The sequence below is a fragment of the Pseudomonas sp. B21-047 genome (assembly GCF_024748775.1).
GTDB lineage: Bacteria > Pseudomonadota > Gammaproteobacteria > Pseudomonadales > Pseudomonadaceae > Aquipseudomonas > Aquipseudomonas capeferrum.
In genome coordinates, this window is record NZ_CP087169.1 from 4333268 (window position 1) to 4448610 (window position 115343).

A 115343-nucleotide genomic window follows, 5' to 3' on the forward strand; every position below is an offset into this window, starting at 1 on the left:
GTGCCTGCACTGGCCCTTTCGCGGGGCAAGCCCGCTCCCACACATACAGCATTGATCCTGAGGGTGATGCAATACTTGTGGGAGCGGGCTTGCCCCGCGAAGGGCCAGTGCTGACCTGCTCTTGCTCAAGGACCCACCATGAACCACCGCACTGCCCTAGGCGCCCTGCACATCGGCGCGCTGTTTTTCGGCCTCACCGGGGTGTTTGGCAAACTGGCCGCCAGCGCCAGCCCGGCGATCATCGTCTTCGGCCGCGCGGCCTTCGCCGTCATCGCCCTGGCGCTGTTCGCCCAGTTCGCCCGCAAAGGCTGGCACCGGTTGACAGGCCCGGATGTGCGCCGCTTGCTGCTGGGCGGGGTACTGCTGGCGGGTCACTGGGTCAGCTTCTTCATTGCCGTCAAGGTCGGCGGTGTAGCCATCGCCACCCTGGGCTTTACCAGCTTCCCGGCCTTTACCGTGATCCTTGAAGGGGTGCTGTTCCGCGAACGCATCCGCCGCAACGAAGCCGTGCTGGTCGTGCTGGTGTGCATCGGCCTGGTGCTGGTCACCCCGGCATTCGACCTGGCCAGCCAGGCCACCGGGGGCCTGCTTTGGGCAATGCTGTCGGGGCTGCTGTTCTCGCTGCTGTCGCTGACCAACCGCGCCGGCTCCGGGCGCTTGCCAGCAGTGCAGGCAGCGCTGTGGCAGAACCTGGTGGTCAGCCTCTGCCTGTTGCCGTTCGCAGCGTCGGGGCTGGCGGCGGTGACGCCGATGGACTGGGTGTGGATCGCCCTGCTCGGCATCTTCTGCACCGGCGTGGCCCACAGCTTGTTCGTCGCCAGCCTGGCCGTGATCAAGGCGCGTACCGCCGCCGTGGTGTTCGGTATGGAGCCGGTGTATGGCATCGCCGTGGCCTGGGCGGTGTTCGCCGAGACCCCTACTGTGCGCATGCTGCTGGGGGGCGCGCTGATCATTTTCGCCATCGTGCTGTCCAGCCGCCTGGCTGCCGAACAACCCGCCAAGCCCCGGCCTTTGGCAGAGGGTACGTAATCAGCGGTCGTTGTGGCCCAGGTCGCGCTGCGGGTCGATCTGGTCGCGTACCCGCTGCTTGAGCACCTTGGCCTCCGGGAACCCACCGTCGGCCTTGCGCTCCCAGATCTGCACGCCATTGCAGGTGATCCGGAAGATGCCACCGGTGCCAGGCTCCAGCGCCACCCGGCCGAGGTCGTCGGCAAAGGTACTGAGCAGCTCCTGGACCAACCAGGCGGCGCGCAGCAACCACTGGCACTGGGTGCAATAAATGATGACGATTTCCGGCTTGCTGATGGCCATGGTGAAGCATCTCCAGGTAAGGGGCCGCTTATACTAGCGGTCTTTCGCCCACGGTTTGAGACTCACGATGCGCCGTTTGCTGTTCTGTTTGTTGTCGATATTCGTTGCTATTACGGCACATGCCGCCGAACAGGCTCGGCCCAAGGTCGGCTTGGTGCTGTCTGGCGGCGCGGCCCGTGGCCTGGCCCATATCGGCGTGCTCAAGGCCCTGGAGGAACAGGGCGTGCGCATCGACGCCATCGCCGGCACCAGCATGGGCGCGGTGATCGGCGGGCTGTACGCCTCCGGCTACAGTGTCGAAGAACTGGAAAAGCTGGCCACCACCCTGGATTGGCAGCAGGCGCTGTCCGACGCGCCCCCGCGCAAGGACATCCCCTTCCGGCGCAAGCAGGACGACCGCGACTTTCTGGTCAAGCAGAAGCTGAGCTTTCGCGACGACGGCAGCCTGGGACTGCCCCTGGGCGTGATTCAGGGCCAGAACCTGTCGCTGCTGCTTGAAAGCAAACTGGCCCACACCGCCGACACCCGCGACTTCGACAAGCTGCCGATCCCTTTCCGTGCGGTAGCTACCGACATCGCCAGTGGCGAAAAGGTGGTGTTCCGCCGCGGCCACCTGCCCCAGGTGATCCGCGCCAGCATGTCGATCCCTGCCGTGTTCGCCCCGGTCGAGCTGGATGGCCGGCTGTTGGTGGATGGCGGCATGGTCGACAACATTCCGCTGGACGTGGCCCGCGACATGGGGGTGGACCTGGCCATCGTGGTCGACATCGGCACGCCACTGCGTGACCGCAAGCAACTGGCCACGGTGGTCGATGTGCTGAACCAGTCGATCACCCTGATGACCCGGCGCAACTCCGAAGAGCAGCTGGCCAGCCTGCACCGTGATGACATCCTGGTGCAGCCACCGCTGGCCGCGTTTGGCGTGACCGACTTCGGCCGGGCCCGCGAAATGATCGAAGCCGGCTACCGTGCCACGCGCCTGCTCGACCCGCGTCTGGCGGCGTTGCGCCAGCCCGAAGGTGACAGCAGCCTGGCCATTGCCCGCTCGCCGCACCAACGCACCCCGGTGATTACCGCCATCAGGGTAGAGAACGACTCCAAGGTCAGCGACGACGTGATCCGCTCCTATATCCGCCAGCCGATCAATGCGCCGCTGGAGCTGGACCGCCTGCAGACCGACATGGGCACGCTGTATGGCCTGGACTACTTTGACCGGGTGCAATACCGTGTGGTGCACAAGGGCGCCGACAACACGCTGGTGATCAATGCCCGTGGCAGACGCGGCGGCACCGACTACCTGCGCCTGGGGCTTAACCTCTCGGACGACCTGCGCGGCGACAGTGCCTTCAACCTCGGCGCCAGCTACCGGGTCAACGGCATCAACAGCCTGGGCGCCGAATGGCTGACCCGCGCGCAGATCGGCGACCAACAGGAGCTCTACAGCGAGTTCTACCAACCGCTGGACGTAGGCTCGCGCTTCTTCATTGCCCCCTACCTGGACGTGGGCTCGCGCAACATCGAGGCGACCCTGGACAACGACCCGGTCGCCGAGTACCGCCTGGAGCGCTACGGTTTCGGCCTGAATGTGGGCCGGCAGATCGGCACCTACGGCGAGGTGCGACTGGGTGCGGGCAAGGCCTGGGGCGAAGCCGAAGTGCGCATCGGCGACCAGGACCTGCCCAAGGTCAGCTTCAATGAAGGCTTCTACGAGCTCAAGTACTCGTTCGACACCCTCGACAACGTGTACTTCCCGCACAGTGGCGAAGACATTGGCCTGACCTTGCGCAAGTACGACAAATCGCTCGATTCCGACGAGGACTATCGCCAGTGGCTGTTCAGCCTGGACAAGGCCATCAGCAGTGGCCCGAACACCTGGGTGCTGGGCGGGCGCTACGGGCGCACGCTGGATGAAACGGAGGTGGTGACGTCGAGCTTCGTGATGGGCGGCGCACGGGAGCTGTCAGGGTTCCGCCAGGACTCGGTGTCGGGGCAAAACGTCAGCTTGCTGCGCATGGTCTACTACCGCCGCCTGACCCCGCGGGCCTACGTGCCACTGGACTTCCCGCTGTATATCGGCGGGTCGCTGGAGCGTGGCCGGGCGTGGAACAACGACAACGAATTTGACAGCGGCTATATCAATGCAGCGAGCATCTTCCTGGGGATGGAGACGCCGCTGGGGCCGCTGAACCTGAGCTACGGGGCCAACAGCGCACATGAGCAGGCGGTGTATCTGAACCTGGGGCATACGTTCTGAAACGAGGGGCCGCTGTGCGGCCCACAAAAATCAGGGCTTTTCGAGGTTGCCGAGGATTTTCGCATGCACGCGCATGCACACCTCCAGGTCCGCTTCATCCACGCCGGTGAACAGCTCAAGCCGCAATGCATTGGCAATGGTCTCGATCTGTTCGATCAGCGGCTTGGCCGGTGGGCATAGCAGGATTTTCTTCGCCCGCCGGTCTTCAAGCACCGCTTGGCGCCGCACCAGGCCCTGCGCCTCGAGGCTGTCGAGCAAGCGTGCCAAGGTCGGGCCTTCGACCCCAACGCTCTGGGCCAATTCACGCTGAGTGGGGGCCTCCTCGAAACGGGCCAGGTGCAGCAACACCAGCCAGCGCGCCTGGGACAGGTTGAGCCCGGCCAGGCGGCGATCCAGCTCGGCACGCCAACCCCGGGACATCTGGGCCAGCTGCATGCCGAAGCGGTGTTGGTTGTCGGTCAGGGGCATAAGCAACTCATTGGATAGATCTAATTATTAGGCAGCTAACCATGACCCGGACCACGTGGCAAGGCTCGGGCCCTTGCCAGTGTCCGATAATCGTCAAAAAACATGACAAAGGTCAGCAGTTGGCGGGTCTGGCCTGGAACCTTGTCGCGCTCAGAGCTCGAACTCCGCCGCCAACGCGGCGCGCACGCAATACAGCACACCTTCAGGTATGCGCGACCCGAACAGCGGCGCGATGGTCGATACCGGCGGCAGTTCGCCCTCCCCGTCAAGGAAGGCGTCCTGCACCTCCGCCAGCAAGTCTTCTGGCAGGTCGATGGCTTGATCAAGGCTCAGTTCCTGGCGGCCGAGCGCCTCGGCCAGCAGGCTATAGACGTTCTTTTCACTGCAGTTGAGTTGCCCGGCGATCTGCGCCGGGGTCATCCCCGCGCGTGCCAGGCTGACCAGCTCGTGACGCAGGTCCAGCACCACTTTCGGTGCCTCGTCAGTGCCACCGCTGTTGTTGAGCACCTCAAGGAACGCCTGGCCATAGCGCTCAAGCTTGCGCGCGCCCACGCCGCTGACCTGGGCCATGTCGCTGAGGCTGGCCGGCTGGCTGCGTAGCATCTCGAGCAGCGTCGAATCGGGGAAGATGACGTAAGGCGGCACGCTGTGCTCCTCGGCCAGCTTGCGCCGCAGGGTACGCAGCGCTTCCCACAGTTCGCGCTCTTCGGCACGCACCAACTGGCTGGCCGGGCTGCCGCCGCCTGAGGCGCTCTTGGCCACGGTCTGCGGCTTGAGGTCACGGCGCAGTTGCAGGTTCACCTCGCCGCGCAGCAGCGGCCGGCAGCTGTCGGAGAGGCGCAAGCCGCCGTAGCCTTCCAGGTCGATATCCACCAGGCCGCGCGCGACCAACTGGCGGAACAACGAGCGCCACTCGGCTTCGGCCAGCGACTTGCCGACACCGAACACCGAGAGCTTCTCGTGGCCGAAATTGCGCACCTTCTCGGTGTCCTTGCCCAGCAACACATCGACCAGGTGCCCGACCCCATAGCGCTGACCGGTACGGAACACCGCTGACAGCGCCTGGCGAGCCGGCTCCGTGGCGTCCCAGGTCTGTACCTGGTCGATGCAGTTGTCGCAATGCCCGCAGGGCTGCTCCAGGGTTTCGTCGAAGTAGGCCAGCAGCGACTGGCGGCGGCAGCGGGTTTCTTCACACAGGGCCAGCATGGCATCGAGCTTGTGCTGCTCGATGCGCTTGTGGCGCTCGTCGCCTTCAGAGTTCTGCAACATCTGCTTGAGCATCACCATGTCCTGCAGGCCGTAGGCCATCCAGGCATCGGACGGCAAGCCGTCACGCCCGGCACGGCCGGTTTCCTGGTAGTAGGCCTCGAGCGACTTGGGCAGGTCGAGGTGGGCGACAAAGCGCACGTTGGGCTTGTCGATGCCCATGCCGAAGGCGATGGTGGCGACCATGATCAGCCCTTCCTCGTTGAGGAAGCGGTGCTGGTTGGCAGACCGCGTCTCGGCCGCCAGGCCGGCGTGGTAAGGCAGCGCAGGGAAGCCTTGATCGCAGAGAAAAGCAGCGGTCTCGTCGACCTTCTTGCGCGACAGGCAGTAGACGATGCCTGCGTTGCCACGACGCTCGCCGAGGAAGGCCATCAGCTGCTTGCGCGGCGCTTCCTTGGGCACGATGCGGTAGAAGATGTTCGGCCGGTCGAAACTGGAAAGGAAACGCTCGGCGCCCTGCAGGTGCAGGCGCTGGACGATCTCTTCGCGGGTGCGCATGTCGGCGGTGGCGGTCAGGGCGATGCGCGGCACATGCGGGAACAGCTCGGCCAACTGGCCCAGTTGCAGGTATTCCGGGCGGAAGTCATGGCCCCATTGCGACACGCAGTGGGCCTCGTCGATGGCGAACAGCGAGACGTCCAGCTCGCGCAAGAAATCGAGCATGCGCGGCTGCACCAGGCGCTCGGGTGCCAGGTACAGCATCTTCAGCTCACCGCGGCGCATGCGCCCGGCCAGCTCACGTTGCTGCTCGGCGTTCAGGGTGGAGTTCAGCGCGGCCGCAGCCACCCCAAGCTCATCGAGCGTGGCGACCTGGTCGTCCATCAGCGCGATCAGCGGCGAAACCACCACCGTGAGGCCGGGGCGCAACAGCCCAGGCACCTGGAAACACAGCGACTTGCCGCCGCCGGTGGGCATCAGTACCAGCGCATCGCCGCCGTTGGCCACGCATTCGATGATTGCTGCCTGGCGCCCACGGAAACTGTCGTAGCCGAAGATATCCTTGAGAACGCGCTGAGCCTGTTCGAGCATGTGCAACTCCACAAATCGCCGTACCATCCTGGATACAGGCTGGACGAAAAACCCGCCCCGCACACGCCGAATGCGTAAGCGGTTTTTGCCAGACGGCCGCAACAGCCCGCCCCTGGATGAAAAATCGCGGATTATACCCCAGTGCCAACCCCCGCAGGAGGCTGCGGTGACAGACGTTCCCTTTGCCCTGCTTTCGCCGCAAGATGCTAGAATTCGTTATCGTTTATTCCCCAAGGTAGCCCTGTAATGTCCTTCGCCGAGCAACTCACCCGCCTGCAAGCCTTCCTCGACGCCGACGAGCTGCACGAAGAAGCGCTGGACTACGTCGCCGCCCACGGCTACCTCACGGCACTTTCGATCAATGCCGAGGACGTTCCCGAGCGCGAGTGGATCGACGCCCTGTTCGCCGAAGAGCCGCACTACGCCAGCGATGCCCAGCGCACCGAGATCGAAGCGACCCTGGTGGCGCTCAAAGCTCACATCGCCCGCCAACTGGCCAGCGACGAGGAGTTCGACCTGCCATGCGACCTGGACTTGACCGACGAGCCGGACGATTCCGACCTGCGCGGCTGGTGCATCGGCTTCATGGAGGGCGTGTTCCTGCGTGAAGAGGCCTGGTTCGAGAGCGCCGAGGAAGAAGTCAGCGAGATGCTGCTGCCGATCATGGTCGGTTCGGGCCTGTTCGACGAACAGCCAGAGTTTGCCGACATCGCCAGCAATGCCAACCTGCAGGACGACATGATCGTGCAGATCCCAGAGGCACTGAGCGCGCTGTTCCTGCTGCTGCACGCCCCTGACGAGAAGCCGGCGCTGCTCAAGCCACGCCACCACTGAGTCGGCTGTGCGCTACCTGCTGCTGGCCATCGGCTGGCTCAGCGTCGCGCTGGGGGTGCTGGGGATATTCCTGCCGGTGTTGCCCACCACCCCTTTTCTGCTACTGGCGGCAGCCTGCTTTGCCCGCAGCTCGCCGCGTTTTCATCACTGGCTGGTCCATCACCCGAAGCTCGGGCCGTGGATCCGCGATTACCTCAGTGGCGAAGGCATCCCCCTCAAAGGCAAGGTCTACGCTATCGGCCTGATGTGGGCCAGCATCGGCCTGTCGTGCTACCTGGTACCGCTGTTCTGGGCACGCGCCTTCATGCTCACCAGTGCGGTACTGGTGAGCCTGTATATCCTCAAGCAGAAGACCCTGCACAGACCACGCTGAATGCGGCGCGCCAGTAAAGGCACCCTCGCAGGGCGTGCCGCGGCCATCGAAAAGCACGGGAAGTCAATTTTTTGTCGCCAAATATCTATTTCGCCTATCCAGGATTTTTTTTAGCTACAAAAGTTCTGGAACTCGCTGTAAACCTTGAAAAACGAGACTTTCAGCAGCTTTCAATTTCGCTGTTGTGGATCAGCTCCCGCTTGCTCTTAGACCACATAAATCAAATAACCGAATTTGTTATGAGAAAATCTTCTTACGACTTTGATTGAATGTTCTTAGCTCTGTTGTTAAAAACCTGACACGATTTGCAGGATAACTATATCGTCATTTTTTTGGCGACAAGCAGGACTTATTTTAGGATCAGGGAGAGGTACCCATGCGCGTTTTGAACCCCATCACCAGTGCATTACTGTTGGCCATGGCGTGTGCCAACGTACAGGCGATGTCGATTACCGAGGCTGTCCAGAGCGCCGTGGATTACCATCCGCAGATCAGCTCCAACCGCAACAGCAAGCTGTCCGCTGATGAAGACGTGAAATTCGCGCGTGGCGGCTACTACCCTTCCGTGGACCTGGTTGCAGGTTATGGTCGCCAGCGTTCGGACAACCTCAGCACCCGCGGCACCAATGCCGACGGTACGCGCAGCCACGACAAGGCCACCCTCAGCTACACCCAGTCGGAACTGCGCCTGCGCCAGATGCTGTTCGACGGCTTCAACACTTCGAACGAAGTAGGCCGCACCGAGGCGGTCGCCACCTCGCGCGCCTACTACACCCAGGCCGTCGCCCAGGATGTTGCCCTGCGCGCGGTAGAGGTGTACCTGGAAGTACTCAAGCGCCGTGAGCTGGTGACGCTGGCCAAGAACAACCTGCAAGCGCACCTGCGGGTCAACGACCAGATCGGCCTGCGCACCGAGCGCGGCGTCGGCAGCACCGCCGACCTCGATCAGTCCCGCGCCCGTCGTGCACTGGCAGAAAACAACCTGGACACCGCCGAAGTTGACCTGGCCGATGCCGAGGCCAACTTCTTCAGCGTCATCGGCCGACAGCCCGATGAACTGGAGGGGCCGCAATCGATCAAGGTAGAGATCCCCGGCACCCTCGACGATGCCCGTGAAGGCATGCGCCAGAACAACCCGTACATCAAGTCTGCCCAGGCCGACGTCAATGCTGCCGAGCAGCAGTACGAAGTGGCCAAGTCGACCTTCTACCCACGCCTGGACGCGATACTGGCCACCGGCGCCAACAACAACCTCGGCGGCGAGAAAGGCCACAGCAACAACGACTGGCAGGCCGGTGTCGAGCTCAACTACAACGTGTTCCGCGGCGGCAGCGACAAGGCCCGCCTGCAGTCCGATGCCCACAAGATCAACCAGGCACTGGACATTCGCAACAACGCCCTGCGCGAGCTGACCGAGAACCTGAGCCTGGCCTGGAACGCCATGAACAACGCACGCAAGCAGACCCCGACCGCGCGGGAATACGCCGAGACCACCAAGCGTGTACGTGCTGCCTACCAGGACCAGTTCGGCCTTGGCCAGCGTACCCTGCTCGACGTGCTCGACAGTGAGAACGAGCTGTACAACGCCGACCGCCGTTACACCGAAGTGCGCTACACCGAGGAGTTCTCGATGTACCGGGTACTGGCAACCATGGGTGAGCTGCTGAGCAAGCAACGTATCTCGCTGCCGCCGGAAGCCATTGCCAGCAATGAGGTGAAGACCGAAGCCAGGCTGCCTGACATGCGCTGAGTGCAAGCCTCAGAGCGCCTATGAAGGGCCGTGATTGCGCTGGAAGGTCTCGGCGCCCATGGCCTTTATCTGCCCCTCGATCAGCGCGTCGAACGGTTTGAGCAGCGCGTCAAAGCTGACTGGCTGCTCCAGCACGTTCAGCGCCTCGACCACCGCCTCCAGGGTCGACAACGCCCCCGCCTCCGGCGCCTTGCGCAGCCGGTAGCGCGAAGGCGCAACCGCGCCCAGCGTCACCCGCGGCAATGCCGCAAGCATTGGGTTCAGGTACAGCAGCTTGCGGGCCTTGCGCCAGGTACCGTCGGGTACGATCAACAGCAACGGCTGGTCATCCACTTCGGTATAAGCCGTCAGCACCTGGGCTTGATCGCCCGGGAACAGCAACGCGGCACGGTAACCGGGCGTGGCAAGCAGCTCATCCAGGCCCTCGAACACCTCCCCGACCCGCAACTCGGCATTGTTCAGCCCCAGGGCCGCCAGGCGCGCGGTATTCAGGGCATGGGCGGTTTCACTGGGGTGCTGCAGCAGGACGATACGGGTGCGGCTGCCGAGCGAGGGGATCAGTGGGCATAGGCAGTGGTCAAGCGGGCGCTGGCAGCGCTCGCAGCGGGGTCTGGGCATAGGGCTCTCCTTACCGGGCGCAGTGTGCCACAGCTTGTTCGAAATCCCCTGCCTCAGCGGTTGAAGCGCTCAGCCAGGCTGTGCAGGTATTCGGCCATACGCTCCAGGTCCTGGCTGATTTGCGCACCCTGCCTGGCCTGCCCCGCGCTCTGGTCACACAGGTGTGCAATCCTCACGATCTGCTGGTTGATATCCTCGGCAACATGACTTTGCTGCTCCGAAGCCGTCGCCATCTGCTGGCTCATGCCGGTAATGCGGCTGACCGCCTGGGCGATACCGGCCAACGCCACTTGCACCGCCTCGACACTGTGCACGCTGTCGCGCGAAATCTGCTCGCCGCGGTTGGCGGTACTCACTGCCCGCTCTGCCCCCACCCGTAACGAGGCGATGATCTGATGAATCTCTTCGGTCGAGGCACGGGTGCGCTGGGCCAACGAACGCACCTCATCAGCCACCACGGCAAACCCGCGCCCCTGTTCACCGGCCCGCGCTGCCTCGATGGCGGCATTGAGTGCCAGCAGGTTGGTCTGGTCGGCAATCGAAGTGATCGTGTCGACCACGCTGCCAATCGACTGGGTCTGCTCGGCCAGTGCATTGACTGCCTGGCCGATATCATTCACCGCATCGCTCATGCTCCCCATCGCCTTCAGGCTCTGCTGGGCCAACTCGCTGCCATGCTGCGCCAACTGGTCGGCATCGCCTGCGGCATGGGCGGTGCTTTGCACGTTATGGGTGACCTCCTGGATGGTCGCTGCCATTTGCGCGATCGCCGTGGCGGACTGGTCGGTTTCGCTGCGCTGGCGGTCAAGCATCTGCGCCTGGGCGTCTGACAGGTCGGCCGACTGCGCCGCACGTGACTTGACCCCGACTCCTGCATCCACCAGGCGGGTCAAGGCGGTTTGCAAGCGCGCCTCTTCACTGATGATGGCCAGGTCCAGCTGGCCTTGCAGCCCCGGGTTGTCGCTGTAGGTCAACGCCACCAACGGGCTGGTGAAGGCTTTCGGGTGCTCGCCCAGGGTACGCCGGATGGCCTGGCTCTGCCGGTGTTCGATCAAGTACCAGGCCAGCAGCAGGCTGGCCATCAATACCCCCAGCGCCGCATACGGCGGCAACCACAGATAACCTGCGGCCGAGAGCAGGCCTGCGCCAATCAGCGGCCAGCCGCGGCCCAGCTGATGCCCTAGCCGCGCGGCCCAGGGTACCGCTGAGCGGCCGGCACGCAGGCGCGCGTATAGCGCTTCGGCACGGCGAATCTGCTCGCGCGTCGGCACCGAGCGTACCGACTCGTAGCCGCTGACCCGCCCTTGCTCGTACACCGGGGTGACGTAGGCGCTGACCCAATAATAATCGCCGTTCTTGGCGCGGTTCTTGACCACGCCCATCCAGGGTTTGCCTTGTTTGATGGTGTCCCACATGTGGCCGAAGACGGCCGGAGGCATGTCGGGGTGGCGCACCAGGTTGTGGGGCTGGCCGACCAATTCGTCGTAAGTGAACCCGCTGATCGCCACGAAGGCGTCATTGCAGTAGGTGATGCGGCTGTTGAGGTCCGTCGTGGAGATCAGGCGTTGATCGCTGGAGAAGGTTCTTTCGTGCTCAGTGACGGGCAAATTCATGCGCATCTTGGGCGATCCTTGCAGGATGAAGAGGGGGAAATCATCAGCGCAAGTTGATATTTAGCAGAGCGCTATCAGGTTAGCGGTCCTGTTTTGTAGGAATTGAGCCCGTCCCGACGGAATGCATGAACACACTGTGCATCAGCCGACGTTGAGTTGGCTTTTAAGCAGGTCGCGGAAGGTTTGAATCAACGGTTCGCGGCTACGGCCGCGGCGAACGATCAGCGAAAATGGCGCCTGATAGCCGAAGGTAGACGGCGACAAGACGCGCAGGTCGCCCTTGTCCACCCATGCCTGGGCGTAGTGCTCTGGCAGGTAGCCGATGTAGGCACCCGACAGGATCAGAATCAGCTGCGCCTCCATGCTCTCCACGGTCGCCGCACTGTGCTTGAAGCCGTGCCGGGCCAGTTCTGCCTGGCTCCAGTAGCCGCGCCCGACCATGCGCTGCTGGGTCACCACCTGCTCGGGGATGCGCCGCTCGGCGAACAACGGGTGGCGGCTGCTGCAGTACAGCCAATGCTGCTCACGGTACAGGGGCTGATAGACCAGGCCACTCATGCGCGACGAAAACGCCCCGATGGCCAGGTCGAGGCGGTTGTCCTGCACCCCCAATTGCAGCTCGTAGGGGCTGGACACCGACAGGTGCAGGTGAACCCCCGGGTGCTCCTGGCTATAGGCACCGATGGCTTCGGCCAGTGGCAACGCGCGGTCACCCACGGTCGAGTCAATCACCCCCAGGTTGAGCGTGCCCCGCAGCTCGCCCTTGAGCGCCGCGGCATATTGCTCGAAGCCATCCAGCTCGGCCAGCAGGCGCAGGCTCTCCTGGTGGAACAGTTCACCTTTGCTGGTCAGGCTGAAACCGCCGCGCCCACGGTGACACAGGACAATCCCCAGCCCGCCCTCCAGCTGGCTCATGTAGGTGCTGATGGCCGACGTCGACAGGTTCAGCTCGCGCTGGGCGTTGGCGAAGCCCTGGTGGCGCACCACGCTGACGAAGATGCGCAGCAGTTTCAGATCGGGCAGGGTCGAGGCCATGGTGCAACGGTTCCGCAAAGTTAATGGCGGCAAGTCTAACCGGTTGCGCAGGCATTAGTTCAGAAATTCCTGAAGTAAGTATTTGCCGGTAGCGATTCTTCCCGGGCACTACCTTGCGCAAACTCGGCCGAAATGTCCTGCCCGCCGGCACAACCAAAGCAAACAGGCGCGCCGCGGCACAGGTTCGAACAAACACAACAATCGACCGACTGATGAGGCCCACCGTGGACAAGACTCTCCACCAACCACTGGGCGGCAACGAAATGCCGCGTTTCGGCGGCATCGCCACCATGCTCCGCCTCCCCCACCTGCAAAGCGCCGCCGGCCTGGACGCCGCGTTCATCGGCGTGCCGCTGGACATCGGCACCTCCCTGCGCTCCGGCACCCGCTTCGGCCCACGGCAGATCCGCGCCGAATCGGTGATGATCCGCCCGTACAACATGGCCACCGGTGCTGCGCCGTTCGACTCGCTGTCGGTAGCCGACATCGGTGACGTGGCCATCAACACCTTCAACCTGCTCGACGCCGTGCGCATCATCGAAGAAGCCTACGACGAGATCGTCGAGCACAACGTCATCCCGATGACCCTGGGTGGCGACCACACCATTACCTTGCCAATCCTGCGCGCCCTGCATAAAAAGCACGGCAAGATCGGCCTGGTGCACATCGATGCCCACGCCGACGTCAACGACCACATGTTCGGCGAGAAGATCGCCCACGGCACCACCTTCCGCCGCGCCGTGGAAGAAGGCCTGCTCGATTGCGACCGCGTGGTACAGATCGGCCTGCGCGCCCAGGGCTATACCGCCGACGACTTCAACTGGAGCCGTCGCCAGGGCTTTCGCGTAGTTCAGGCCGAGGAATGCTGGCACAAATCGCTGGAACCGCTGATGGCCGAAGTACGCGAAAAGGTCGGCGGTGGCCCGGTTTACCTGTCGTTCGATATCGACGGCATCGACCCTGCCTGGGCACCGGGCACCGGCACGCCGGAAATTGGGGGCTTGACCACGATCCAGGCGATGGAGATCATTCGCGGCTGCCACGGCCTGGACCTGATCGGCTGTGACCTTGTCGAAGTCTCCCCGCCTTACGACACCACCGGCAACACCTCGCTGCTCGGCGCCAACCTGCTGTTCGAAATGCTCTGCGTGCTACCTGGCGTAGTGCGTCGCTGAACCAGGCCTGCGCCGCGCCAACCGCGATACCCGCTATACCCTGGCAGGAGCCATGAGGGAGGGCCATTGAGGCCCGTCAACACAAGACAAGACCGCCAGGTGCCGTAAGGTGCCCGGGCGGTCGATCTCGCCATAATAAAGATAATCGGGAGACTCCCAATGGCCTTGGACATCATTGTTGTAATGATCTATACCGCCGGCATGCTCGGGCTTGGCTGGTATGGCATGCGGCGTGCGAAAACCCACGAAGACTACCTGGTGGCCGGACGCAACCTCGGCCCCACCCTGTACATGGGCACCATGGCCACCACCGTGCTGGGCGGCGCGTCCACCGTCGGCACCGTGCGCCTGGGCTATGTCCACGGTATTTCGGGCTTCTGGCTGTGCGCTGCGCTGGGCCTGGGCATCATCGCCCTCAACCTGTTCCTCGCCAAACCGCTGCTGCGCCTGCGCATCTTCACCGTCACCCAGGTGCTGGAGCGTCGGTACAACCCCATGGCACGCCAGGCCAGTGCAGCGATCATGCTGGCATATGCGCTGATGATCGGCGTCACCTCGACCCTGGCCATGGCAACCGTACTGCAGGTGCTGCTGGAATTGCCGTTCTGGATGTCGTTGCTGCTCGGCGGTGGCGTGGTGGTGCTGTACTCGACCATCGGCGGCATGTGGTCGCTGACCCTGACCGACATCGTCCAGTTCGTGATCAAGACCGTCGGCCTGATGTTCATCCTGCTGCCAGTCTGCCTGTACAAGGCCGGCGGCTGGGACACCCTGGTGGCCAAGCTGCCAGCGTCGAGCTTCCAGCTGACCAGCATCGGCTGGGACACCATCATCACCTACTTCCTGATCTACTTCTTCGGCATCCTCATCGGCCAGGACATCTGGCAGCGGGTGTTCACCGCCCGTGACGAGAAGGTCTGCCAGCGCGCCGGTACCACCGCAGGTGTGTACTGCGTAGTGTACGGCCTGGCTTGCGCCCTGATCGGCATGGCTGCACACGTGCTGATGCCAGACCTGGCAAACCCGAACAATGCCTTTGCCGAGATGATCAAGAGCACCCTGCCCGATGGCATCCGCGGCCTGCTGATGGCGGCGGCCCTGGCAGCCATGATGTCCACCGCCAGCGCCGGCCTGCTGGCCGCGTCCACCACCCTGACCGAAGACCTGCTGCCCAAACTGCGTGGCGGCAAGCAATCGAGCCTGGGCATCAGCCGCCTGTTCACCTTGCTCACCGGCCTGGTGGTGCTGGGTATCGCCCTGGTGGTGAACGATGTGATCAACGCCCTGACCCTGGCCTACAACCTGCTGGTCGGCGGCATGCTGATCCCGCTGATCGGTGCGATCTTCTGGAAGCGCGCAACCACCGCAGGCGCAATCGCCAGCATGTCGCTGGGCTTCGCCACCGCGCTGTTGTTCATGTTCAAGGATGGGTTGGAAGCCAACACGCCGATTTACTACAGCCTGACGATCGGCCTGGTGAGCTTTGTGGGGATCAGCCTGATGACGCGTAAATCGGTGGCAGCGATGAAGCTGGCCTGATAGCCGATACACCCTTAGATAACACCGGCAACAAAAAGGCCGCCGCATCAGCCATGATGCGGCGGCCTTTTTCATTTCAGCGACGACGCGGCTGGCGCTTGCGCTGCTCTTCGTCAGTCGGGATCGGCACCGGCTGCAAGGGTGGTGGTATCAGCCCCAGTGCGACAGCCAAGTCGTGGAGCCAGTTGAACAGTGGTTTCTTCATAGTGCCCCCTTTGACGGGTCAGCCTCACGGTCAATCAATCCAGTCATGTTTCATACAGATCATAGCCCGATGTCCTGTATTGCGCATGTATCTGTTCCTAGAGATAGGGGCCATTTTGACGCGGATCAAGGGGAAACGCCGCATTCCGACGACTGGCTAATCGTTTCGCTTTGTTGCAGATCGATCCACGCCTGCAAATTCGCCCCTCGCATCCCTTGGCGCCACATCAACCAGGTCACCGCCTGATCGAACGGCGCCTGCAAGCGATGAACCCGCACCCGGTCGCGCCCCGGCAGGCTGTCGAGCATGGACTGCGCCATCATCGCCACGCCGGCGCCGGCGATGACGCAGGCCAGCATACTCTGGTAGGACTCGATCTCCATCACCCGCCCCATCGGCGTATGCGCGTGGGCATACCAGGCTTCAAGGCGCATGCGGTACGAGCAGCCTTGGCGGAAGGTGAACACCGCCTTGCCTGCCACGTCTTTTGCCGTGTGCACGGGCGGGTGTTCGGGGCTGGTGATCAACACCAGTTGCTCTTCGCACAGTGGCACGCCATCCAACCCGGCCAGGCTCGGCGGGCCATCCACCAAGGCCGCATCCAGGCCATGGCTGAGCAAACCCTCGAACAACTCGCCGCTGGGCGCCGCGCGCACCTGCAGGTTCACCGCCGGGTACGCCTGGTGGTAACGCGCCAACAAGGCCGGCAGGTGGGTCGCTGCAGTGCTGTACATGGTGCCCAGCACAAACTCCCCGGCCGGCTGGCCACCCTGCACGGCCGCCATCGCCTCGTCACGCAGGGCCGACAGGCGATTGGCGTAGTCCAGCAACACCTTGCCCGCAGGTGACAGCTGCAGGCGCTGGCGCTCGCGCAAAAACAGCTCGACGCCCAGTTGGTCTTCTAGCTGGCGCAGGCGCGTCGACAGGTTCGAGGGCACCCGATGCAAGCGCTCGGCGGCGCGGGTCACCGAGCCTTCCTCGGCAACCGCCTGGAAGATGCGCAGTTGGCTGAACTCCATACCATTCTCCAAAACAGAACAACTTCATCATCATTATTCAATTTTATTGAATATAAAAGCCCCTTAACCTGCCAGCCATCGCTTACCTCGTGCAGGAGTCCTTCCATGTCACCGCTCATACAACTGCTGGCCAGCGCCGTGGCGCTGATGATGGCCATGGGCATAGGCCGCTTCGCCCTGACCCCGCAACTGCCGCAATTGATCGCTGAAGGCCAGTTCGACCTCACGGCCGCTGGGTTGGTCGCAGCAGCCAATTACCTGGGTTACTTCCTGGGTGCAGTGGATGCCATGTTCGCCCGCACCCCTGCCCAGGTTCGCCTGCGCCTGCATGGCGGGCTGTGGCTGTGCGTGCTGTTGACCCTGGCCTCTTGGGCCGCCGGTGGCTTCTGGAGTCACCTGCTGCTGCGTTTCGGCACCGGCGTGGCCAGCGCCTGGGTACTGGTGATGATCACCAGCCTCAGCCAGCAGGTCGCCAATGCACACCAGCGCCAGCGCCTGGGCGCGCTGGTGTTCGCAGGGCCCGGGGTGGGTATCGCCGTTAGCGGACTGTTGGCGCTGGGTGCGCATGTGCTGGGGCTGGGTTCGGCAGCGCTCTGGCTGATCTATGCCACCGCCGCGCTGCTAATGCTGCTGGCAGTAAGGCCTTGGTTGCCACGGCCGCAGGCGCCAGCAGTGATCCCGGCCACTGTGCAGCCAAGTAAAAGGCACGGTGCCGGTATTGGGCGCCTTGGGCTGGTGTATGCCTTGTACGGCGTCGGTTACATCCTGCCGGCCACCTTCTTGTCACAGATGGCCAACCAGCAGTTTCAGGGACAATGGCTGGCCGACCTGTTCTGGCCTGCGTTTGGCGTGGCGGCAGCGCTGGGCGTGGTGCTGGTGAGCCTGCGCCGGGACGGCCGGACCTCTGCCTGGCTGACCGCCACCCTGTGGCTGCAAGGGCTGGGCGTGCTGGCTTGCTTGTGGGGCGGCGGCCTTGGCCTGGCCTTGGGCGTGGTGCTGTGCGGTGCGCCGTTCCTGGCCTGCATGCAGCTGGTGATGCAGCGTTCGCGGGAGCTGGCGCCGCAGGCGACGCAGCGTAATGCCGGGCTGCTCACTGCGTGCTTTGCACTCGGGCAACTGAGCGGGCCGTTGTTGGCGGCCGTCAGTAACCACTACACGGGGAGTTTGCAGCCCGCATTGCTGCTGGCCGCCAGTGGTCTGGCAGTGGCCGGGGGGCTGGTGCTGGCTGGCGCCCAAGCCCATCGCACCTGCCCTGCCCAACACTCGGCGGATGCGCGCTCGGTGTAGGTGCAACCGTCACCCCACCCACTTACGCAATTGCTGCTTTACCCAGGGCTCGGCACTCACCAGCACCACCCCAAGCAACACCATCACTGCGCCGAGTACGAAGTTCACGCTCAGTGGCTCATCCAGCAGCAGCACTCCGAACGTCACGCCGAACAACGGCGTGATGAACGAAAACACCGCCAGGTTCGACGCCAGGTATTTGCGCAATAGCCAGAACCAGGTCAGGTAGCTGACAAACGACACCACGACCCCCTGGAACAGCACACTGCCAATCGCCAACGGCGTCAGCGACACCGCACCGATCTGGCCACTGAGCAAGGCAATCAGCAGCAACCCGGCAAAACCGACGGCCAGCTGATAGAACAAGGTCAAGGTCGCTGGCGCTTCCGACAACCGCGAACAGCGCACCACCACCGTCGTCGCGCCCCAGGCCAACCCTGCCACGACACCGAAGGCATCGCCCAGCAAGGTGCGGCTGTCCATCTGCTCGAACGACATACCGCCGGCAAATGCCGTGGCGATCCCGCCGAACGCCAGCAAGATCCCCAACCACTGCAGCAGTCGCAGCCGCTCGCTGGGCAGCAAGAAGTGCAGGCCCAAGGCAGTAAACACGGGTGCCGTATACAGGAAGACAGACATGTGCGCTGCCGACGTCAGCTTCAGCCCCTCGGCGATGAACAGAAACTCCACGCCGAACAGCGCGCCGGCCAACAGCCCGGCGCGCCAGGTAGTGCCCACCTGCTCCCAACCACCGCGCCAGCAGATCATCAGGCCCACCAGCACTGCAGCAATACAGTTACGCAGGGCGGCCTGCATCACCGGGGCAATGTCGACCGCGGCCGTCTTGATCAGCACCTGCTGGCAGCCCCAGATCAGGCACAGCCCGAGCATGACCTGGAAAGCAAAGGCGTCGGGGTTCTTCCGGGCCGCGCTCATGAGCGGGCCTTACGGATAATCGATGGCATCGGCGTCAACTCGGCAGTCTTCAAGAATTACCGATTATCGGTTTTCCTTGGCCACCCGTGCCACCCTCAAAACGACCTCAAGCAATCTGCGCCTTGGAGGACACCTGCTCAAAGGTCGCCTCATCCAGCGCGTCTTCCTGTTCTTCGAGCACTTGGCGGGGGTGCTCGAAGCCTGGGATGCTGCTGTCGATCAGGCTCAACAGGCGTGATCCGCGCTCGGTGAGGACAAAGTTTTCACCGTTGCCACCGTCTTCTGCTGGCCGGGTTTCGATGAAGCCGCGCTCGAACAGCAGCTTTTCATACTCGCAAGCGCGGGTCTTCAGGTGGTCAAGGTCGCCAACCGGCTGGCCTTTGGCAGCCAACGCCGCGGCGTGCTGCTCGGCATAGGGGCGTGGCGTGAAGCTGTGACCGGCGCTGTTCTGGGCTTCATGCAGCAAGCGCTCGATCAGGTCCCAGTCGTAGGTGATGCTCATGGCGGCAGGCTCCTGCTGTGGACGGAAGGGGTACACAGGGTGGACCTGTCGACAGTGAGCCATGTTCAGAAAAAACAGAAACCATTTGATGCGTTGCTCCGTGTGATTTATAAACTACATTCGCCCAATGAAGAAAATCGAATCCAGCAGTTTCAGGCATTGGGTGCATGGACTCCGGGACGACACGGCGCGTATCCGGATTATTGCTCGTATCAACCGCTTGATGGAGGGCCTGCCTGGCGACGTTTCAGCAGTTGGCCATGGTGTAAGTGAATTGAGAATTCACTATGGGCCGGGCTACCGCGTGTACTTTCACCAATCAGGCGATACGTTGGTAATTCTGCTCTGCGGCGGGCACAAAAGCAGCCAACGGCGGGACATCAAAGCGGCTCACGAAATCCTGCGCTCCTGGAGGATGCAACATGACTGAAACATTTTTTGACTTCGATGCGGCTGATTACCTGACCACCCCGCAAGCCATCGCGCAGTTCATGTCCGATGCGCTTGAAACGGGCGATGCCAGCTACGTGGCCAAGGCCGTTGGTGTGGTAGCACGTGCCAAAGGCATGAGCGAATTGGCGAAAGAGACGGGTTTGTCACGTGAACAACTTTATCGCTCGTTCAGCGAGCACGGTAATCCGACGTTGAAGTCGTTTCTTGCCGTCATGAAGGCGCTGGGAATAGACATGACCGCCAAACCTCATCTTGCCCACTGACAACATCAGTTGTACTGCAGGTACGGATTGCAGAGCCCGCCGGTCGCTGAAGCTGAACTTCGATGCATCGACTGCCCTCCATCACGCATAGCCAACGCGAGAGGTAAGAAGGATGAAACCGCTGCTAAGCATTGCCTGCGCCACCGCCCTGCTCTGCGCCCTACCCGCCTGGGCCTGCACACCGGAAGAGGCCACGCAGAAGCGTGAAGAACTGGCCGGCCTGGTCAGCCAGCTCACTGAGCAGAACCCGCAGAAGGCCAAGGAAATCAATGATGAGCTCCAAGGGATGGAGCTGGGGACGGCGAGCAAGGACTTGCCCGACAAATGCCAGTTGATCGATACACGGATCAAGGAACTGAAGACAGCGGAGAAAAAAGCTGACTGATGCGAGGTGTGAAGCCCCTATCGCCGGCAAGCCGACGATAGGGCACAAGTCGATTTACTCAGCTGCAGGCTGACGCTTTCTCAGCGGAGCCATGCCGTCGGAACTGGCCAGTGGCGCGTTGGCCTTTGGCTTGGCGGTTGGCTTGCGCTTGGCGGCAGCCTTCTTGTCACCCGACTTCTTCTCGACCTTTTTCTTCTTGGTCCCGGCAGCCTTGCCCGAGGCCTTGACCTTTTTCGGCCCGTTGTAGGTACCTTTGACTTCCTTGATAACCCGGCGCTCGAACTGCTGCTTGAGGTAGCGTTCGATGCTCGACATCAAGTTCCAGTCGTTGTGGGTGATCAACGAGATGGCCAGGCCTTCGCCCCCGGCACGGCCGGTACGGCCAATGCGGTGCACGTACTCGTCGCCACTGCGCGGCATGTCGAAGTTGATCACTAGGTCCAGGCCGTCGATGTCCAGGCCACGGGCCGCCACGTCGGTCGCCACCAGCACCTTGGAGCTGCCCTGCTTGAAGCGGTCGATGGCCAGCTTGCGGTCTTTCTGGTCCTTTTCGCCGTGCAGTACGAAGACCTTGACGTCCTTGGCCACCAGGTGACCATAGATGCGGTCTGCCAGGGCACGGGTGTTGGTGAAGATGATCGCCTTCTGGTAGGTCTCGTTTTCCAGCAACCACTGGACGATCTTCTCTTTGTGCTGGTCGTGGTCAGCCATGATGATCTGCTGACGCGTGCCCTCGGCCAGTTGCGAGACGCTGTTGAGCATCAGGTGCTCAGGGTCTTTCAACACCTTGCCGATGATGTCGCGCAGTGCTGCGCCACCGGTGGTGGCGGAGAACAGCAGGGTCTGCTCGCGGTTCTCGCACTCCTTGCACAGGCGCTCCATGTCTTCGGCAAAGCCCATGTCGAGCATGCGGTCGGCTTCGTCGAGGATCATCACCTTGACATGGGACAGGTCCAGGTTACCGGCATTGAGCTGTTCGAGCAGACGGCCCGGGGTGCCGATCAGCACGTCCGGTACCTTGCGCAGCATGGCGGCCTGTTCCTTGAAATCTTCACCGCCGGTGACCAGGCCAGCCTTGATGTAGGTGAACTGGGAGAACAGCTGCACCTGCTTGAGGGTCTGCTGCGCCAGCTCGCGGGTAGGCAGCAGGATCAGCGCGCGGATTTCCACGCGTGGGCCGCTCAGGTCGACCAGGCGGTTGAGCATCGGCAGGACGAATGCCGCGGTCTTGCCGCTGCCGGTTTGCGCGGTCACACGCAAGTCACGCCCTTGCAGGGCCAGGGGGATGGCCGCTGCCTGCACCGGGGTCGGCTCGACAAATTTAAGCTCGGCCACGGCTTTAAGCAGGCGTTCGTGCAGGGCGAATTGGGAAAACACGGAGGTAACCTCAGGCAAGTGCGGGAAATTCAGTTGCATAGGGTAACGTTTTCTGCCGCCATAGCCGAATTTCTTTTGGCAACTTTATCGGCTTCCGCGCTCTAATGGCGCTTCGTTTGGCAATACAGACCGCTCACAACCCCATGGATATCCAACGAATCTGGCGTGACTCCCTCGACCTCTGGGGCACCCTCGACCAACATCCCATGCTCCACGCCGCCATTGGCCTGGCCGTCCTGCTGCTGATTTCCCTGGTGGTCGGCCGCCTGGCGCGCTTCCTGATGCTGCACGGTACCCGCCTGCTGGCACGCCAACAGGCGCTGAAATGGCTGGATGACCTGCGCCACAATAAAGTCCTGCACCGGCTGGCCCAGACCACACCGTCGCTGGTGCTGCAGTTTGGCCTGAAACTGGTGCCGGAGTTGTCCGACACGGCGCAGCACTTCCTCGGCAACGTCGCCCTGGCCTTCACCCTGCTGTTCATGACCATGGCCCTGTCGTGCCTGCTCGATGCCCTGCTCGACATCTACGCCCGCACCGAGCACGCCCGCACCCGCTCGATCAAGGGCTATGTGCAACTGGCCAAGATGATGCTGTGGATTTTTGCCTCCATCGTCATCGTCGCCACCCTGATCGACCGCTCGCCATTGCTGCTGCTGTCGGGCCTGGGTGCCATGTCGGCGGTGCTGCTGTTGGTCTACAAGGACACGCTGCTGTCGTTCGTGGCCAGCGTGCAACTGACCAGCAACGACATGCTGCATGTGGGTGACTGGATCGAAATGCCCCAGGTGGGCGCCGACGGTGACGTGGTGGACATCACCTTGCATACAGTGAAGGTGCAGAACTTCGACAAGACCATCGTCTCGATCCCGACCTGGCGCTTGATGAGCGAGTCATTCCGCAACTACCGCGGCATGCAGCAGTCGGGCGGCCGGCGCATCAAGCGCAGCCTGTTCATCGACGCCGCAGGTGTGCGCTTTCTCACACGCGAAGAGGAGCAGCGCCTCACCCAGGTGCGCCTGCTGGGCGACTACCTGGCCAGCAAGCGCCAGGAACTGCAAACCTGGAACGAAGCCCTGGGGCCGGTGGCCGAACTGTCCGCCAACCGGCGCAAGCTGACCAACATCGGCACCTTCCGCGCCTTTGCTCTGGCTTACCTGAAGAACCACCCCAACGTGCATCAAGGCATGACCTGCATGGTTCGCCAGATGCAGACCACCGCCGAAGGCGTGCCGCTGGAGATCTACTGCTTCACCACGACCACCGTGTGGGCGGAGTATGAGCGGATCCAGGGGGATATCTTCGATTACCTGTTGGCGGTGTTGCCGGAGTTCGGGTTGAGCTTGTACCAGCAGCCTAGCGGTAATGACATGCGGGCGGGGTTGGCGGGGCGACTGTCAGCTGAACCTGTGCCGCATCGTCTGGAAGACCTGAGCGAGGCTTGAAATTGCCGGGGCCGCTTTGCGGCCCATCGCAGGCAAGCCAGCGCCTACTCGAGTTTCAGCCCCACCAACGGCCACGGGCTGGCTTGCCCCATGCCCCGTTTCTCGGCCAGGAACGCCCCCAGTGAAATCAACGCGCACAGGGTGGTCGCCAGCGCCAGCATGTCGAGAAAATGCAGCACCGGCTGCGCCAGGCCCAAACCAGAAACCGCCCAGGCCGCCGACGCACAAGGGGATACCGATGTAGCCATGCGGGTTCATTCACGCCTTGTTGCCAAGCGGTACCTGAGCACGGCTGCCCAACCGGCTCAGCCACACCGATGCCAGAATCACTGCCCCGCCGATGAACAGCCGCCCTAGCGGCTCGTGCTGGTTCCAGATCAACAGGTTGAGCAACAGCCCCACCGGCACATGCAGGTTGTTCATCACCGCCAGTGTCGCCCCGGAGACCAGGCACGCGCCCTTGTTCCACCAGTACAGGCCCAAGGCAGTAGGGCACAGCCCGAGGAACAGCAGCACCAGCCATTGCACATCGGTGCTCGGCAAGTGCTGGGCATTGCCGAACAGCACAAACGCCGGCAACACCACGATCAAGGCCCCCAGGTAGAAGTAGCCGAAGCGCGTGTAGTGCGGCAGGTTGCTGGGGTTTCGGGCGACCAGATGGCGGTACAGCACCTGGCCGGCGGCATAGGTGAAGTTGGCCAGCTGCAGCAGCAGGAAGCCGATGAAGAACTCGCCGCTGATGCTGTCGAAGCGGATCACCGCGGCCCCGGCCACCGCCACCAGCGCCGCGAGCAACGCCCACGGGTTGAAACGCCGGTTCAAGGCGTCCTCGATCAAGGTGACGTGCAACGGTGTGAGGATGGTGAACAACAGCACTTCCGGCACGGTGAGCACGCGAAAGCTCAGGTACAGGCACACATAGGTGATGCCGTACTGCAGCGCGCCGATCAGCAGCATCGAGCGCATGAAGCGCGGCTCGACCTGGCGCCAGCGGGTCAGCGGCAGAAACACCAGGCCCGCCAGCAGCACCCGCGCGAGCACGGCAAAGTAGCTGTCGACGTGCCCGGCCAGGTACTCGCCGATCAAGCTGAAGGAAAACGCCTGGATCAGCGCGACGATAATCAGGTAGCCCATGGTTGCCTCTCGTGGATCAAGGCGGCGACCTTAGCGGGTTGCGGCCGCTGTGTTCAACCATGAGGAATGTAGGGATGGCAGCGCACGCGGCCGTTCCGGTCCTAAAAGCAGACCGCCTTGGCCACGGCAAAATAGGTTCTTCACAGAATGTTGGGGAAGTGGGGCTGCTATGCGCTTGTCGGGAGATAGGGTGATGGCGGCTAGCTGCCTGTCTTGGATTTGGAGGTGGGGCGGAAATCGAGCGCCGCGCGGGCGGCGCTCGATCTCATAGGCGCTGCAAAACCCAAGACGGGCACCTGGTGGCCCCGAATCCAATCTCCAGGCATCCACAACCTCCCCCCAAAAAAAAGCCCGGCCATTGGCCGGGCAGGTACACCCAAAGGAGCAAACAAGGTGTCAGGGTTGGGAATTCGTTGACGCTCAGGCCACCGCAGCCAGTTTGGCCTTGGCCTGGTTGAGGCCCTTCTCGAAGAAGTCGCCGCTCATGTTCAGGCCCTCGGCATGGATGAAGTTCACATCGTGAATGCCGATGAATGCCATCACCTGGCGCAAGTACGGTTCCTGATGGTCGCTGGTGGCGCCGGCATGAATACCGCCGCGGGCAGTCAGGACGATGGCGCGCTTGCCGGTCAGCAGGCCTTGCGGGCCGGTCGGGGTGTACTTGAAGGTGATGCCGGCGCGCAGTACATGGTCCAGCCAGGCCTTGAGGGTGCTGGGGATGGTGAAGTTGTACATCGGCGCGGCCATCACCAGCACGTCGGCCGCCAACAGCTCATCGGTCAATTCGTTGGAGCGGGCCAGCGCGTCCAGTTCGGCGGCGCTGCGCTGCGCCTCGGGTTTCATCCAGCCTCCGAGCAGGTTGGCATCCAGGTGGGGCACCGGGCTCACGGCCAGGTCACGTACGTTGATCTCGTCGGCCGGGTGGGCCGCCTGCCATTGCTGGATGAAGTCGCGGGTCAGTTGACGGGAAACGGAATCCTGCTGGCGGGCGCTGCTTTCGATGATCAGTACGCGGGACATGGGGTGCCTCCATCGGCAAATAGGGTGCGATTCGATGGAGGTGAGATTAAGGCTTGACCTATCGATAAAAAAGCGTAAAAAGTGGGTTCAATCAATCGATTAATCAGTTTTATTCGGCCGCACAGTTCACGCCGATCCGCAGCTTGATGATCTGGCGATTGAACTTGGCGGTCACATCGACGCTTTTACCTGCCGGTACGTTCACCCGGCGCACCCGCGGCGCTTCCGGGCCGTTGCGGAACGTTACCTTGCAGGCTGCCGGTACCTGCCCGTAGTTGTTGAGGGTGATGGCACCAATATCGTAGGCAGTGTCGTAGGCGGTGTAGTCGAGTTTGACCCCGTCCAGCTGCTTCTCCACATCGATGGGGTAAGCCATGGCCCCGAGGGGCAGGCACATCAGTATTGCCGCACAACATTTCTTCATGGGGCGCTCTCCTTGGAAGAGCGCAGCTTAGGACAACAGGAGCGAAACATGAAAGCGCCGCGCGTAACCCTTGATCAGTGGCGAACCCTGCAAGCAGTGGTCGATCACGGGGGGTTTGCCCAGGCCGCCGAGGCACTGCACCGTTCGCAGTCATCGGTCAGCTACACCGTGGCACGCATGCAGGAGCAGCTCGGTGTACCGCTTCTGCGCATCGATGGGCGCAAGGCCGTGCTCACCGAAGCCGGCAACGTGCTGCTGCGCCGTTCGCGCCACTTGGTCAAGCAGGCCAGCCAGCTCGAAGACCTTGCCCATCACATGGAGCAAGGCTGGGAAGCCGAAGTGCGCGTGGTGGTCGATGCCGCCTACCCCAGCGCCCGGCTGGTGCGTGCCTTGAGTGCATTCATGCCGCAGAGCCGTGGCTGCCGGGTGCGTCTGCGCGAAGAGGTGCTGTCGGGCGTCGAAGAAGTGCTGCGTGAAGGCATCGCCGACCTTGCCATCAGCAGCTACAGCATCGGCGGTTACCTGGGTGCCGAACTGAGTGCGGTGGAGTTCATCGCCGTTGCCCACCCCGAACACAGCCTGCACCGCCTGGGCCGGGACATCACCTTCCAGGACCTGGAAAGCCAGCTACAGGTAGTGATCCGCGACTCCGGCCGCGCGCAACCGCTCGATGTCGGGTGGCTGGGTGCCGAGCAGCGCTGGACCGTCGGCAGCCTGGGCACCGCCACCACCTTCGTCAGCAGCGGCCTGGGCTTTGCCTGGTTGCCCCGGCACATGATCGAACGGGAGCTGCGCGAGGGGGTGCTCAAGGCGCTGCCGTTGGACCAGGGTGGCAGCCGCCACCCACTGTTCTACCTTTATTCGAGCAAAGAGAAGACCCTGGGCCCGGCCACGCAGATTCTCATCGACCTGCTGCGCAACTTCGACACCGCGCCCCTGGACGTGCCCTTCGCAGCCCCCCCGCAAGCCTGAGAGTACCGCGCCCATGGCCTATTTCGAACACGAAGGATGCTTGCTGCATTACGAGGAATATGGCCAGGGCGAACCCTTGGTGCTGCTGCATGGCTTGGGCTCCAGCTGCCAGGACTGGGAGCTGCAGATACCCCTGCTGAGCCATCACTACCGGGTGATTGCCATGGACATCCGCGGCCACGGCCGCTCTGACAAGCCCCGCGACGGCTACCAGATCGCCACCTTCAGCGAAGACCTGCTGGCTTTACTCGAACACTTGCAGACCGGCCCGGTGCACTTCGTCGGCCTGTCGATGGGCGGCATGGTCGGTTTCCAGTTCGCCGTCGACCACCCGCAGTGGCTGCGCAGCCTGTGCATTGTCAACAGCGCCCCCGAGGTCAAGCGCCGCACCCGCAGTGACTGGGCCTGGTGGGCCAAGCGTTGGGGCCTGGCACGCCTGCTCAGTGTCGAGACCGTTGGCAAAGGGCTGGCACAACGGCTATTCCCCAAGCCCGGGCAAGCCGACCTGCGCCAGAAGATGGCCCAGCGCTGGGCACGCAACGACAAGCGTGCCTACCTCAAGAGCTTCGACGCCATCGTCGACTGGGGCGTGCAGGAACGCATCGGGCAAATCCGCTGTCCCACGCTGGTGATCGCCGCCGACCACGATTACACGCCGATACAACTCAAAGAGCGCTACGTCGCCCTGATGCCCCAGGCCAGGCTGGTAGTCATCGACGATTCCCGGCACGCTACGCCCCTCGATCAACCCGAGGTCTTCAACCAGACCCTGCTGCAATTCCTTGCAGCCGCTTCCACCTCTCAAGGATCTTTGAGCCCATGCTGAAAAAACTCCTGCTCACCGCCTGCTCGGTTGCCTTCGCCACCAGCGTCATGGCGTCCGACAAGACCCCTCACGTATTGCTGGACACCAGCTTCGGTCAGGTCGAAATCGAGTTGAATGCCGAGAAGGCGCCGATCAGTACCAAGAACTTCCTCCAGTACGTCGACAGCGGTTTCTACAACAACACCATCTTCCACCGCGTGATCCCGGGCTTCATGGTTCAGGGCGGCGGCTTTACCGACCGGATGGCGCAGAAAGACACCCAGGACCCAATCCGTAACGAGGCCAACAACGGCCTGCTGAACACCCGCGGCACCCTGTCCATGGCCCGCACTTCGGACCCGAACTCGGCCACCAGCCAGTTCTTCATCAACGTGGCCGATAACGACTTCCTCAACCCCGGCCGTGACCGCGGCTATGCGGTGTTCGGCAAGGTGACCAAAGGCATGGAAGTGGTCGACCAGATCGTCAACTCACCGACCACTGTCAAGAACGGTATGCGCGACGTGCCGGCCGATCCGGTCTACATCAAGTCCGCCAAACGCATCGACTGACCGCAGGCTTCACAGGGATGTGAAACCGCCTGAGGGTCGGACGAACAGGAGTGTTGTCACCCATGCTGTACCGCCGTTTCGAAAGACTGATCGATATTTTCCGCGAGGCACCGAGCGAAGCGCCGCCGAGCACGGTGTGGCCGTTCTACCTGTATTACCTGCGCCAAGTCTGGCCCAGCTTTGTCGCCCTGCTGGTGGTAGGGCTGATTGCCTCGCTGATCGAAGTGGCGATGTTCAGCTACCTGAGCCGCATCATCGACCTGGCCCAGGGCACGCCCAATGCCAACTTCTTCAGCGAGCACAGCGGTGAGCTGATCTGGATGCTGGTGGTGGTGCTACTGTTGCGCCCGCTGTTCTTCGGCCTGCACGACCTGCTGGTGCACCAGACCATCAACCCAGGCATGACCAGCATGATCCGCTGGCAAAACCACACCTATGTGCTCAAACAGAGCCTGAATTTCTTCCAGAGCGATTTCGCCGGGCGCATTGCCCAGCGCATCATGCAGACCGGCAACTCGCTGCGTGATTCTGCGGTACAGGCGGTGGATGCGCTGTGGCACGTCCTGATCTACGCCGTCAGTGCACTGGTGCTGTTCGCCGAGGCCGACTGGCGCCTGATGCTGCCACTGCTGGCGTGGATCGCCTGCTACATCGGCGCGCTGTTCTACTTCGTGCCCCGGGTCAAGGCCCGCTCGGTGATTTCGTCCGACGCACGCTCCAAGCTGATGGGGCGCATCGTCGACGGCTACACCAACATCGCCACCCTGAAGCTGTTCGCCCACACCGATTACGAGCAGCAGTACGCCCGCGAGGCGATCCGCGAACAGACCGAGAAAACCCAGCTGGCCTCCCGCGTCATCACCAGCATGGACGTGGTCATCACCACCCTCAACGGCTTGCTGGTGGTCGGCACCACGGGCCTGGCGCTGTGGCTGTGGAGCCAGTCGCTGATCACCGTGGGCGCAATCGCCCTGACCACCGGCCTGGTGATCCGCATCGTCAACATGTCGGGCTGGATCATGTGGGTGGTCAACGGCATCTTCGAGAACATCGGCATGGTCCAGGACGGCCTGCAGACCATCGCCCAGCCGGTTACCGTCACCGACAAGCCCAATGCGCCTGCGCTGAAGGTAAGCCGTGGCGCGGTGCACTTCGACGACGTGGACTTCCACTACGGCAAGGCCAGCAACGTGATCGAGGGGCTCAACCTGGACATTCGCCCGGGCGAGAAGATTGGCCTGATCGGCCCGTCAGGCGCGGGCAAATCGACCCTGGTCAACCTGCTGCTACGCCTGTACGACGTGCAGGGCGGGCGCATCCTGATCGATGGCCAGGACATCGCCGAAGTGAGCCAGGCCAGCCTGCGCGCACAAATCGGCATGATCACCCAGGACACCTCGCTGTTGCACCGCTCGATCCGTGACAACTTGCTGTACGGCCGCCCCGAGGCCAGCGAAGCGGCACTGCACGAAGCGGTGCGCCGCGCCCGCGCCGACGAGTTCATACCACAGCTGTCCGACGCCCAGGGGCGTACCGGCTTCGATGCCCATGTGGGCGAGCGTGGGGTCAAGCTGTCTGGCGGCCAGCGCCAACGTATCGCCATTGCGCGGGTGCTGCTGAAGAATGCGCCGATCCTGATCATGGACGAGGCCACCTCGGCGCTGGACTCGGAGGTCGAGGCAGCGATCCAGGAAAGCTTGGAGACCCTGATGCAAGGCAAGACGGTAATCGCTATCGCGCACCGGCTTTCAACCATTGCCCGGATGGACCGCCTGGTAGTGCTGGACAAGGGGCATATCGTCGAAAGCGGCAGTCACAGTGAACTGCTGGCGCAACAAGGGTTGTATGCGCGGTTGTGGCATCACCAGACCGGGGGGTTCGTCGGGGTGGATTGAACCCGGCCGGTGCAGCCGAGGCAGGTTTCAATCCCTGCGGTAGGGCAACATCCCCCGCGCCTCCTCGGCATACCCCTGCACCCCTTCGCGCTCCTGCAACAAGAACCCCTCGACCGCCCGCCGCAACCCCGGGTGCAACAGGTAATGCCACGACCGCGTCAGCACCGGCTCGAACCCACGGATCAGCTTGTGCTCGCCCTGGGCCCCCGCATCAAAGCGCTGCAAGCCTTCAGCAATGGCAAAGTCCATGCCCTGGTAGAAGCAGGTCTCGAAGTGCAGCCGGTCGAATTCATCCAGGCACCCCCAGTAACGGCCATACAGGCTGTCGTCGCCCACCAGGCTCAGGGCCATGGCCACGTCACGCCCACCCTGCCTCGCCATCACCACCCGCAGTGCCTCGGGCATGCGCTCGGCCAGCAGGCTGAAGAATTCACGGGTCAGGTACGGGGCGCGCCTGCGTACCGCATACGTGTTGGCGTAGCACAGGTAGACAAAATCCCACTGCGCCTCCGTCAGTTGCTCCCCCCGGTACCACTGGAAGTCGATGCCCTGCCCGGCCACCTGTTCGCGCTCCTTGCGCATCTGCTTGCGCTTGCGCGAGCTGAGCGTGTCGAGGAAATCCTGGAAGTCTCGATAACCGCGGTTACGCCAGTGGAACTGGCAACCAAGGCGCTCCATCCAGCCTGGCAAGCTGGCCATCTGTTGGTCCAGGGCCGGGTCGGTGAAGTTGATGTGCGCACCAGAAAGCCCGCCCTTGCCCAGGTATTCGGGTAGCGCTTGCAACACCAGCAGGCCGTCGGCGGGGTCGGCAGCCAGCAGGCGCGGGCCGCTGACCGGGCTGAACGGCACCGCGCCGAGCAACTTGGGGTAATAGGCGATGCCTGCCCGCTCACAGGCATCGGCCCAGCCGTGGTCGAACACATACTCGCCAAACGAATGCCACTTGCGGTAGGCCGGCATGACCGCGCGCACCTGCCCTTCCCGTTCCAGCACCAAGTGCTCGGCCGCCCAGCCGGTCGACGGTGCAACGCTGGCGCTGTCCTCCAGGGCAGTGAGGAAGGCGTGGCGCAGAAATGGCTGGCCAGCGGGCACCAGGGCATCCCAGGTGGCCGCCGGAAGATCACGCAGATGAGCAAGGCTGTACAGGCTGGTCACGGTTTCGACTCGCTTTCTTGAGGCACTCAGTATCCCGGAAGAAGGGCCCATCACTCAAATGACGATCGCCCGGCCAACTCATTCATGCCCGATGGCTTAACAACAGTGCCACTAATTCGACATTAATCTGTAATCCCCCCTCGCAATACTTGCGCCTGTTTTCCGGAACCCCAGAACCTGTCTATTCAGGCCCTTTCCGAAGACATGCCAACACAGGGGCGGGCGCTGAGCCTCCCCCATTTTTTTCAGTAGGGAGAACCTTATGCGTCTTGTTTCCACACTTACCGGAGTGAGCCTCACCGGCATGATGCTGGCTCTGAGTACTCCGGCCAGTGCTGCTGTCGACGCCAAGTTGCTCGAAATGCTCCGCGCCAATGGCTCGATCAACCAGGCGCAGTACAACGAACTGCAAGGCGATCTGGCAAAAGAGACCAAGGAAAAGGCCGACCAGAAAGCTCAGTCCGAACGTATGAGTTCCTTTGAACAGAAAGTGGCATGGGCCGCCAAGACCCAGATCAAGGGTGATGTGCGCCTGCGCTACGAAGACGTCAACGTCGACGAGCCGAACAGCAGCAGCGGCAACCAGGACCGCCAGCGCGTTCGTGCCCGTGTCGGCTTCTACAGCGAGATCAACCCGCAAGTCGATGCCGGCGTACGCATCGCCACCGGCAGCAGCGCCGACCGCCGCTCCACCAACCAGAGCCTTGACAACTACTTCGACAAGAAGTCGCTGTGGGTCGACCTGGCCTACCTCGACTGGCACCCGACGGCGGTGCCGAACTTGCACCTGATCGGCGGCAAGATGCCCCAGCCATGGGTGAGCATGGGCGATATCATCTGGGACAGCGATATCAACCCCGAAGGCGTAGCAGCGACTTACAAGGCCGACCTGGGCGGCGCCGAAGTGTTCGCCAGTGCGGGCCAGTACACCCTCAAGGACAACGTCGACGGCGACGGTGTGCAGTACAAGCATGACGCGCAGGTCTACCACGGCCAGCTGGGTGCCAAGTTCGCCCCCGCCGACGTGCTGAAGGTCACCGTGGGTGCGAGCATCTATGGCTACGATAACGACAAGGAAGCGGCCATTCTGCAGTCGTTCGGCAACACCACCAACGAGTTCAACCTGGTGGAAGGCTTCGGCCAGCTGGACTTCACCGGCTTCGCCATCCCTCTGTCGGCCTACGGCCAGTACGTGAAAAACACCGAGAGCACCGACGGTGAAGACCAGGCCTGGCTGGCCGGTCTGAAGACCAAGGTTGGCGCCTGGAGCCTGGACTACAACTACCGCGATGTTCAGCGCAACGCCGTGGTCAGCCTGTTTACCGACTCCGACTTCGGCAACGGCTTCACCGGTTCGCGCGGGCACAAGTTCAAGGTCGGTTACGAAATCGACAAGAACTTCTCGCTGGGTGCGGCTTACCTGATGGCCAAGACCGATCTGTCGCAGTTGCCGAACAGCAATGCGGATGTCGATACGCTGCAGGTCGACCTGGAAGCCAAGTTCTAAGCAACCGCTTCTCTGTTTCACTCAAGGCGGGAAATGCCGACCCCATCCGGCATTTCCTGCCTTTTTTCGTCTGCCAGAAATGCGCCGGCCCCTTCGCGGGTAAAACCGCGAAGGGGCCGGTACAGGTCCTTACAAAAACCTAGCGCTTGCGCAGAATCACACTCCCCACCGAATACCCCGCACCAAACGAGCTCAGCACGCCCACCGCCCCCTCGGCCAAGTCATCCTGGTACAGGTGGAAGGCAATCACCGACCCTGCCGAACTGGTGTTGGCATAACGGTCCAGAATCACCGGTGCTTCTTCCTCGGTGGCTTCACGCCCCAGCAGCTTCTTGACGATCAGGTGGTTCATGCTCAGGTTGGCCTGGTGCAGCCAGAAGCGCTTGACGTCGCTCGGCTGCAGGTCGTTCGCCTCCAGGTGCTCACCGATCAGCTCGGCGACCTTCGGGCACACTTCACGGAACACCTTGCGCCCTTCCTGGATGAACAGTTTGTCTGCCGCCCCTTCACCCTCCTCCGCCGCGCGGTTGAGGAAGCCGAAGTTGTTGCGGATGTTATTGGAGAACCCCGTCCACAACTTGCTGCTGACAATCTCGAACTGGTGCTTGGACGTGGCCAGGTCGGCCCGCTCGATCAGCACCGCAGTGGCGGCATCGCCGAAGATGAAGTGGCTGTCGCGGTCGCGGAAGTTCAGGTGCCCGGTGCAGACCTCGGGGTTGACCATCAGCACCGAACGCGCCTGGCCCAGTTGCACACTGTTGGCGGCGGTCTGGATGCCGAAGGTGGCTGACGAGCAGGCGACGTTCATGTCGAAGGCGAAGCCCTCGATGCCCAGTTCCTTTTGCACTTCGATGGCAATGGCTGGATACGGGCGCTGCAGGTTGGAGCAGGCGACGATCACGCCATCGACATCGGCAGCGGTGCGGCCTGCACGCTCCAGTGCCTGGCGCGCTGCGGCCACGGCCATTTCGCACAGAACCGACGGCTCGTCATTGGAGCGTTCTGGCAGGCGCGGTTTCATGCGTTGCGGGTCGAGAATGCCGGCCTTGTCCAGCACGAAGCGGCTCTTGATACCCGAGGCCTTTTCGATGAAAGCAGCGTCGGACAGCGGCGCTGCCTCGATCTCACCGCGCTCGATGGCGGCGGCGTTGTCGCGGTTGAACTGCTGCGACCAGGTATTGAAGGACTCCACCAGTTCTTCGTTGGAAATGCTCTGGGCCGGGGTATACAGGCCGGTGCCGCTGATCACGACGTTATGCACGGTCGTTCCTCTGGTCAAAGGCCATCGCCACGGGGCGCTGGCTGGAAACATGACTGAATAATGGCACTTTAGTGCCAATTCAAAGGCGAGGGCCGCGCCCTTGTGGGCACGGGTTTACCCGCGAAGGGCCGCAATGCGGCCCCCAAACGCCTTGAAGTGTGCCACAAATCAAGGCAGTTAGCCTTCCACCTGGCTCCACTGTTTGCTCAATCGCTTGTCAGAAATCGGCACTTTCGTCCCCAGCTGCTGCGCGAACAACGACACCCGGTATTCTTCCAGCAACCAGCGGTACAACGTCAGTTGCTCATCGCGCTTGCCCTCCTGGGCGTGCTTGTCGGCGCGTTTCTTGTACTGGGCCCAGAGGTTGGCCAGCTCGCCGCTCCAGACGCGATCCTTCTGCACCTGCGAGCCCAGCTTCTCCAGGCGCAGCTCCACGGCCTTGAGGTAACGCGGCAGCTCCTTGAACCAGGCACCCGGGGTTTCGCGCACGAAGCCCGGGTACACCAGGTTGGCCAATTGTTGCTTGATGTCGTTCAGCGCCACCGCCTGGCTCAGGTCGATCTTGCCCTTGAAGCGCTTCTGCAGGCCATGCCACAGCTTGAGCACCTCCAGGGTCAGGCGCGCCAGGCGCTCGGCATGCTCGGCCCAACTGCCACGCTTGCGCTCAGCCAGCCCGGCCAAGGCCGCACCGTCACGGGGCAGCGGCTGTTCGCCTTCAAGGATGCAGCTGTCCAGGCTGGCCAGCAGAATGTCTTCGACCAGCGCCTCGACACGGCCCAGCTCGCGGTACAGCAAGCCCAGTTCGGTCAGCCCGGGCAGCTTGCCGCGCAAAAACTTGGCAGGCTCTGCCAACTGCTGCAACAACAGGCGCTGCAAGGCGCGGCGGTGCTGGAACTCGGCTTCGGCCTGGGTCGAGAAACGCCCTTCGCGAACAGTGCCGTTTTCCTCCACCAGCGCCGGGTACACGGTCATCGACAGACCGGCGATCTTCTGCTGGGTGGTCTGCGCCACTTCGCTGAACGCTTTCGCCTGCACCGGCCGTTCGGCGTTTTCGCTGCGTGGCACCGCCAGCGCGGCCTGGCTGGCAGCGGCGAAGCGCGCGGTCAACTCGGCCAGGTCGCGGCCTTCGCCAAGGAACTTGCCCTGGGCATCGACCACTTCGATGTTCATCCGCAGGTGGCCTTCGACCAGGCTGACAGATTCTGCCCAGGCCTCGTCGGAAACACGTGCACCGGTCATGCGCAGCAGCTCCTGGCCCAACGCCTGGGGCAGCGCGCCCTGGCCGAAAGTCATGCGGGCCAGCGAAGCTTTGACGAAGTCCGGCACCGGCACGAAATTCTTGCGCAGCGCCTTGGGCAGGTTGCGCACCAGCGCCACGCACTTGGCTTCGAGCAGGCCCGGCACCAGCCACTCCAGGCGCTCGCCCGGCAGGCTCGGCAACAGCGGTGCCGGTACCCGCACCGTCACGCCGTCGCGCGGGTGGCCCGGTTCGAAGTGGTAGCTCAACGACAGGCGCAAGTCCCCCACCTGCAGGCTGTCCGGGTACTGCGCTGCGGTGACTTCGCTGGCCTCACGGGCCAGCACGTCTTCCTCGCGCATGATCAGCAGGTTGGCGTCCTTCTGGCTGGTCATGCGGTACCAGGCATCGAAGGTCGCGGTCTGGTGGATGTCCTCGGGCAGGCGCGCTTCGTAGAAGGCGTAGAGGGTCTCTTCGTCGGCCAGAATGTCGCGCCGGCGGGCCTTGGCCTCCAGTTCGTCGAGCTGTTCGAGCAGGCGCTTGTTGGCCGACAGGCACTTGGCCCGCGACTGGATTTCGCCGCCCACCAGCCCCTCGCGAATGAACAGCTCCCGCGATGTCACCGGGTCGATCGGGCCGAAGTGCACCGGGCGGCGGCCAACCAGAATCAGCCCGTACAAGGTGATCTGCTCGTACGCCACCACCTGCCCGCGCTTCTTCTCCCAATGCGGTTCGAAGTGGTTCTTCTTGACCAGGTGGGCCGCCAGCGGCTCGATCCAGTCGGGCTCGATGCGGGCGACCATGCGCGCATACAGCTTGGTGGTTTCCACCAGCTCGGCGGCCATCACCCACTGCGGACGCTTGCGGCCCAACCCCGAGGACGGGTGGACCCAGAAGCGCCGTTGGCGGGCACCTTGGTAATCGCCCTCCTCGGTCTTCTGGCCGATCTGGCTGAGCAGGCCGCTGAGGATTGCCTTGTGCATCCGTTGGTAATCGGACGGTTCCTTGTTGACCGTCAATTGCAGGTCACGGCAGATCAGCGCCAACTGGCGGTGGGCGTCACGCCATTCGCGCAGGCGCAGGTAATTGAGGAAGTTCTTACGGCACCAGTTGCGCAGCGGGCTGGCAGTCAACGCCTGGCGCTGCTCCTCGAAGCCCCGCCACAAATTGACCAGCGCGGCGAAGTCGGAGTCGACGTCCTTCCACTGGGCATGCGCCTGGTCGGCCGCCTGCTGGCGCTCCGGCGGCCGCTCGCGCGGGTCTTGCACCGACAGCGCACTGGTGACGATCAACACTTCCTGCAGGCTGCCCTGACGGGCGCCTTCAAGCAGCATGCGGCCTAACCGTGGGTCGATGGGCAAACGCGCCAGTTGCCGCCCGAGCGGGGTCAACTGGTTTTCGCGGTTGACCGCCGAGAGCTCCTGCAACAGGTTGAAACCATCGCTGATAGCCTTGCCATCCGGCGGCTCGATGAACGGGAACGCATCGATCGCACCCAGGCGCAGGTGCAGCATCTGCAGGATCACCGCCGCCAGGTTGGTGCGCAGAATCTCCGGGTCGGTGAACGCCGGCCGGCCGTTGAAATCCTCTTCGCTGTACAGGCGCACGCAGATGCCAGGCTCGACCCGGCCGCAACGGCCTTTACGCTGGTTGGCACTGGCCTGGGATACCGCCTCGATCGGCAGGCGCTGGACCTTGGCCCGGTAGCTGTAGCGGCTGATGCGGGCGGTGCCGGTGTCGATCACGTAGCGAATGCCCGGCACCGTCAGCGAGGTCTCGGCAACGTTGGTGGCCAGGATCACCCGGCGCCCGGTATGCGACTGGAAAATGCGCTGCTGCTCGGCGGGTGACAGGCGTGCATACAGCGGCAGAATCTCGGTATGGCGCAGTTGCGCCTTGCGCAGGATCTCGGCCGCGTCGCGGATTTCCCGCTCACCCGGCAAGAAGATCAAGACATCACCCGGCCCCTTGCCCTGGCTGCGCTCGTGTTGCGCCAGTTCATCCAGGGTGGCGAGGATGGCCTGGTCGACGGTGAGGTCATCCTCGATCTGGTTGCCTTCCTCGTCCTGCTCGCTGGTCAGCGGGCGGTACCAGGTTTCTACCGGGAAGGTGCGCCCGGAGACTTCAATGATAGGTGCACCGTCGAAGTGCTTGGAGAAACGCTCGAGGTCGATGGTCGCCGAGGTGATGATCAGCTTCAGTTCCGGGCGGCGGTGCAACAGGGTCTTGAGGTAGCCGAGCAGGAAGTCGATGTTGAGGCTGCGTTCGTGGGCTTCGTCGACGATGATCGTGTCGTAGCGTTCGAGAAAGCGGTCGTGCTGGGTTTCAGCCAGCAGGATGCCGTCGGTCATCAGCTTGACCAGGGTGTTGGAATCACTCTGGTCCTCGAAACGCACCTGGTAACCAACCAGCCCACCAAGCGGCGTGCCGAGTTCTTCGGCGACACGGGCGGCGACGCTGCGCGCAGCAATCCGGCGTGGCTGGGTATGGGCAATCAGGCCATGGCTGCCGCGCCCCAGCTCAAGGCAGATCTTCGGCAACTGGGTGGTCTTGCCCGAGCCGGTCTCACCGGCGATGACCAGCACCTGGTGCTCGGCCAGCGCCTTTTTGATCTCGTCACGCTTGGCTGCAATGGGCAGGCTGTCGTCGTAACGCACGGTCGGCACGCTTTGCTGGCGCGCGGTGACCTGGGCGCAGGAGGCCTGGACCTTTTCCGCCCACTGGGCGAGCTTGGCCTCGTCGGGGCGCTTGCGCAGCTCATGCAGTTGCCGACGCAGACGATGGCGGTCGGCGATCATGGCGTGGTCGAGGTTTTTCAGGAGCTGGTCGATGGCTTGATCTGTCATGGGGCTTTTTAGTGATGCAGGTGGGCCTGCTTTTTCATGATCGGCATTTGAAGAGGCGCGATTGTCGCAGATTTGCCCGTTCTCTGCTGGCTCCTGCACCCAGCACCTCGCCGCAAATGTTTAGCCGACACCGATGTAAAGGTTGCCATTCACTGCTTTAATCAACCTTACGCCGCATGTGAGTATCAAAGGCATGATCCCTGCCCCGTTCACCGTGCCCCCGCAGTCCCGCCCTTCGCTCCCGAAGGCCCGGACCCGTGCCGGTGAAAATCCGCTGGTGCACATCATCCTCGCGTTCTGGGCCTTGTGGCACTGTCGCCACGCACGCCCACCGGATACTTCGCTCACGCATCACTGACCAAACCCGGCCCGCTGCTGGCCGATCGTTTCAGTTTGACCCCACGGTTGCCCGCGGCGGTCATGTGCGCCCATGAGCGAATCCGACATGCACTTTGCAAACCCCGAACACGCCAGCCAGTTTCTGGCCGACAACCCCGATATCGAGCTGATCGAACTGTTCATCCTCGACGCCAACGGTGTACCCCGCGGCAAGCTGCTGCACCGCGAGGAACTGCTGGCGGTGTACCAGACCGGTCGCCCGCTGCCCAGCACCATCATGGGCCTGACCCTCAACGGCGATGACGTCGAAAACTCAGGCCTGGTCTGGGATGTCGGCGACATCGACTGCCGCGCCTACCCGCTGGAGGGCAGCCTGGTACGCCTGCCGTGGCGGCGCGTGCCGACCGCCGCAGTGCAGGTCAGCATGCACCCCAGCGAGGGCCTGCCGGCCAGCATTGCCGACCCGCGCCATGTGCTGCTGCGCACCATCGATGCACTCAAGGCTGACGGCTACCACCCGGTGATGGCCTGCGAGCTGGAGTTCTACCTGCTCGACCAGAAGCGTGATGCCCAGGGCCGACCGCAGCCTGCCCTGGACAACGACGGCGGCCGGCCACGCAGCACCCAGGTGTATGGCCTGCGTGAGCTTGAGCAGATCGAGCCGTTTCTCGCCGACCTCTACGCTGCCTGCAAGGCCCAGGGCATTCCGGCCCGCACGGCGATCTCCGAGTATGCACCCGGCCAGGTGGAAATCACCCTTGAGCACGGCGATGCCCTGGCGGCAATGGACCAGGCCGTACGCTACAAGCGCCTGGTCAAAGGCGTGGCCCATGCCCATGGCATGCAGGCCTGCTTCATGGCCAAACCCTTCGCGCAACTGGCCGGCACCGGCATGCACATGCACCTGAGCCTGGCCGACAGCGCCGGCAACAACCTGTTCGCCAGCGAAGACAAGGCCGGTACGCCACTGTTGCGCCAAGCGGTGGCCGGCATGCTGCGCCACCTGCGCGATTCGCTGTTGTTGTTCTGCCCCAACGCCAACTCGTTCCGCCGCTTCCAGGCCAACAGCTACGCGCCACTTGCGCCGACCTGGGGGGTCGACAACCGCACGGTCAGCCTGCGGGTACCAGGCGGCCCGGCCAACAGCCGGCACGTGGAGCACCGCATCTGCGGCGCCGATGCCAACCCGTACCTGGCGGCAGCGGCAATCCTCGCCGCCAGCCACCGAGGTATTCGCGAACAGCTGGACCCTGGCGCCCCCGTTGAAGGCAACGGCTACGCCCAGGCCACCGAGCACCTGCCCACCGACTGGCTGACCGCCCTGGATGCCCTGCAGCATTCGGACTGGGCGCGCGAAGCACTGGGCGCGGACTTCCTCGGCGTGTACCTGAAGGTCAAGCGCGCCGAGTACCGCCAGTTCATGGCCGAAGTCAGCGAGCAGGACTGGCGCTGGTACCTGCACCAGGCTTGAGCCCCATTCATAACAAGGAACACCCATGAACGCAGCACTGAACCAGGGGCCGGCCCAACGTGCGCCGTCCTATTACAACGCCACCCTGAATGACCATACGCAGTACCCGACCCTCAAGGGCACCGAGCAGGTAGACGTGGCGATCATCGGCGGTGGGTTCACCGGCGTGGCCACTGCCGTGGAGTTGGCCGAGCGCGGCCTTAAAGTGGCTATCGTCGAAACCAATCGCATCGGCTGGGGTGCCAGCGGGCGCAATGGCGGGCAGGTGACCGGCAGCTTGTCGGGCGACGAAGCCATGCGTACACAGATGCGCAACCGCCTGGGCAGCGAGGTGGATGATTTCATCTGGCACCTGCGTTGGCGCGGGCACCAGGTCATCGAGCAACGGGTGGCCCGCTACGGTATCGACTGCGACCTCAAGCGCGGCCACCTGCATGCGGCGATGAAACCGTCGCACCTGAACGAGCTGCGCGGGTTCGAGGCCGAAGCCCAGCGTCGCGGCATGGACGACCAGGTGCAGATGCTCGACCGTAACGCCATGGCCCAGCACCTGCAAAGCCCGCTGTACCTGGGTGCATTGAAGAACCGACGCAACCTGCACCTGCACCCGCTCAACCTGTGCCTGGGCGAGGCGCGTGCCGCCCATAGCCTGGGGGCACTGATCTTTGAAAACTCAGAGGTGCTGGACATCGTCCACGGCCCGCGCCCGGCAGTAGTGACAGCCCAGGGGCGGATCGAAGCCCGCCAGGTGATGCTGGCGGGCGATGTCTATCACAAGCTGGAACAGCGCAAGCTCAAGGGCAAGATCTTCCCGGCCATGGGCGGCATCGTCACCACCGCACCGTTGGGCGAGCTGGCCGAGCAGATCAACCCGCAGGACCTGGCGGTATACGACTGCCGTTTTGTCCTCGACTATTACCGCCTGACCGCCGACAAGCGCTTGCTGTTTGGCGGCGGCGCCAACTATTCCGGGCGCGACTCACGCGATATCGAAGCAGAGCTGCGCCCGTGCATCGAGCGCACCTTCCCGGCGCTCAAAGGGGTACCGATCGAGTTCCAGTGGAGCTGCGCCATGGGTATCGTGGTCAATCGCATCCCGCAACTGGGCAAGCTCTCGGACAATGTCTGGTACTGCCAGGGCTATTCCGGGCATGGCATTGCCACCAGCCACATCATGGGCGAGATCATGGCCGAAGCGCTGACCGGGACTCTGCAGAAGTTCGACACCTTTGCCCAGTGCAAGCATGTGCGGGTGCCAATGGGGGAACTGCTGGGGAATCCGCTGTTGGCGGCGGGAATGTGGTACTACCAGATGCTTGAAAAACTGCGCTGATCGACGCGCGTGCTGGTGTAGGAGCGGCCTTGCGTCGCGAAAGGGGCGCGTAGCGGCCCTAGATTTCAGCTTCGCCGCATAGTTTCAGCTTCGCCGCATAGATTGTCGGGGCCGCTTTGCGGCCCTTTCGCGACGCAAGGCCGCTCCTACATCGATCGCTGCGTGGGTTAGGCGATCTTTTTGAGGCCTTGCTTCTTCAGCTCTTCGTCACGCAATTCACGGCGCAGGATCTTGCCCACGTTGGTGGTCGGCAACGTATCGCGGAACTCGATGTAGCGCGGCACCTTGTAACCGGTGACGTTGGCACGCATGTGCTCCATCACCTGCTCCTTGGTCACGGTCATGCCCGGCTTGACCACGATGAACATCTTGATCACTTCACCCGACTTCTCATCCGGCACACCAATGGCCGCGCACTGCAGCACACCGGGCAAGCCGGCGAGCACGTCTTCCAGCTCGTTGGGGTACACATTGAAACCCGAGACCAGGATCATGTCCTTCTTGCGGTCGACGATGCGCATGTAACCGTCCGGCTGAATCAACGCGATGTCACCGGTCTTGAGCCAGCCTTGGCTGTCGAGGATCTCGGCGGTGGCGTCCTCGCGCTGCCAGTAGCCCTTCATCACTTGCGGGCCCTTGATGCACAGTTCACCCACCTCGCCCAGCGGCAGTTCATTGCCACTGTCGTCGATGACCTTGCACAGCGTCGAGGGCACCGGGATACCGATGGTGCCGACCTGGTTGGCCTCGGACGGGTTGACCGCAGCCACCGGGCTGGTTTCGGTCATGCCGTAACCTTCGCAGATGGCACACCCGGTCACGGCCTTCCAGCGCTCGGCCACGCTCAGTTGCAGGGCCATGCCGCCAGACAAGGTGATTTTCAGCGCCGAGAAGTCCAGGGCGCGGAACCCCTCGTTGTTGCACAGGGCGACGAACAAGGTGTTGAGGCCGACGAAGCCGCTGAATTTCCACTTGCCCAGCTCTTTGACCATCGCCGGCAAATCACGCGGGTTGCTGATGAGCACGTTGTGGTTGCCGATCAGCATCATCGCCATGCAATGGAAGGTGAAGGCGTAGATGTGGTACAGCGGCAGCGGCGTGATCAGGATCTCGCAACCTTCATGCAGGTTCGAGCCCATCAGCGCCCGGCACTGCAGCATGTTGGCCACCAGGTTGCGGTGGCTCAGCATCGCGCCCTTGGCCACGCCCGTGGTACCGCCAGTGTATTGCAGCACCGCGACGTCGCTGCCTTGCGGGTTGGCTTCGGTAACCGGCTGGCCCTTGCCCAGTGCCAGGGCGTCGTTGAAGCGCACGGCACGCGGCAGGTTGTAGGCCGGCACCATCTTCTTCACGTACTTGATGACACTGTTGATCAGCAGGCGCTTGAGCGGCGGCAGCAGGTCGGCCACTTCGGTGACGATGACATGCTTGACCTGGGTCTTGGGCAGCACTTTTTCAGCCAGGTGGGCCATGTTGGCCAGGCACACCAGCGCCTTGGCGCCGGAGTCGTTGAACTGGTGCTCCAGCTCCCGCGCGGTGTACAGCGGGTTGGTGTTGACCACGATCAGCCCTGCACGCATGGCGCCGAATACCGCTACCGGGTATTGCAGGACATTGGGCAGTTGCACGGCAATGCGATCACCCGGCTTCAGGTCGGTGTGCTGCTGCAGCCAGGCGGCAAATGCCCCCGACAGCGCATACAGTTCGCCATAGGTGATAGTCTTGCCCAGGTTGCTAAAGGCCGGTTTGTCGGCAAAGCGTTGGCAGGATTGCTTGAGTACCGCCTGGATATTGGGGAATTCGTCAGGATTGATTTCCGCCGTAATCCCGGCTGGGTATTTATCCTTCCAAAAATGTTCGATCATGGAAGCCCACTCCTTCAGCAACAGCGAAGTTCGATTCACGCGTCGATGCGCTTATTATTGATATGTGATGACGGCTCATTGCAAACCGGATCATCTGAAAGCGGCCCGAGAGTAACAGCTTTGCCAGGGGTCGCCTAGAGGCCAAAACAGGCCTTACGGTCACAAAAATGACTCAATGAACAATGCAGGTCATTTTTAGAGTAATTATCCAAAATGTCGCAAAACGGGCCGAAAGGCCCGCTCTAGAGGCGTATTTGCAGCCTTGTCAGGCAATGTCACGCAGCTCGCGCCGCAGAATCTTGCCCACCGGTGTCATCGGCAGCGAGTCGCGCAGCACAATGTGCTTGGGCACCTTGTAACCGGTGAAGTTGGCCTTGCAGTAAGCCTTGAGCTCATCCACGCTGACTCCGCCCTCACGCGGCACCACGAACAGTTTCACCGCCTCGCCGGAGCGCTCGTCGGGTACGCCGATGGCGGCGCAACTGGCGACTTGCGGATGGGCCATGATCACGTCCTCGATCTCGTTGGGGTACACATTGAAGCCCGAGACGATGATCATGTCCTTCTTGCGGTCGACGATACGGGTGAAACCATCGGGGTCGATCACCGCGATGTCGCCGGTCTTCAGCCAGCCCTGGGCGTCCAGGGTCTGCGCCGTGGCCTCCGGTTGTTGCCAGTAGCCCTTCATCACCTGCGGGCCCTTGATGCACAGCTCGCCCCGCTCGCCCAGCGGCAGCTCGTTGCCATCGTCGTCGATCACCTTGAACGCCGTGCCTGCCACCGGGATGCCTACCGTGCCCAGGCGCGCCAGCTGGCCGTAGGGGTTGGTGCTGGCTACCGGCGACGTCTCGGTCAGGCCGTAGCCTTCGACGATACGGCAGCCCGTGAGGCTCTCCCAGCGCTCGGCGGTGGCCTTGACCAGCGCGGTGCCGCCAGAGTTGGTGACCTTCAGCGCGGAAAAGTCCAGTTGCCTGAAGCCTGGATGGTCCATCAGCGCGACGAACAAGGTATTGAGCCCCAGCAGGCCGGAAAAACGCCACTTGCCCAGCTCCTTGACGAAGCCGGCGATGTCGCGTGGGTTGGTAATCAGCACGTTGTGGTTGCCTGTGACCATCATGCACATGCAGTTCGCGGTAAACGCGTAGATGTGGTACAGCGGCAGCGGCGCGATCATCACCTCCTGGCCTTCCTTGATCATCTTCTGCCCGTCTGGCCCGTGCTGCGAGAAACACGCCAGCACCTGGAGCATGTTGGCCACCAGGTTGGCGTGGGTGAGCATGGCGCCCTTGGCCAGGCCAGTGGTGCCACCGGTGTATTGCAACACGGCGATGTCGTCGAGGCTCAGCGGCACCGGTTTGTGGCTCAGCGAACGGCCCTCACGCAGCACCTGCTTGAACGACACCGCCTGGGGCAATTGATAGGCCGGCACCATCTTCTTCACTTTGTCGACCACGGTGTTGACCAGCCAGCCCTTGGCGGTGGGCAACAGGTCGCCCATCTTTGCTTCGATAAGGTATTCGATGCCGTTATCGGGCAGCACTTCCTGCACGCGCTTGCCGAACATGTTCAGGTACACCAGGGCACGGGCGCCGGCGTCCTTGAACTGGTGGCGCATTTCACGCTCGGTGTACAACGGGTTGGTGTTGACCACGATCAGGCCCGCGCGCAACGCACCGAACACGGCGATCGGGTACTGCAGCACGTTGGGCATCTGCACGGCGATGCGATCGCCCGGGGCCAGGTCGGTATTGTGCTGCAGCCAGGCTGCGAAGGCCGCCGACTGGCGCTCCAGCGCCGCGTAGGTAAGGGTGACGCCGAGGTTGCTGAACGCCGGGCGGTCGGCAAAGCGCTTGCAGGAGCGTTCGAACACCTCGACGACAGAGGTATAGGCATGGATATCGATGGTGGAAGGCACGCCCGCAGGGCGCTTGTCATTCCAGAAGTCGGCTTGCATTTATTATTGTTCCTCTGCCTGGACCTGCTACCGGTAGCGGGTCATGTAATCCTTTGACCTGGTCGCCAATGGCAAACAGGCGTTGAACCGACGTTAGCAGGTAAGCCGAAGGCGGCATATACGCCAAGCTCCGCCATTAACATTGTGAATCTTATTTGTGCCCTTCCTGCAATCCAGCCGGTTGCGCATACACTGTGCGCGTACCCCTGCGCAAAGGACCGGCCATGCCCCACGACGCCTTCTGGCTACCCGCCAGCGAGCATTGCAGCCTCTATGTGCACCAATGGCTGCCGACAACCCCGGTGAAGGCCGTGGTGTTGCTGGCCCATGGCATGGCGGAGCACGCCGGGCGCTACCGGCGCCTGGGCCAGGCATTGAGCGAGGCCGGCTTTGCGCTGTTCGCCGCCGACCAGCGCGGCCATGGCCGCACCGCCGAGCTGGGCAGCCTGGGCCTGTTCGCCCGCAATCATGGCTGGAATGCCGTGGTCAATGACCTGGGCTTGCTCGCCCAGCACATCGGTCAGCAGTACCCCGGCACACCGTTGTTCGTGTTTGGCCACAGCATGGGCAGCTACATCGCCCAGGCGTACCTGCTGCACCACAGCGCCAGCGTGCAGGGGGCGATCCTCAGCGGCTCCAACTTCCAGCCGGCTGCGTTGTACCGGGTGGCGCGGCTGATTGCCCGGCTGGAGGCCTGGCGCCAGGGGCCGCTGGGCAAGAGTGCGCTGATAGACTGGCTGTCATTCGGCGCGTTCAACAAGGCCTTCAAGCCTAACCGCACGGCCTTCGACTGGCTTAGCCGCGACCCTGGCGAAGTGGACCTGTACGTGAATGACCCCCTGTGTGGCTTTCGCTGCAGCAACCAACTGTGGCTCGACTTGCTGCAAGGCTTGGCGCAGATCAGCCAGGCAAGTACCCTCGCGCAGATCGATCCGAACCTGCCATTGCTGGTGATTGGCGGCGAATGTGATCCGGTCAGTGCCGGCAAGCGTCTCACCCATCTGGCCGACGCGCTGCGCGCGACCGGCAACCGGCATGTACAGCTGCGCGTCTACCCACAAGCGCGGCACGAAGTGCTCAACGAAACCAACCGTGACGAGGTCACCGCCGATATTCTCGGCTGGCTCGAACAGGCGCTGGCCCTTGGCCGCCCTGCGCGCAGTGAATGATAGGCACCCTCGCCCCACCGCTTAAGGAAGCCCCGATGTCCCAGGTCACCAACACGCCTTACGAAGCCCTTGAGGTCGGCCAGAAAGCCACCTATGAGAAGTCTGTGGAAGAACGCGACATCCAGCTGTTCGCTGCGATGTCCGGTGACCACAACCCGGTGCACCTGGATGCCGAGTTTGCGGCCAAGAGCATGTTCCGTGAACGCATTGCCCATGGCATGTTCAGCGGCGCGCTGATCAGTGCCGCAGTGGCCTGCACCCTGCCTGGGCCTGGCACCATCTACCTGGGCCAGAAGATGAGCTTCCAGAAGCCGGTAAAAATCGGCGACACCCTGACCGTGCGCCTGGAAATCCTCGAGAAGCTGCCCAAGTTCAAGGTGCGCATCGCCACCAATGTGTACAACCAGAACGATGAGCTGGTCGTCGAAGGCGAGGCCGAAATCCTGGCGCCGCGCAAGCAGCAGACCGTCGAGCTGGTATCGCCACCGCATTTCGTGGCCAGCTGATTTCAGCACAGGCCGCTTCGCGGAGGTTCGGGGCGCCGAACCACCGCGAAAAGGGCTGCAAATACCCTTACCCCAATTCGCGTAGACGGCTTTCGATATGCCGTCGCTCCGGCGCCTGCCGGGTCAACGCCAGTGCCTGCTGCCAGGCCGCGCGTGCCTCTTCGACATGACCCAACTGAGCATGCAACTGCGCCCTTGCCGCATAGGCCAGGTGATAATCGCGCAACTCCCCCGCCGCCAGAATCGCTTCAACCTCCGTGAGCCCCACCTGCGGCCCATCACGCTTGGCCAGCGCCACCGCCCGGTTCAGCGCCACCACCGCGGACGGCCAGTAGCGTTGCAACACATCGTACAGCCCGACGATTTCGTCCCAGTCCGTCGCATCGGCCGTGGCCGCCTCGGCATGCACCGCGGCAATCGCCGCCTGTACGGTGTAGGCGCCATAGGCCCGGCTTTGCAGGGCGTGGCGCACCAGCGCGCAACCTTCTTCGATACACTCGCGGTCCCACAGGCTGCGGTCTTGTTGCTCAAGCAGCACCAGATTGCCCTCGGCGTCTGTACGCGCACGCTGGCGCGACGCCTGCAACAGCATCAACGCCAGCAAGCCAAACCCCTCCGGGTCGGGTAGTAGTTGCACCAGCAGGCGGCCAAGGCGAATCGCTTCGTCAGTCAGATCTTGCTGCAGCAGGGCGTCGCCGGACGATGCCGAGTACCCTTCATTGAACACCAGGTAGATCACCCGCAATACGCTCTCGAGGCGCTCGGGCAACTCATTGAGCACCGGCACCTGATAGGGGATGCCGGCATCGCGGATCTTGGCCTTGGCCCGCACGATGCGCTGGGCGATGGTGGCCGGGCTTTGCAGAAACGCTCGAGCAATCTGCTCGGTGGTCAGGTCGCAGACCTCGCGCAGGGTCAGCGGCACCTGGGCGTCGCCGGCCAACGCCGGGTGGCAGCAGGTGAAGATCAGCCGCAAACGGTCGTCGCCGAGCAGTTCTTCGTCGCTGGGGTCTTGCGCCTGGCCTTCCAGCAGCATGATCAGGTCCGCCTGGGAGCGGTCGAAGCGGGCACGTCGACGTAACGCGTCGATGGCCTTGAAACGGCCGGTCGAAACCAGCCACGCCCGCGGGTTGTCGGGGATGCCATCACGCTGCCAGCGCTCGACGGCAATGAAGAACGCATCGTGCATGGCCTCCTCGGCCAGGTCGAAATCCCCCAGCAGGCGAATCAAGGTCGCCAGGATGCGCCGGGAATCGCGACGGTAGACTGCCTCGACCTCGGCGCGCACCTGCGCCAGCGTCACCATCAGTCCGGCATCCGCTGGGCCACCACCTCCACCAGGCGGTCCAGGCTTTCTCCCCAGCCTTGGTGAAACCCCATTTCTTCATGGGCACGGCTGTCGGCGGCGCTCCAGTGCCAGGCGCGGGCGGTGTATCGGGTTTGGCCGTGTTCCTCGTCGAAGGTCACCACGGCGGTCATGAAGGCTTTGTTTGAAGGCACCCAGCCTGGCCCGAAAGCGTCGGTGAACACCAACCGCCGGGGCGCGGCGATCTCCAGGAACACGCCCTGGGTTGGGTACTCGGTACCGTCCGGGGCGCGCATCAAGGTACGGAACAGGCCACCAACCCACAGCTGCATTTCGCATTCGGGGGTGGTCATGCCATGTGGCCCCCACCATTGCATCAGCCACTGGGGCTCGGTCCAGGCGCGGAACACCTTGGTCGGTGGTGCGTCGATCAGGCGGCTGATGGACAACTCGTGCTGCGCTTGCGCAGGGTGTGCAAGGCTCATGCTGGTTGTTCTCCGTTATTGTCAGGGTTGCAGTTCGCGCACAGGCCGCACTTCCACACTGCCGACCCTGGCGGCGGGTATGCCCTTGGCGATGTTCAGCGCCTCGTTGAGGTCGCGGGCATCCACCAGATAGAAGCCGGCCAGTTGCTCCTTGGTCTCGGCGAACGGGCCATCGGTGAGGCTCATCTGCCCATTGCGCACACGCACCGTGGTGGCGGTCTGCACCGACTTCAGCGCCTCGGCCGCGAGCATGCGCCCGCCGCCCTGCAGGGATTCGGCGTACGCCATGCACTCGGCGTCTTCCGGGCTGTCGGGCAGGCTGTGCAGCAGCCCTTCGTCACAATAGACCAGGCACAGGTATTTCATGGTCGCCTCCAGGGCATTGGCACAGTGCGTTTGGCGATATCGGCTCAGGGCTTGAGATCGAACAGGGCTTTCTGGGTGTCCATGTCGAAGGGTGCCGACCAGTGTTCGTGGATCACCTGCCATTGCCCGCCTTGGCGGCGATAGCCGACCGTGACGCGCATGAAGCCACACTGGCTTTCGTCATCGGACGGGCCGCAGCGGTTCAGCCAATGGGCCAGGCCCAGGTCGCCGTCGGCGTACACGGTGAGTTCGGCCAGTTCGAAGACCATCGGGCCGGTGCAAAAGCCCATGCACATTTCCCAGTGGGCCTGGTAGGTGGCTTTGCCTTTGAATTGCAGTGCCTTGATGGCATCGAAGGCGACGATGTCGTCGGCATAGGGGGCGGTGATGGCCTGGACGTCGCGGTCGCGCACAGCTTGCATCCAGCGGTCGATCAGTTGGCGAATTTCGTTTTCGGCTGAGGTGCTCATCGGGGTGCTCCGATCGTTTGAGGTTTTGGCACAGATTTGGGCTGGGCCTTCAACTCTGGTCGAACGGTAGACGGGGGAATCGACAGGGTGGTGAAATTATTTTTGTTGCCGGAAAGAAAGGGTTGGGCCGGCAGGTGCATGCCTACACTGCCGAACTGGCGAGAATAAATTCACGATACCCCGAAACAATCACATAAACCGCGAAATAGCAGAAGATCGCCGCCGACAACAGGTACGACCAGGTCAGCAGCCGGTCGCCAAGCAAGCGCCCGCCATGGCTGGCAATACCACACAGGCTCAGACACCAGACCAACCCAGCAGCAAAAAAGCCGCTAAGGAACAACCCGGCATCCAGCAAACTGCCACCGCCGGAGCGTGAAATCAGCACCCCACCGACAGCCGCGAACCACAAAATCGCGGTGGGTGACGACATGGCCAAAAAGATCCCTCGCAAAAACTCGCGCCAACCGGACTCCACCACCACGTCTGCCCGCGCCTCCATGTGCCCGCCGCGCCACGCGGCCAGCAGCATCTTCACCGCAAACCACACCAGCAGCGCCGAACCGCCCAGCCACAAGGTCCAGCGCACGCTTTCGAACTGCAACAGCACGGTCATCCCGGCCAGCGCGGCAACGGCATAGATCAAGTCACCCACGCAAGTCCCAAGCCCCAGCCAGAAACCTTTGAGAAAACCACGCTGCATGGCCAAGGTGATCATGGCGATGTTGGCGATGCCGATGTCCAGACACAGGGACAGGCTGAGGAGAAATCCATTGGAAAAAGGCATTGAGCACTCGATGACCGGCCAATTAAGCGCCGTAGAGCCTGCCACGAGTGATCACTCGATTGAAAGCGCAAATTCCCCCATGACAGTGGGCGCGGTACCCCCTGATGCCAATCAAGCTCAGTCGATGCCCGCCAGCACGCGCGCATACAGCGCCCGATCCACATTCGCCCCGCTAAGCACCACGGCCACCCGCCTACCGACTTGTCGCTCGCGCTCCTGCATCAACGCCGCCAGCGCCGCAGCCCCTGCACCTTCGGCAGTATTGTGCGTGGCTTCGTGGTACAGCCGCATGGCCTCGGCGACTTCACTGTCGGTGACCCGCACGATGCGCGCGGCATGCTCGCACACCAAGGCGAACGCCTCCGGGTGCGGCACGCGGCAGGCCATGCCATCGGCGAAGGTCTGGGCGGTGGCGGTGGTGACGATGCGGCCCAGTTCGAAACTTTGCGCATAGGCATCGGCAGCACTGGACACCACCCCCACGATCTCGGTCTTCAACCCCAGCAGGTTGCGTGCCTGGATCAGCCCGCAGATCCCCGACCCCATGCCGATCGGCACGTACACGCTGTCCAGGTCAGACACCGCCTCGAGCAGCTCCAGGGCATACGTGGCCACGCCGCGCACCAGCTCCGGGTGAAACGACGGCACCATCGCGTACCCCAATTCATCAGCCAGCCGGGCAGCCTCTTCACGGGCCACATCAAAATCGACACCGTGCTCCACCAGTTCGGCGCCGAGGGCGCGCATGGCGGCGTTCTTTTCGGTGGAATTGCCTTCAGGCACCACAATCACCAAGGGGATGCCAGCCTGGCGGGCAGCCAGTGCCATGCTCTGGCCGTGATTGCCACGCGTGGCGGTGACCAGGCCGCGCGGCGGCTTGCCGCCCGCCAGCAGCGAGCGCACGTAGACCAACCCGCCACGCACCTTGAATGCACCGGTGGGCGCGTGGTTCTCGTGCTTTACCCACACCTGGCAGCCCAGCCGTTCGGCCAGCAAAGGCCAGGCGTGCTGCGGTGTTGCAGGCACGTGCTGGTGAACGAAATCGGCGGCTTCGCGCAGGGCATTCAGGTCGAACATGGCGATCATCCCTCTTCGGTAGGTGGTTGATCCGATCCTAAGCCCCGGGCATTGTATGGGTACAACCTTATATTGCATGGGTAGCAATTTCGTGTGGATCCCAACGCTCGCAAACGATGACCAGCCCCGCTACCTGGCATTGGTCGAGGCGATCGCCGATGCCATCGAGCGCGGCGAGCTCAAGGTCGGTGACCGCCTGCCACCGCAACGGCGCCTGGCCTGGAAACTCGACCTGAACCCCAGCACCACCCAGCAGGCCTACCGGGAAGCTGCCGCCCGCCACCTGGTGGCCGGCGAAGTCGGCCGCGGCACCTACGTGCTGGCAGGCAGCAAGGAAGCGACCCTGTTTCGCCTCAAACACCAAGACGGGCCAAAGCCGCTGATCGACCTGTCGACCAACGTACCGGTGGCCGACCCGCACAATCAGGACCTGCAGCGCAGCCTGCACAGCGTGCTGGAGCAGCGCGACAGCAGCTTGCTGGATCACTACCTGGGCCCCGAGCAACTGCTGCGCGGCCGTATTCAGGGCGCGCACTGGCTGGCCAAGCGTGGCTTGGCGCTGGCCCCGGACCAATTGCTGCTCAGTGGCGGCGCTCAGCAGGCACTGACCCTGGTGCTGCAGTCGTTCTGCCAGGCCGGTGAACCGGTCATGCTCGAAGCCTTGACCGCACCTGGCATCAAAGCAGCCTGCCGACAGCTACGCCTGCCCGTGCATGGCGTGGCACTGGACAGCCAAGGCCTGCGGCCCGACGACCTTGACCGCGTCACCCGCGCCAGCGGTGCCCGCGTACTGGTCACCACACCGACCCTGCACAACCCCACGGGCACCTGCATGGATGACGCCCGCCGCGAAGCGCTTGCGGCGGTCGTCAAACGCCTGGGGCTGCTGGTGATCGAGGATGACGTGTATGGCGCACTCAGCGACCGACCGCCGCTGTACCCACTGCTGGGCGAGCAAGGGGTGCTCATCAGCAGCTTGTCCAAGACGGTGGCAGCAGGTTTGCGTGTAGGGTGGATTGCGGCCAACCCGCAGCTGCTTGCACACATCGACCCGCACGCCCAGGCGAGTCACTGGCCGGTGTCGCCACTGAACCTGTATATCGCCTGCCAGTGGATAGAAGATGGCACAGCAGCGCTACGCCTGGCCTGGCAACGTGCTGAAATTACCGAGCGCTGGCGCCTCGCGCGAAAGCTGCTGGGCGATGGGTTGCACAACACAGGCCAGCCTTCGCCGCACGCGTGGCTGGCCACACCGCAAGGTGCAGAGGGGGTGGTCAAGCAGTGTCGCGAACGGGGCGTGGAGGTTGTCCCGGCCAGTGTGTTCGCCATTGGCGCCAGCGAGGTGCAGGCCGTGCGTATCAGCCTGTCGGCGGCCGCCAGCCGGGCTGAACTGAAACAAGGGCTGGAGGTGGTGCGGCAGGTGCTTTCCAGTGAATGAACCGGGAGAAGCCTGCAACCTCTTCGCGTCGGCGCGGCGCGAAGAGGCCGCTGACCTTGAACGATCAACCCTGCTGGCAACCCTCGCCCATGGCGCGGTACTGAATGGTGTGCACCTGGCCCTGGTGGTCTTCATAGGTCATGGTTGCAGGTACCACTTCGCAAACATTGGGGATGGTCGACAGGTTGATGACCCGTTTGATATCCAGGTTCATGGAGTAGTCGTACTGCTGGGCCACAGGCTGGTTGGAGACAGGTTGGACCTCATCGGCGAGGGCGAACGAGGACATACCGACCAATGCAAGAATCAGTAATGGTTTCATGTGGGAGTGCCTATAAAGCAATCAAGCTGATCGATTGACTTCTAATGCCGTCATTGGCGCGGAGAAGTTGTCATCGACTGCAAAGATGACACGAAGTACCGATCCCGCTTCGTCGTACTGCTGGTGGGATGAGTAAAAGTCTACTCCCGGTTGGCAATAGTTGAACCCCGAAGTCGGATATTCACCCTTGCCGGATTTGCAACAATCTGCGACATAATGGGCGGTATATAGTGGCGTAGAGCCGTTGGTTGGCCTCTGCCCGACCCGGCCGATTCAACAAGGGAAATGCGCGATTTCTGATTACCTGTGTTGCTCAAGGCTGCTCGACCCTGAACGACGCCTGCTCGATCACTTCTACCGCCAGCACGGCTCGCGCATGCGCTCGGCCAGTGACGGCGAACTGTGGGTGGCGCGTGCCAGTTGCATCATTGCAGGGCTGAACTTGACCCCGGTGGGCGATGGCTACTGGCTTACCGGGCTGTTCGTCGACCCGCAACAGCGCAACCAAGGTGTGGCTGGGCGGCTGGTCGAAGCCGCGCTGGCGCAGGCCGTTGGGCCGACTTGGCTGTTCTGCCACCCCGACCTTGTGCCCTTCTACCAGCGCCTTGGCTTCGACACGGCAACCGCGCTGCCAGAAGCCCTGGCTGCCCGCCTGCAGCGCTACCAGCGCAGCAAGCCGCTAGTAGCCCTGCAGCGTGGTCAATCGTCGCTGGCGTCCAACCCGGGGAACAGCACCTCGGTGTAACCGAATTTGGCGAAGTCCTGGATGCGCGAGGGGTAAAGCCGGCCGATCAGGTGGTCGCACTCGTGCTGCACCACGCGCGCATGGAAGCCATCGGCAAAACGGTTGATCGGGTTGCCTTGCGGGTCGAGCCCCTCATAGCGAATGTGCTTGTAGCGCGGCACCACGCCGCGCAATCCGGGTACCGACAGGCAGCCCTCCCAACCGTCCTCGACCTCGGTGGTCATCGGCGTGATCACCGGGTTGATCAGGATGGTCTGCGGCACCGCTTCGGCATCGGGGTAACGCTCGCTGCGTTCGAAGCCGAAAATCACCAGTTGCAGGTCGATGCCAATCTGCGGTGCGGCCAGGCCCACACCCCCGACATGGCGCATGGTCTCGAACATGTCGTCGATCAACTGCTGCAGTTCGGCGCTGCCGATCAGGTGTTCGGGCACGGGCGGGGCGATGCGCAGCAGGCGTTCGTCGCCCATCTTGAGAATGTCACGGATCATCTGGGGTTCGGCTCGGAAGGTTGATGCTGGCTCGGTTGCGGGTGTTCGTGGCCCAGCACGGTAAGGGTTTCCTGGGATTTTTCACCGTCGAAATCCTTCTCGCCAGGGTTCTTGCCCTCGGCCGACATGTGCTCGATCACCGCGTTCATTTCCGCGCCGAGCAGCAGCACAGCGGCGGAAATATAGAAATACAGCAACAGCACGATGATTGCACCGATGCTGCCGTACATGGCGTTGTAATCGGCAAAGGTTTTGACGTAGTAGGCAAACCCCAGGGAGGCGACGATCCACACCACCACCGCCAGCACCGAGCCTGGGGTGATGAAGCGAAACTTCTGCTTCACATCCGGCATCACGTAGTAGATCAAGGCCACCGCTACCATCATCAAGATGATGATCGCCGGCCAGCGCAGGATGGTCCAGACCGTGACGATGACCTCCTGCATGCCGACCTGGGCGGCAATCCATTCCATCACCTGCGGCCCGAGCACCATCAGCGCTGCCGCAGCCAGCAGCATGCCGGCGATGCCCACGGTGTAGAAGATGGACAGCGGTATGCGCTTCCACACCGGGCGGCCTTCCGGCACATCGTAAGCGGCGTTCATGGCGCTCATCATCAAGCGCACACCCGCCGAGGCGGTCCACAGGGCAATCACGATACCCACCGACAACAGCCCGCCCTTGGACTGTTGCAACTGGTCGATCACCGGGTTCACCTGCTCCAGCGCCTGGGGCGGCAGCACCAGTTCCGATTGCAGGCGCAACCAGGAGAAGAAGTCTGGCAAATGCAGGAAACCGATCAGGGCAATCAGGAACAACAGGAAGGGGAACAGCGAAAACAGCATCTGGTAAGCCAGCGCGGACGCATAGGTGGACATCTCGTCGTCAAGGAACTCCTTGACGGTGCGCACCAGCACGCGGTGCAAGGGCAGGCCCTGCAGGGCGGAAAATATCATAGCGTCTCCTTTCGCCGCTCGATCGATACAACAGGCAAGTCTAATAGACCACGCCGTTGCTGTGCTGCTCCCGAGGGTTATAAAGAAAATGCCTACGTAACTGGGCCCAGGCATTCACGGGCAAGCCCGCCCCCACCGGCTACGTGCTACCTGCAGGGGCGGGCTTGCCCGCGAATCGATGGAACGCTCAATACGGCATCAAGGCTTCTTCACGGCATCCTTGACGTCACCCTTGATCTGCTGCGCTTCACCCTTGAGTTCCTGGGCCTTGCCTTCAGCCTTGAGCTTGTCGTTGTCGGTCACCTTGCCGACGCCTTGTTTCACGTTACCGATTGCTTCGTTGGCCAAGCCTTTCGCTTTGTCTTTAGTACCGCTCATGGCAAAACTCCTGCAAATGGAGACACGTGAACCGTGTCGACAGTCTGTGGACCCAGGGCCTTTCGCAAGAGTTTCAACCAATTTCACCCGAACAAGCCGAGCGGCAAATCTGCGTGCGAATATCGCACCCATTTACCCCGCCCAACTGCCCAGTACCTGCCGGCTGCCCTAGAATCGCGGCATACGCCCGCCCACATAGGGCAGGCCAGTCATAAAAACAACGATTTTCGGAAAACCCGCCCCCATGCGTCTGATGCCTGTGCTCGTGGCCCTGCTGCCACTGCTTCCCCTGCCCGCCCTTGCCGCCTCGCCGGCCGTAACCGAAACCCTGCGCGTCGACCGCTATGCCGACGACGGCCAACCCGGCAGCCTGCGCTGGGCAATCGAGACCAACAACCAGAACCCCGGCCACTACCGCATCGAAATCGCTGCGGTCGGCCAGGCGCCTTATGTCATCCGCCCGACGCGCGCGCTGCCTGAAATCAAAGGGCCGGTGCGCATCACCGGCCAGGCGTGGGCCCGCGACGGCCAGTACATCGCCATCGACGGCTCGGGCTACATCAAGGACCAGGGTGTGCACACCTGCCCCGGCGCTCTGCCCGGCCAGTTCGGCACCAACGTGCGCACCACCACCCACCCTGGCCTGGTGCTGCGCGACACCCAGGGCGTGCACCTGAGCGGCCTGGAAGTGCGCAACTTCTGCATTGGCATCCTGGTCAATCGCGCCAGTGGCAACGTCATCGAAGACAACCGCGTCATCGCCAACAAGGGCGGTGCTGGCATCATGCTGACCGGCGACGACGGTGCCGGCAACCCGACTGCAACCACCACGGTCAACAACAAGGTGCTGCGCAACCAGCTGATCGACAACGGCGACGGCCTGGAACTGACCCGCGGCGCAGCCTTCAACCTGGTGGCCGACAACCTGTTCCGTTCCACGGCGGCCAACCCCGAGCCCTCCCAGGGCATCGAAATTCTGCTGGGCAACGACAACAGCGTGGTCCGCAACCGTTTCGAGAACTACTCCGACGGCCTGCAGATCAACTGGGGCAACCGCAACTATTTGGGCGCCAATACCTTCAGCGGCAACTCGATCGGTGTCAGCGTAACCGGCGAGGGCAACATGCTCGATGGCAACCTGATCCACGGCAACCGCATCGGCGTGGCCCTGCGCCCGGAGCCGGCAATCACCGCCACCCGCCTGAGCGCCAACCGTATCTGGGGCAACAGCCAGGACATCCGCCGCTGCGAGGCTGGCGGCTCTTGCGTACCAGACCAGCGCACCGGCGCTATCGTGTTCGGCGTGCCGGCGCAGGCGCATGCGTTGTACGTAGGGTCGCGCGGGGTGGGCGCGGAGCTGGCGAAGAAGGACCAGGCAATCATCTGCAATGCCCAGGGTGAACCCAAGCCGTGCCAGCCGTTGCCTAATCACAACCAGCAACCACCACGGCTGATGGCGCTGGAGGGGAACGTGATCCGCGGTGAGGTGCAGGGGCCGGCGTCGAGCCTGTTGCGCGTCGAGTTGTTCGGCAATGCGCAAGCAACGGGCAGCGAGGCGGAGCAGTATCTCGGGGAAGTGCTGGTGAACAGCGATGCCAAGGGGCAGGCGCGGTTTGCCCAGGTACTGGAGAACAGTGCCGGGCTGCACAGCTTCACGGCGACCGTGACCACGGCCGACGGGGCGACTTCCGAGTTGAGCCTGCCGGTTCGTCGCTGAGGCAACCGGCCTCTTCGCGGGTTTACAGACGAAGAGGCCGGCCCAGGCAAACCTTGCTCAGCTACCCGCCACCCCTCACAATGCAGGCCTTATCAAGCGTCAACCCGCAGGAACCTGCATGAAACTCGACAAACCCGCCGCCATCGCACGGCGTAACGAAGCACTGGCCCGGCCAGTACTGACCAGCAGCAACACCCTGTTCGCTATCCTCGACCCGAAACGCAACCTGTGGTGGTTCGAGGTGCCGGTAGCGTTGCTGGGCAAGGGCCAGCCCGATTGGGTCAACCTGCTGCTGCACACCCCCGACACCGATGAGCTACAGCACCTGAAGGTGCCGACCAACTTCCTCAAGGCTCACCTGGAGCAGATGGAAGTGCGCAAGCCCGGCAAGCGCCGCTCGACCATCAGCCTGGCCCTGAGCGCCGACCGCGATTCGCTGCTGCGCGACACCCGCCCAGGTGGCGAGCAGCTGGACTTCCGGACCTTCGTGCAGGCCTGATCAGGCCCGCTCGATGCGATCGTCATGGATGACGATGCGGCCTTGCTTGAACAACGCACCAATGGCCTTCTTGAAGTTGCCCTTGCTGACGTTGAACAGCTTGCTGATCACTGCCGGGTCGCTCTTGTCGCACACCGGCAGCATGCCGCCTTCGGCTTCAAGGCGCTGCATGATCAGCTCTTGCAGGCTGTCCGCCAGGGCGGCGCCCACTGGCTGCAGGCTCAGGGCGATCTTGCCGTCGTGGCGAATCTCTTTGATGAAGCCCTTCTCGTGCATGCCCGAGCGCAGGAACTTGAACACTTCGTTCTTGTGGATCAGGCCCCAGTGGCGGTTGTTGATGATCGCCTTGAAGCCCATCGGCGTCTCGCCCGCCACCAGCAGCTCGACCGGCTGGCCCACCTGGTAATCGGCCGGAGTGCGGTCCAGGTAGCGGTCCAGGCGCGCCGTTGCGGTGATGCGGCGGGTGCGCTTGTCGAGGTAGGCGTGCACCACGCAGTAGTCACCGATCTTTAGCGGCTGCAACTCTTCCGAGTAAGGCATCAGCAGGTCTTTGGGCAGGCCCCAGTCCAGGAAGATGCCGGCGCCGTTGATGTCCTTGACCTTGAGGCTGGCGAATTCACCGACCTGCACCTTGGGCTTCTCGGTGGTGGCAATCAGCTGGTCTTCGCTGTCCAGGTAAATGAACACGTTCAACCAATCGTCGACCTCGGTCTCGGCGTTCTTCGGGATGTAGCGCCCCGGCAGCAGGATCTCGCCATCGGCGCCGCCGTCCAGGTACAGGCCGAATTCCACGTGTTTAACGATTTGCAAACTGTTGTAACGCCCAAGCAGAGCCATTTCCGATGTTCCTCAAGACAAGACGGCTATTCTACACCCGAAGCCGCCGCGCTGCCTGACCGCTGATTCGGTGGAACCGCCACCTTACCCTTGCGTCTACTGATTGGCAGCCACTGCAAGGATCAGCACATGCTTTCACGCCTGTTCAAGCCCCTGCTCATCGCCGTGGCGTTCGCCCTGGCCCTGGCGGCGTGCAGCCGCATAGACCTGGCCTACCGCAACCTCGACCGCCTGGTGCCGTGGTCGCTGGGCGACTATCTGGACATGAACCGCGAGCAGAAAGTACTGCTCGACGAGCGCCTCAAGCAGCACCTGGCCTGGCATTGCAAAACCCAGCTGCCCAGCTACCTCGACTGGCTGGACCGGGTGCGCACCATGGTCGCCGAGGACCAGGTGACCGACCAGGCGTTGCAGCAACGCACCCGCGAAGCGCGCGCGGCCATAGGCCGTGTCGCCGAAGAGATCACCCCTTCCGCTACCGAATTGTTACGTGGCATGAGCGACGCCCAGGTGGCAGAAATGCGCCAGGCATTCCGCGACGACATCAGCGAGCGACAAAAGAAGTATGTCGACACGCCCTTGCCCAAGCAGATTGCCCGCCGTACCGAACGCATGGAAAAACGCCTGACGCCGTGGTTGGGTGAGCTCAGTGCGGCGCAGCGGCTGCGGGTGCAAGCCTGGTCACAGGCGCTGGGCGACCAGAACCGCCAGTGGATCGCCAACCGCGCGCATTGGCAGCAACAGCTGGTGCTGGCAATGGACCAGCGTAGCGACGCCAGCTTCGAACCACGCCTGGCGCAATTGCTACAGCGCAAGGAGAGCCTGTGGACGCCGGCATATCGCATGGCCTACCAGAACACCGAGCAACAGGCGCGCACGTTGCTGGTCGACCTGATGCAACTGAGTACCCCAGCGCAGCGCCAGTTGCTGCAGCAGCGGCTGGGCAAGGTGCGGACTGACTTCAGTGAGTTGAAGTGTTTGAAGGGCTGACATGCTGGGGCCGCAAAGCGGCCCCGGGTTCACCGCAACTTGCGCCGATACGGAAACACATCGATCACCCTCCCCTCACGAATCGTCGCCTGCAGCCCCTTCCAGTAATCCGCGTCATACAACTCCCCATGCAACCGGCTGAACAGCCGCCGCTGGCCCATATCGGCAAACAGGAACGGCGGAAACTCCTCGGGGAACACATCATGCGGCCCGATCGAGTACCACGGCTCGCCCGACATCTCGTCCTCCGGGTAGCGCGGCGGTGGAATATGGCGGAAGTTCACCTCGGTCAGAAAGCAGATCTCGTCATAGTCGTAGAACACCACCCGGCCATGGCGGGTGACGCCGAAGTTCTTCAGCAGCATGTCGCCGGGGAAGATATTCGCCGCCGCCAGTTGCTTGATGGCCAGGCCATAATCCTCCAGCGCCTCGAGCACCTGCCCTTCACTGGCGTGTTCCAGGTACAGGTTGAGGGGCGTCATGCGCCGCTCGGTCCAGCAGTGGCGGATCAGCACCGTGTCACCCTCCAACGCGACCGTGGACGGCGCCACCTCCAGCAACTCGGCCAGGCACTGCGGCTCGAACTTGCTCTGCGGAAAGCGGAAATCAGCGAACTCCTGGGTATCGGCCATGCGCCCTACCCGATCGACACTCTTCACCAGGCGGTACTTGTCGATCACGGTGGCGCGGTCGACCGTCTTCGACGGCGCGAACCGGTCCTTGATGATCTTGAACACCGTATTGAAGCCCGGCAGGGTGAACACGCTCATGACCATCCCGCGCACCCCCGGGGCCATGATGAAACGGTCGTCGCTGCTGGCCAGGTGGTTGATCAACGCCCGGTAAAACTCCGACTTGCCATGCTTGTAGAAACCAATCGAGGTGTACAGCTCGGCAATGTGCTTGCCCGGCAGGATGCGCTTGAGGAAGTTGACGAACTCCGCCGGCACCGGCACATCGACCATGAAATAAGACCGGGTGAAGGAGAAGATGATCGACACCTCGGCCTCGTCGGTGATCAGCGCATCGGCCTCGATGCCATGGCCTTCGCGGTGCAGCAAGGGGATCACCAACGGCCACTGCTCGTCGGGGGTGTACAGGCGGCCGACCAGGTAAGCGCCCTTGTTGCGGTACAGCACCGGCGAGAACAACTCGACCGCCAGGGCCGGGTCTTTGCACACCCAGTCCGGCAGGCATTCGCGCAGTTGTTCTTCCAGGCGCGTCAGGTCGCCTTCCAGGTCACCATAGGGCACATCGAACGGGTAGTCGGCGAAGATCGCCCGCAGCAAGCCTTTGAGACCATCGCCAAGTGCGTAGGTGCGGGTTTGCGCGGCGCGCTCGTGGCTGCGCATCGACGGCCGGGTGGTGTGGATGAACATGCAGCCGTCGCTGATCTGGTCATGGCTGAACAGGCTGCAGAACAGCGAGTTGTACCAGGTCTCGGATAGCTCGTCGTCGAGCCGTGGGTCGATCAGGCGAATGTAGGCGCTCTTGACCAGCGGCCACTGCTCCACCTCCAGCAATACATCCTCGGCGAAGCGCTGGCGTAGCCAGCCGTTGGCCTCGGCCACCTTCTCTTCATACAGGTTGATACGCGCCGCTGCTGCGCGCTGGATGTCTTGCCAGCGCGCTTGCTCGAAGCGCTCACGGGCACCAAGGGTGATGCGCCGAAAGTGCTCGCGGTAGTCATCGAAGCCGTCGAGGATCATCCGGGCGATTTCGCCGGCGGGCCAGTGCTGGTGCATGCGAGGCATCTCGTTGCAGGGTGAGATACACAGCTTAGCCGGTCCCTTGCCCGCGAAAGGGCGCGCACCGATTCACTGCGCAAGAAAGCACAAGAATCCCACTCCCCCCTGGCGTAAACTCGCGCCCTGCCCAAACCCCGGAGACCGTTGTGAGCCCCATCGCCCTAGCCCGCCTGCTGACCCTTGCCGCTGTCTGGGGGGCGAGCTTTTTGTTCATGCGCATCATCGCCCCCGAACTCGGCACCGTGCCGACTGCGTTTTTCCGGGTGTCGATTGCCTGCCTGGGGCTGATCGCCATCCTCGCCGCCGCGCGGGTACGCTGGGACTTCCAGGGCAAACTCGGCGCCTGCCTGGTATTGGGCATGATCAACTCGGGCATCCCGGCCACTTTCTACTCCGTGGCCGCGCAAGTACTGCCCGCCGGCTACTCGGCGATCTTCAACGCCACCACACCGCTGATGGGCGTGCTGATCGGCGTGCTGTTCTTCCGCGAACCGATGACCCTGCCCAAACTCTGCGGCATCTTCCTGGGCCTGTTCGGCGTCGGCATCCTCAGCGGCGCCGGCCCCGTCGCCCTGGACATGGCCCTGCTGCAAGGCGCCCTCGCCTGCCTGGCGGCCACCACCTGTTATGGTTTTGCCGGCTTCCTCGCCCGCCGCTGGGTCAGCGGCCTGGACAGCCGCCTTTCGGCCCTGGGCAGCATGCTCGGCGCAACCTTGCTGCTGAGCCCGCTGTTCGCCTGGAGCGCACTGACCCAGCCACCTGCCAGCTGGGGTGGCTGGAACGTGTGGCTGTCGCTGCTCGGGTTGGGCCTGCTGTGCACCGCATTCGCGTATATCCTGTACTTCCGTCTGCTGGAAGAAATCGGCCCGGTCAAGGCCAGCACCGTGACCTTCCTGATCCCGGTATTCGGCGTGTTGTGGGGCGCGTGGTTGCTGGACGAGCCGCTGTCGATGGCGCACCTGTACGGCGGCCTGCTGATTGGCGCCGCCCTGTGGCTGGTGCTGCGCCCGACACGTAAATAAAGCAGGAGCCACGATGAGCGATGCATACAAGAAGGTGTTGTTCCGCCTGCAGCAGGACGCGGACGGCTACCCGCCCGCCTCGGTCGAGGGCCTGTGGGCCAAGGCAACAGAGGGCGGCTACGAAGTCGACAACATCCCGTTCTATGTCTACGGCATTGCACCGGGCGACATCATTGGCACACGGGACGAAGCAGGTGAAACCTGGTTCGACGCCTTGCGCAGCAGCGGCGGCCGCTCGGTGTTCCGGGTCATCGTCAAGCCACCGGAAACCCTCGACCAAGTGCGCACGGCACTGGAGGATTTCGGCTGCAACTGCGAAGCGGAACAGGCAGTGAGGATGCTCGCTGTCGAAGTCGCCACACAGCGCTCGCTCGACACCTTGCTCTACTACCTGCTGACCCAGCGCGAAGCCGACCTGCTGGACTTCGAGGAAGGCGTGCTACGGCACACCATCCCCGAAGAATTCCGCTGAAGGCTTACGCCTCGGCCAATTGCGCAGCCGGCTTGCGGAACACGAACAGCAAGCCCACCACGATCAGCCCCATCCCCAGCAGGCTCAGCGGTGCCAGGCGGTTACCGAAGATCAGGAAGTCCATCACCGCCGTCACCGCAGGCACCAGATAGAACAGGCTGGTGACGTTGACCAGGTTGCCCTTGGCGATCAGGCGATACAGCAGCAAGGTCGCCAGCAACGACACCACCAGCCCCATCCACAACAGCGCACCGACGAAACCACCGCTCCACTGCACCTGCAACGGCTGCAACGGCGCGAACAGCGCGCACAGGGCAAACCCTGCCAGGTACTGCAGCGGCAGCGTGCCCATGGGGTTGTCGGTGATGCGTTTTTGCAGGATCGAGCCAAAGGTCATGCTGCCCAACGCCAGCAGCGCAAACAGCATGCCGGCCAGGGACACCCCGCCAAGGTTGATGCTCTGATAGACCACCATCACCAGCCCGGCAAGGCCCAACCCCAGGCCGAACAACCGGCTCCAGGAGCGCTGACGCTCCATCAGTACCACGGTTAGGATCGGCTGCACCCCCATCACCGTGGCCATGACGCCGGGGGTGACATGGGTATTGAGCGCCAACAGATAGAAGATCTGATAGGCCCCCAGCAGCACACAGCCGGTGCCCAGGGCGCGCACAATCGCCCCGCGACTGCGCGGCCAGCGCAAGCCCAGCAACGGGCCGATCAGCAACAGGCCGGCGAGTGCCAGCGCCGAGCGCAACAGCAGGAAGGCGAACGGGCTGGCGTGCGCCAGGCCCAGCTTGGAGACGATTGCCCCGCTGCTCCACAGCAGGACGAACAGGCTGGTGGTGGCCGCCGAGGCCACGGATGCTTTGGAAATGACAGACATGTAGTGCCACCTTTCGGGCGAATAAGCCGAACGGAGGGCGTAACTTTCAGCGAGAGAAGTAGCCGACCGTGTTCAGTAGGTTGCGGGTGCGGTGGGATGCGGCAAAAAGCCGATCAGCCCAGCACGACCACGCAGCGAGGCGGAGCTACGCCGCCTACAACGCCACTGACAGGTGGTGGGTAGTGACTGATCATGGCCGGCTGCTGGCTGCCACGCACGACACTGCCCGCGACTGGCGCGAGGGCAAAGCATGTGGTGGAAGGGATGGCAGGCATGAACAGGTCTTCGGATGAGATCAATGGCCTGGACTATAGCCCGGCGTTTTCTGGTTGGCAACTCGCTAAACCGACCGATGCAGGGGCGGCCGCTGGTTAATTTTTCACCGCCTTGGCTCGTCTGAATGCGAAACGCCGCACGCATTCACCCGCTCCGAGGACCCCCAATGAACGCAAAAACCTGGCTCTACCGGCCAGCCCAGATCACCTGCCTGCTGCTGGTCAGCGCCTACGCCCACGCGGCCAAGCCAGGTGACGTATTCCAGGACTGCAAGGACTGCCCAGAGATGGTAGTGCTGCCCGCCGGCAGCTACGTGATGGGCGCCCCCGACGACGAAGTCGGCCGCCAGCCCGACGAAGGCCCGCTGCATACCGTGACCTTTGCCAAGCCATTCGCCATGAGCCGCTACCAGGTCACCGCTGGCGAGCTGGACGCTTATATCAAGGCCACCGGCACCGTCATCAAGAGCGGCGACGACCGCCCCGGCCGCTGGTGCGAGGCCAGCAAGCCAACCTACAAACAAACCGCCCGCCAACCTGCGGTGTGCGTCGACTATGACGAAGTCCAGGCCTACACCGCATGGCTGGCGAAAAAAACCGGCAAGCCGTACCGCATGGTCAGCGAGGCCGAACGCGAATACGCCGCCCGCGGCGGCTCCACCGGCCCGTTCCCCTTCCCCTTCGATGAGCCGGGCAAGTACGAAATCAGCAAGCACGCCAACACCTATGGCCCCCGCGATGGCTACACCTTCACCGCCCCCGTGGGCAGCTACCCGGCCAATGCCTTCGGCATGTACGACATGCACGGCAACGTCTACGAATGGGTCGCCGACTGCTACCACGAAAGCTACGAAGGCGCCCCCAGCGACGGCAGCGCCTGGGTCCAGGACCCCACGTGCATCCGCGCGCACATGCGCGGCAACGACTGGGGTGAGCCACCGATCTTCTCGCGCTCGGCCAACCGCAATGACCGGCTGAAAACCACCCGGGGTGACTTCCTCGGTTTCCGCGTAGCACGCGAACTCTGAAACGTGTGACACGGTTAACGCTGCGCCTGCGAAAAAAGCAGTCAATAAGAATCGTTCCGGTTTTTCGCAGGTGCTGCGTCACATACAGCACATAGAAAAAAACCCCTCTGCCAACGAGAACGCAACCCGATGTCCAAGCCCTTGCCCAGTGCGCTCAACCCGCTCGCCAAAGCCTTACTGATTCGTCATTCGCTTCGTCCCCAGCGTGCGCTGTCACGCATCGGCATGGGCCTGGCGCTGTCTAGTGCGCTGGTTTTCCAGGTGCAGGCGCAGGAGTGGACGCTGGATATCCCGGCGCAGTCGATGAACTCCGCGCTGCAGGCGCTGGCCAAGCAGACGGATACGCAGCTGCTGTACAGCCCGGAAGACATTGGCGGGCTGCGGTCTTCGGCGCTGAAGGGGCGGCATGATCTTGCGTCGTCGTTGCGTATTCTGTTGCAGGGGACGGGGCTGCGGTATCAGATTGATGGTAATACCGTGACCGTGACGGCCAGCGCGGCGGCAAAAGACGGCCAAATCGAACTGTCAGCGACCAATGTGAACAGTGCCGGGCTGGGCGAAACCACGGAAGGAACGGGCTCCTACACAACGGGAGTTACCAGCACGGCCACCAAGATGAACCTTTCTATTCGCGAAACGCCCCAGACCATTACAGTGGTTACGCGTCAACGCATGGACGACCAGCATCTGGGCAGCATGAACGAGGTCCTGACCCAGACCCCTGGCATCACCATGTCGCAGGATGGTGGCGAACGCTTCAACATTTATTCTCGCGGTAGCGCTATCAATATCTATCAGTTTGATGGTGTGACGACCTATCAGGATAACCAGACGCGTAACATGCCCAGTACGCTTATGGACGTGGGGTTGTACGACCGTATCGAAATCGTCCGTGGCGCAACCGGCCTGATGACGGGGGCAGGTGACCCCAGTGCCGTGGTCAACGTGATCCGCAAGCGTCCAACACGCGAATTCAAATCTCACATTCAGGCAGGCGTTGGCTCTTGGGACTACTACCGCGCAGAAGCTGACGTCTCTGGCCCGCTGACGGATGACGGTCGAGTTCGGGGGCGCTTCTTTGCCGCCAAGCAGGACAACCACACGTTCATGGACTGGTACACGCAAGACCGAGATGTCTTGTACGGTGTTGTTGAAGCTGATGTAACAGACACCACAGTGGCTCGGTTCGGGATTGATCGCCAGACTTACAAAGTCAACGGTGCACCGGGTGTACCCATCATTTACACCAACGGCCAACCCACAAACTTTTCCCGCTCGACCAGTTCTGATGCACGTTGGGGTTACGACGATTACACGACGACCAATTACACATTTGGCCTTGAGCAGCAATTGGCCCACGACTGGCAATTCAAGCTGGCGGCTGCCTACATGGATGTTGACCGTGATTCGTTTTCATCCTATTACTCGACTACGACCAACCGCTCTTATCTGGAGCTCGATGGTTCAACCGAAATCAGCGCAGGTATCGTGACTGCCAAACAGCACCAAAAAGGCGTCGACGCCACGCTCCAGGGGCCATTCCAACTGTTGGGGCAAACACACGAACTGATAGTTGGGTATAACTATCTCGAGTACGAAAATAAACACCGGGGTGATTCTGGACCCGATGTGGATATCAATTTTTACGATTGGGATAACCAGACCCCCAAACCGGGTGATGACGAAATCATTCCCGGCATTCAGTACAATATTTCCAACCGCCAGTCCGGCTATTTTGTGGCGAGCCGCTTTAATTTGACCGATGATCTGCATCTGATTCTCGGGGCACGGGCGTCCAATTATCGGTTCGACTACGCCCTGTGGCGTATTGGTAATGAACCCGCGCCTTACAAAATGGTAGAACGCGGTGTCGTCACGCCGTATGCAGGCATCGTCTATGACCTGACGAATGAGCAATCCGTCTATGCCAGCTACACCGACATTTTCAAGCCACAGAATAACGTAGATATCACAGGCAAACCGCTTGATCCTGAAGTCGGAAAGAACTACGAGTTAGGTTGGAAAGGTGAGTTCCTCGAGGGCCGGCTGAACGCCAACATTGCGTTGTACATGGTCAAGCGAGACAACCTGGCCGAGTCGACCAATGAAGTGGTTCCTGACTCGGGTGGTCTCATCGCTTCTCGCGCAGTTGACGGTGCAGAAACCAAAGGTGTGGACGTAGAATTGTCGGGCGAAGTGCTGCCAGGCTGGAATGTCTTTACCGGCTATAGTCATACCCGCACCGAAGATGCTGACGGCAAGCGCCTGACCCCGCAACTACCGATGGACACATTCCGCTTCTGGAACACTTACCGACTGCCTGGCGAGTGGGAAAAACTGACCCTGGGCGGTGGTGTGAACTGGAACTCGAAATCCACGCTGAACTTTGCCCGCTACAACAGCCATGTGACCCAGGATGACTACTTCGTCACCAGCCTGATGGCGCGCTACCGGATCAATGAGAGCCTTGCCGCCACCTTGAACGTCAATAATATTTTCGACAAGAAGTACTACGCTGGCATGGCTGGCAGTTATGGTCATTACGGGGCACCACGCAACGCCACGGTAACACTGCGCTACGACTTCTGAGGCTCGTTGGCCAGAACCTGGGCTTGCTCCTGGGTCTGGCCATACTCTGCTGCTCTACCCCCTCTCTGATCCTCTCGTCCTCTCTTTATCAATCCCTCCTGTTACTGTGTCGACTGTTCGAAAGGCCGCGCACTAAAATCCTCCCCACCAAGCGCCGCCTCACTTGAGCTTGCTTGCCATGCGATAGGACTTTAGTGACGTCAGGCTGCGGGGAGCTCACAGCAAGCGCTTAACGAGCGTGCCCGCGAAATTCATAAGACACTGTCCGTTCCATAGCCAATCACTCTGCTGTGCTAGTGGATTGCTCTCGTTTTTCGTGGTGCCTAAAAAGCACATGGCCCCGAACCCGCAACCTCAAGGTGCGGGATCGGGGCCATGTCAATTGACGCTGGATAAATCAATCAACCTCGCTCAATCGATCATGGAGCCCTCCAACAACCACTGCGCCGCTAAGCCCTCAATTACGTCAGCATGCTTGAGAATGTCGTAATGCCCTGCAGCCACCGACTGACTTGTGCGAACAGTGATGTTCCATGCAGGCGTCACATGCCCCGCCCACCAGCATGTCGCACGAGCCTTGAGCCGAGGCAAGCTTGAAATGTTGAGCGACAACGCTTTCAAACGCATCGCCACCTCGAACGTATGAGCCAGTTCAGAGCTGTCGATATCGGCGTACATAGATTGCCCGAGCGGGTTAGAACGAATCTCCTCAATAAGCAGCTGCAGTGACGCGCCCCCCATGCCAGCGGGTACAGGTGGAACCTCCAGCGCGTCCTTGGAAACGCCCAGCAACACGCTGAGGAAGCCGTGCAAGTCATCGCTCCAATCCTCTGCCGTCTGATCATCAGTTGCTTGAGGAACAAAACTGTCCACCAGACCAAGCATTGCAACTGTCTCGCCTTGGATTTCCAGTTCCTGAGCCACCAATATTGCGAGCGTGCCACCCAATGACCAGCCTGCAAGTCGATACGGCCCTTCTGGCTGTTTCTGACGGATGTACTGCGCATAATCGATGGCCATCGCCTGAAGAGACTCGTCCTTCCACTGACGATCAAGCAACATACGGCACTGCACGCCATACACACTGCACACACCTTCTAGACGACGCGCCAGTGGCTCGTAGTCAAATACAGTGCCAAAGCCTGCATGCAGACAGAAAAGCGGCGTAGCCGTCTCAACACGAGCATTGAGTAACAGCACGGGGTCAAGATCCACCTCTACGCTTGAGTAGCCCGACAGCTCACCAATAGTCGGCTTTGCCATCACATCGCGTAGCTTCAGATCCAAATGCAGACCGACATGCGAGCGAACCTTGGACAGCATTTTCAACACCCGCAGAGAATCGCCACCCAGCTCGAAGAAGTTGTCATTGATGCCGATCTGATCAACGCTCAACACCTCTTGCCAGATCTGCGCCAAGGCCTGCTCTACGTTGTTGCGCGGAGGAAGGTGCATCCTATGGCCGACAAAGTCGGGCGCCGGCAACGCATTACGGTCAATCTTGCCGTTCGGTGTAAGCGGCATCGCCTCCAGTACCACAATCTGCGCGGGTACCATGTAGTCAGGTAGCTCGCACCGCAAAGCTTCACGAAGCTGCGTAGCAGTGGCTGCCTGAGCGCCACTTACCACATAGCCTACGAGTTGTTTGCCGATGGCGCCTTCACGCGCAACAACCACCGCGTCGCGGACATCCACCTGATTGCGCAGACGTGCTTCGATCTCGCCCGGTTCGATTCGGAAGCCACGTATTTTCAGTTGGTTGTCCAGGCGGCCAATGAAATCGATAACGCCATCGGCACGCCTGCGAACTCGGTCACCTGTACGATAAAGGCGTGCACCCACGGCGAACGGGTCCGCGACAAAGCGTTCGGAGGTGAGCGCCGCACGCTGGTGATAACCACGCGCCAGTCCATGGCCCCCAATATACAACTCGCCGGCCACACCATCAGGCAATGGGTTCAGGTTCTGGTCCAAGACGTGCAAGGTTCGCTCGCCGACCCGCTCACCGATCGGTGCATACACCGCCTGACAGGACTGTTCTGCCGACACTTTCCACAGCAAGGGTGTTACCACCGTTTCTGTCGGTCCGTAGCCATTGGTCAAGTACTGCGGACGCAATGTGCGTTTGACCAACTCGAACAAGGCATCTGGCACCGCATCGCCACCGAAACAGTAGATCCGAACAGGTGGTGCTGCTTGCTGTTGGGTTTCGCCGAACTCTGCCAACTGCTGGAGATAGGCCGGAGGGAAGCAAGCGATATCGATGCGTTGTGCATGCAACACTTGCCACGTCTCTTCAGCGGTCCAGAGGCGGTTTTCGCGAATGACCAGGCATCCACCCGACGTCAGCGTCGACAACCAACGCTCTTGAGCACCATCAAAAGCGAATGACATGAACAGCAACTCGCGCGTGCGTTCATCCATCTCGTAGAGTTTGGCAATGGCCAGGCAATGCATGCGGATCTGCCCATGGCTGACCGCCACGCCTTTGGGCTTACCGGTCGAACCGGAGGTGTAGATCAGGTAGGCAAGATTGTCATCTTGCACCTGCACCTGCGGCACGCTCGCCGTGAGGCCCACCGTGTCCAAAAGGTCCAGTTCTACACATTGCGCCACCTCGGTGAAGCGCTGACGCAAACCACTACTGGTCAGCAGCAAGTGCATTGCCGAATCTTCGACGATCCACTGCAGTCGATCCTGAGGGTAATCGATGTCCAGAGGCACATAAGCAGCACCTGTTTTCATCACTGCGAAGAAAGCGATGATCACTTCCACCGAGCGCTCCAGTGCAACACCCACCGTTGTTTCAGGTTTGGCACCCAACGCTATCAAGTAGTGGGCAAGACGGTTAGCGCGTTCCTCCAGCTCGCTGTAGGTCAGTTGCTGCTCGCCGCAGATCAGCGCCACTGCGTCAGGCTGTGCCTGAGCCTGCGCGCAGATGCGCTTGGCCAAAAGCGGCATGTCGACTGGGTTCGTGTGCAACTCGTTGCGCTGGCTGGCTTGCTTTATCTGGGCAGGGCTAAGCATGTCCAGGCTACCCACGGTAGCCTGCGGATTCGCCAGAATCGCGTTGAGCAAGCACTCGAAACTATCGCGAATCGCAGCAGTACCGGCCTCGCTGAAACTGTCGCGTAAGTACATGAATTCGACCGAGAAGGTATCAGTCAGGTGCACAGCCAGATCCATCGCATAGTTTGTGACATCGCGATCGTTGGCCTCACCAAATTGCAGAGCGTTGTTGCTGCTACTGTTCAAGCGCTCATCGATTGGGTAGTTCTCGAACACCAGAATGCTGTCGAACAATGCCTGGCCTGGGCGCCCGGCCCAACGCTGAACATTGGACAACGCCGCATGCTCATGATCGCGTAGTTCCAGGTTGTAGCTCTGCAGTTGCTGTAACCAGTCACAGACTCGCTGCTGGGCAGCAGGTGCTTGCACCACAGGCAAGGTATTGATGAACAAGCCCAGCATTTCGTCAGCACCTGGCAGGCTGGCTGGCCGACCAGCTACAGTGGCACCAAAGCATACTGCCTCTTGTCCGCTGTAGCGCTGCAACAGCAGCAGCCAAGCTGCCTGCACAAGCGTGTTGGGCGTCACACGTAGGCCTTGCGCTGTCAAACGCAGCCGCTCCGTACGCTCTAAATCCCAATGCAAGTAAAGCGCCGCGTGCCCTGACAAGTCGGAGTCCGGCCTTGGTAATACTGCCTGGGCGAGCAGTGTCGGGCTTTCAATCTGGCTCACCTTGGCCGTCCAGAACGTCTCCAGTTCCTTCTGCGATTGTGCTTCAAGCCAACGAATGTATTCACCGAAGCGCCCAGCAGCCCCCACCAAGGCTTGGCCATGGTAAGCCTGGAACACTTCACCCAGCAGACGTGAATTGCTCCAACCGTCCATCAAAATATGGTGGCGCGTCCAGATCAGCTGCATCCGCTGATCGTCCAGCCTCACCAGTGTCACCCTCATCAATGGCGCCCGCAGCATGTCGAAATCTTGCGCCGCATCGCCATCTACCAGCACTTGCAGCGCGCTTTCGGCAGCATCCCGGTCCCGCCAATCGAGTACGCGTACAGGCAAGTCCACTTGTCGATGAACAATCTGCAGGGGGTGTCCCAACTGCGCAGACGACCAGAATCCGGTGCGCAGAATATCGTGACGCGCAATCACTTGATTCCACGCTTCAACGAATCGCTCGACTTCCAACCCTTCGACAGCGACCGAAGTCTGGTTTATATAAAGCCCCGTTTCGCCACCCTGACCGCTGTAGAACAACATGCCCTGTTGCATCGGTGACAACGGATAGATGTCGGCTACTTGCGCCACAGGCACAGGCAGGCTGTCCATCTGTGCCTGTGTAAGGCCGGCCAGCGGGAAGTCCGATGGGGTCGCGCCTTGATGCGGCTTCTGGCAGCAATGTGCGATCAGCGCTTTCAATTCCTCGGTATACGCATCTGCCAGCCCCTGGATGGTCGATTCATCGAACAGCTCGCGGCTATAGGACCAGGAAAGCTCCAGCGCCCCCCCGAACACTTGACCATTCAAAGTCAGCAGGCTACCTAGAGACGAGTTCGGGTCCTGCGTAGAGCCCGCATTTTCTTTGGCCGGCACGAATAACCCTGATGGCTCATCGAAGCTGCCGTCGAACTGTCCCAGATAGTTGAAGACGATTTCGCCCTGCGGTAATGCCGCCAGCGTCGCCGCGCATTCCTCGCCCCCAAGATAACGTAGCAGGCCGTAGCCCAGCCCCTTGTCTGGCACTGCGCGCAGTTGTTCCTTGATGGCCTTGATCGAATTGTCGATTGTCAGCTGCGGGCTGAGACGGACCGGGTACATGCTGGTAAACCAGCCGACCGTACGGCTCAGGTCAACGTCGTCGAATATATCTTCGCGACCATGGCCTTCCAGGCGTACCAGCACGTTGGAGCGTCCAGTCCATCGTCCGACCACGCAGGCCAAGGCTGTTAGTAGAAGATCATTGATCTGCGTCCGGTAGGCTGCGGGTGCATCCTGCAACAGCTTTTGCGTCCACTCAGCATCGAGTCGACTGCTTACGCTGGTGGCACACTTGATCTGATTACTGCCTTGGGGGTGATCACAAGGAAGCGCATCGTCCACATTTCGCAACTGGTCTTGCCAATAATTCAATTGCTCTTGCAGTACGGGGGCTGTGGCATATGCCTGCAGACGCTCAGCCCATGCCTTGAACGAGCTGGTCTTCGCTGGCAGCGTCAGCGGCTGTCCGGTGCTTTGTGATTTATAGGCTTGCTGCAAGTCTTCTAACAGTATCCGCCACGACACGCCATCAACCACGAGGTGATGGATCACCAGAAGTATTCGCTGTGTAGCATCCGGCATTTCGATCAGCACTGCTCGCAATAACGGGCCTTGTGCCAGATCCAGACTGCGCTGGGCGTGCTCCAGTAATGGAGCAAGCTCTTGTGCCGTTTCCAGCCTGCGCACCCACACCAAATCCTGATCGGTGTCAGTGGCAAACTGCGCCTGCCAACTGCCCTGCTGTGATGCAAAACGCAGACGCAGCGCGTCATGATGCGTAAGCAATGTTCGCAACGAAGCTTCCAACCACTCGGCCATCACAGGCTCTCGGGTCTTGAGCAGCACCGATTGGTTCCAGTGGTGACGTGATGGAATGTCCTCCTCAAAGAACCACTGCAGGATGGGCGTCAACGCGTTAGACCCGGTGACAGGGCCTTGGTCGATCGATGTCCCCTCTTCACGGCGTGCGACAGCCGCCAGTTGGCGTACCGTCTGATGCTGGAACAACTCTTTCGCAGAGAATTGGATACTGACCTGGCGGGCCCGACTTACAACCTGCAGGGAAATGATCGAGTCGCCCCCTAGCTCGAAGAAGTTATCGGTGACCCCAACTTTTTCGAGTTTGAGTACAGCCGCCCAGATATCCGCCAAGTTCTGCTCAATCTCATTACAGGGCGCCACGTATTGGTTGTGCAACTGGCTTTGATCGACGCTAGGCAGACGCTTGCGGTCAAGCTTCCCACTCGGCGTCATGGGCATCTTATCTAGCACTATGAGGTAGCTCGGAACCATGTAGTGCGGCAAGCTGCTCTTGAGCGACTCCCTTAACGCGTCGCGCAATGCAGGTTCATCGGGCGCACCCTCCGCTGGCACTACATAACCACACAGCTGTTTGCCGCCAGCGTGATCCACGGCAATCACCGCCGCCTCGCGCACCTGTGGATGCGCTTGCAGATGTTGTTCGACCTCACCAAGCTCGATGCGGAAACCGCGTACCTTGACCTGATGGTCGGCGCGGCCACGATAGGCAAGTTCACCCTGCTCATCGAAATAACCCAGGTCACCCGTGCGGTACAACCGTGCGCCACCTTTTTCAGCCAGCGGGTCAGGGATGAACCGTTCGGCAGTCAGCGACGGGCGCTGGTGGTAACAGCGCGCCAGGCAGCCATCGCCACCGATGTACAACTCCCCCGGAACACCGATCGGTGTAGGCGACAGGCTGTCATCCAGCACCCGCATCACCCGCCCGCCAATTGCGCGACCAATCGGTACCCCGCTCTCCGGCAAGGGTGCTTGAGCCAGTCTCGAGCAGTCATAAGTCGTAGCAACCACAGTGGCCTCGGTCGGCCCATAAGTATTGAGCAGCCGCACATTCGCCGGGCCATCTGCCAGCCACGCCTGCAGACCATCTAGTGCGACAGCTTCACCACCGACATGGATCTGCTTCAACTGGCCATAGGCTTGCGGTTCACGTCGATCCAGCGCCAGCAGACGCCAGTAGGCCGCCGGTAAATCGGCCACCGTGACGCCATGACGTATGACCTGTTCGCTGAAGGTGTCGGTGTCCCAGAGCTGCTGATCACGCATCACCACGCACGCCCCACGGGACAATGGCGGGAAGAACTGCTCGATGAATCCGTCAAAGCTGAACGTGGCGAATTGGAGCACCCGGTCATCGGCAGTCAGCCGCGAGTAGCCGCTAGCGACCTCGCAGAAAACCGAGAGGGCATGATGAGGTATGGCCACGCCTTTAGGCATACCGGTGGAGCCGGAGGTGTAGATGACATAGGCCAGGCTGTCCGGCGTGACCGCGCATTGCAGGGGCGCGGCGCTGAATGTTTCCAACCACCGCGTTCCAGGTTCGAGGCCAACACAAGGCAGGTCGGCAGGAACCGGCAGTCGCTTCATGGACACTGCATCTGCCAGCAGCAATCCAATACCGCTGTCCTTGATTAGATAGGCCAGGCGATCCTGCGGATACTCAGGGTCGAGCGGCACGTAGGCTGCTCCCGCCTTGTGAATGGCGATCAATGCGACGGCAAGCGCAAGGCCACGCTCCGCAGCGACCCCAACCAGGCTGTTGGCGGTAACCCCACGCGCGATCAGCAGGTGGGCCAAACGATTGGTTTGCACGTCCAGTTCACGGTAGCTCAGTTGCTGCTCACCGAATACCAGCGCCACAGCATTCGGCCGTTCATTGGCTTGCGCCTCGAAGCGTTGATGGGCACATTGGCCCGACAAGGCAATTGCCTCGCTGCGATTCCAGTCATCGAGAAGCAACTGGCGTTCGGCGCCCCCCAGGAGCGACAACTCTCCGATCGCTACGTTGGCATCTTCGACCAGTGCTCGCAGCAGGTTTGCGAAGTGCTCCGCCAGGCGCTCGACGGCAGCATCGCCCCAAGAGGCACGGGCATGGCTGTACTGAATCGACAGTGTTTCACCCATGGTAGCCGCCAGGGTGAGGGCATAGTTGGTCTGTTCCAGGTTGGCGACCTGCCCGAAGCGCAAGCCGTCTGGCGCACCCTCCTGCAAGGCTTGTGACACCGGGTAGTTCTCGAATACCAGGAGGCTGTCGAAAAGTGCTTCCCCCCCGAGGCCCGCCCACCGCTGAACAGCATTCAGCGGCGTATGTTCAAACTCGCGCAACGCCAGGTTGCACGCCTGCACCTGTGCAATCCATTCGGCTACAGTCTGCTCGCAACGCGGCGACCCGATTACCGGCAAGGTATTGATGAACAGACCGATCTGTTCCTCCACCCCTGGCAGGTCCGCCGGGCGCCCTGCCACTGTGGCGCCGAAGCAAACAGTGGACTGCCCGGTATAGCGTTGCAGCAACAGCAACCATGCCGATTGCACCAGGGTATTGACGGTAACCCGGTTGGCGCGAGCGAAGGCCTCGATGCGTTGGGTCTGCGCGGAGTCGAACACCTGATGGTATTCACCCTGGCCATGCAGCTCGCCAGCACCGTGACGCACCACTTGCGACAGTCGTGTCGGCTCTTCCAACGTGGACAGTTGAGCCTTCCAGAAGGTTTCAGCGGCCGTTGCATCCTGGCGCTGCAGCCAAGCGATGTAATCGCGATAGGGCGCTGTCAGCGCCGGTACATGTTGCCCTGCATATCGCTGCAGAACTTCACCCAGCAAGCGCGAGGTGCTCCAGCCGTCCATCAGAATGTGATGGTTGGTGTAGATCAAGTGATGACAATTGTCGTCCGTGCGCACCAGCGTAAGGCGCTGCAACGGTACCTGGTCGAGCTCGAAGCCAGCTTGTCGCTCACTTTCAGCCAGCGCTTGCACGGCCTCCTGCAACGCCGGCTGGCCGCGCCAGTCATACTCGACGAGCGCTTGCACGACCTGCTTGTGCACCACCTGAACCGCCCGGTTCAGTTCGCCCTGCCAGACAAAGCCGGTCCGCAGGATGGCGTGAGTATCCACCGCCGCCTGCCAGGCCTGCTTGAAACGCTCCACATCCAAGCCGTGAACATCGACCCGCAGCTGGTTGATGTAGTCACCGGACTGCTGCTCGTACAAGGTATGGAACAACATGCCCTGCTGCATCGGCGATAGCGGATAGATATCGGCAATCTGCTCGGCAGGCAGCGGCAGGCTGTCGAGCTGCAACTGTGTAAGCTCGGCCAGCGGGAAGTCCGAAGGCGTCACTCCACGGTGCTCAAGCTCGCTGCAATGGATAATCAGCGCCGTAAGCTCTTGCGCATACTCGTCGGCAAGGCGCTGGATGGTGGACTCGTCGAACAGTGCCCGACTGAAGCTCCAACCCAGTTTCAGCTCACCGCCGTAAACTTGGCCATTCAGGGCCAACAGGCTGCCTAGCGGTGCATGCTCGTCCTGAGTGGCGCCAGCATATTCCTTCGCTGGGACGAACAAGCCCGACTGCTGGTCGAAGCTTGCGTCGAACTGCCCGAGGTAGTTGAACACAATCTCGCCACGCGGCAAGGCCGCTAAGGTCGCCTGCGCCTCCGGGCTGCCCAGGTAGCGCAACAGACCGTGGCCGAGGCCTTTATTAGGCACCGCTCGCAACTGCTCCTTGATGGTCTTGATCGAATCGACAAGGCTGGTTTTCGGGCTGAGTTTTACCGGGTACACGCTGGTAAACCAGCCCACGGTGCGACTCAGGTCGACGCCGTCGAAAAGGTCTTCACGTCCATGGCCCTCCAGACGCACCAGCACATCGGAGCGACCGGTCCAGCGGCCGATCACCCGTGCCAGCGCGGTCAGCAGCAGGTCATTGATCTGCGTACGATAGGCTGCCGGTGCTTCCTGCAGGAGTTGTCGCGTGAGTTCCCGGTCCAGACGGATACTGACCGACGCCGAGTCGCGCTCCAGGTTACTGCCGTGCGGATAATCACAGGGCAGCTCATCACTCGCCCCTTGCAACTGCGCCTGCCAGTAGCTCAGTTCTGATCGCAGGCTGTCGCTTGTGGCATAGCCTTGCAAATGCTCGACCCAGTTTTTGAATGAACTGGTCTTGGCCTGCAATTTCAGCGGATGGCCAGCTTGCTGCGCCTGGTAAGCCTGTTGCAGGTCCTCCAGCAGCACGCGCCAGGAGACGCCATCCACCACCAGATGGTGAATTACCAACAGCAGCCGTTGAGTTCCATCAGCCAACTCCGCCAGTACTGCCCGAAGCAACGGCCCCTGTTGAAGATCAAGGCTGCGCTGGGCTTCGACCGCCAGGTGCTGCAGAGCCTGCGCATCGTCGACCTTGCGGCACCAGAGTATTTCGCACATGGCATCGCTGAATGAACCCTGCCAACCATCATTGCCCTGTTCGAAGCGCAGACGCAACGCATCGTGATGCGCCACGACAGCCTGCAGAGCCTTGTTCAACGGCTCCGGCGCCAAGGTCTCGTGCGGCATCAGCAACACGGACTGGTTCCAATGATGACGCTGAGGAATATCAGCGTTGAAGAACCAATGCTGAATCGGCAACAGCGCAGTAGCGCCGATAACTGCCCCTTGGTCGATAGCTGTACTGGTCGAACGCTGCGCAACCGCAGCCAGTGCTTGCACAGTCTGATTCTGGAACAAATCTTTGGGCGTAAACTGAATGTCCTGCTGACGCGCACGGCTGACCACCTGCAATGACACGATGGAGTCGCCACCCAATTCAAAGAAGTTGTCGTTCAGACCGACCTTGTCCAGCCTCAGCACATCGGCCCAGATACCTGCTATCTGTTGCTCAAGCGCGCTCTGCGGGGCGACATATTCGCCCTGCAGCAGGCTCGCATCCGCTTGGGGCAAGGCCTTGCGGTCCAGCTTTCCATTGCCGGTCAACGGCAAGCTGGCGAGGAACAGCACATGAGCCGGTACCATGTATTCCGGCAAGCTCGCCTTGAGCGTTTCGCGCAAGGCATCGCGCAGTAAAGCCTGGGCTGTGAAACTTTCCAGGACCGCGCTATCGGCCGGCACCACGTAGCCCACCAACTGTTTGCCACTTGGGCCATCCTGGGCCAGTACCACGCCTTGGCGCACAGCAACCTGGTCTTGCAGACGTGCCTCGATTTCCCCCAGCTCAATTCGAAATCCGCGAATCTTCACCTGATGGTCAATCCGCCCCAGGTATTCGATCACCCCGTCGCCGCAGTAACGTGCCAAGTCGCCCGAACGATACAAGCGCCCACCTTGGGTATCGAACGGGTTCGGCACGAAGCGTTCAGCGGTCAATGCCGGCCGACCGTGATAACCGCGAGCCAACCCGTCCTGACCGATCATCAACTCACCCTGGCTACCCGGTACGATCGGATTCAGAGCATCGTCGAGCAGGTACCAGGTCAGGTCGGGAATAGCCTCGCCAATCGGGCTGCTGCCGACATTTTTCAAGTCATCCCGGCAGATCGGGCGGTAGGTCACATGTACAGTGGTTTCGGTGATCCCATACATGTTGATCATGCGTGGGTGGGCATCACCAAACACCTCGAACCACGGTTTGAGGCTGCTCACATCCAGAGCCTCACCGCCAAACACAACGTGACGTAAAGCCAACTGATTGCCGGCCTGTGCTGCCTCGCAGGCGATCGGTATAAGTTGCTGGAACGCCGAAGGTGTCTGATTGAGCACCGTCACCTTCTCGCTTACCAGCAAGGCGTGGAAGTCCTGCGAAGAACGCGCCACATCCTGCGGGACAATGACGGCCTTGCCGCCATACAGCAATGCGCCATACAACTCCCAGACCGAGAAGTCGAAGGCATAGGAATGGAACACTGTCCACACGTCGCTAGCGTCGAACTGGAACCAATCCTGGGTTGCCGCGAACAAGCGCACCACATTGTGGTGAGCGAGCAGTGCCCCTTTGGGCTTGCCAGTGGAACCCGAGGTATAGATCACATAGGCCAGGTTGTGTGGCGAAACAGCTACCTGCGGATTGGCTTCGCTGTAGTCGGCCAGCGATGCGTCGCCGAGGTTCACACAGTGGATGCCGGCAGGAATTGGCAAGGCTTCACGCAGGTGCCCCTGGGTCAGCAGCAGATCAATGCCGCTGTCTTCTAATAGGTAGCTCAGGCGATCCTGCGGGGATTGCGGGTCCAGCGGTACATAGGCGCCACCGGCCTTCAGGATGCCCAGCAAACCTACGACCATCTCCAGGCTGCGTTCGACAGCAATGCCCACCAGACTGTCCGGGCCTACGCCAAGCTCACGTAGCTTGTGCGCCAGCTGGTTGGCGCGACGGTTCAATTCATCATAGCTCAGCGTCTGTTCGCCAAAGCTCAGCGCGGGCGCATGTGGTGAGGCTTCGACCTGGGCCTCGATCAATTGATGAAGCGTACGATCACTTGGGAAACTCTTCTGGCTGTGGTTCCAGTCCTTTATGACCAGAGCTTGCTCCTGCGCCCCCATCAACGGCAGGTCGCCGATTACTCGTGTTGCATCAAGGACCAAGGCATGCAAAAGATTCTGGAAGTGTTCCGCTACCTGGCAGATGGCAGGGTTGGCCCATAGTGCTTGATCATAGCTGTACTGAATCGAGAGCGTCGAACCGAGGTTAACCAGCACGGTAAGCGGGTAGTTGGTCTGTTCGCGATTCGCGACTTCACCAAAACGCAGCCCCTGAGGTGCTCCCTGCTGCAGGGCTTCGGATACTGGGTAGTTTTCGAACACCAAGACGTTATCGAACAGGGACTCACCGCCCAGCCCAACCCACCGTTGCACTTCGTTCAATGGTGTATGTTCGTATTCACGCACTGCGAGGTTGCCCGCCTGGACCTGAGAAATCCAATCCGCGACGGTTTGCTCAGCACGCGGTGTGCCCACCACAGGAAGGGTGTTGATGAATAGACCGATCTGCTCTTCCACGCCTGGCAGGTCTGCGGGGCGACCTGCCACAGTCGCGCCGAAAGCCACGCTAGCCTGACCAGTGTAGCGCTGTAATAGCAGCAGCCATGCCGACTGCACAAGCGTGTTGACCGTGACCCGATTGGCCCGGGCAAAGGCTTCGATCGACAAAGTCTGTGCACGATCGAACACTTGGTGATGGGCGTCATACCCAGAAGCGCTCGCTGGTGGGGACATTCGTGTTGCCCGGAGCAGGCGAGTGGGTTCCTGCAGCTCGGCCAGTTGAGCCTTCCAGAAGGTTTCGGCAGCGCCAGCGTCCTGGCGCTTCAACCAGGCAATATAGTCGCGATAGTGCATCGTCTGGGCCGGCAGATGGTGGCCAACATAGCGCTGGAGCACTTCACCCAACAGACGCGAGGTACTCCATCCATCCATCAGGATGTGATGATGGGTGCATATTAGGTGATGTCGATTTTCAGCTGTCCTTACCAGCACCAGGCGCAGCAAAGGTGCTGCATCCAACACAAAACCGCGCTGTCGCTCGCGTTCGGCCAACGCCTCAAGTGCATGATCTTCTGTCGCTTGATTACGCCAGTCATGTTCTTTGAACGGCAGCTCGACATGCTTGTGCACGATCTGCACCGCTTGGTCCAGCTCCCCCTGCCAGACGAAACTGGTTCGCAGAATATCGTGCGCACCCAGTGCCCCCAGCCAGGCCTGCCTGAAACGCTCCACGTCCAAGCCGTCCACGTCCACCCGTAGCTGGTTAATGTAGTTGCCGGCCGCCTGCTCATACAGTGTATGGAACAACATGCCCTGCTGCATGGGTGCCAACGGGTAGATATCGGCGATGTCGGCAGCGGGTACGGGCAGGCTATCCAGTTGAGCCTGGCTCAAGCACGCCAGAGGGAAATCCGACGGGGTAACCCCACGATTCGTTCTCTGGCAGCAATGAGTGATGAGCGCCTTGAGTTCCTCGGCGTACTCATCAGCCAACCGCTGAATGGTCGACTCGTTGAACAGTTCCCGGCTGAAGGTCCACCCCATCTTCAGCTCGCCAGCGTAAACCTGCCCGTTCAATGCCAACAGGCTACCCAATGGCGCATCGTCGCTTTGATTGGCCCCGCCGTACTCCTTGGCAGGCGTGAAGACGCTGCCTTCTTCCTGGAAACTGCCGTCGAATTGCCCCAGGTAGTTGAAGACAATTTCGCCCTGCGGCAGGTTATCCAGAACCTGCCGACTGTCATCGCTGCCAAGATAGCGCAGCAGCCCGTAACCAATACCTTTGTTGGGTACTGCCCGAAGTTGTTCCTTGATGACTTTGATCGAGCTATCCAGTTGCGCCTGAGCGCTCAGGCTCACCGGATAGATACTGGTGAACCAGCCCACGGTGCGTGTCAGGTCCAGGTCGTCGAACACGTCCTCACGGCCATGTCCTTCAAGGCGTACCAGCACGTTGGAGCGCCCGGTCCAGCGAGCCACCACCCGCGCCAGCGCTGCAAGCAGCAGGTCGTTGATCTGGGTGCGGTAGGCCATGGGCGCTTCATGCAGAAGCTTGCGGGTCCACTCCGCGTCCAGATGGGTGCTCGCATAGGCGGCGTGACTTACTTGATTGCCACCTTGCTGATGATCACGCGGCAAATCATCGTCAGCATGTTGCAGTTGTGCATGCCAGTAGGTCAGCTCCTGGGCCAGATCGGCACTCTTGGCATAAGCCTGCAACCGTTCGGCCCACGCCTTGTAGGCGCTGGTCTTGGCAGGCAGTTCGGCAGGCTGGCCGGCCGAGGCTGCCAGGTAGGCCTGCTGCAGGTCCTCCAGCAGCACGCGCCATGACACACCGTCAACGACCAGGTGATGGACGACCAATAGCAGTCGCTGTTCACCCTGCGGCAGCGTGCCCAGTAGCACCCGCACCAACGGGCCGCCGAGCGCGAAACTGCGCTGCGCCTCACCGGCTGCGTGCAAAAGCGAGTCCATGTCGCTAAACGAGCGATCCCACAGGATGCCCTGCGTATCGACCTCATTGAACGTGCCTTGCCACTGTCCGGCTGCCTGATCGAAACCAAGGCGCAGGGCGTCATGCTGCTGCAGCACGCGTTGCAGCGCCGTAGCCAGATGCTGCGGATCAATGCTCACGCTTGGTGCCAGCAGCACCGACTGGTTCCAGTGGTGAGGTTGCGCCATCGCCTGATCGAAGAACCAGTGCTGAACCGGAGTCAGCGGCGTGGTGCCGGTGACTGCACCCTGGTCGATGACAACGTTGTCCGCACACCGGGCAACCGAAGCCAAACCTTGTACGGTCTGGTATTGGAACAGTTGCTTGGGCGTGAAGTGGATGCCCGCCTGGCGCGCACGGCTGACCACCTGCAAGGAAATGATCGAGTCGCCACCGAGTTCGAAGAAGTTGTCGGTAAGCCCTACCTTGCTTAGTTTCAACACGCCGGCCCAGACAGCCGCAATATCCCGCTCCAGTTCAGTACGAGGTTCAAGGTATTCCACTTGGAACAGGCTGATATCGGGCTGCGGTAGTGCCTTGCGATCCAGCTTGCCATTCGGGGTCAGCGGCAGCGCCTCAAGGAATACCAACTGCGCTGGCACCATGTACTCGGGCAGGGTTTGCTTGAGCTGGCCACGCAGCGCATCGCGCAGCGCTGATTGCCGCGCGAGGGTGGCCATCACGGTCTCGTCGGCCGGCACCACATAACCTACCAGCTGTTTGCCAGTTGGGCCGTCCTGAGCCAACAGGACCGCTTCGCGGACAGCCTCCTGAGCCTGCAGACGTGACTCGATCTCCCCCAGTTCGATACGGAACCCGCGGATCTTCACCTGATGATCGATGCGACCTGCGTACTCGATAAGCCCATTGTCCTGATAACGGGCAAGGTCCCCGGTGCGGTACATCCTGCCGCCGCCCTGCTCATCGAACGGATCAGGAATGAAGCGTTCGGCCGTCAACCCAGGGCGGCCGAGATAGCCCCGTGCCAACCCAGCACCGGCCATGTACAACTCACCGTTTACCCCTACCGGTACCGGCGCTACGGCCTCACTCAGCAGATAAACCGCACTGTTGGCAATCGGCCGGCCGATGTTCGCCCTGCCATTGGCGCAACGCAGGGTAAAGGTGGAGTAGGTGGTGTCCTCGGAGGGGCCGTACAGGTCATAAACCTGCTGCACATGCCCGGTCGCATACAACTCGTCGACCAGCGACTGCTTCAGCGCCTCCCCAGCAAGGTTGATGGTGCGCACGGTCGCCGGCAGTTCGCCGGTCTCAAGCAGCATCTTGATCGCCGATGGCACGGTGTTGACCAGACGCACCCGGTCTTTGGCCGCCAGGTGCGGCAGCTCGAGGGCGTTGGCAGCGAGCACCGCGTAGCCTCCAGCCGACAGCGTGACGAACAGCTCCCACACCGACAGGTCGAAACAGATCGAAGTAGATGCCAGCACACCACACAGGTCCTGTTGGCTATAGACCGTCAGCGCCCAGCCAATCAGCGCCGTTACGTTTCGATGCTCGATCAACACGCCCTTGGGCTTGCCCGTGGACCCGGAGGTGTAGATGCTGTAGGCCAGATTGCCCGGTTCGGTCATGCAGACCGGATCGGTTACCGGGTAGCCCTCCAGCGACAACTGATCGAGCAACAAGGTCCGGGCATGAAACGCTTCAGGCATGCGCGCAAGCAGGTGCGACTGGGACAGCAGCAAGATCGACTGGCTGTCCTCGAGCATGTACTCGATACGGTCCTGCGGGTACTCAGGGTCGAGCGGCAGATAGGCGCCACCCGCCTTCAGGATCGCCAGCAGGCCAACCACCATTTCGGGGCTGCGCTCCATGGCGATGCCCACCAGCACATCCGGCCCCACCCCCTGCTCGCGAAGTCTGTGTGCCAACTGGTTGGCCCGTTGATTCAACGCCGTATAGCTCAGCACCTGCTCGCCGAACAGCAATGCCGGCGCATCGGGTGACACCTTGACCTGGGCCTCGAACAACTGGTGCAGGCTGCGTTCGGCAGGGTAATCGGCTTGGGTACTGTTCCAGTCTTTGATGACCAACTGCTGTTCGTGCGGGCTCAGCATTGCCAAACCAGCAACAGGCTGGTGCGGCTGCCCTGCGATGCTGACGAGCAAGTTCAACCAGTGCCCTGCCATGCGCTCGACGGTGGCCGTATCGAACAGATCGGTCGCATACGTCAACGCCGCGCTGATACCGGCTTCGTGCTCGAACGTGTCCAGTGCCAGGTCGAACTTGGCCACGTGGCTGTCCGAGGCGATCTCTTCCATCACCAGGCCAGGCAGGTTGCGCCCTTCGCCCTTTTTGGTCTCGGTCTGGTGGTTGTACATCACCTGGAACAACGGGCTGTGGCTGAGGCTGCGCTCTGGCTGCAAGGCCTCGACCAGTTGTTCGAACGGCAAGTCCTGGTGCGCCTGTGCGCCCAATGCACGTTTCCTGACCTGCTCCAGCAGCTCGGTAAAGGTGGTGCTCAGTTCGAATTCGGCACGCAGTACCTGGGTATTGACGAAGAAGCCCGCCAGGCGCTCCGTCTCGGCACGGTTGCGGTTGGCGATCGGCACACCCACGCGGATATCCGCCTGCCCGGAGTAACGGTGCAACAGCGTTTGAAAGCTGGCGAGCAACAGCATGAAGGGTGTCACGCCCTGCTGCTGTGCCAATTGCTTGAGCGAACCGACCAGTTCCCCGCCCAACGGGATTTCCAGCCGTGCGCCTTGCTGGCTGTAGACCGCCGGGCGCGGGCGATCAGTCGGCAGCTCCAGCACCGGCTGCTGGTCCCCCAACTGCTCTTTCCAGTAGGCCAGTTGCCGGTCCTGTTCACCGGCCTGCATCCAGGCCCGCTGCCAGATGGCATAGTCGGCGTACTGGATCGGCAGCGTCGGCAACAGCACGTCGTGGCCTTGGCTGTAGCCCTCATAGAGCCTGACCAGGTCATCCACCATCACCGGCAAGGACCATCCATCCGCCACGATGTGGTGCAACGTCAGTGTGAGCACGTGCTCTTGCGCACCCAACTGCAGCAGCCTGGCCCGCATCAGCGGCCCATGCTCCAGATCGAAGGGTTGCTGGGCCTCATCTTCCAGGCTGGCACGAACACCGCTCGGCGCTGTGGCCTCGACAGCCTCCACAACCAGCTCGAACGGCATGTGCGGGTGAATGACCTGTACGGTCTGCTCACCCTCCAACCGGAAGGTAGTGCGCAGCGTTTCGTGGCGGGCGATCAACGACTCGAAGCTGCGCTGCAAAGCGGCGATATCCAGCGCACCAGTGAACTTCAAGGCAGCGGGAATGTTGTAGGCAGAACTTTGCGGCTCAAGCTGCCACAGAAACCACTGCCGCTGCTGAGCGAAGGAAAGCGGAACTTGGTCGAAATCACCACGGCTTTGTGGGATCGGCAACTGCGCAAGGCTCATGCCTTTCGATGCGAGCTTTTCAAGAAACAGCTTGCGCTGCGGCAGGGGCAGGCCAATGAAGCGTTTTACCAGTTCCATGTTTCTGTTATCCGTTTGCATCTCAAACTGCCTCAAGCTCGCTCATGAAGTCCTGGAGGTCGTCCAGGTCCGCATCGGTATTGGTATTCAAGCCACTGATCATGGCTGCGTATGCCTGCAGGTTTTCCGCCTGGAACAGCAAGGCGAGCGGCAGGTTGATGCCCAGCTCAACCTGCAGGCGAGCCATCACCTGGGTCGCCAGCAAGGAGTGGCCACCCAACTCAAAGAAGTTGTCGTGAAGGCCCACTTTGTCCAGCTTCAGCACATCGGCCCAGATCGCCGCAATCCGCTGCTCCAATGCACTTTGCGGCGCAGTGAACTGGCCCTGCAGCAGGCTGGCATCCGGTTGCGGCAGCGCCTTGCGATCCAACTTGCCGTTGCCGGTCAGCGGCAAGCTGGCCAGGAACAGCACATGAGCCGGCACCATGTAGTCCGGCAGGCTTGCCTTGAGCGCTTCGCGCAAGGAACCCCGCAGAAGAACCTGGCTTTCGAGGCTGTCCAGGACCGAGCTGTCACCCGGCACCACATACCCCACCAACTGCTTGCCTTGCGGGCCATCCTGAGCCAGCACCACGCCCTGACGCACAGCGCCCTGCTCCTGCAGGCGTGCTTCGATCTCACCCAGTTCGATACGGAAACCACGAATCTTCACCTGGTGATCAATTCGCCCCAGGTAGTCGATGACGCCATCACCGCCATAGCGGGCCAAATCGCCCGAGCGGTACAAGCGACCGCCTTGGCTATCGAAGGGGTTCGGCACGAAACGCTCAGCCGTCAACGCCGGACGACCGTGATAACCACGCGCAAGGCCATCCTGGCCAATCATCAGTTCACCGTGGCTGCCTGGCACGATCGTGTTCAAGGTGCCGTCGAGCAAGTAGCAACTCAGGTCTGGAATGACCTCGCCAATGGGGCTGCTGCCAACATTCTTGAGATCATCCAGGCTGATCGGCCGGTAGGTCACATGCACCGTCGTCTCGGTGATGCCATACATGTTGATCAGGCGTGGCTGACGGTCGCCGAATACGTCGAACCATGGCTTGAGGCTGCTCACATCCAGCGCCTCACCGCCAAACACCACATACCGCAATGCCAACTGGCTGCCGCCTCGCGCGGCTTCGCAGGCAAGCGGAATCAGTTGCTGAAATGCCGATGGCGTCTGGTTCAGCACCGTTACCTGCTCGCTGAGCAACAACGCATGGAAATCCTGCGAAGAACGCGCCACGTCTCGCGGCACGATGACCGCCTTGCCGCCATACAGCAGCGCGCCGTACAGCTCCCACACGGAAAAATCGAACGCGTAGGAGTGGAACACCGTCCACACGTCACTGGCGTCGAAGCGGAACCACTCCTGGGTGGCCGCGAACAAACGCACCACGTTATGGTGCGTCAACAGTGCACCTTTGGGCTTGCCAGTGGACCCGGAGGTGTAGATCACGTATGCCAGGTTCTGCGGCGATACCGCGCCAGCCAGGTTGGCTTCGCTGTAGTCGGCCAGTGCCGTGTCGTCCAGATTCAGGCGTTGGATGCCTGCCGGAATGGGCAAGGCGTCACGCAAGTGGCTTTGGGTCAGCAACAAACCGATGCCACTGTCCTCGAACAGGTAAGCGAGGCGATCCTGGGGGGACTCCGGGTCCAGCGGCACATAGGCGCCGCCCGCCTTGAGGATGCCGAGCAGGCCCACGACCATGTCCAGACTGCGCTCTACGGCAAGCCCCACCAGCACGTCGGGCCCCACGCCCAGTTCGCGCAGCTTGTGCGCCAGGCGGTTGGCGCGGCGGTTCAATTCGCCGTAGCTGAGTGTCTGAGCGCCAAAACTCACGGCGGGTGAATCAGGCGATAACTCGACCTGGGCTTCGATCAACTGATGGAGCGTGTGCTCGCTGGGGAATTTAGTCGGGTTGCGGTTCCAGTCCTGAACGATCCGAGCCTGCTCATGCTCTGCCAACAGAGGCAGGTCGGTAATGCGCTGCTCTGGTTCGCGGACGATCCCCTGCAGCAGATTCAGCCAATGATTGGCCATGTGCTCGACGGTCTTGGCCTCGAACAGGTCGGTGGCATAGGTCAGCGCAGCACTGATGCCTTGCTCATGCTCGAAGGTGTCCAGAATCAGGTCGAACTTGGCCGTGTGGCTATCCCAGGCCAGCTCTTCCATTTCCAGCCCTGGCAAACTGCGGCGTTCGCCCTTGGCCTGGGTCTGGTGGTTGTACATCACCTGGAACAGAGGGCTGTGGCTGAGGTTGCGTTCGGTCTGCAGGGCCTCCACCAGCTGTTCGAACGGCAGGTCCTGATGCGCCTGAGCGCCCAGCGCACGCTGCTTGACCTGTTGCAGCAGCTGATTGAAGGTCATCTGCAGGTCGAATTCGGCGCGCAGCACCTGGGTGTTGACGAAGAAGCCGATCAGCCGCTCGGTCTCGACCCGGTTACGGTTGGCGACCGGCACACCGACGCGGATGTCGGACTGCCCGCTGTAGCGGTGCAGCAATGCCTGGAAGCTGGCCAGCAACACCATGAAGGGCGTGGCGCCCTGTTGCTGGGCCAATTGCTTCAGCGCGCCAGCCAACGTGTTGTCGATGGCCACGGTAACTCGGGCGCCCTGATAGCTGCTTATCGCTGGCCGCGGTCGATCGGCAGGCAACGCCAGCACGGGTTGCTCGTCACCGAGCTGCGCCGTCCAGTAGGCCAGCTGTCGCGCCTGCTCGCCGGCCTCCATCCAGTTACGCTGCCAGGTGGCGTAGTCGGCGTACTGCACCGGCAGCACGGGCAGGTCCACCCTCTGCCCTTGGCTGTAGCCGTGGTAGAGCTGCACCAGCTCATTGATCATCACGGGCATCGACCAACCGTCGGACACGATGTGGTGCAGGGTCAGCACCAGCACATGCTCGTCCTGCACCAGGCCCAGCAACTTCACCCGCAGCAGCGGGCCGGTTTGCAGGTCGAAAGGCAGATGAGCTTCGTGCTCGACATGACTGCGCACGCTGGCGTCATCGGTCTGCTCCAACTGCTCGAACATCAACTTGAAGGGGCTGTGCGGATGGACCACCTGCACGGCCTGCTCCCCTTCCAGGCGGAACGTGGTGCGCAGGGTCTCATGACGGGCGATCAAAGCCTCGAAGCTACGCTGCAGGGCACCCGTGTCCAAATGCCCTTTGAAGCGCAGGACGGACGAGAGGTTGTACGCGGTACCCACCTCGCCCAGCTGTGACAGAATCCATAGCCGCTGCTGGGCATAGGAAAGCAGTACCGGCGCTTCTGGATCCCTCGGGAAGATCGGCGTGACCCCATACAGGTTGACGCCTTGTTTCTTGAGCAAGGCTGCCAACGCCTTACGTTTTTGGGTGGACAACGATACGACTGTATCGAGCAGCTCTTGCACAGGGAATCTCCTAAGAAATCAGCTCTTCAATTTCCTCCGTAGTTAGACGATTGAGCACTGCCAAGGATTTAGGCCCCCCCCTCGTGCACGATTCCAGTAGGAGCGGCCTTGCGTCGCGAAAGGGCTGCGTAGCGGCCCCTGGGTCTCAGCTTCGCCGCATAAATTGCTGGGGCCGCTACGCAGCCCTTTCGCGACGCAAGGCCGCTCCTACACCGTTTGCGCCATGGGCAAGAGACGCGTTTAGTCTGCCGACCGCAAAGACTAGGAAATCAGCTCATCGAGCTCCTCCGTGCTCAAGCTTTCGAGTAATGCCAGCGACTTGGCCAATTGGTCCTGGGTGGTGTCGACGACTGGCGCCTTACCTTCGAGCTGACGACTGAAGTCGGCCAGTACAGGGAACTCGAAGAGTTCTTTCAGTTCGGCCAAAACACCGGCTTGCTCCTGTATGCGAACGATCACCGAGGTGGCCAGCAGGGAGTGACCGCCCAGCGCGAAGAAATTGTCGGTCAACCCGACCCTCTCCAGCTTCAGCACATCCGCCCAGATCGTCGCGATCTGCTGTTCCAGCTCGCTCTGCGGCGCCACGTACTCGCCTTGCAGCAAACTGGCATCCGGTTGCGGCAAGGCCTTGCGGTCCAGCTTGCCGTTCGGTGTCACTGGCAGTTTGCCGAGCAGCAGCAGATGCGCAGGCACCATGTAATCCGGCAGGCCGGCCTTCAGCGCCTCCCGCAGGCTGTCGCGCAGTGCGCCCTCGTCTTGCGTGCTGTCGGCCGGTACCACATAACCCACCAACTGCTTGCCGTTCGGACCGTCCTGGGCCAGTACCACTGCCTCCTGCACACTCGGCAGCTCCAGCAGGCGCGCTTCGATTTCACCCAGTTCGATACGCAAACCGCGGATCTTCACCTGGTGGTCGATACGCCCGGCGTAGTCGATCACGCCGTCGGCGTCGTAACGTGCCAGGTCACCGGTGCGGTACAGACGCCCGCCGTTGTCGCTGAACGGGTCTGGCACGAAGCGTTCGGCAGTCAGCGCTGGGCGCTGGTGGTAACCACGGGCCAGGCCTACACCCCCCAGGTACAGCTCGCCGGCACTGCCGCGTACCGCAGGTTGCAGGCTGCCTTCGAGGATGTGGGCCTTGAGGTTGTCGATCGGCTGGCCGATCGGCACGCTGATGCTTTCGTCCGGCTGGCAGGTCCAGTGGGTGACGTCGATGGCGGCTTCGGTCGGGCCGTACAGGTTGTACAGGCCGGCCGCTGGCAGGCGCTGCAGGGTCTGGCGGGCCAGCTCGGCAGGCAACGCTTCACCGCTGCACACCACGCGCTTGAGGCTGACGCAGCTCTCGACTGCTTCATGGATCATGAACGCCTGCAGCATCGACGGCACGAAGTGCAAGGTGCTGATGGCGTACTGGTTGATGGTGTCGACCAGCAGTTGCGGGTCGCGGTGGGCACCTGGCTGGGCCATGACCAGACGGGCGCCGGTCATCAGCGGCCAGAAGAACTCCCACACCGACACGTCGAAGCTGAACGGGGTCTTCTGCAGCACGTTGTCGCTGGCATCCAGGCCGTAGGCCTTCTGCATCCACCACAGGCGGTTGACCAGCGCCTGATGGCTGTTGCCGGCGCCTTTCGGGCGGCCGGTGGAGCCGGAGGTGTAGATCACGTAGGCGAGGTTCAGCGGCGCCACGTCGATGTTCGGGTTGGCGTCGCTGTAAGCACCGAGCTGCTCGGTGTCCAGGTCCAGGCTGCGCAGGCCGGCCGGGATCGGCAAGGCATCGCGCAGGTGCGACTGGGTCAGCAGCAAGGCGATGCCGCTGTCGGCGAACATGTAGCTCAGGCGGTCTTGCGGGTACTCCGGGTCCAGCGGCACGTAGGCGCCGCCAGCTTTGACGATGCCCAGCAGGCCGATGACCATCTCCAGGCTGCGCTGCATGGCGATGCCCACCAGCACGTCCGGGCCAACGCCCAGTTCACGCAGCTTGTGCGCCAGCTGGTTGGCTTGGCCATTGAGCTCGGCATAGCTCAGGGACTGCTCGCCAAACACCAGTGCCGGGGCGTGTGGGGTGGCGAACGCCTGGGCTTCGATCAGCGAATGGATGCTGCGCTGATCCGGGTATGCCGCTTGGGTGTCGTTCCAGCGCTCGACCATCAGTTGCTGTTCTTGCAGGCCCAGCATCGGCAGCTCGCCGACCACTGCCTGCGCATTGGCAACCAGCGCCTGCAGCACGCTGGCGAAGCAACCCGCCAGTCGGCCAATGGCCTCGTCGCTCCACAGCGCACGGTCGTGGCTGTAGTGCATCGACAGGGTCGCGCCCAGTTCCACCACCAGGGTCAGCGGGTAGTTGGTCTGCTCCTGCACGGCCACGTCGCCAAAGCGCAACCCGCCAGGCGCGCCTTGCTGCAAGGCCTCGGAAACAGGGTAGTTCTCGAACACCAGGATGCTGTCGAACAGCGCATCACCGCCCTGCCCTGCCCAGCGCTGCACGTCATACAGCGGGGTGTGCTCGAACTCGCGCACAGCCAGGTTGCTGGCCTGCACCTGGCTAATCCATTCGGCCACGGTCTGTTCGGCACGGGGTGCGCCGATCACCGGCAGGGTGTTGATGAACAGGCCGATCTGCTCTTCGACCCCAGCCAGGTCTGCCGGGCGACCCGCTACCGTGGCGCCGAAGCACACGCTGGCCTGGCCAGTGCAGCGCTGCAACAGCAGCAGCCAGGCCGATTGCACCAGGGTATTGACGGTGACCCGGTTGGCGCGGGCAAAGGCTTCGATGCGCGCCGTCTGCTCCGCATCGAAGGCCAGGCGATGATCACCGTAGCCGGTGCCTGCAACCCCCGCGCTACCGGCAATGGCCTGGGCCAGCCGGGTCGGCTCGTCGAGCCCGGCCAGCTGGGCCTTCCAGAAGCTTTCGGCAACCGCTGTGTCCTGGCCTTGCAGCCAGGCGATATAGTCGCGGTAATGCGTGACTTGGGCCTGTGGCGCCAGCCCCGCGTAACGTTGCAGCACTTCGCCCAGCAAACGCGAGGTGCTCCAGCCATCCATCAGGATATGGTGGTTGGTGTAAATCAGGTGGTGGCGCGCCTCGCCCGTGCGCACCAAGGCCAGCCGCAGCAGCGGCGCCTCGGCCAGTTCGAACCGGCGCTGGCGCTCGCCCTCGGCCAAGGCCTGCAAGGCGGCTTCCAGCGCCGGCTGGCCACGCCAGTCATGCTCGCTGCACGGCAACGCTACCGACTTGCGCACCACTTGCACCGCCTGCTCCAGCTCGCCCTGCAGCACGAACCCGCTGCGCAGGATGTCATGGGCATCGAGCGCGGCCTGCCAGGCCTGCTTGAAGCGCTGCACATCCAGCCCTTCGACATCGACTCGCAACTGGTTGATGTAGTTGCCGGCCTGCTGGTCGTACAGGGTGTGGAACAGCATGCCCTGCTGCATCGGCGACAGCGGGTAGACATCGGCGATCTGCCCCGGGGCCAGCGGCAAGCTGTCCAGCTGAGCCTGGGTGAGTGCCGCCAGCGGGAAGTCCGACGGCGTCACGCCCTGGTGCTGAGCCTGGCAGCAATGCTCGACCAGCTCGGCCAACGCCTGCTCGTAGGCCTGGGCCAGGTGCTGGATGGTTTCCGGGCGGTAGACGTCTTCGCTGTAGGTCCACTCCAGGAACAGCTCGCCGCCGTACACCTGGCCGGTGATGCTCAGCCAGTTGCCCAACTGCGCACCGGCGCATTGGGTGCGGCCGGCGCTTTCGCCGCTAGGGCTGAACGATGCCGCGTCGTCGGCGGTGAAACTGCCGTCGAACTGGCCCAGGTAGTTGAAGGTGACGCGTGCCTGCGCGGCGCCGCTGAGCCGCTCGCGGGTCTGGGCATCGCCCAGGTAGCGCAGCAGGCCATAGCCGATGCCTTTGTCCGGTACGGCGCGCAGTTGCTCCTTGATCGCCTTGATCGACTCGCCAACGGCCTGGCCAGGGGCCAGACGTACCGGGAACAGGCTGGTGAACCAGCCGACCGTGCGGCTGAGGTCAAGGTCGTCGAACAGGTCTTCGCGGCCATGGCCTTCCAGTTGCACCAGCACCTCATCCTGCGCGCTCCACTGGCACAGCGTGCGCGCCAGCGCGGTCAGCAGCAGGTCGTTGATCTGCGTGCGATAGGCAGCGGGGGCCTGCTTCAGCAACTGCGCGGTACGCGCGGCATCCAGGCGCGACGCAGCAGTGCGGGCGTGCTGGTTGCCCAGGCTGCCCTGCGGGTTGTCACGCGGCAGTTCTGCCGGGCTGCCTTGCAGCACCTGCAGCCAGTAGTCGCCCTGTGCCTGCAGCGCCGAGCTGCTGGCATGCGCAACCAGCCGCTCGGCCCAGGTTTTCACCGAACAGGTCTTGGCTGGCAGGCTTACGGGCTGACCTTTCAGGCGTTGCTGATAAGCCTCTTGCAGGTCTTCGAGCAGCACCCGCCAGGACACGCCGTCCACCACCAGGTGGTGAATGACCAACAGCAAGCGCTGCTGGCCATCGGCAAGGTCGAACAGTTCGGCACGCAGCAGCGGGCCTTGCTCAAGGTTCAAGCTGGCCTGCACCTCGGTGCCAGCGGCGTCCAGTTCGCCCAGCGCTGCGAGGCTGCGCTGGCGCACCAGCGGCGCACTGTCCAGGGCCTGGAAGCGGGCCTGCCACTGGCCGTTCTGGCGGCTGAAGCGCAAGCGCAAGGCGTCGTGCTGCTCCAGCACCGCACGCAGGGCCGACTCCAGGTGTTCCACCTGCACGCGCTGGGCAGGTTTCAACAGCACCGACTGGTTCCAGTGCCCTGGCTGGGCGATGTCCATCTCGAAGAAGCGCGCCTGCGCGGGCAGCAGCACCACTTCACCGCTGACAGCGCTGTCCACCGGGGCAGCGGCTGCCGGCTGCTTGGCTTCGATGCGCTTGGCGACCTGGGCCAGTTGGCCGACGGTCTGCTGTTCGAACAGCTGCTTGGGGGTGATCTTGATGCCCTGGCGCTTGGCCCGGGCGATGATCTGCAGGCTGAGGATCGAATCGCCGCCCAGCTCGAAGAAGTTGTCGCTGCTGCCCACGCGTTCCAGCTTGAGCACGTCGGCCCATACCGCGGCCAGCTTCTCCTCGATGTCGCCTTCAGGCGCCACGTAACCACGGCTTACCGCGCCCGGCGCCGGCAAGGCGCGCTTGTCGAGCTTGCCGTTGGCGGTCAGCGGCAGACGCTCGAGCAACAGCACCTGCGCAGGCACCATGTAGTCGGGCAAGCGGGCCTGCAGTTGCGCCTGCAACTGCGGCACGGTCACGCCTGCTTCGGCCACCACGTAGGCCACCAGTTGCAGGCGCTCGGCATCGCCTTCCAGCGGCAATGCCAGGACCACGGCGTCGCTGACATCGGGCAGCCCGGCGAGCACGCGACCGATTTCACCCGGTTCGACGCGATAGCCACGGATTTTCACCTGGTCATCGGCACGCCCGATAAATTCCACCAGGCCTTCAGCGCTCAACCGCGCCCGGTCGCCGGTGCGGTACAGGCGGGCGCCATCGGCCGCCGGCACGAAGCGTTCGGCCGTCAGCGCGGGCTGGCCCAGGTAACCCTGGGCAACGCCCTGGCCCCCCAGGTAGAGCTCGCCGACCACCTGCGGCGCCAGCGGGTTGAGGTAACCATCGAGCACTTCGGCGCAGGCATTGCCCAGCGGGCGACCGACCGGCACCGTGCGGCAATTGGCCAGGCGCTGGTCGGGTTCGAAGGTGAGCACGCCGACCGTGGTCTCGGTCGGGCCGTAGTGGTTGATGACGCGGCATTCGGGGCGCAATGCGCGGATTTTTTCCAGGAGGCTCCAAGGGCACGCTTCACCGCCCAGAATCAGTGCTGCAGCAGGCAGCACATCGGCGGCGCGGGCAGCCTGCAGCAAGCCTTGCAGGTGGCTTGGCACCAGTTTCACCACGCCCACCTGATGCTGCGCCATGTAGCTGGCGAAACCATCCGGGTCGAAGGCCAGTTCCTGCGGTAGCAAATGCAGCAAGCGGCCCGAGGCCAGGGCACCGAACAGTACGGTGTGGCCAAGGTCGGCGGCGGTGGTGGACACCATGGTCATGCTCGCCCCGGCCGGCAGTTGCAGGCGTTCGAGCACAGCCTGGATATAGCTGGCCAATGCCCCGTGGCTGACCACCACGCCTTTGGGCTGGCCGGTCGAACCCGAGGTGTAGATCAGATAAGCCGGCTGCTCAGGGCTGACCGCGACCGCCACCGGGCTGTCGCTGCAGGCCGCCCACGTCGAGGGCTCGCAGGCAACCGCCTGCAAGCCGTCGAGGCCAGCGAAGCGGGTATCGCCAGGCTCATGCAACAGCACGGCGGCGCCGCTGTCGACGACCAACTGCTGCAGGCGCTCCTGCGGCTGCTGGGTATCCAGCGGCAGGTAGGCGGCGCCGGTCTTGAGCACCGCCAGCAAGGCCGTGACCCAATCGATGGAGCGCGGCAGGCACAGGGCAACGATGCTGCCGGCACCGACGCCACGCCGGCGCAGGTAGTCGGCTACGCGGTTGGACGCAGCGTCCAGCCCGCCCTGGGTCATGAAGCGCTCACCAGCGCGCACGCCGCCCTGGGCCTGCCCTTGCGCCATCGCCTGGTGCCACAGGGCGAGGAAGTCGCGGTGCGGGTAGGCGTTGGCTGCGGCCGGCTGCTGCGCCGCCACCTCCAGGTGGTCGACGATCGGCTGCTGCTGGGCATGGCTGAGCACGTCCAGCACCCGCCGCAGCGAGTCGGCCAGGCGTTGGATGGTCGCGGGCTCGAACAAGTCGGTGGCGTAGGTGAAGTACCCCTCGATGCCATCGGGCTTATCCGAGAAGTCGAACGCCAGGTCGAAGCGCGCATCGCCACCTTCACGGGCAAAACCTTCCACCTCCAGCGCACCCAGGCGCTTGCGCGACGCGTCGCCCGCCGCCACGTGCTGGTTGATCTTGAACTGGAACAGCGGGTTGTGGGCCAGGTTGCGCTCTGGCAGCAAGGCATCCACCAGGTGCTCGAACGGCAGTTCCTGGTGCGACTGGGCGCCGCCGATCACGTCCTTGACCTGCTCCAGCAGCTCGGCGAAGGTCGCGCGTTCGTCTACCTGCACGCGCAACACCTGGGTGTTGATGAAGAAGCCGATCAGGCCTTCCAGCTCCTTGCGGTTACGCCCCGCATTCGGCGCGCCGATGCGGATGTCCGACTGCCCGCTGTAGCGCGACAGCACCACCGCCATGGCCGCCAGCATCAGCACGAACAGCGTGTGCCCGCCCTTGCGCGCCTGGCTGCGCAGCGCTTCGGCCTGCTCGGCGCCAATCTGCAGTTTGAGCACCGCGCCGCGGTAGCTCGGCGTGGCGGGCCGTTCGAAGTCCAGCGGCAGGCTCAGCAGCGGCTGCTCGTCACCCAGTTGCGCCTGCCAATACGCCAGCTGGCGCTGGGCCTCACCGGCCTCGAGCCAGGCGCGCTGCCAGATCGCATAGTCGGCGTACTGGATCGGCAGGGCCGGCAATTGCGCCTCGCGGCCTTCAGCCAGGGCGGTGTACAGCTGGATGAACTCCTGCACCAGCAAGTCGCTCGACCAGCCGTCGGAGATGATGTGGTGCATGCTCAGGGCCAGCACGTGGTGCTCGGCGCTCAGGCGCAGCAGGGTGACCCGCATCAGCGGCCCGGTCAGCAGGTCGAACGGTTGCTTGAGCGCGGCATCGACGGCTTCGCTCAAGGCGGCTTCATCGTCGCCCGCCTGGAACTCGACCACGTCCAGCACCAGCGGGCAGGCGCCGAGAATCTCCTGGTGGAACTCGCCTTCATCCGAAACGAAGCGCGTACGCAGCGACTCATGGCGGCTGACCAGCGCATCCAGCGCCTGCTGCAGCACCGTTAGCTCCAGAGCGCCCTTGAGGCGCACGGCCATCGGCACGTTATAGGCCGGGCTGTCGGGTTCCAACTGCCAGAGAAACAGCAGGCGCTGCTGGGCAAACGACAAGGGAATGCGCGCCAGGCCCTGGCGTGCAGGCACGATGGGCAGCAGGCGGAAGCTCTGCCCGGTGGCCTGCATTTTCGCCAGGATCTGCTGACGCTGCTCCACAGGCAGGCTGACGAAGCGTTGGGCAATGCGTTGTGCGGGGGTGAGTTGCATGTCAGGCCTCGGTGAATTCGTTCATCATTTTTTCGATATCGCTCAGGCCGTCGTCGCTCAGCGACAGGCCTTGTTCATCCAGTGCCTGGGCGAACGCGCGCAGCTCGGGGTGGGCGAAGATCAGCCGCAGCGGTATGTCCAGGCCCAGTTCCACGTTGATGCGCGATACCGCTTGCGCCGCCAGCAGGGAGTGGCCGCCGAGTTCGAAGAAGTTGTCGTTCAGGCCGACCTGACCGAGGTTGAGCAACTGCGCCCAGATCTGCGCCAATTGCTGTTGCAGTTCGGTCTGCGGCGCTTGGTAGTCGTGCTGTGGCTGGCTGGGGTCGGGCAATGGCAGCGCCTTGCGGTCGAGCTTGCCGCTGGGGGTCAGCGGCATGCTCGGCAGGGTCACCAGGTAGGACGGGATCATGTAGTCCGGCAGGCTGGCCTTGAGGTACTGCTTGAGGGCCTGGCGCAGATCGCCGCTGGCGCCTTCAGCAGGTACCGCATAGGCACACAGCTGCTTGCCGCTGGGCAGGTCGATGGCCAGTACCGTGGCCTCGCGAACGTCCGGGTGCGCGCGCAGGTACTGCTCGATCTCGCCCAGTTCAATGCGGAAACCGCGCACCTTGACCTGGTGGTCAGCCCGCCCGCGATAGGCCAGTTGCCCATGTGGGTCGTAGTAACCCAGGTCGCCGGTACGATACAGGCGGCCACCGCCCACGCTGTCGAACGGGTCGGGGATGAAGCGCTCGGCCGTCAGCGACGGGCGCTGGTGGTAACCCCGCGCCAGGCACCCTGCCCCGCCAATGAACAGCTCGCCAGAGACGCCCACTGGGGTCGGCGCCAGGCCATCGTCCAGCGCGTGCAGGGTACGGCCCGGCAGCGCTCGGCCAATCGGTACACCGCCCTGGCTGATCTGCGCGGGCGTCATCTGCGAGCAGTCGAAGGTGGTGGCCACCACGGTCGCTTCGGTCGGCCCGTAGGTGTTCAGCAGACGCACCGCCGGCGGCCCATCGGCCAGCCAGGCGCGCAGGGCGTCTTCCGGCACCGCTTCACCGCCAACGTGGATCTGTTTGAGCCGGCCATAGGCCTCTGGCCCGCGACGCTCCAGGGCCAGCAGGCGCCAGTAGGCGGCGGGCAAGTCGGCCACGGTCACACCGTGGCGGTTGATTTCGTCCAGCAGGGTGGCGGTGTCCCACAGCCGCAGGTCGCGCAGCACCACGCAAGCGCCTTGCGCCAGCGGCGGGAAGAACTGCTCGATAAAGCCGTCGAAGCTGAAGGTGGCGAACTGCAGCACGCGATCACTCGGGCTCAGGCGTGAGTAGTCGGCGGCCACCTGGCAGAACACCGACAGCGCATGGTGGTCGATGGCCACGCCCTTGGGCATGCCGGTGGAGCCCGAGGTGTAGATGACGTAGGCCAGGTTATGCGGCGCCGCCAGGTTAGGCAGCGGCTCGGCCGGCCAGGCCTGCAGCCACTGGGTGCCGGGTTCGAGCACCAGGCAAGGCAGCTGCGGGTCGAGCTGCAAACGCGCCAGCGATGGCGCATCGGCCAGCAGCAGGCCAATGCCGCTGTCTTCGACCATGTACGCCAGGCGCTCTTGCGGGTAGTCCGGGTCCAGCGGCACATAGGCACCGCCGGCCTTGTGGATGGCGATCAGCGCCAGCGCCATGCCCAGGCCACGCTCGACGGCCACACCCACCAAGCAGTCAGGGCCTACGCCCATTGCACGCAGGCGATGGGCCAACTGGGTGCTGCAGCGGTCCAGCTCGGCATAGCTCAGTTGCTGATCATCGAAGATCAGTGCCACGGCGTCTGGCTGCGCACGCGCCTGGCGCTCCAGCAACTGGTGCGCGCACAGGCCGCTGCTGGCTGCTGGCGCGGGGTTCCAGCCATGGGTCAGTTGGCGACGCTCATCGTCGCCCAGGAAGTCCAGCTCGGCGATGCAGCGCTGCGGCTCGGCGCAGATGGCTTCGAGCAGCGCTTGCCAGTGCCCGGCCATGCGCTCGATGCGCGGCGCATCGAACAGGTCGGTGGAGTAGTTGAACGAGGCGGTCACGCCGTCGGAGCGCTCCAGGGTATTGAGCGAGATGTCGTACTGCGCGCCCGGCTCCAGCAAGTCCACTTCGCGGACCTTGAGGCCCTGCAGGGCATCGCTGGACACCTGCTCGCCCAGGTCGCGCAAATGGTTGTAGAGCACCTGGAAGAACGGGTTCACGCCCTGGTCGCGCTCTGGGTACAGGGCCTCGGCAACCTCCAGGAACGGCACGTCCTTGTTGGCCTGCGCTTGCAGGGTGGTTTCCTTGATCGCCGCCAGCAACTGCGGGAACGGCAGGCTGCCATCGACGCCGACCCGCGCCACCACCACGTTGATGAAGAAGCCGATCAGCCCTTCGAGCTCCAGGCGATTGCGGTTGGTCACTGGGACACCGATGTTGATCGTGTCCTTGCGGCTGTAGCGCGACAGCACGATGGCGTAGGCCGCCAGAAACACATGGAACAGCGTAGCATTGGACGCCACCGCCAGGGCCCGCAGGCGCTCGGTGAGGGCCAACGGCAGGCGCAGGTCGAAGCGGCTGCCCTGGTAGCTCTTGGCCGGCGGGCGAATACGGTCGGCGGGCAGTTCGAGCACTTCGAAATCGTCCTCCAGGCGCGCCTTCCAATAGTCGATCTGTGCCTGCATCTGCCCCTCGGCCAGCCATTTGCGCTGCCAGGCGGCGAAGTCGGCGTACTGCACCGGCAGCGGCTCGATGGCCCTTGCCTGGCCGCTGGCAGCCGCGTTGTAGGCGGCAGCGAACTCGCGTACCAGCAGGCTCATCGACCAACCGTCAGAGACGATGTGGTGCAAGGTCAGCGACAGCAGGTGCTCGTGCGCATGCACCTTGAACAGGCGCGCACGCAGCAGCGGGCCGTGCTCCAGGTCGAACGTGGCAAAGGCTTCGGCTTCGAGCTTGCGCATCTGCGCGGCCTCGTCCTGGCCGCTGAGGTCTTCGAAGCCAATCGGTACCGAAGCGGCGGGCAGAATGCGCTGCCACGGCAAGCCGTTGGCTTCGACGAACACCGTGCGCAGTGATTCGTGGCGTCCCACCAGCGCATCCAGCGCGGCCTGCACGGCTGCGCGGTCGAGGGCGCCTTGCATGCGCACGGCCATCGGTGTGTTGTAGGCCAGGCTTTGCGGGTTGAGTTTCCAGAACAGCCATTGGCGGTTCTGCGAGCGGGACACCGGCAGCGGCTGCTGGCGGTCGAGGATCTCGATCTCCAGGCCCGCGCCCTGCTCGCCCTCGGCCACGGCCTGGGCAAAGGCCTGCAGGTCGAGCGTGTCGAACAGCGTGCGCAGCGGGATGTCCAGGCCCAGGTGCTTGCGCACCCGCGACACGGCCTGGGTGGCCAGCAGCGAATGCCCACCCAGGGCAAAGAAGTTGTCGCCCAGGCCCACCTGCGGCACCTGCAGCACCTCGGCCCAGATCTGCGCCAGCTGCACCTGCAACGGGGTTACCGGCGCCTGGTAGGCCACCTGGGTGGCGACCGGCGCGGGCAGCGCCTTGATGTCGACCTTGCCGTTGACCGTCACCGGCAGGCGCTCCAGCACCATCAGGTGGGTGGGTACCATGTGCTCGGGCAGCAGCCCTTTGAGCGTGGCGCGAATCGCCTCCTGCCAGGCCTGGCTGTCTGCCGGCATCTGGCTGGGCACCAGCCAGGCCGCTAGTTGCAGCTCCGGTGCCTGGCCCTGGACTCGCACCAGGGCATTGGCGACGCCCTCCAGCCCACGCAGCTGGTTCTCGATTTCGGCCAGCTCCACGCGGTAGCCACGGATTTTCACCTGGCCGTCCATGCGCCCGGCAAACTGCAGCTCGCCGGTAGCGCTCTGCCGTACCCAGTCGCCACTGCGGTACAAGCGCTCGCCATTACCGTTCGGGTCGGGCACAAAACGCTCAGCGGTCAACGCCGGGCGGGCGAGGTAGCCACGGGCAAGGCCTGCCCCGCCGATGTACAGCTCGCCTTTGGCCTTGGCCGGCAAGGGCTGCAGGCAGCGGTCGAGCACGCTGAGGCGTGCATTGGCCAGCGGTTGGCCGAGCGAAGCCTGGTTGTCCAGTTCGGCCACCAGCACGCCGACCGTGGTCTCGGTCGGGCCGTAGTGGTTGAACACCTTGAGTGCTGGGGCCAGCGCGCGGATCTTGCCGAGCAGGCCCGGGCTGATGGCTTCGCCGCCCAGCACCAGGCACTGCTCCGGCAGCGCCGAGCGGCCGGCGACCAGCATGGCCTCCAGGTGCGAGGGCACGATTTTCAGTGCATCCACCTGGTGCTGCGCCAGGTAGGCCGCGAAGCCTTCGGCATCCAGTACCTGATCGCGCAGCAGCAGGTGCAAGGTCTGGCCGCCACACAGGGCGCCGAACAGCATGGTGTGGCCGAGGTCCGCAGCCGGGGTCGAGACCTGCGCCATGCTGTGGATCTGGCTCATCGGCAGGCGCGCGGCGATGCCCTCGACATAGTTGCCCAACGCGCCATGGCTGATTGCTACGCCCTTGGGCTGGCCGGTGGTGCCGGAGGTGTAGATCACGTAGGCGAGGTTGGCCGCTGCAACGGCACGCCGTGGGGCGCTTTCACGAGCGGCCTGGGTGTGTTCCCAGGCCAGCCGATGGACGCCACCTGGCAGCGTTGCCTGCCAATTGCCGGGCGCCAGCACCAGGCGGGTGCCACTGTCGGCGAGCATGTAGGCCAGGCGTTCGGCCGGTTGCTCGGGTTCCAGTGGCAGGTAAGCGCCGCCCGCCTTGAGCACGCCGAGGATGCTGGCGAGCATGCCGACGCTGCGGTCGGCCAGCACGCCGACCAGAGTGTCCGGCTGCACGCCAGCTTCGACCAGCCTGTCGGCGATGGCTTCGGCATGGGCATCAAGCCCGGCAAAGCTGGCCGCCTCGCCTGCTGCCATCACGGCGGTGCGCTCGGGGTGGCGCTGGGCAGCCTCGGCAAAGCGCTGGTGGACCAACAACGGCTCGGCGGCCTGCCCATGCGCATTCCGGGTGGCGGCCAGGCCTGGCAACGGCAACTCGCCCACCGCACCGGGGGCCTCGTCGGCCAGCGCCTGCACCAGCGCCAGCCATTGTTCGCCAAGGGCTTCGACAGTGGCCGCATCGAACACATCGAGGGCATAGGTGAAGGCAGCATGCAGCTGGCCGGCCCGCTCGTGGGTATCGAGTGCCAGGTCGAAACGGGCGCTGTGCTTTTCCAGGGTGATCGGTGCCAGGCTCAGCCCGGAGCGGGTCTTGATGGCTTCGACATCCGCCACCTGAGCCTGGTGGTTGAACAGCACCCGGAACAGCGGGCTCTCGGTGCTGCGCGGCAGCTCCAGGGCCTCGACCAGTTGTTCGAACGGCAGGTCCTGGTGGCTTTGCGCGCCCACGGCGGTTTCGCGCACGCGCTGCAGCAGGCCGGCGATATCCAGCAGTGGGTCGATTTCGGTGTGCAGCACCTGGGTATTGATGAAGCAGCCGATCAGGCCCTGGCTTTCGGCACGGTTGCGGTTGGCAATGGGCACCCCGACGCGGACGGCGCTCTGCCCGCCATAGCGCTGCAGCAGCAGCTTGAAGGCTGCCAGCAGGACCATGAACAGGGTGACGTTGTGCCGACGCGCCAGGCCGCGCAGGCGTTCAGCGACATCGGCGGCAATCGGGAATTCGTGACGCGCGCCGCGGTAGTTCGGCCGGCCGCTGCGGGCGCGGTCCAGTGGCAGCTCCAGCGGCGAGTGATCGTCGCCCAGGCGCGCCTGCCAGTACGCCAACTGGCGGTCCTGCTCGCCAGCCTGAAGCCAACTGCGCTGCCACAGGGCGTAGTCGCGGTACTGGATCGGCAAGGGTTCGAGTGTGGCTTCGGTGCCGGCCACGGCGGCATCGTAGAGGTGCAGGAACTCGTCGATCAGCACGTTCATCGACCAGCCATCGGCGACGATATGGTGCAGGGTCAGCAGCAGTACATGGTCCTGTTCTGCCAGTTGCAGCAGGCGCACGCGCAGCAGCGGGCCGGCGGCCAGGTCGAAGGGGGCCAGGGCTTCTTCTTCGGCGATGGATTCGAGGGCGTGATGGCGGGCCTCTTCGGCCAGCTCGCTCAAGCCGTCCTGGCGCAACTGCAGCGGGGCGGCGGCTGCATCGACTTGCTGACGCACATCATCGCCGTCGGCGACGAAGCGGGTGCGCAGGGTTTCGTGGCGGGCCACCAGGGCATCGAAGGCGTGCTGCAGGGCCAACAGGTTCAGCGGGCCATGCAGGCGCACGGCCATGGGCAGGTTGTAGGCTGCGCCTTGGGGGTCGAGCTGCCAGAGGAACCACATGCGCCGCTGCGCGTAGGACAGCTGGTCACGCTCGTCGACCTCGACACCTGGCGCGATCGGCAGCACGGAGAAGTCCATGCCCTCGCCCTGCAGCGCCTTGAGGAACAGGCGGCGCTTGTCGGGGCTGAGTTCGATGAAGCGGCGAGCGAGTTTGAGCGTCTGTTCAGCATTCATGTCGAGCGATGTCCTGGCAGTCGAGCGGTAACTGTCAGACGAAGGCATGGGGGGCTGATTTAGGGGCGGGGGGATTTGGGGTGGGCCGGTGAGTGCATGCCTTGAGGTTTGCACCCCTGCCCCCCCAAAAAAACCAATCAACGCAAAACCTGCGAATACCCCTCCGCCATCGCCACCACCACCTTGCGCTTCCCGGTAAACGGCGACCGCGCATGGGCCGCAAGCATGTTGTCGAGCATCAGCACGTCATTCTCCAGCCAAGGAAAACTGACCGTGCACTCATCCAGCACCCCACGCACTTCATCGAGCAGCGAATCCTCAATGGTCGAACCATCGCCGTAATACACATTCCGCGGCAGGTCCTCCTCCTCGACAATGTCCATCAGCGACTCCCGCACCTCCGGCTGCAAGTTCGAGACATGGAACAGGTGCGCCTGGTTGAACCAAACGTCCTCCCCCGTCACCGGATGGCGCGCCACCACCTGGCAGCGCTGCCGGGTGCGCAGTTCGCCATCTTCCTTCCAGATGCATTCAATGGCATGCGCCCGGCAGTACGCCTCGACCTGGCGTGGGTCTTCGGTGTTGAACACCTGCGACCACTCCACATCCAGGCCATTACCGTAGTTGCGCACATACATCAGCCCCTTCTCGACCAGCCGCTCGCGAATACGCGCCGGCATCCGCCGGTAGACCTCGCGGCTGTCGGCAATCGGCGTCTCGCCCCCGGTCTCGGCAGGGATCACGCTGTAGAACCAGATCTTCATCGGCCATTCGAGGGTATAGGCCTGTTCGTTGTGCAAGGGGATGCTCTGGTGCGCCGGGTATTCGGTCGAGGTGTACACCCCTTTGGTCACGTTGCTGCGCGGCGTGGAGCCGAACTCGTAGTTGAGCAGCGGGTGGCCGAAGGCGGCAGCGAACTGGCGGAAAGCCTCGGCCCCACCCACCTGGAAGCCCCTGAACAGGATGCCGCCCGCATGCAGCAGGTGGCGTTCCACCAGCGGCTTCAGTTCTTCGAATGCGTCGAGCAGGTCGATGCCGGGCTCTGGCGCGCGCACCAGCAGCGGCAGGTCGCCGCGGGCGGCGTCCAGGGGTTCGATCGCAAAGCTCAGCAATTCACTCATGTACCGTCACCTCAAGCCAGGGCCGCCATGGCGGCGAAATCGGATGCTGCGCCATCAGGGCGCCTGACTAGATGAACGAGCGTGCCCGGCAGAAATTCACCCGCCCCCACTCACAAGGTAAAGCGAACGCGCGCCGGTTCGTCTGAACGATGTGCACCCTTTTATCGTCCAGGAACCTTACATGACTCGCCAGCTTCTGCTCCTCGCCCTGCTTGCTGCGGCCCCTGCCGTGGCCTGGTCGGCCGAGGACTGCGCCGTAGAGATCCACGGCACCGACCAGATGACCTTCGACAAGGCCGAAATCACCGTACCCAAGGCCTGCACGTCGTTCACCATCACCCTCGCACACCCCGGCCAGATGCCCAAGAGCGTCATGGGCCACAACTGGGTACTGAGCACCCAGGCAGACATGCAAGGCGTGCTGGACGATGGCCTGAAGGCCGGTGAGGCACAGGATTACGTGAAGCCAGGCGACACCCGGGTGCTCGCCCATACCCGCCTGATCGGCGGCGGTGAAACAGACAGCGTCACCCTCGACACCCGGTCGTTGAAGGCCGGGACCGCCTACAGCTTCTACTGCTCGTTCCCGTTCCACAGCACCTTGATGAAGGGCACCCTGGCCCTCGGGAGCTGACCCCGCTGCGCCGCCCACCCCCACTCCATCACCGAGATCGCGCTTCATGAAAACGTCTTCCCCCGGGGCCATCCGCGAATTGCTGGGCCTGCTGAAACCCTACCGCCCGGCGGTCATCGTCTCGGTGCTGCTGGGCATGGTCGGCGGCTTGGCCGTGACCGCGCTGCTGGCCACCGTCAACCAGGGCCTGCATGCCGCCGACGGCATGAGCCAGGGTGTGATCCTGGCCTTCGCCGGCCTGTGCGTGCTGGCACTGGTGAGCAGCGTGGCCGCCGACAGCGGCACCAACTACGTCGGCCAGAAGGTCATTGCCCGGCTGCGCAAAGACCTGGGCGCCAAGGTGCTGTCTGCGCCCATCGAGCAGATCGAGCGCTACCGCACCCACCGCCTGATCCCGGTGCTGACCCGCGACGTCGACACCATCAGCGACTTCGCCTTCGCCTTCGCGCCGCTAGCGATCTCACTCACCACTGTGATCGGCTGCATGGCCTACTTGGCCTGGCTGTCGTGGCCGATCTTCCTCATCACCCTGGTGGCGATCGGCATTGGCAGCGCGATTCAGTATGTCGCCCGGCAAAAAGGCGTGGCCGGCTTCAACGCCGCCCGCGACGCCGAGGACAACCTGCAAAAGCACTACTCGGCGATCGCCGAAGGCGCCAAGGAGCTGCGCATCGACCGCCGCCGCCGCCACGCCATGCTGACCCGCAATATTCAGGGCACGGCGGACTTCATCGCCAACACCCACATCCGCTCCATCAACATTTTCGTGGCAGCCAAGAGCCTGGGTTCGATGCTGTTCTTCGTGGTCATCGGCCTGACCCTGGCCTTGCAATCGCTGTGGCCGAGCAACGACCCAGCGGTGATGAGCGGCTTCGTGCTGGTGCTGCTGTACATGAAAGGCCCGCTGGAGACGCTGATCGGCAACCTGCCTATTCTCGGCCGCGCCCAGGTGGCGTTCCGCCGCATCGCCGACCTGTCCGAGCGCTTCTCCTCGCCCGAACCGCACCTGCTGCTGGACCAGCCGGTCAAACGCAGCGCCCCGGGCAGCGCCCACCTGGAGCTGCACAATGTCGAATACGCCTACCCACCGGTGGACGGCAAAGAACCGTTTCGCGTGGGGCCGGTGAACCTGAGCATCGAGCCGGGCGAGATTCTGTTCATCGTCGGTGAGAACGGCTGCGGCAAGACCTCGCTGATCAAGCTGCTGCTGGGCCTGTATACCCCGCAGCGCGGCGAAGTGCGCCTGAACGGCGTGGCAGTCGGGCCGGAAGGGCTGGACGATTATCGCCAGCTGTTCACCACCGTGTTCGCCGATTACTACCTGTTCGAAGACCTGCCCGAGCACGAGCACAGCCTGCCGAGTGATGCCACGCGCTATCTGGAGCGGCTGGAGATTGCGCACAAGGTCAGCGTGCGCGATGGCGCGTTTACCACCACCGACCTGTCGACCGGGCAGCGCAAGCGCCTGGCGCTGGTCAATGCATGGCTGGATGGCCGGCCGGTGCTGGTGTTCGACGAGTGGGCGGCCGACCAGGACCCGACCTTCCGCCGGGTGTTCTATACCGAGCTGCTGCCGGACCTGAAGCGGCTGGGCAAGACCATCATCGTGATTTCGCATGATGACCGGTACTTCGATACGGCGGACAAGGTGGTGCACCTTAGCCGCGGGAAGGTGGTTGAGGCGCTGGAGCCGGCGTGAGATAGCGTTGTGAGGGCTTGAGGGGCGGTCAGGGTAATGACCGCCCTTTTTTGTGCGCGCTGAGAATGCATGGGCGCAGCAAGGGACTTGTCTTGGTATTTATAGCGCCCGGGAGATCGAGCGCCGCGCGGGCGGCGCTCGATATAGGCACCCCTGCAAAACTAAAGACAGGCACATAGTTGCCTTCACCCTAGCGCCCGACGAACACATCGCAGCCATCCGCCCACAACATTTCGCGAAAGGCCCGTCAGTCCGCCAACTGGTCAACCCTCTATATCCGCACTGATGGTGCATTACAAGGGCTGGCTGAACACGCCCCGCAAGCGCCAGCCCCGCCTGGCGCTGCAGGCGAGTAGAAGTCAGAACAACCAGCGATACAACAGATACGCCACCACCACCGCCAACACCGGCCGCAGAATGCGGTAAGCCTTCGGATTGGCGCGCTTGAACTGCTTCACATGGCCGCTGATATTGTTGCTGAAGCGCTTGCTCCAGGCATACGCCTGGTTGATCCCGCCAACGCGCTCGTCGTCGGTGTTCTGCGGCGCGGTGGCGCGGCCGAGGAAGGCGCTGACCTGGCGGTTGATGCGGGTCATCAGCGAGCTGCTCAGCGGGCGTTCGATGTCGCAGAACAGGATCACGCGAGTGACGTCGGTTTCGTTCTTGACCCAGTGCACGTAGGTTTCGTCGAACATCACATCCTCACCGTCACGCCAGGCGTATTCCTCACCGTCGACGTAGATGCGGCAAGCATCGGAGTTAGGTGTGGCCAAGCCCAGGTGATAGCGCAAGGAGCCGGCGAACGGATCGCGGTGCGGGTTCAGGTGGCTGCCGCCTGGCAGCAGGGCGAACATCGCGCCCTTGACGTTGGGGATGCTGCTGACCAGCTCGACGGTGCGCGGGCACAGGGCTTCGGCCGATGGCAGCGGTTTGTCGTACCACTTCAGGTAGAAGCGCTTCCAGCCCTTCTTGAAGAACGAACCAAAGCCTGCGTCGTTGTCTTTTTCAGCAGCGCGGATATAGCCCTCGTCGAACAGGCGCATGGCCTCTTCGCGGATGTCCTGCCAGTTGTCTTTCAGCACATCCAGCTCGGGGAAGCGCTGGCGGTCCAGGTAGGGCTTGGACGGCACGCCGGAGAACAGGTACATCAGGGCGTTATACGGGGCGAACAGCGCCGAATGGTTGACGAACTGGCGCAGCACCGGCAGGCGCGCCTTGCCGCGCAGGTGCACGAAGAGCACGCTGCCGAAAAACACCAGCAGGACACCCGCCTTGGCTGCAAAGGAAAAGGTCATGCAACACTCCTTGGAAAGGAAACAGGCCTGCGCTGCCTGCTCCCAAAAAAATCATCCGGCCATCATAAACCCATCCCGCCCCGGTACAAACAACCTGGGCGGGATCTGAGTCATGAAGATTTTGCAATAAACCGGATCACCGAGTGTTGCGCCTGGTCAGCGGACGGGGCGTTTACTGCTGGTTTTCCTGCTCGCTGAACAGGTCGCTGAACAGCATGCTCGACAGGTAACGCTCGCCCGAGTCGGGCAAAATTACGACGATGGTCTTACCCTGCATCTCCGGTTTTTCAGCCAGGCGCACCGCTGCCGCCATTGCTGCGCCACAGGAAATACCGCACAGAATGCCCTCCTCCTGCATCAGGCGGATGGCCATGGCCTTGGACTCTTCGTCGGTCACCGTCTCGACCTGGTCGACGATGGAGAGGTCGAGGTTTTTCGGCACGAAGCCTGCGCCAATGCCCTGGATCTTGTGCGGGCTGGGCTTGAGTTCTTCACCGGCCAGGGTCTGGCTGATTAGCGGCGAGGCCAGCGGCTCCACCGCCACCGACAAAATCGACTTGCCTTGGGTGTGCTTGATGTAGCGCGACACGCCAGTGATGGTGCCGCCCGTACCCACACCCGCCACCAGCACATCGACTGCGCCGTCGGTGTCGTTCCAGATCTCGGGGCCGGTGGTTTTTTCATGGATCGCCGGGTTGGCCGGGTTTTCGAACTGGCCTGGCAGGAAGTACTGGGCCGGGTCGGAGGCGACGATTTCGTTGGCCTTCTCGATCGCGCCCTTCATGCCCTTGGCCGGCTCGGTCAGCACCAGCTCGGCGCCCAGCGCCTTGAGCACCTTGCGCCGCTCCAGGCTCATCGAGGCCGGCATGGTCAGGATCAGCTTGTAGCCTCGGGCGGCGGCGACGAAGGCCAGGCCAATGCCGGTGTTGCCCGAGGTGGGCTCGACGATGGTCATGCCGGGCTTGAGCTTGCCGCTGCTCTCGGCGTCCCAGACCATGTTCGCGCCGATCCGGCATTTGACCGAGTAGCCCGGGTTGCGCCCTTCGATCTTGGCCAGGATGGTCACCCCACGCGGGGCGATGCGGTTGATCTGCACCAGCGGCGTGTTGCCGATGGAGTGGGCGTTGTCTGCGTAGATACGGCTCATGGCAGGGGTCCTTGAACGTGAAGAAGCAGGGAAAGACTTCAAGGGTAAGCCTGCCCCGTTGGCCCGTAAAGCCTGTTCGAACTCCCGAGCGGCGCCTGCGGTCAACCGCACATCCTGCCTTGGAGAGCCGACAATGAAAGCTCGCTACCGCTGGCCGCTGGTAGGCCTGGCCAGCCTGGTCGTGCTGCTGGTTGCCCTGCACCTGGCCCTGCCCTACCTGGTACGCGACTACCTCAACGACAAACTGGCCGACATGGGCGACTACCGCGGCCAGGTCGTTGACGTGGACCTGGCCTGGTGGCGCGGCGCGTACCAGATCAACGGCCTGAAAATCGTCAAGACCACCGGCAAGGTCCCGGTGCCGCTGCTCGACGCGCCGTTGATCGACCTCTCGGTCAGCTGGCATGCACTGTGGTACGACCGCGCCGTGGTGGCCGAGGTGACCTTCGTGCGGCCCGAGCTGAACTTCGTCGATGGCGGCAGCAAGCAGGCTTCGCAGACTGGCCAGGGCACCGACTGGCGCCAGCAGCTGGAAAAACTGCTGCCCATCACCCTCAACGAAGTGCGCATTCAAGATGGCGTGCTGACCTTTCGCAACTTCACCTCCAAGCCGCCGGTCGACCTCAAGGCCACCCAGCTCGACGCGCGCATTCGCAACCTGACCAACGTGCGCAATGAGAAAGGCCGGCGCGACGCCAGTTTCGACGCCCATGCCCTGTTATTTGGCGATGCCAAGGTCGAGAGCCGCGCCACGTTCGACCCCTTCAGCGACTTCGACGACTTCGAGTTCCGCCTGCGGGCCACCGGCATACAGCTGCGCCAACTCAATGACTTCGCCAGTGCCTATGGCAAGTTCGATTTCAATGCCGGGCACGGCGACCTGGTGATCGAAGCGCAGGCCGAGAACGGGCGGCTCAATGGCTATATCAAGCCGCTGCTGCGCGATGTCGATGTGTTCAACTGGCAGCAGGATGTGCAGGACAAAGACAAGGGCTTCTTCCGCTCGGTGTGGGAGGCATTGGTGGGGGCGACTGAAACCGTGCTGAAGAACCAGCCGAAAAACCAGTTCGCCACCCGCGTGGAGCTTAGTGGCAGCGTGCACAAGCAGGATGTCAGCGCTTTCGAGGCTGTCTTGCAGATACTGCGCAACGGCTTTGTCCAGGCATTCAATGCGCGCTATGAGCAGCCTGCGCCCAAGTCTGACTGAAAGCGCGTGACGGGGCATTCAGGGACTGAATACCCGGTCTGCGTTTGCAGGCGTCTGGGGCCGGGGTATAGTCGCTGACAAACGATAAACATGTGTTGCCTGGGCCGACCCTTTCGCGGGGCAAGCCCGCTCCCACAGGGTTATGCAGTCTCTGTGCGTAGAGAACGGCCCAGGCACCCCGCAGAGGACACTCCCATGAAGTTCGAAGGCACCCGCGACTACGTCGCCACAGACGACCTGAAACTGGCGGTAAACGCGGCCATCACCCTCGAACGCCCGCTGCTGGTCAAAGGCGAACCGGGCACTGGCAAGACCATGCTCGCCGAGCAGCTCGCCGCCTCCTTCGGCGCCCGCCTGATCACCTGGCACATCAAATCCACCACCAAGGCCCACCAGGGCCTCTACGAATACGATGCGGTCAGCCGCCTGCGCGACTCGCAACTGGGTACCGAAAAAGTCCACGATGTGCGCAACTACCTGAAAAAGGGCAAGCTCTGGGAGGCTTTCGAGGCTGAAGAGCGGGTGATTCTGCTGATCGACGAAATCGACAAGGCCGACATCGAGTTCCCCAACGACCTGTTGCAAGAGCTCGACAAGATGGAGTTCTACGTCTACGAAACAGACGAGACCATCAAGGCCAAGCAACGCCCGATCATCATCATCACCTCGAACAACGAAAAAGAACTGCCGGACGCCTTCCTGCGCCGCTGCTTCTTCCACTACATCGCCTTCCCCGACCGCGCGACGCTGCAGCAGATCGTCGACGTGCACTACCCGAACATCAAGCAATCGCTGGTCAGCGAGGCGCTGGACGTGTTCTTCGACGTGCGCAAGGTGCCGGGCCTTAAGAAAAAGCCCTCCACCTCCGAGCTGGTCGACTGGCTCAAGCTGCTGATGGCCGACAACATCGGCGAAGCGGTACTGCGCGAGCGTGACCCGACCAAAGCCATCCCGCCGCTGGCAGGCGCCCTGGTAAAGAACGAGCAGGACGTGCAGCTGCTCGAGCGCCTGGCCTTCATGAGCCGGCGCGGCAACCGCTGACAGGAGCCGGTCATGCTGCTCAACCTGTTCAACGAAATGCGCGCGGCCAAGGTGCCGGTGTCGGTACGCGAACTGCTCGACCTGCTGAACGCCCTGCAGCAACGCGTGGTGTTCGCCGACATGGACGAGTTCTACTACCTGGCGCGGGCCATCCTGGTGAAGGACGAGCGCCATTTCGACAAGTTCGACCGGGCCTTTTCCGCCTACTTCAAAGGCCTGGAAAACCTCGACCGCCACCTCGAAGCGCTGATCCCCGAAGACTGGCTACGCAAGGAATTCGAGCGCTCGCTGACGGATGAGGAGCGTGCGCAGATCCAGTCCCTGGGCGGGCTGGACAAGCTGATCGAGGCATTCAAGAAGCGCCTCGAAGAGCAAAAGGAACGCCACGCCGGCGGCAACAAGTGGATCGGCACCGGCGGCACCAGCCCGTTCGGTTCGGGCGGTTTCAACCCCGAAGGCATCCGCGTGGGCGAGGCCGGCCAGCGCCAGGGCAAGGCGGTCAAGGTGTGGGACCAGCGCGAGTACAAGAACCTCGACGACCAGGTCGAGCTGGGCACGCGCAACATCAAGCTGGCCCTGCGCCGGCTGCGCAAGTTTGCCCGGGAAGGCGCGGCTGAAGAGCTGGATATCGACGGCACCATCGACCACACCGCCCGCGACGCCGGGCTGCTGAACATCCAGATGCGCCCGGAGCGACGCAACACCGTGAAGCTGCTGTTGCTGTTCGACATCGGCGGCTCGATGGATGCCCACGTCAAAGTCTGCGAAGAGCTGTTTTCGGCCTGCAAGACCGAGTTCAAGCACCTGGAGTATTACTACTTCCATAACTTCGTGTATGAGTCGGTGTGGAAGAACAACCTGCGGCGTACGTCGGAGCGGTTCTCCACCTTCGACCTGCTGCACAAGTACGGCGATGACTACAAAGTGGTGTTCGTCGGCGACGCGGCCATGGCGCCCTACGAGATCACCCAGCCCGGTGGCAGCGTCGAGCACTGGAACGAAGAAGCCGGGTATGTGTGGATGCAGCGCTTCATGGAGAAATTCAAGAAGATCATCTGGATCAATCCCTACCCGAAACAGGCGTGGGACTACACCGCGTCCACGCATTTGGTGCGGGATTTGATCGAGGACAAGATGTATCCGCTGACCTTGCAGGGGTTGGAGGATGGGATGCGGTATCTGTCGAAATAGAAAAAACCCACCCCTGCGGTGGGTTTTCGCAGCCCCGTGCACCTATTAGGCTCGACGCAAATACTGTAGGTTTTTATTAAGCAACTTGTTAGTCTCACCTGCCAGCCTTCCATAGGCCATCTGCAAAGCAACCAGGGATATCCGCGCCCTCTCACTTGTGCCTGGCTCTTGAGACCTCCAAGCAGCCTGAAGATAATGATTCAGTCTCTCAACATCGGACGGCAAGATACCTTCAGGTATTGGCTGACTAAGCATTGTACCGCTCTCAATAAATTCTGCTGCTTCCAACAAAGAAATAGTTTCTCTGACCAACTTTAAACGTGCCTTACTACGCTCGAATAAATTATCCGGAAGGGCCTTCAAGTGGGCAATCATTCTAGGACGCTTGTACTTTGGGTCCTCCAGACCTAACAGGCGTTCAAATTCAGAAAAATTAACGCCTGCTTGACGTCTCTCTTCTTGCAAGCGTTGACTTAACCACAACTTCGTTTGTTCCTGTCGCTGCGCGTTTGAAGGTCTACCGAAAAATACTTCACCAATCACTTTAGCGAAACGGGGCATACGACCGGTGGGATCATCACCGTTTATGGGGTCGCCCAGACAGTATCCATAGGCGTTGCGACCACCTTGGGCAAAGGGGCTGAGGGCATCCGGCGACAAAAAGCGCATCAATAGAGGGCTAAAATTTCTATGGCCATTGCCCAGTGGATAACACCCGGTCATGAAATCATACCGCTGACCATTGAAACTCACCCACGGTGCATGCTGCTTGCTGAAACCATAAGCCGTGTAAACCACAGGTCTCGCATCGTTTGCTAGTTTCATCGCCCCCCCATGCGCTTCACACACTGACCGAGGATTGAATTATCCCCCTCGTCATAAGGTTAAGTTCAACCCTATGAATCGCTACGGCCCAGTATTGAGTTAGTGCCAGCACTGGGCAACTGGTAAAAATGCCAGTCAGCCCATCTCATTGCCAGCGTTTGCCCCAGGCCTGATGCTCTTGCCACGCCATTTCCTGAACCACTGCCCTAAGCCGCACAGCCGCCCCCGGCATACACTGCGCCAGTTGCGCCAACGCCAACGGCGTCAACGCCCCCAACCGCGGGTACCCACCAATGGTCTGCCTGTCATTGAGCAGCACAATCGGCTGCCCATCTGGCGGCACCTGCACCGCTCCGAGCGGGATCCCTTCGGAGATCATCGCCGCACTCTGATAGACCAGCTGTGGCCCAAGCAATCGGATACCCATGCGGTCTGCTCGGCTGTCTAAAGTCCAATCACTGTTGAAGGCTTCAAACAGGCTCATACCGCTGAAGTCACCAATCTGCGCGCCCATCACCAGGTCGAGCACAGGCTTTGCCGAATACACGGGTCGCAACGCTTCGGGCACTTCACGCAGGGCCGGTGCTGAACCCGCAAACGCGAGCACCTGCCCTTTGCCCAGCGCTTCCCCGCGCCCATCAATGCCGCCCAGCGCTTCACGGACAACCGTGGCGCAACTGCCCAGCACAGACTCTGCCTGGAACCCGCCCGGGGCTGCAAGATAGGCCCGCACGCCCTGCTTGGGCTGCTTCAGGGTAAGGCGCTGACCTTTGGCCAGGGCAAAACTGCGCCACGGTGCCAGGGGCTGTTCATCGACCCGCGCATCCAGATCGGCGCCCGCCAAGGCCAGTACGCAATCCTGCTCAGCCACCACGCTGAATCCGCCCAGCGCTACCTCGATCACCGGCGCCCCCAGCGGATTGCCCAGCAGCCAGTTGGCCCAGTGCATCGCCACCCAGTCCAGCGCCCCACCTTGGGTCACGCCCAGGTGACGCAAGCCAAAGCGCCCGGCATCCTGCAACTGGCACAGCGCGGTGCTGGCTTCGATCTTCAACTGCGTCATGCCTGTGCCTCCAGCGGGCTGTCATCTCCGCCCAACGCCATGAACTCGGCGTGGGATACGGCCACGAAGCGCACCCGGTCGCCCGGTTGCAACAGGCTGTAGCCCTCGCGCTCACGGTCGAACAGGCGTACCGGGGTGCGCCCGATCAGGTTCCAGCCGCCTGGCGATACCGCCGGGTAAGCGGCGGTCTGGCGCTCGGCAATGCCCACGCTGCCAGCCGCCACGCGCTTGCGAGGGGTGCTCAGGCGCGGCGTGGCCAGGCGTTCGTCCACCAGCCCCATGAAGCCGAAGCCCGGCGCAAAGCCCAGGGCGAAAACCGGGTACTCGCGCCCGGTGTGCAAGCGAACCACCTCGGCCTCGGTCAGCCCGCTTCGGCTGGCCAAGGCAGGCAGCTCGGGGCCGACACTGGCGTGGTACCACACCGCAATCTCATGGCGCCGACCACTGTTGCCTGCATCAGGCTGCAGCCCCTCCAGCGCCTGGGCGATCAACGCCCTCGCCGTGCTCGGCGCCCCGTCGTATTGCACCATCAAGGTGGTGTAGGACGGCACCAGCTCGATCAACCGCTCGCCGAAGGCTGCACGCAAGCGCTGGCAGGCCGCGAG

Annotated in this window: 77 protein-coding genes and 1 pseudogene (1 of these 78 cut by a window edge); 35 read left to right on the plus strand and 43 right to left on the minus strand. The window is 62.7% G+C overall.

The window, feature by feature from the left end; translation table 11 throughout:
- Window positions 1-138: 138 nt before the first annotated feature.
- Window positions 139-1029 carry a DMT family transporter gene (locus LOY26_RS19685; RefSeq protein ID WP_095063756.1) on the plus strand — a complete coding sequence of 297 codons (891 nt, stop codon included), beginning with the start codon at window positions 139-141 and terminating at the stop codon, window positions 1027-1029.
- On the opposite strand, the gene LOY26_RS19690 is transcribed toward LOY26_RS19685, so the two are convergent.
- Complete coding sequence (locus LOY26_RS19690; RefSeq protein WP_258714019.1) at window positions 1030-1311, minus strand: SelT/SelW/SelH family protein; 282 nt, start codon at window positions 1309-1311, stop codon at window positions 1030-1032.
- A 67-nt stretch (window positions 1312-1378) separates the two neighbouring features.
- Between LOY26_RS19690 and LOY26_RS19695 the strand changes: the two genes are divergently transcribed.
- Entirely contained in the window at window positions 1379-3565 is a 2187-nt protein-coding gene (locus LOY26_RS19695; RefSeq protein ID WP_258714020.1) for a patatin-like phospholipase family protein, read from the plus strand.
- Between the two features lie 30 nt (window positions 3566-3595).
- Here the strand turns inward: LOY26_RS19695 and LOY26_RS19700 are convergent, their stop codons facing one another.
- Together LOY26_RS19700 and recQ are read right to left on the minus strand one after the other, a co-directional pair.
- Window positions 3596-4033, minus strand: a complete 438-nt coding sequence (locus tag LOY26_RS19700; RefSeq protein WP_033699619.1) for a MarR family transcriptional regulator — start codon at window positions 4031-4033, stop codon at window positions 3596-3598.
- Between the two features lie 150 nt (window positions 4034-4183).
- A complete protein-coding gene (recQ, locus tag LOY26_RS19705) occupies window positions 4184-6328 on the minus strand; it encodes a DNA helicase RecQ (RefSeq protein ID WP_033699621.1) in 2145 nt (714 codons plus the stop codon).
- 246 nt (window positions 6329-6574) lie between these two features.
- Between recQ and LOY26_RS19710 the strand changes: the two genes are divergently transcribed.
- The 3 genes from LOY26_RS19710 (at window position 6575) to LOY26_RS19720 (ending at window position 9285) form a co-directional block, all read left to right on the plus strand.
- On the plus strand, window positions 6575-7162 hold the full coding sequence (locus LOY26_RS19710; protein WP_033699623.1) for a YecA family protein: 588 nt from the start codon (window positions 6575-6577) through the stop codon (window positions 7160-7162).
- A gap of 7 nt (window positions 7163-7169) precedes the next feature.
- Window positions 7170-7535: a YbaN family protein gene (locus LOY26_RS19715; RefSeq protein WP_033699624.1), complete on the plus strand. Its 366-nt coding sequence runs from the start codon at window positions 7170-7172 to the stop codon at window positions 7533-7535.
- A gap of 376 nt (window positions 7536-7911) precedes the next feature.
- A complete protein-coding gene (locus tag LOY26_RS19720) occupies window positions 7912-9285 on the plus strand; it encodes a TolC family outer membrane protein (RefSeq protein ID WP_186658061.1) in 1374 nt (457 codons plus the stop codon).
- 18 nt (window positions 9286-9303) lie between these two features.
- Here the strand turns inward: LOY26_RS19720 and LOY26_RS19725 are convergent, their stop codons facing one another.
- From LOY26_RS19725 to LOY26_RS19735, 3 genes are all read right to left on the minus strand, one after another.
- Window positions 9304-9903, minus strand: a complete 600-nt coding sequence (locus tag LOY26_RS19725) for a tRNA-uridine aminocarboxypropyltransferase (RefSeq protein ID WP_186663945.1) — start codon at window positions 9901-9903, stop codon at window positions 9304-9306.
- Between the two features lie 53 nt (window positions 9904-9956).
- A complete protein-coding gene (locus LOY26_RS19730) occupies window positions 9957-11522 on the minus strand; it encodes a PAS domain-containing methyl-accepting chemotaxis protein (protein WP_258714021.1) in 1566 nt (521 codons plus the stop codon).
- A 135-nt stretch (window positions 11523-11657) separates the two neighbouring features.
- Window positions 11658-12551, minus strand: coding sequence for a LysR family transcriptional regulator (locus LOY26_RS19735; protein ID WP_033699632.1), 894 nt, complete (start codon window positions 12549-12551; stop codon window positions 11658-11660).
- Window positions 12552-12775: 224 nt separating this feature from the next.
- Between LOY26_RS19735 and speB the strand changes: the two genes are divergently transcribed.
- Window positions 12776-13726, plus strand: coding sequence for an agmatinase (gene speB, locus LOY26_RS19740; RefSeq protein WP_027593127.1), 951 nt, complete (start codon window positions 12776-12778; stop codon window positions 13724-13726).
- Window positions 13727-13885: 159 nt separating this feature from the next.
- Entirely contained in the window at window positions 13886-15265 is a 1380-nt protein-coding gene (locus LOY26_RS19745) for a sodium:solute symporter (RefSeq protein ID WP_033699635.1), read from the plus strand.
- Between the two features lie 76 nt (window positions 15266-15341).
- Here the strand turns inward: LOY26_RS19745 and LOY26_RS19750 are convergent, their stop codons facing one another.
- Window positions 15342-15470 (minus strand): PA1414 family protein, encoded by a 129-nt coding sequence (locus LOY26_RS19750; RefSeq protein ID WP_256214945.1) that lies wholly within the window; start codon window positions 15468-15470, stop codon window positions 15342-15344.
- Window positions 15471-15595: 125 nt separating this feature from the next.
- On the minus strand, window positions 15596-16489 hold the full coding sequence (ptrR, locus tag LOY26_RS19755) for a putrescine utilization regulator PtrR (RefSeq protein ID WP_033699637.1): 894 nt from the start codon (window positions 16487-16489) through the stop codon (window positions 15596-15598).
- A gap of 105 nt (window positions 16490-16594) precedes the next feature.
- Between ptrR and LOY26_RS19760 the strand changes: the two genes are divergently transcribed.
- Entirely contained in the window at window positions 16595-17776 is a 1182-nt protein-coding gene (locus LOY26_RS19760) for an MFS transporter (protein ID WP_258714022.1), read from the plus strand.
- Window positions 17777-17785: 9 nt separating this feature from the next.
- On the opposite strand, the gene LOY26_RS19765 is transcribed toward LOY26_RS19760, so the two are convergent.
- Window positions 17786-18712 carry a DMT family transporter gene (locus tag LOY26_RS19765; RefSeq protein WP_258714023.1) on the minus strand — a complete coding sequence of 309 codons (927 nt, stop codon included), beginning with the start codon at window positions 18710-18712 and terminating at the stop codon, window positions 17786-17788.
- Window positions 18713-18818: 106 nt separating this feature from the next.
- Complete coding sequence (locus LOY26_RS19770) at window positions 18819-19214, minus strand: transcriptional regulator (protein ID WP_033699644.1); 396 nt, start codon at window positions 19212-19214, stop codon at window positions 18819-18821.
- 127 nt (window positions 19215-19341) lie between these two features.
- On the opposite strand from LOY26_RS19770, the gene LOY26_RS19775 reads away from it, so the two are divergent.
- From LOY26_RS19775 to LOY26_RS19785, 3 genes are all read left to right on the plus strand, one after another.
- Window positions 19342-19644: a type II toxin-antitoxin system RelE/ParE family toxin gene (locus LOY26_RS19775; protein WP_095063759.1), complete on the plus strand. Its 303-nt coding sequence runs from the start codon at window positions 19342-19344 to the stop codon at window positions 19642-19644.
- Complete coding sequence (locus LOY26_RS19780) at window positions 19637-19930, plus strand: addiction module antidote protein (RefSeq protein WP_095063760.1); 294 nt, start codon at window positions 19637-19639, stop codon at window positions 19928-19930. The genes LOY26_RS19775 and LOY26_RS19780 overlap by 8 nt, the downstream gene beginning before the upstream one ends.
- Window positions 19931-20042: 112 nt before the next feature.
- Window positions 20043-20315: a hypothetical protein gene (locus tag LOY26_RS19785; protein WP_033699650.1), complete on the plus strand. Its 273-nt coding sequence runs from the start codon at window positions 20043-20045 to the stop codon at window positions 20313-20315.
- A gap of 54 nt (window positions 20316-20369) precedes the next feature.
- Here LOY26_RS19785 and LOY26_RS19790 read toward each other — a convergent pair whose 3' ends face one another.
- Window positions 20370-21731 (minus strand): DEAD/DEAH box helicase, encoded by a 1362-nt coding sequence (locus tag LOY26_RS19790; RefSeq protein ID WP_033699652.1) that lies wholly within the window; start codon window positions 21729-21731, stop codon window positions 20370-20372.
- A 104-nt stretch (window positions 21732-21835) separates the two neighbouring features.
- Here LOY26_RS19790 and LOY26_RS19795 point away from each other — a divergent pair, with 104 nt between their 5' ends.
- The gene (locus LOY26_RS19795; RefSeq protein ID WP_186658075.1) at window positions 21836-23137 is read left to right on the plus strand and encodes a mechanosensitive ion channel family protein; all 1302 of its coding nucleotides are present in this window, start codon (window positions 21836-21838) and stop codon (window positions 23135-23137) included.
- A 44-nt stretch (window positions 23138-23181) separates the two neighbouring features.
- On the opposite strand, the gene LOY26_RS19800 is transcribed toward LOY26_RS19795, so the two are convergent.
- The 4 genes from LOY26_RS19800 to LOY26_RS19815 all read right to left on the minus strand — a co-directional run bounded on the left by LOY26_RS19800 (window position 23182) and on the right by LOY26_RS19815 (window position 25715).
- Window positions 23182-23385, minus strand: coding sequence for a hypothetical protein (locus LOY26_RS19800; RefSeq protein ID WP_258714024.1), 204 nt, complete (start codon window positions 23383-23385; stop codon window positions 23182-23184).
- A gap of 10 nt (window positions 23386-23395) precedes the next feature.
- Complete coding sequence (locus LOY26_RS19805) at window positions 23396-24271, minus strand: carboxylate/amino acid/amine transporter (RefSeq protein ID WP_033699658.1); 876 nt, start codon at window positions 24269-24271, stop codon at window positions 23396-23398.
- Window positions 24272-24691: 420 nt separating this feature from the next.
- Window positions 24692-25291 carry an FMN-dependent NADH-azoreductase gene (locus LOY26_RS19810; RefSeq protein ID WP_033699661.1) on the minus strand — a complete coding sequence of 200 codons (600 nt, stop codon included), beginning with the start codon at window positions 25289-25291 and terminating at the stop codon, window positions 24692-24694.
- 109 nt (window positions 25292-25400) lie between these two features.
- Window positions 25401-25715, minus strand: coding sequence for a hypothetical protein (locus LOY26_RS19815; RefSeq protein ID WP_033699663.1), 315 nt, complete (start codon window positions 25713-25715; stop codon window positions 25401-25403).
- A gap of 48 nt (window positions 25716-25763) precedes the next feature.
- Between LOY26_RS19815 and LOY26_RS19820 the strand changes: the two genes are divergently transcribed.
- The 4 genes from LOY26_RS19820 (at window position 25764) to LOY26_RS19835 (ending at window position 29959) form a co-directional block, all read left to right on the plus strand.
- The gene (locus LOY26_RS19820; protein ID WP_033699665.1) at window positions 25764-26687 is read left to right on the plus strand and encodes a LysR family transcriptional regulator; all 924 of its coding nucleotides are present in this window, start codon (window positions 25764-25766) and stop codon (window positions 26685-26687) included.
- A gap of 13 nt (window positions 26688-26700) precedes the next feature.
- Window positions 26701-27513: an alpha/beta fold hydrolase gene (locus tag LOY26_RS19825; protein ID WP_186663935.1), complete on the plus strand. Its 813-nt coding sequence runs from the start codon at window positions 26701-26703 to the stop codon at window positions 27511-27513.
- Complete coding sequence (locus LOY26_RS19830) at window positions 27507-28064, plus strand: peptidylprolyl isomerase (RefSeq protein WP_258714025.1); 558 nt, start codon at window positions 27507-27509, stop codon at window positions 28062-28064. The genes LOY26_RS19825 and LOY26_RS19830 overlap by 7 nt, the downstream gene beginning before the upstream one ends.
- 62 nt (window positions 28065-28126) lie before the next feature.
- Window positions 28127-29959, plus strand: coding sequence for an ABC transporter ATP-binding protein (locus LOY26_RS19835; RefSeq protein WP_033699671.1), 1833 nt, complete (start codon window positions 28127-28129; stop codon window positions 29957-29959).
- A gap of 27 nt (window positions 29960-29986) precedes the next feature.
- Here the strand turns inward: LOY26_RS19835 and LOY26_RS19840 are convergent, their stop codons facing one another.
- Window positions 29987-31114 (minus strand): GNAT family N-acetyltransferase, encoded by a 1128-nt coding sequence (locus LOY26_RS19840; RefSeq protein WP_033699673.1) that lies wholly within the window; start codon window positions 31112-31114, stop codon window positions 29987-29989.
- 262 nt (window positions 31115-31376) lie between these two features.
- Between LOY26_RS19840 and LOY26_RS19845 the strand changes: the two genes are divergently transcribed.
- Window positions 31377-32621 carry a putative porin gene (locus LOY26_RS19845; protein WP_047583807.1) on the plus strand — a complete coding sequence of 415 codons (1245 nt, stop codon included), beginning with the start codon at window positions 31377-31379 and terminating at the stop codon, window positions 32619-32621.
- A 139-nt stretch (window positions 32622-32760) separates the two neighbouring features.
- Here LOY26_RS19845 and LOY26_RS19850 read toward each other — a convergent pair whose 3' ends face one another.
- Together LOY26_RS19850 and hrpA are read right to left on the minus strand one after the other, a co-directional pair.
- Entirely contained in the window at window positions 32761-33882 is a 1122-nt protein-coding gene (locus tag LOY26_RS19850) for a beta-ketoacyl-ACP synthase III (protein ID WP_186663929.1), read from the minus strand.
- Between the two features lie 177 nt (window positions 33883-34059).
- Window positions 34060-37965: an ATP-dependent RNA helicase HrpA gene (gene hrpA, locus LOY26_RS19855; protein WP_258714026.1), complete on the minus strand. Its 3906-nt coding sequence runs from the start codon at window positions 37963-37965 to the stop codon at window positions 34060-34062.
- Window positions 37966-38410: 445 nt separating this feature from the next.
- On the opposite strand from hrpA, the gene LOY26_RS19860 reads away from it, so the two are divergent.
- Window positions 38411-39775, plus strand: coding sequence for a glutamine synthetase family protein (locus tag LOY26_RS19860; RefSeq protein ID WP_033700192.1), 1365 nt, complete (start codon window positions 38411-38413; stop codon window positions 39773-39775).
- A gap of 25 nt (window positions 39776-39800) precedes the next feature.
- Window positions 39801-41108 carry an FAD-binding oxidoreductase gene (locus LOY26_RS19865; protein WP_258714027.1) on the plus strand — a complete coding sequence of 436 codons (1308 nt, stop codon included), beginning with the start codon at window positions 39801-39803 and terminating at the stop codon, window positions 41106-41108.
- A 167-nt stretch (window positions 41109-41275) separates the two neighbouring features.
- On the opposite strand, the gene fadD1 is transcribed toward LOY26_RS19865, so the two are convergent.
- Together fadD1 and fadD2 are read right to left on the minus strand one after the other, a co-directional pair.
- Window positions 41276-42973: a long-chain-fatty-acid--CoA ligase FadD1 gene (fadD1, locus tag LOY26_RS19870; RefSeq protein WP_186658103.1), complete on the minus strand. Its 1698-nt coding sequence runs from the start codon at window positions 42971-42973 to the stop codon at window positions 41276-41278.
- Window positions 42974-43238: 265 nt separating this feature from the next.
- Window positions 43239-44927 carry a long-chain-fatty-acid--CoA ligase FadD2 gene (gene fadD2, locus LOY26_RS19875; RefSeq protein WP_258714028.1) on the minus strand — a complete coding sequence of 563 codons (1689 nt, stop codon included), beginning with the start codon at window positions 44925-44927 and terminating at the stop codon, window positions 43239-43241.
- Window positions 44928-45151: 224 nt separating this feature from the next.
- Between fadD2 and LOY26_RS19880 the strand changes: the two genes are divergently transcribed.
- Together LOY26_RS19880 and LOY26_RS19885 are read left to right on the plus strand one after the other, a co-directional pair.
- On the plus strand, window positions 45152-46096 hold the full coding sequence (locus LOY26_RS19880) for an alpha/beta hydrolase (protein ID WP_033699684.1): 945 nt from the start codon (window positions 45152-45154) through the stop codon (window positions 46094-46096).
- 35 nt (window positions 46097-46131) lie between these two features.
- Window positions 46132-46602: a MaoC family dehydratase gene (locus tag LOY26_RS19885; protein ID WP_033699686.1), complete on the plus strand. Its 471-nt coding sequence runs from the start codon at window positions 46132-46134 to the stop codon at window positions 46600-46602.
- A 67-nt stretch (window positions 46603-46669) separates the two neighbouring features.
- On the opposite strand, the gene LOY26_RS19890 is transcribed toward LOY26_RS19885, so the two are convergent.
- The 6 genes from LOY26_RS19890 to LOY26_RS19915 all read right to left on the minus strand — a co-directional run bounded on the left by LOY26_RS19890 (window position 46670) and on the right by LOY26_RS19915 (window position 51093).
- On the minus strand, window positions 46670-47908 hold the full coding sequence (locus LOY26_RS19890; RefSeq protein ID WP_186658105.1) for an RNA polymerase sigma factor: 1239 nt from the start codon (window positions 47906-47908) through the stop codon (window positions 46670-46672).
- A complete protein-coding gene (locus tag LOY26_RS19895; protein ID WP_258714029.1) occupies window positions 47908-48393 on the minus strand; it encodes an SRPBCC family protein in 486 nt (161 codons plus the stop codon). The genes LOY26_RS19890 and LOY26_RS19895 overlap by 1 nt, the downstream gene beginning before the upstream one ends.
- A gap of 21 nt (window positions 48394-48414) precedes the next feature.
- Window positions 48415-48759: a YciI family protein gene (locus tag LOY26_RS19900; RefSeq protein ID WP_033699692.1), complete on the minus strand. Its 345-nt coding sequence runs from the start codon at window positions 48757-48759 to the stop codon at window positions 48415-48417.
- A gap of 44 nt (window positions 48760-48803) precedes the next feature.
- Window positions 48804-49229 (minus strand): nuclear transport factor 2 family protein, encoded by a 426-nt coding sequence (locus LOY26_RS19905; protein WP_186658108.1) that lies wholly within the window; start codon window positions 49227-49229, stop codon window positions 48804-48806.
- 142 nt (window positions 49230-49371) lie between these two features.
- A complete protein-coding gene (locus LOY26_RS19910; RefSeq protein WP_033699695.1) occupies window positions 49372-50016 on the minus strand; it encodes a LysE family translocator in 645 nt (214 codons plus the stop codon).
- Between the two features lie 117 nt (window positions 50017-50133).
- Window positions 50134-51093 (minus strand): threonine dehydratase, encoded by a 960-nt coding sequence (locus LOY26_RS19915; RefSeq protein ID WP_186658113.1) that lies wholly within the window; start codon window positions 51091-51093, stop codon window positions 50134-50136.
- Window positions 51094-51169: 76 nt separating this feature from the next.
- On the opposite strand from LOY26_RS19915, the gene LOY26_RS19920 reads away from it, so the two are divergent.
- Window positions 51170-52531 (plus strand): PLP-dependent aminotransferase family protein, encoded by a 1362-nt coding sequence (locus tag LOY26_RS19920; RefSeq protein ID WP_186658115.1) that lies wholly within the window; start codon window positions 51170-51172, stop codon window positions 52529-52531.
- Between the two features lie 64 nt (window positions 52532-52595).
- Here the strand turns inward: LOY26_RS19920 and LOY26_RS19925 are convergent, their stop codons facing one another.
- Window positions 52596-52853: a DUF2790 domain-containing protein gene (locus LOY26_RS19925; protein ID WP_033699696.1), complete on the minus strand. Its 258-nt coding sequence runs from the start codon at window positions 52851-52853 to the stop codon at window positions 52596-52598.
- A 376-nt stretch (window positions 52854-53229) separates the two neighbouring features.
- Here LOY26_RS19925 and LOY26_RS19930 point away from each other — a divergent pair, with 376 nt between their 5' ends.
- Window positions 53230-53598: a GNAT family N-acetyltransferase gene (locus LOY26_RS19930; protein WP_186658203.1), complete on the plus strand. Its 369-nt coding sequence runs from the start codon at window positions 53230-53232 to the stop codon at window positions 53596-53598.
- Here the strand turns inward: LOY26_RS19930 and def are convergent.
- From def to LOY26_RS19945, 3 genes are all read right to left on the minus strand, one after another.
- Complete coding sequence (gene def / locus LOY26_RS19935; protein ID WP_033699698.1) at window positions 53553-54089, minus strand: peptide deformylase; 537 nt, start codon at window positions 54087-54089, stop codon at window positions 53553-53555. The genes LOY26_RS19930 and def overlap by 46 nt on opposite strands.
- Entirely contained in the window at window positions 54086-55045 is a 960-nt protein-coding gene (locus LOY26_RS19940) for a YihY/virulence factor BrkB family protein (protein ID WP_186658118.1), read from the minus strand. The genes def and LOY26_RS19940 overlap by 4 nt, the downstream gene beginning before the upstream one ends.
- 198 nt (window positions 55046-55243) lie before the next feature.
- Window positions 55244-55423 carry a CsbD family protein gene (locus LOY26_RS19945; protein ID WP_033699700.1) on the minus strand — a complete coding sequence of 60 codons (180 nt, stop codon included), beginning with the start codon at window positions 55421-55423 and terminating at the stop codon, window positions 55244-55246.
- A gap of 244 nt (window positions 55424-55667) precedes the next feature.
- Between LOY26_RS19945 and LOY26_RS19950 the strand changes: the two genes are divergently transcribed.
- Window positions 55668-57140, plus strand: a complete 1473-nt coding sequence (locus tag LOY26_RS19950) for a nitrous oxide reductase family maturation protein NosD (protein ID WP_186658121.1) — start codon at window positions 55668-55670, stop codon at window positions 57138-57140.
- Window positions 57141-57258: 118 nt separating this feature from the next.
- Window positions 57259-57639, plus strand: a complete 381-nt coding sequence (locus LOY26_RS19955; protein ID WP_186658124.1) for a hypothetical protein — start codon at window positions 57259-57261, stop codon at window positions 57637-57639.
- On the opposite strand, the gene LOY26_RS19960 is transcribed toward LOY26_RS19955, so the two are convergent.
- Entirely contained in the window at window positions 57640-58476 is an 837-nt protein-coding gene (locus tag LOY26_RS19960) for a S1 RNA-binding domain-containing protein (protein WP_033699704.1), read from the minus strand.
- Window positions 58477-58605: 129 nt separating this feature from the next.
- Between LOY26_RS19960 and LOY26_RS19965 the strand changes: the two genes are divergently transcribed.
- Window positions 58606-59466, plus strand: a complete 861-nt coding sequence (locus tag LOY26_RS19965) for a DUF6279 family lipoprotein (protein WP_186658130.1) — start codon at window positions 58606-58608, stop codon at window positions 59464-59466.
- A gap of 29 nt (window positions 59467-59495) precedes the next feature.
- Here LOY26_RS19965 and aceK read toward each other — a convergent pair whose 3' ends face one another.
- Complete coding sequence (gene aceK, locus LOY26_RS19970) at window positions 59496-61211, minus strand: bifunctional isocitrate dehydrogenase kinase/phosphatase (protein WP_186658133.1); 1716 nt, start codon at window positions 61209-61211, stop codon at window positions 59496-59498.
- A 149-nt stretch (window positions 61212-61360) separates the two neighbouring features.
- Between aceK and LOY26_RS19975 the strand changes: the two genes are divergently transcribed.
- Window positions 61361-62236, plus strand: a complete 876-nt coding sequence (locus LOY26_RS19975; RefSeq protein ID WP_186658137.1) for a DMT family transporter — start codon at window positions 61361-61363, stop codon at window positions 62234-62236.
- Between the two features lie 13 nt (window positions 62237-62249).
- Window positions 62250-62708 (plus strand): DUF4265 domain-containing protein, encoded by a 459-nt coding sequence (locus tag LOY26_RS19980; RefSeq protein WP_186658140.1) that lies wholly within the window; start codon window positions 62250-62252, stop codon window positions 62706-62708.
- A 4-nt stretch (window positions 62709-62712) separates the two neighbouring features.
- Here LOY26_RS19980 and LOY26_RS19985 read toward each other — a convergent pair whose 3' ends face one another.
- The gene (locus LOY26_RS19985) at window positions 62713-63594 is read right to left on the minus strand and encodes a DMT family transporter (RefSeq protein ID WP_047583795.1); all 882 of its coding nucleotides are present in this window, start codon (window positions 63592-63594) and stop codon (window positions 62713-62715) included.
- Between the two features lie 442 nt (window positions 63595-64036).
- On the opposite strand from LOY26_RS19985, the gene LOY26_RS19990 reads away from it, so the two are divergent.
- Complete coding sequence (locus LOY26_RS19990) at window positions 64037-64897, plus strand: formylglycine-generating enzyme family protein (RefSeq protein ID WP_077068505.1); 861 nt, start codon at window positions 64037-64039, stop codon at window positions 64895-64897.
- A gap of 129 nt (window positions 64898-65026) precedes the next feature.
- Entirely contained in the window at window positions 65027-67486 is a 2460-nt protein-coding gene (locus LOY26_RS19995; protein ID WP_186663912.1) for a TonB-dependent siderophore receptor, read from the plus strand.
- 411 nt (window positions 67487-67897) lie between these two features.
- Here the strand turns inward: LOY26_RS19995 and LOY26_RS20000 are convergent, their stop codons facing one another.
- The 5 genes and pseudogenes from LOY26_RS20000 to LOY26_RS20020 form a co-directional block, all read right to left on the minus strand.
- Entirely contained in the window at window positions 67898-85546 is a 17649-nt protein-coding gene (locus LOY26_RS20000) for a non-ribosomal peptide synthetase (protein WP_258714030.1), read from the minus strand.
- A gap of 27 nt (window positions 85547-85573) precedes the next feature.
- Window positions 85574-88922, minus strand: a pseudogene (locus LOY26_RS20005) (amino acid adenylation domain-containing protein); the annotation flags it as partial.
- Window positions 88923-89183: 261 nt separating this feature from the next.
- On the minus strand, window positions 89184-97037 hold the full coding sequence (locus LOY26_RS20010; RefSeq protein WP_258714031.1) for a non-ribosomal peptide synthetase: 7854 nt from the start codon (window positions 97035-97037) through the stop codon (window positions 89184-89186).
- Window position 97038: 1 nt separating this feature from the next.
- A complete protein-coding gene (locus LOY26_RS20015; RefSeq protein ID WP_258714032.1) occupies window positions 97039-103515 on the minus strand; it encodes a non-ribosomal peptide synthetase in 6477 nt (2158 codons plus the stop codon).
- A gap of 137 nt (window positions 103516-103652) precedes the next feature.
- The gene (locus LOY26_RS20020; RefSeq protein ID WP_033699720.1) at window positions 103653-104636 is read right to left on the minus strand and encodes a TauD/TfdA family dioxygenase; all 984 of its coding nucleotides are present in this window, start codon (window positions 104634-104636) and stop codon (window positions 103653-103655) included.
- A 181-nt stretch (window positions 104637-104817) separates the two neighbouring features.
- Between LOY26_RS20020 and azu the strand changes: the two genes are divergently transcribed.
- Together azu and LOY26_RS20030 are read left to right on the plus strand one after the other, a co-directional pair.
- Window positions 104818-105270, plus strand: a complete 453-nt coding sequence (gene azu, locus LOY26_RS20025; protein ID WP_258714033.1) for an azurin — start codon at window positions 104818-104820, stop codon at window positions 105268-105270.
- A gap of 46 nt (window positions 105271-105316) precedes the next feature.
- Window positions 105317-106969, plus strand: a complete 1653-nt coding sequence (locus LOY26_RS20030; RefSeq protein ID WP_095063770.1) for a cyclic peptide export ABC transporter — start codon at window positions 105317-105319, stop codon at window positions 106967-106969.
- Between the two features lie 359 nt (window positions 106970-107328).
- On the opposite strand, the gene LOY26_RS20035 is transcribed toward LOY26_RS20030, so the two are convergent.
- Together LOY26_RS20035 and cysK are read right to left on the minus strand one after the other, a co-directional pair.
- Window positions 107329-108264, minus strand: coding sequence for an aspartyl/asparaginyl beta-hydroxylase domain-containing protein (locus LOY26_RS20035; protein WP_186658498.1), 936 nt, complete (start codon window positions 108262-108264; stop codon window positions 107329-107331).
- 172 nt (window positions 108265-108436) lie between these two features.
- Window positions 108437-109411, minus strand: coding sequence for a cysteine synthase A (cysK, locus tag LOY26_RS20040; RefSeq protein WP_033699727.1), 975 nt, complete (start codon window positions 109409-109411; stop codon window positions 108437-108439).
- 133 nt (window positions 109412-109544) lie between these two features.
- Between cysK and LOY26_RS20045 the strand changes: the two genes are divergently transcribed.
- The 3 genes from LOY26_RS20045 (at window position 109545) to LOY26_RS20055 (ending at window position 112850) form a co-directional block, all read left to right on the plus strand.
- Entirely contained in the window at window positions 109545-110618 is a 1074-nt protein-coding gene (locus tag LOY26_RS20045; RefSeq protein ID WP_186658495.1) for a DUF748 domain-containing protein, read from the plus strand.
- 195 nt (window positions 110619-110813) lie between these two features.
- Entirely contained in the window at window positions 110814-111659 is an 846-nt protein-coding gene (locus tag LOY26_RS20050) for a MoxR family ATPase (protein WP_027594591.1), read from the plus strand.
- 12 nt (window positions 111660-111671) lie between these two features.
- The gene (locus tag LOY26_RS20055) at window positions 111672-112850 is read left to right on the plus strand and encodes a VWA domain-containing protein (protein ID WP_186658493.1); all 1179 of its coding nucleotides are present in this window, start codon (window positions 111672-111674) and stop codon (window positions 112848-112850) included.
- A 45-nt stretch (window positions 112851-112895) separates the two neighbouring features.
- On the opposite strand, the gene LOY26_RS20060 is transcribed toward LOY26_RS20055, so the two are convergent.
- From LOY26_RS20060 to pxpB, 3 genes are all read right to left on the minus strand, one after another.
- Complete coding sequence (locus tag LOY26_RS20060; protein ID WP_186666493.1) at window positions 112896-113675, minus strand: RHS repeat-associated core domain-containing protein; 780 nt, start codon at window positions 113673-113675, stop codon at window positions 112896-112898.
- A gap of 145 nt (window positions 113676-113820) precedes the next feature.
- Entirely contained in the window at window positions 113821-114738 is a 918-nt protein-coding gene (locus tag LOY26_RS20065) for a biotin-dependent carboxyltransferase family protein (RefSeq protein WP_258714034.1), read from the minus strand.
- Window positions 114735-115343: the 3' portion of a 5-oxoprolinase subunit PxpB gene (gene pxpB / locus LOY26_RS20070; RefSeq protein WP_186658485.1), read on the minus strand. 87 nt of this gene lie beyond the right edge of the window; only the last 609 of its 696 coding nucleotides appear in the window; its start codon lies beyond the right edge, outside the window — the gene reads right to left on this strand; the stop codon is at window positions 114735-114737. Before pxpB ends, LOY26_RS20065 begins: the two co-directional genes overlap by 4 nt.

What these genes read in the sequence shown, in the direction of transcription:
- LOY26_RS19685 (WP_095063756.1), top strand. Translation starts at nt 139, where the DNA reads ATGAACCACCGCACTGCCCTAGGCGCCCTGCACATCGGCGCGCTGTTT.
- LOY26_RS19690 (WP_258714019.1), bottom strand. Translation starts at nt 1,311, where the DNA reads ATGGCCATCAGCAAGCCGGAAATCGTCATCATTTATTGCACCCAGTGC.
- LOY26_RS19695 (WP_258714020.1), top strand. Translation starts at nt 1,379, where the DNA reads ATGCGCCGTTTGCTGTTCTGTTTGTTGTCGATATTCGTTGCTATTACG.
- LOY26_RS19700 (WP_033699619.1), bottom strand. Translation starts at nt 4,033, where the DNA reads ATGCCCCTGACCGACAACCAACACCGCTTCGGCATGCAGCTGGCCCAG.
- recQ (WP_033699621.1), bottom strand. Translation starts at nt 6,328, where the DNA reads ATGCTCGAACAGGCTCAGCGCGTTCTCAAGGATATCTTCGGCTACGAC.
- LOY26_RS19710 (WP_033699623.1), top strand. Translation starts at nt 6,575, where the DNA reads ATGTCCTTCGCCGAGCAACTCACCCGCCTGCAAGCCTTCCTCGACGCC.
- LOY26_RS19720 (WP_186658061.1), top strand. Translation starts at nt 7,912, where the DNA reads ATGCGCGTTTTGAACCCCATCACCAGTGCATTACTGTTGGCCATGGCG.
- LOY26_RS19725 (WP_186663945.1), bottom strand. Translation starts at nt 9,903, where the DNA reads ATGCCCAGACCCCGCTGCGAGCGCTGCCAGCGCCCGCTTGACCACTGC.
- LOY26_RS19730 (WP_258714021.1), bottom strand. Translation starts at nt 11,522, where the DNA reads ATGCGCATGAATTTGCCCGTCACTGAGCACGAAAGAACCTTCTCCAGC.
- LOY26_RS19735 (WP_033699632.1), bottom strand. Translation starts at nt 12,551, where the DNA reads ATGGCCTCGACCCTGCCCGATCTGAAACTGCTGCGCATCTTCGTCAGC.
- LOY26_RS19745 (WP_033699635.1), top strand. Translation starts at nt 13,886, where the DNA reads ATGGCCTTGGACATCATTGTTGTAATGATCTATACCGCCGGCATGCTC.
- LOY26_RS19750 (WP_256214945.1), bottom strand. Translation starts at nt 15,470, where the DNA reads ATGAAGAAACCACTGTTCAACTGGCTCCACGACTTGGCTGTCGCACTG.
- ptrR (WP_033699637.1), bottom strand. Translation starts at nt 16,489, where the DNA reads ATGGAGTTCAGCCAACTGCGCATCTTCCAGGCGGTTGCCGAGGAAGGC.
- LOY26_RS19760 (WP_258714022.1), top strand. Translation starts at nt 16,595, where the DNA reads ATGTCACCGCTCATACAACTGCTGGCCAGCGCCGTGGCGCTGATGATG.
- LOY26_RS19765 (WP_258714023.1), bottom strand. Translation starts at nt 18,712, where the DNA reads ATGAGCGCGGCCCGGAAGAACCCCGACGCCTTTGCTTTCCAGGTCATG.
- LOY26_RS19770 (WP_033699644.1), bottom strand. Translation starts at nt 19,214, where the DNA reads ATGAGCATCACCTACGACTGGGACCTGATCGAGCGCTTGCTGCATGAA.
- LOY26_RS19775 (WP_095063759.1), top strand. Translation starts at nt 19,342, where the DNA reads ATGAAGAAAATCGAATCCAGCAGTTTCAGGCATTGGGTGCATGGACTC.
- LOY26_RS19780 (WP_095063760.1), top strand. Translation starts at nt 19,637, where the DNA reads ATGACTGAAACATTTTTTGACTTCGATGCGGCTGATTACCTGACCACC.
- LOY26_RS19785 (WP_033699650.1), top strand. Translation starts at nt 20,043, where the DNA reads ATGAAACCGCTGCTAAGCATTGCCTGCGCCACCGCCCTGCTCTGCGCC.
- LOY26_RS19790 (WP_033699652.1), bottom strand. Translation starts at nt 21,731, where the DNA reads ATGCAACTGAATTTCCCGCACTTGCCTGAGGTTACCTCCGTGTTTTCC.
- LOY26_RS19795 (WP_186658075.1), top strand. Translation starts at nt 21,836, where the DNA reads ATGGATATCCAACGAATCTGGCGTGACTCCCTCGACCTCTGGGGCACC.
- LOY26_RS19800 (WP_258714024.1), bottom strand. Translation starts at nt 23,385, where the DNA reads ATGGCTACATCGGTATCCCCTTGTGCGTCGGCGGCCTGGGCGGTTTCT.
- LOY26_RS19805 (WP_033699658.1), bottom strand. Translation starts at nt 24,271, where the DNA reads ATGGGCTACCTGATTATCGTCGCGCTGATCCAGGCGTTTTCCTTCAGC.
- LOY26_RS19810 (WP_033699661.1), bottom strand. Translation starts at nt 25,291, where the DNA reads ATGTCCCGCGTACTGATCATCGAAAGCAGCGCCCGCCAGCAGGATTCC.
- LOY26_RS19815 (WP_033699663.1), bottom strand. Translation starts at nt 25,715, where the DNA reads ATGAAGAAATGTTGTGCGGCAATACTGATGTGCCTGCCCCTCGGGGCC.
- LOY26_RS19820 (WP_033699665.1), top strand. Translation starts at nt 25,764, where the DNA reads ATGAAAGCGCCGCGCGTAACCCTTGATCAGTGGCGAACCCTGCAAGCA.
- LOY26_RS19825 (WP_186663935.1), top strand. Translation starts at nt 26,701, where the DNA reads ATGGCCTATTTCGAACACGAAGGATGCTTGCTGCATTACGAGGAATAT.
- LOY26_RS19830 (WP_258714025.1), top strand. Translation starts at nt 27,507, where the DNA reads ATGCTGAAAAAACTCCTGCTCACCGCCTGCTCGGTTGCCTTCGCCACC.
- LOY26_RS19835 (WP_033699671.1), top strand. Translation starts at nt 28,127, where the DNA reads ATGCTGTACCGCCGTTTCGAAAGACTGATCGATATTTTCCGCGAGGCA.
- LOY26_RS19845 (WP_047583807.1), top strand. Translation starts at nt 31,377, where the DNA reads ATGCGTCTTGTTTCCACACTTACCGGAGTGAGCCTCACCGGCATGATG.
- hrpA (WP_258714026.1), bottom strand. Translation starts at nt 37,965, where the DNA reads ATGACAGATCAAGCCATCGACCAGCTCCTGAAAAACCTCGACCACGCC.
- LOY26_RS19860 (WP_033700192.1), top strand. Translation starts at nt 38,411, where the DNA reads ATGCACTTTGCAAACCCCGAACACGCCAGCCAGTTTCTGGCCGACAAC.
- LOY26_RS19865 (WP_258714027.1), top strand. Translation starts at nt 39,801, where the DNA reads ATGAACGCAGCACTGAACCAGGGGCCGGCCCAACGTGCGCCGTCCTAT.
- fadD1 (WP_186658103.1), bottom strand. Translation starts at nt 42,973, where the DNA reads ATGATCGAACATTTTTGGAAGGATAAATACCCAGCCGGGATTACGGCG.
- fadD2 (WP_258714028.1), bottom strand. Translation starts at nt 44,927, where the DNA reads ATGCAAGCCGACTTCTGGAATGACAAGCGCCCTGCGGGCGTGCCTTCC.
- LOY26_RS19880 (WP_033699684.1), top strand. Translation starts at nt 45,152, where the DNA reads ATGCCCCACGACGCCTTCTGGCTACCCGCCAGCGAGCATTGCAGCCTC.
- LOY26_RS19885 (WP_033699686.1), top strand. Translation starts at nt 46,132, where the DNA reads ATGTCCCAGGTCACCAACACGCCTTACGAAGCCCTTGAGGTCGGCCAG.
- LOY26_RS19890 (WP_186658105.1), bottom strand. Translation starts at nt 47,908, where the DNA reads ATGGTGACGCTGGCGCAGGTGCGCGCCGAGGTCGAGGCAGTCTACCGT.
- LOY26_RS19895 (WP_258714029.1), bottom strand. Translation starts at nt 48,393, where the DNA reads ATGAGCCTTGCACACCCTGCGCAAGCGCAGCACGAGTTGTCCATCAGC.
- LOY26_RS19900 (WP_033699692.1), bottom strand. Translation starts at nt 48,759, where the DNA reads ATGAAATACCTGTGCCTGGTCTATTGTGACGAAGGGCTGCTGCACAGC.
- LOY26_RS19905 (WP_186658108.1), bottom strand. Translation starts at nt 49,229, where the DNA reads ATGAGCACCTCAGCCGAAAACGAAATTCGCCAACTGATCGACCGCTGG.
- LOY26_RS19910 (WP_033699695.1), bottom strand. Translation starts at nt 50,016, where the DNA reads ATGCCTTTTTCCAATGGATTTCTCCTCAGCCTGTCCCTGTGTCTGGAC.
- LOY26_RS19915 (WP_186658113.1), bottom strand. Translation starts at nt 51,093, where the DNA reads ATGTTCGACCTGAATGCCCTGCGCGAAGCCGCCGATTTCGTTCACCAG.
- LOY26_RS19920 (WP_186658115.1), top strand. Translation starts at nt 51,170, where the DNA reads ATGGGTAGCAATTTCGTGTGGATCCCAACGCTCGCAAACGATGACCAG.
- LOY26_RS19925 (WP_033699696.1), bottom strand. Translation starts at nt 52,853, where the DNA reads ATGAAACCATTACTGATTCTTGCATTGGTCGGTATGTCCTCGTTCGCC.
- LOY26_RS19930 (WP_186658203.1), top strand. Translation starts at nt 53,230, where the DNA reads ATGCGCTCGGCCAGTGACGGCGAACTGTGGGTGGCGCGTGCCAGTTGC.
- def (WP_033699698.1), bottom strand. Translation starts at nt 54,089, where the DNA reads ATGATCCGTGACATTCTCAAGATGGGCGACGAACGCCTGCTGCGCATC.
- LOY26_RS19940 (WP_186658118.1), bottom strand. Translation starts at nt 55,045, where the DNA reads ATGATATTTTCCGCCCTGCAGGGCCTGCCCTTGCACCGCGTGCTGGTG.
- LOY26_RS19945 (WP_033699700.1), bottom strand. Translation starts at nt 55,423, where the DNA reads ATGAGCGGTACTAAAGACAAAGCGAAAGGCTTGGCCAACGAAGCAATC.
- LOY26_RS19950 (WP_186658121.1), top strand. Translation starts at nt 55,668, where the DNA reads ATGCGTCTGATGCCTGTGCTCGTGGCCCTGCTGCCACTGCTTCCCCTG.
- LOY26_RS19955 (WP_186658124.1), top strand. Translation starts at nt 57,259, where the DNA reads ATGAAACTCGACAAACCCGCCGCCATCGCACGGCGTAACGAAGCACTG.
- LOY26_RS19960 (WP_033699704.1), bottom strand. Translation starts at nt 58,476, where the DNA reads ATGGCTCTGCTTGGGCGTTACAACAGTTTGCAAATCGTTAAACACGTG.
- LOY26_RS19965 (WP_186658130.1), top strand. Translation starts at nt 58,606, where the DNA reads ATGCTTTCACGCCTGTTCAAGCCCCTGCTCATCGCCGTGGCGTTCGCC.
- aceK (WP_186658133.1), bottom strand. Translation starts at nt 61,211, where the DNA reads ATGCACCAGCACTGGCCCGCCGGCGAAATCGCCCGGATGATCCTCGAC.
- LOY26_RS19980 (WP_186658140.1), top strand. Translation starts at nt 62,250, where the DNA reads ATGAGCGATGCATACAAGAAGGTGTTGTTCCGCCTGCAGCAGGACGCG.
- LOY26_RS19985 (WP_047583795.1), bottom strand. Translation starts at nt 63,594, where the DNA reads ATGTCTGTCATTTCCAAAGCATCCGTGGCCTCGGCGGCCACCACCAGC.
- LOY26_RS19990 (WP_077068505.1), top strand. Translation starts at nt 64,037, where the DNA reads ATGAACGCAAAAACCTGGCTCTACCGGCCAGCCCAGATCACCTGCCTG.
- LOY26_RS19995 (WP_186663912.1), top strand. Translation starts at nt 65,027, where the DNA reads ATGTCCAAGCCCTTGCCCAGTGCGCTCAACCCGCTCGCCAAAGCCTTA.
- LOY26_RS20000 (WP_258714030.1), bottom strand. Translation starts at nt 85,546, where the DNA reads ATGGAACTGGTAAAACGCTTCATTGGCCTGCCCCTGCCGCAGCGCAAG.
- LOY26_RS20010 (WP_258714031.1), bottom strand. Translation starts at nt 97,037, where the DNA reads ATGCAACTCACCCCCGCACAACGCATTGCCCAACGCTTCGTCAGCCTG.
- LOY26_RS20015 (WP_258714032.1), bottom strand. Translation starts at nt 103,515, where the DNA reads ATGAATGCTGAACAGACGCTCAAACTCGCTCGCCGCTTCATCGAACTC.
- LOY26_RS20020 (WP_033699720.1), bottom strand. Translation starts at nt 104,636, where the DNA reads ATGAGTGAATTGCTGAGCTTTGCGATCGAACCCCTGGACGCCGCCCGC.
- azu (WP_258714033.1), top strand. Translation starts at nt 104,818, where the DNA reads ATGACTCGCCAGCTTCTGCTCCTCGCCCTGCTTGCTGCGGCCCCTGCC.
- LOY26_RS20030 (WP_095063770.1), top strand. Translation starts at nt 105,317, where the DNA reads ATGAAAACGTCTTCCCCCGGGGCCATCCGCGAATTGCTGGGCCTGCTG.
- LOY26_RS20035 (WP_186658498.1), bottom strand. Translation starts at nt 108,264, where the DNA reads ATGACCTTTTCCTTTGCAGCCAAGGCGGGTGTCCTGCTGGTGTTTTTC.
- cysK (WP_033699727.1), bottom strand. Translation starts at nt 109,411, where the DNA reads ATGAGCCGTATCTACGCAGACAACGCCCACTCCATCGGCAACACGCCG.
- LOY26_RS20045 (WP_186658495.1), top strand. Translation starts at nt 109,545, where the DNA reads ATGAAAGCTCGCTACCGCTGGCCGCTGGTAGGCCTGGCCAGCCTGGTC.
- LOY26_RS20050 (WP_027594591.1), top strand. Translation starts at nt 110,814, where the DNA reads ATGAAGTTCGAAGGCACCCGCGACTACGTCGCCACAGACGACCTGAAA.
- LOY26_RS20055 (WP_186658493.1), top strand. Translation starts at nt 111,672, where the DNA reads ATGCTGCTCAACCTGTTCAACGAAATGCGCGCGGCCAAGGTGCCGGTG.
- LOY26_RS20060 (WP_186666493.1), bottom strand. Translation starts at nt 113,675, where the DNA reads ATGAAACTAGCAAACGATGCGAGACCTGTGGTTTACACGGCTTATGGT.
- LOY26_RS20065 (WP_258714034.1), bottom strand. Translation starts at nt 114,738, where the DNA reads ATGACGCAGTTGAAGATCGAAGCCAGCACCGCGCTGTGCCAGTTGCAG.